This window comes from Rickettsiales bacterium (assembly GCA_041396965.1).
In the GTDB taxonomy this organism is placed as follows: domain Bacteria; phylum Pseudomonadota; class Alphaproteobacteria; order Rickettsiales; family SXRF01; genus SXRF01.
Map to the genome: position 1 here is coordinate 1,265,793 of JAWKXN010000001.1, position 115,343 is coordinate 1,381,135.

The 115,343-nt window shown below is 38.1% G+C and carries 122 protein-coding genes and 2 tRNA genes (2 of these 124 cut by a window edge); 71 read left to right on the forward strand and 53 right to left on the reverse strand.

Annotated elements, in window-relative coordinates:
- The 3 genes in view from lptC to lptB are tightly spaced (at most 39 nt apart) and all read left to right on the forward strand, a layout consistent with a single transcriptional unit that may run on beyond the window.
- On the forward strand, nucleotides 1-449 hold the 3' portion of the coding sequence (gene lptC / locus R3D71_06580) for an LPS export ABC transporter periplasmic protein LptC (GenBank protein MEZ5691312.1). It extends 136 nt beyond the left edge of the window; the window shows 449 of its 585 coding nt (coding positions 137-585); the start codon falls outside the window, past its left edge; the stop codon is at nucleotides 447-449.
- A gap of 39 nt (nucleotides 450-488) precedes the next feature.
- Nucleotides 489-1,094, forward strand: coding sequence for an LptA/OstA family protein (locus R3D71_06585; protein ID MEZ5691313.1), 606 nt, complete (start codon nucleotides 489-491; stop codon nucleotides 1,092-1,094).
- A 21-nt stretch (nucleotides 1,095-1,115) separates the two neighbouring features.
- Nucleotides 1,116-2,006 carry an LPS export ABC transporter ATP-binding protein gene (lptB, locus tag R3D71_06590; GenBank protein ID MEZ5691314.1) on the forward strand — a complete coding sequence of 297 codons (891 nt, stop codon included), beginning with the start codon at nucleotides 1,116-1,118 and terminating at the stop codon, nucleotides 2,004-2,006.
- An 86-nt stretch (nucleotides 2,007-2,092) separates the two neighbouring features.
- Here the strand turns inward: lptB and R3D71_06595 are convergent, their stop codons facing one another.
- Nucleotides 2,093-3,085 (reverse strand): integrase core domain-containing protein, encoded by a 993-nt coding sequence (locus R3D71_06595; GenBank protein MEZ5691315.1) that lies wholly within the window; start codon nucleotides 3,083-3,085, stop codon nucleotides 2,093-2,095.
- Between the two features lie 197 nt (nucleotides 3,086-3,282).
- Between R3D71_06595 and rpoN the strand changes: the two genes are divergently transcribed.
- Nucleotides 3,283-4,785 (forward strand): RNA polymerase factor sigma-54, encoded by a 1,503-nt coding sequence (rpoN, locus tag R3D71_06600; protein ID MEZ5691316.1) that lies wholly within the window; start codon nucleotides 3,283-3,285, stop codon nucleotides 4,783-4,785.
- A 184-nt stretch (nucleotides 4,786-4,969) separates the two neighbouring features.
- Nucleotides 4,970-5,458 (forward strand): hypothetical protein, encoded by a 489-nt coding sequence (locus R3D71_06605; protein MEZ5691317.1) that lies wholly within the window; start codon nucleotides 4,970-4,972, stop codon nucleotides 5,456-5,458.
- Between the two features lie 46 nt (nucleotides 5,459-5,504).
- Here the strand turns inward: R3D71_06605 and R3D71_06610 are convergent, their stop codons facing one another.
- The 7 genes from R3D71_06610 to R3D71_06640 all read right to left on the reverse strand — a co-directional run bounded on the left by R3D71_06610 (nucleotide 5,505) and on the right by R3D71_06640 (nucleotide 11,036).
- Nucleotides 5,505-5,777: a septum formation initiator family protein gene (locus tag R3D71_06610; GenBank protein MEZ5691318.1), complete on the reverse strand. Its 273-nt coding sequence runs from the start codon at nucleotides 5,775-5,777 to the stop codon at nucleotides 5,505-5,507.
- Nucleotides 5,778-5,872: 95 nt separating this feature from the next.
- Complete coding sequence (locus R3D71_06615; GenBank protein MEZ5691319.1) at nucleotides 5,873-6,169, reverse strand: hypothetical protein; 297 nt, start codon at nucleotides 6,167-6,169, stop codon at nucleotides 5,873-5,875.
- A 9-nt stretch (nucleotides 6,170-6,178) separates the two neighbouring features.
- Nucleotides 6,179-7,438 carry a hypothetical protein gene (locus R3D71_06620; GenBank protein ID MEZ5691320.1) on the reverse strand — a complete coding sequence of 420 codons (1,260 nt, stop codon included), beginning with the start codon at nucleotides 7,436-7,438 and terminating at the stop codon, nucleotides 6,179-6,181.
- Nucleotides 7,439-7,574: 136 nt separating this feature from the next.
- Entirely contained in the window at nucleotides 7,575-8,897 is a 1,323-nt protein-coding gene (gene rimO, locus R3D71_06625; protein MEZ5691321.1) for a 30S ribosomal protein S12 methylthiotransferase RimO, read from the reverse strand.
- 23 nt (nucleotides 8,898-8,920) lie between these two features.
- The gene (locus tag R3D71_06630; GenBank protein ID MEZ5691322.1) at nucleotides 8,921-9,283 is read right to left on the reverse strand and encodes a hypothetical protein; all 363 of its coding nucleotides are present in this window, start codon (nucleotides 9,281-9,283) and stop codon (nucleotides 8,921-8,923) included.
- A 29-nt stretch (nucleotides 9,284-9,312) separates the two neighbouring features.
- Nucleotides 9,313-9,714: a gamma-glutamylcyclotransferase family protein gene (locus R3D71_06635; protein MEZ5691323.1), complete on the reverse strand. Its 402-nt coding sequence runs from the start codon at nucleotides 9,712-9,714 to the stop codon at nucleotides 9,313-9,315.
- Between the two features lie 17 nt (nucleotides 9,715-9,731).
- Entirely contained in the window at nucleotides 9,732-11,036 is a 1,305-nt protein-coding gene (locus R3D71_06640) for a hypothetical protein (GenBank protein ID MEZ5691324.1), read from the reverse strand.
- A gap of 352 nt (nucleotides 11,037-11,388) precedes the next feature.
- On the opposite strand from R3D71_06640, the gene aceB reads away from it, so the two are divergent.
- A complete protein-coding gene (gene aceB, locus R3D71_06645) occupies nucleotides 11,389-12,948 on the forward strand; it encodes a malate synthase A (protein ID MEZ5691325.1) in 1,560 nt (519 codons plus the stop codon).
- A 166-nt stretch (nucleotides 12,949-13,114) separates the two neighbouring features.
- Here aceB and hpt read toward each other — a convergent pair whose 3' ends face one another.
- The gene (gene hpt / locus R3D71_06650; protein ID MEZ5691326.1) at nucleotides 13,115-13,669 is read right to left on the reverse strand and encodes a hypoxanthine phosphoribosyltransferase; all 555 of its coding nucleotides are present in this window, start codon (nucleotides 13,667-13,669) and stop codon (nucleotides 13,115-13,117) included.
- Nucleotides 13,670-13,692: 23 nt separating this feature from the next.
- Entirely contained in the window at nucleotides 13,693-14,367 is a 675-nt protein-coding gene (locus R3D71_06655) for a zinc-ribbon domain-containing protein (protein MEZ5691327.1), read from the reverse strand.
- 82 nt (nucleotides 14,368-14,449) lie between these two features.
- Here R3D71_06655 and R3D71_06660 point away from each other — a divergent pair, with 82 nt between their 5' ends.
- From R3D71_06660 to R3D71_06690, 7 genes are all read left to right on the forward strand, one after another.
- Nucleotides 14,450-15,157, forward strand: a complete 708-nt coding sequence (locus R3D71_06660) for an ATP-binding cassette domain-containing protein (protein ID MEZ5691328.1) — start codon at nucleotides 14,450-14,452, stop codon at nucleotides 15,155-15,157.
- A gap of 166 nt (nucleotides 15,158-15,323) precedes the next feature.
- Complete coding sequence (locus R3D71_06665) at nucleotides 15,324-15,761, forward strand: PAS domain-containing protein (protein MEZ5691329.1); 438 nt, start codon at nucleotides 15,324-15,326, stop codon at nucleotides 15,759-15,761.
- A 119-nt stretch (nucleotides 15,762-15,880) separates the two neighbouring features.
- Nucleotides 15,881-16,342 carry a 50S ribosomal protein L13 gene (rplM, locus tag R3D71_06670; GenBank protein MEZ5691330.1) on the forward strand — a complete coding sequence of 154 codons (462 nt, stop codon included), beginning with the start codon at nucleotides 15,881-15,883 and terminating at the stop codon, nucleotides 16,340-16,342.
- Between the two features lie 110 nt (nucleotides 16,343-16,452).
- Nucleotides 16,453-16,836, forward strand: a complete 384-nt coding sequence (gene rpsI / locus R3D71_06675; GenBank protein MEZ5691331.1) for a 30S ribosomal protein S9 — start codon at nucleotides 16,453-16,455, stop codon at nucleotides 16,834-16,836.
- Nucleotides 16,837-16,919: 83 nt separating this feature from the next.
- The gene (gene argC, locus R3D71_06680; GenBank protein ID MEZ5691332.1) at nucleotides 16,920-17,963 is read left to right on the forward strand and encodes an N-acetyl-gamma-glutamyl-phosphate reductase; all 1,044 of its coding nucleotides are present in this window, start codon (nucleotides 16,920-16,922) and stop codon (nucleotides 17,961-17,963) included.
- 37 nt (nucleotides 17,964-18,000) lie between these two features.
- On the forward strand, nucleotides 18,001-18,549 hold the full coding sequence (locus R3D71_06685) for a DapH/DapD/GlmU-related protein (GenBank protein ID MEZ5691333.1): 549 nt from the start codon (nucleotides 18,001-18,003) through the stop codon (nucleotides 18,547-18,549).
- 116 nt (nucleotides 18,550-18,665) lie between these two features.
- Entirely contained in the window at nucleotides 18,666-19,820 is a 1,155-nt protein-coding gene (locus R3D71_06690) for a hypothetical protein (protein MEZ5691334.1), read from the forward strand.
- A gap of 21 nt (nucleotides 19,821-19,841) precedes the next feature.
- Here the strand turns inward: R3D71_06690 and rnd are convergent, their stop codons facing one another.
- Nucleotides 19,842-20,990, reverse strand: coding sequence for a ribonuclease D (rnd, locus tag R3D71_06695; GenBank protein ID MEZ5691335.1), 1,149 nt, complete (start codon nucleotides 20,988-20,990; stop codon nucleotides 19,842-19,844).
- A 107-nt stretch (nucleotides 20,991-21,097) separates the two neighbouring features.
- On the opposite strand from rnd, the gene R3D71_06700 reads away from it, so the two are divergent.
- Nucleotides 21,098-22,063, forward strand: coding sequence for a gamma-glutamyl-gamma-aminobutyrate hydrolase family protein (locus tag R3D71_06700; GenBank protein MEZ5691336.1), 966 nt, complete (start codon nucleotides 21,098-21,100; stop codon nucleotides 22,061-22,063).
- An 8-nt stretch (nucleotides 22,064-22,071) separates the two neighbouring features.
- Here R3D71_06700 and R3D71_06705 read toward each other — a convergent pair whose 3' ends face one another.
- Nucleotides 22,072-23,187, reverse strand: coding sequence for a hypothetical protein (locus tag R3D71_06705; protein ID MEZ5691337.1), 1,116 nt, complete (start codon nucleotides 23,185-23,187; stop codon nucleotides 22,072-22,074).
- Nucleotides 23,188-23,555: 368 nt separating this feature from the next.
- Between R3D71_06705 and R3D71_06710 the strand changes: the two genes are divergently transcribed.
- The gene (locus R3D71_06710; GenBank protein ID MEZ5691338.1) at nucleotides 23,556-25,424 is read left to right on the forward strand and encodes a heavy metal translocating P-type ATPase; all 1,869 of its coding nucleotides are present in this window, start codon (nucleotides 23,556-23,558) and stop codon (nucleotides 25,422-25,424) included.
- Between the two features lie 117 nt (nucleotides 25,425-25,541).
- On the opposite strand, the gene R3D71_06715 is transcribed toward R3D71_06710, so the two are convergent.
- The 4 genes from R3D71_06715 to R3D71_06730 all read right to left on the reverse strand — a co-directional run bounded on the left by R3D71_06715 (nucleotide 25,542) and on the right by R3D71_06730 (nucleotide 27,016).
- Nucleotides 25,542-25,892: a hypothetical protein gene (locus R3D71_06715; GenBank protein ID MEZ5691339.1), complete on the reverse strand. Its 351-nt coding sequence runs from the start codon at nucleotides 25,890-25,892 to the stop codon at nucleotides 25,542-25,544.
- Between the two features lie 249 nt (nucleotides 25,893-26,141).
- Nucleotides 26,142-26,218, reverse strand: a tRNA-His gene (locus R3D71_06720).
- 94 nt (nucleotides 26,219-26,312) lie between these two features.
- Entirely contained in the window at nucleotides 26,313-26,810 is a 498-nt protein-coding gene (coaD, locus tag R3D71_06725) for a pantetheine-phosphate adenylyltransferase (protein MEZ5691340.1), read from the reverse strand.
- A gap of 47 nt (nucleotides 26,811-26,857) precedes the next feature.
- Nucleotides 26,858-27,016 carry a hypothetical protein gene (locus R3D71_06730; GenBank protein MEZ5691341.1) on the reverse strand — a complete coding sequence of 53 codons (159 nt, stop codon included), beginning with the start codon at nucleotides 27,014-27,016 and terminating at the stop codon, nucleotides 26,858-26,860.
- Nucleotides 27,017-27,442: 426 nt separating this feature from the next.
- Here R3D71_06730 and fliF point away from each other — a divergent pair, with 426 nt between their 5' ends.
- The 17 genes from fliF (at nucleotide 27,443) to R3D71_06815 (ending at nucleotide 48,247) form a co-directional block, all read left to right on the forward strand.
- The gene (gene fliF / locus R3D71_06735) at nucleotides 27,443-29,110 is read left to right on the forward strand and encodes a flagellar basal-body MS-ring/collar protein FliF (GenBank protein MEZ5691342.1); all 1,668 of its coding nucleotides are present in this window, start codon (nucleotides 27,443-27,445) and stop codon (nucleotides 29,108-29,110) included.
- A 38-nt stretch (nucleotides 29,111-29,148) separates the two neighbouring features.
- Entirely contained in the window at nucleotides 29,149-30,183 is a 1,035-nt protein-coding gene (gene fliG / locus R3D71_06740) for a flagellar motor switch protein FliG (GenBank protein ID MEZ5691343.1), read from the forward strand.
- Nucleotides 30,184-30,218: 35 nt separating this feature from the next.
- Nucleotides 30,219-31,010, forward strand: a complete 792-nt coding sequence (locus tag R3D71_06745; GenBank protein ID MEZ5691344.1) for a FliH/SctL family protein — start codon at nucleotides 30,219-30,221, stop codon at nucleotides 31,008-31,010.
- A 3-nt stretch (nucleotides 31,011-31,013) separates the two neighbouring features.
- Complete coding sequence (gene fliN / locus R3D71_06750) at nucleotides 31,014-31,316, forward strand: flagellar motor switch protein FliN (protein ID MEZ5691345.1); 303 nt, start codon at nucleotides 31,014-31,016, stop codon at nucleotides 31,314-31,316.
- A 26-nt stretch (nucleotides 31,317-31,342) separates the two neighbouring features.
- Nucleotides 31,343-32,722, forward strand: coding sequence for a sigma-54 dependent transcriptional regulator (locus R3D71_06755; protein ID MEZ5691346.1), 1,380 nt, complete (start codon nucleotides 31,343-31,345; stop codon nucleotides 32,720-32,722).
- Between the two features lie 15 nt (nucleotides 32,723-32,737).
- Nucleotides 32,738-34,888 (forward strand): flagellar biosynthesis protein FlhA, encoded by a 2,151-nt coding sequence (gene flhA / locus R3D71_06760; GenBank protein MEZ5691347.1) that lies wholly within the window; start codon nucleotides 32,738-32,740, stop codon nucleotides 34,886-34,888.
- A 77-nt stretch (nucleotides 34,889-34,965) separates the two neighbouring features.
- Entirely contained in the window at nucleotides 34,966-36,009 is a 1,044-nt protein-coding gene (locus tag R3D71_06765; protein ID MEZ5691348.1) for a hypothetical protein, read from the forward strand.
- 16 nt (nucleotides 36,010-36,025) lie between these two features.
- Nucleotides 36,026-36,799 (forward strand): MinD/ParA family protein, encoded by a 774-nt coding sequence (locus R3D71_06770; protein ID MEZ5691349.1) that lies wholly within the window; start codon nucleotides 36,026-36,028, stop codon nucleotides 36,797-36,799.
- Between the two features lie 34 nt (nucleotides 36,800-36,833).
- Entirely contained in the window at nucleotides 36,834-38,759 is a 1,926-nt protein-coding gene (locus R3D71_06775; GenBank protein MEZ5691350.1) for a hypothetical protein, read from the forward strand.
- Nucleotides 38,760-39,128: 369 nt separating this feature from the next.
- Entirely contained in the window at nucleotides 39,129-39,638 is a 510-nt protein-coding gene (locus tag R3D71_06780; GenBank protein ID MEZ5691351.1) for a hypothetical protein, read from the forward strand.
- A 25-nt stretch (nucleotides 39,639-39,663) separates the two neighbouring features.
- Nucleotides 39,664-40,194, forward strand: coding sequence for a hypothetical protein (locus R3D71_06785; protein MEZ5691352.1), 531 nt, complete (start codon nucleotides 39,664-39,666; stop codon nucleotides 40,192-40,194).
- A 118-nt stretch (nucleotides 40,195-40,312) separates the two neighbouring features.
- Nucleotides 40,313-40,627, forward strand: a complete 315-nt coding sequence (locus tag R3D71_06790) for a VirB3 family type IV secretion system protein (protein MEZ5691353.1) — start codon at nucleotides 40,313-40,315, stop codon at nucleotides 40,625-40,627.
- Nucleotides 40,628-40,679: 52 nt separating this feature from the next.
- Nucleotides 40,680-43,106, forward strand: coding sequence for a VirB4 family type IV secretion/conjugal transfer ATPase (locus R3D71_06795; GenBank protein MEZ5691354.1), 2,427 nt, complete (start codon nucleotides 40,680-40,682; stop codon nucleotides 43,104-43,106).
- Nucleotides 43,093-44,673 carry a type IV secretion system protein gene (locus R3D71_06800; GenBank protein MEZ5691355.1) on the forward strand — a complete coding sequence of 527 codons (1,581 nt, stop codon included), beginning with the start codon at nucleotides 43,093-43,095 and terminating at the stop codon, nucleotides 44,671-44,673. Before R3D71_06795 ends, R3D71_06800 begins: the two co-directional genes overlap by 14 nt.
- The gene (locus R3D71_06805) at nucleotides 44,670-46,064 is read left to right on the forward strand and encodes a type IV secretion system protein (GenBank protein MEZ5691356.1); all 1,395 of its coding nucleotides are present in this window, start codon (nucleotides 44,670-44,672) and stop codon (nucleotides 46,062-46,064) included. Before R3D71_06800 ends, R3D71_06805 begins: the two co-directional genes overlap by 4 nt.
- 22 nt (nucleotides 46,065-46,086) lie before the next feature.
- Complete coding sequence (locus tag R3D71_06810) at nucleotides 46,087-47,334, forward strand: type IV secretion system protein (protein MEZ5691357.1); 1,248 nt, start codon at nucleotides 46,087-46,089, stop codon at nucleotides 47,332-47,334.
- Nucleotides 47,335-47,386: 52 nt separating this feature from the next.
- Complete coding sequence (locus tag R3D71_06815; protein ID MEZ5691358.1) at nucleotides 47,387-48,247, forward strand: sterol desaturase family protein; 861 nt, start codon at nucleotides 47,387-47,389, stop codon at nucleotides 48,245-48,247.
- On the opposite strand, the gene R3D71_06820 is transcribed toward R3D71_06815, so the two are convergent.
- The 3 genes from R3D71_06820 to recJ form a co-directional block, all read right to left on the reverse strand.
- On the reverse strand, nucleotides 48,244-48,678 hold the full coding sequence (locus R3D71_06820; GenBank protein MEZ5691359.1) for a hypothetical protein: 435 nt from the start codon (nucleotides 48,676-48,678) through the stop codon (nucleotides 48,244-48,246). The genes R3D71_06815 and R3D71_06820 overlap by 4 nt on opposite strands.
- A 61-nt stretch (nucleotides 48,679-48,739) precedes the next feature.
- A complete protein-coding gene (locus tag R3D71_06825; protein ID MEZ5691360.1) occupies nucleotides 48,740-49,225 on the reverse strand; it encodes a PAS domain-containing protein in 486 nt (161 codons plus the stop codon).
- A 130-nt stretch (nucleotides 49,226-49,355) separates the two neighbouring features.
- Nucleotides 49,356-51,173 (reverse strand): single-stranded-DNA-specific exonuclease RecJ, encoded by a 1,818-nt coding sequence (gene recJ / locus R3D71_06830; GenBank protein ID MEZ5691361.1) that lies wholly within the window; start codon nucleotides 51,171-51,173, stop codon nucleotides 49,356-49,358.
- An 18-nt stretch (nucleotides 51,174-51,191) separates the two neighbouring features.
- On the opposite strand from recJ, the gene R3D71_06835 reads away from it, so the two are divergent.
- Together R3D71_06835 and R3D71_06840 are read left to right on the forward strand one after the other, a co-directional pair.
- Entirely contained in the window at nucleotides 51,192-51,854 is a 663-nt protein-coding gene (locus R3D71_06835) for an O-methyltransferase (protein ID MEZ5691362.1), read from the forward strand.
- Between the two features lie 138 nt (nucleotides 51,855-51,992).
- Nucleotides 51,993-52,724 carry a hypothetical protein gene (locus tag R3D71_06840; protein ID MEZ5691363.1) on the forward strand — a complete coding sequence of 244 codons (732 nt, stop codon included), beginning with the start codon at nucleotides 51,993-51,995 and terminating at the stop codon, nucleotides 52,722-52,724.
- Nucleotides 52,725-52,728: 4 nt separating this feature from the next.
- On the opposite strand, the gene R3D71_06845 is transcribed toward R3D71_06840, so the two are convergent.
- On the reverse strand, nucleotides 52,729-53,274 hold the full coding sequence (locus R3D71_06845; protein MEZ5691364.1) for a TIGR00730 family Rossman fold protein: 546 nt from the start codon (nucleotides 53,272-53,274) through the stop codon (nucleotides 52,729-52,731).
- A gap of 74 nt (nucleotides 53,275-53,348) precedes the next feature.
- Between R3D71_06845 and R3D71_06850 the strand changes: the two genes are divergently transcribed.
- Together R3D71_06850 and R3D71_06855 are read left to right on the forward strand one after the other, a co-directional pair.
- Nucleotides 53,349-54,122: an SDR family NAD(P)-dependent oxidoreductase gene (locus R3D71_06850; protein MEZ5691365.1), complete on the forward strand. Its 774-nt coding sequence runs from the start codon at nucleotides 53,349-53,351 to the stop codon at nucleotides 54,120-54,122.
- A gap of 622 nt (nucleotides 54,123-54,744) precedes the next feature.
- Nucleotides 54,745-55,383: a hypothetical protein gene (locus R3D71_06855; protein ID MEZ5691366.1), complete on the forward strand. Its 639-nt coding sequence runs from the start codon at nucleotides 54,745-54,747 to the stop codon at nucleotides 55,381-55,383.
- Here the strand turns inward: R3D71_06855 and R3D71_06860 are convergent.
- Both R3D71_06860 and R3D71_06865 read right to left on the reverse strand, forming a co-directional pair.
- On the reverse strand, nucleotides 55,360-55,932 hold the full coding sequence (locus tag R3D71_06860; GenBank protein ID MEZ5691367.1) for a demethoxyubiquinone hydroxylase family protein: 573 nt from the start codon (nucleotides 55,930-55,932) through the stop codon (nucleotides 55,360-55,362). The two genes, R3D71_06855 and R3D71_06860, sit on opposite strands and share 24 nt — an antisense overlap.
- Complete coding sequence (locus R3D71_06865) at nucleotides 55,925-56,941, reverse strand: DUF4166 domain-containing protein (GenBank protein ID MEZ5691368.1); 1,017 nt, start codon at nucleotides 56,939-56,941, stop codon at nucleotides 55,925-55,927. Before R3D71_06865 ends, R3D71_06860 begins: the two co-directional genes overlap by 8 nt.
- A gap of 88 nt (nucleotides 56,942-57,029) precedes the next feature.
- Here R3D71_06865 and R3D71_06870 point away from each other — a divergent pair, with 88 nt between their 5' ends.
- Genes R3D71_06870 through R3D71_06885 form a run of 4 tightly spaced genes read left to right on the forward strand, consistent with a single transcriptional unit; the run spans nucleotide 57,030 to nucleotide 60,491 of the window.
- On the forward strand, nucleotides 57,030-57,551 hold the full coding sequence (locus R3D71_06870; GenBank protein ID MEZ5691369.1) for a MarR family transcriptional regulator: 522 nt from the start codon (nucleotides 57,030-57,032) through the stop codon (nucleotides 57,549-57,551).
- 25 nt (nucleotides 57,552-57,576) lie between these two features.
- The gene (locus R3D71_06875) at nucleotides 57,577-57,984 is read left to right on the forward strand and encodes a hypothetical protein (protein MEZ5691370.1); all 408 of its coding nucleotides are present in this window, start codon (nucleotides 57,577-57,579) and stop codon (nucleotides 57,982-57,984) included.
- A gap of 18 nt (nucleotides 57,985-58,002) precedes the next feature.
- Nucleotides 58,003-58,653, forward strand: coding sequence for a DUF4166 domain-containing protein (locus R3D71_06880; protein MEZ5691371.1), 651 nt, complete (start codon nucleotides 58,003-58,005; stop codon nucleotides 58,651-58,653).
- Nucleotides 58,650-60,491 carry a TIGR01777 family oxidoreductase gene (locus tag R3D71_06885; GenBank protein MEZ5691372.1) on the forward strand — a complete coding sequence of 614 codons (1,842 nt, stop codon included), beginning with the start codon at nucleotides 58,650-58,652 and terminating at the stop codon, nucleotides 60,489-60,491. The genes R3D71_06880 and R3D71_06885 overlap by 4 nt, the downstream gene beginning before the upstream one ends.
- 142 nt (nucleotides 60,492-60,633) lie before the next feature.
- Here the strand turns inward: R3D71_06885 and R3D71_06890 are convergent.
- The 4 genes from R3D71_06890 to lipA form a co-directional block, all read right to left on the reverse strand.
- Nucleotides 60,634-60,723, reverse strand: a tRNA-Ser gene (locus R3D71_06890).
- 137 nt (nucleotides 60,724-60,860) lie between these two features.
- On the reverse strand, nucleotides 60,861-61,313 hold the full coding sequence (locus tag R3D71_06895; GenBank protein ID MEZ5691373.1) for a type II toxin-antitoxin system RatA family toxin: 453 nt from the start codon (nucleotides 61,311-61,313) through the stop codon (nucleotides 60,861-60,863).
- A complete protein-coding gene (locus R3D71_06900; GenBank protein MEZ5691374.1) occupies nucleotides 61,314-61,697 on the reverse strand; it encodes a hypothetical protein in 384 nt (127 codons plus the stop codon). It abuts the gene before it with no gap.
- A gap of 19 nt (nucleotides 61,698-61,716) precedes the next feature.
- Nucleotides 61,717-62,649: a lipoyl synthase gene (gene lipA, locus R3D71_06905; protein MEZ5691375.1), complete on the reverse strand. Its 933-nt coding sequence runs from the start codon at nucleotides 62,647-62,649 to the stop codon at nucleotides 61,717-61,719.
- A gap of 241 nt (nucleotides 62,650-62,890) precedes the next feature.
- Between lipA and rpoZ the strand changes: the two genes are divergently transcribed.
- Nucleotides 62,891-63,283, forward strand: a complete 393-nt coding sequence (gene rpoZ, locus R3D71_06910; GenBank protein MEZ5691376.1) for a DNA-directed RNA polymerase subunit omega — start codon at nucleotides 62,891-62,893, stop codon at nucleotides 63,281-63,283.
- Nucleotides 63,284-63,341: 58 nt separating this feature from the next.
- Here the strand turns inward: rpoZ and R3D71_06915 are convergent, their stop codons facing one another.
- The 3 genes from R3D71_06915 to R3D71_06925 form a co-directional block, all read right to left on the reverse strand.
- Nucleotides 63,342-64,391: a rod shape-determining protein gene (locus tag R3D71_06915; protein ID MEZ5691377.1), complete on the reverse strand. Its 1,050-nt coding sequence runs from the start codon at nucleotides 64,389-64,391 to the stop codon at nucleotides 63,342-63,344.
- A gap of 191 nt (nucleotides 64,392-64,582) precedes the next feature.
- On the reverse strand, nucleotides 64,583-66,439 hold the full coding sequence (locus tag R3D71_06920) for an SLC13 family permease (GenBank protein ID MEZ5691378.1): 1,857 nt from the start codon (nucleotides 66,437-66,439) through the stop codon (nucleotides 64,583-64,585).
- Nucleotides 66,436-67,761, reverse strand: coding sequence for a mechanosensitive ion channel (locus R3D71_06925; GenBank protein MEZ5691379.1), 1,326 nt, complete (start codon nucleotides 67,759-67,761; stop codon nucleotides 66,436-66,438). Before R3D71_06925 ends, R3D71_06920 begins: the two co-directional genes overlap by 4 nt.
- A gap of 171 nt (nucleotides 67,762-67,932) precedes the next feature.
- Between R3D71_06925 and R3D71_06930 the strand changes: the two genes are divergently transcribed.
- The 12 genes from R3D71_06930 to R3D71_06985 all read left to right on the forward strand — a co-directional run bounded on the left by R3D71_06930 (nucleotide 67,933) and on the right by R3D71_06985 (nucleotide 80,910).
- A complete protein-coding gene (locus tag R3D71_06930) occupies nucleotides 67,933-69,735 on the forward strand; it encodes a BamA/TamA family outer membrane protein (protein ID MEZ5691380.1) in 1,803 nt (600 codons plus the stop codon).
- Nucleotides 69,736-69,737: 2 nt separating this feature from the next.
- Nucleotides 69,738-72,956, forward strand: coding sequence for a translocation/assembly module TamB domain-containing protein (locus R3D71_06935; GenBank protein ID MEZ5691381.1), 3,219 nt, complete (start codon nucleotides 69,738-69,740; stop codon nucleotides 72,954-72,956).
- A 486-nt stretch (nucleotides 72,957-73,442) separates the two neighbouring features.
- Complete coding sequence (locus tag R3D71_06940) at nucleotides 73,443-74,564, forward strand: CpaF family protein (protein ID MEZ5691382.1); 1,122 nt, start codon at nucleotides 73,443-73,445, stop codon at nucleotides 74,562-74,564.
- 175 nt (nucleotides 74,565-74,739) lie between these two features.
- Nucleotides 74,740-75,327 (forward strand): ribosome-associated translation inhibitor RaiA, encoded by a 588-nt coding sequence (gene raiA, locus R3D71_06945; protein MEZ5691383.1) that lies wholly within the window; start codon nucleotides 74,740-74,742, stop codon nucleotides 75,325-75,327.
- Between the two features lie 18 nt (nucleotides 75,328-75,345).
- On the forward strand, nucleotides 75,346-75,795 hold the full coding sequence (locus tag R3D71_06950) for a PTS sugar transporter subunit IIA (protein MEZ5691384.1): 450 nt from the start codon (nucleotides 75,346-75,348) through the stop codon (nucleotides 75,793-75,795).
- Between the two features lie 64 nt (nucleotides 75,796-75,859).
- Complete coding sequence (locus R3D71_06955) at nucleotides 75,860-76,039, forward strand: hypothetical protein (GenBank protein MEZ5691385.1); 180 nt, start codon at nucleotides 75,860-75,862, stop codon at nucleotides 76,037-76,039.
- Nucleotides 76,040-76,044: 5 nt separating this feature from the next.
- Nucleotides 76,045-76,842 carry an exodeoxyribonuclease III gene (gene xth / locus R3D71_06960; protein ID MEZ5691386.1) on the forward strand — a complete coding sequence of 266 codons (798 nt, stop codon included), beginning with the start codon at nucleotides 76,045-76,047 and terminating at the stop codon, nucleotides 76,840-76,842.
- Nucleotides 76,843-76,861: 19 nt separating this feature from the next.
- Nucleotides 76,862-77,194: a phosphoribosyl-AMP cyclohydrolase gene (hisI, locus tag R3D71_06965; protein MEZ5691387.1), complete on the forward strand. Its 333-nt coding sequence runs from the start codon at nucleotides 76,862-76,864 to the stop codon at nucleotides 77,192-77,194.
- 103 nt (nucleotides 77,195-77,297) lie between these two features.
- Entirely contained in the window at nucleotides 77,298-77,807 is a 510-nt protein-coding gene (locus R3D71_06970) for a hypothetical protein (GenBank protein ID MEZ5691388.1), read from the forward strand.
- 244 nt (nucleotides 77,808-78,051) lie between these two features.
- Nucleotides 78,052-79,323, forward strand: a complete 1,272-nt coding sequence (locus tag R3D71_06975; protein MEZ5691389.1) for a D-amino acid dehydrogenase — start codon at nucleotides 78,052-78,054, stop codon at nucleotides 79,321-79,323.
- Between the two features lie 56 nt (nucleotides 79,324-79,379).
- Entirely contained in the window at nucleotides 79,380-80,018 is a 639-nt protein-coding gene (locus R3D71_06980) for a phosphatase PAP2 family protein (protein ID MEZ5691390.1), read from the forward strand.
- Between the two features lie 4 nt (nucleotides 80,019-80,022).
- Entirely contained in the window at nucleotides 80,023-80,910 is an 888-nt protein-coding gene (locus tag R3D71_06985) for an alpha/beta hydrolase (protein MEZ5691391.1), read from the forward strand.
- 70 nt (nucleotides 80,911-80,980) lie between these two features.
- On the opposite strand, the gene rpsU is transcribed toward R3D71_06985, so the two are convergent.
- A complete protein-coding gene (gene rpsU / locus R3D71_06990; protein ID MEZ5691392.1) occupies nucleotides 80,981-81,181 on the reverse strand; it encodes a 30S ribosomal protein S21 in 201 nt (66 codons plus the stop codon).
- Nucleotides 81,182-81,355: 174 nt separating this feature from the next.
- Here rpsU and hisN point away from each other — a divergent pair, with 174 nt between their 5' ends.
- The gene (hisN, locus tag R3D71_06995) at nucleotides 81,356-82,132 is read left to right on the forward strand and encodes a histidinol-phosphatase (protein ID MEZ5691393.1); all 777 of its coding nucleotides are present in this window, start codon (nucleotides 81,356-81,358) and stop codon (nucleotides 82,130-82,132) included.
- A gap of 31 nt (nucleotides 82,133-82,163) precedes the next feature.
- On the opposite strand, the gene R3D71_07000 is transcribed toward hisN, so the two are convergent.
- Both R3D71_07000 and dat read right to left on the reverse strand, forming a co-directional pair.
- A complete protein-coding gene (locus tag R3D71_07000) occupies nucleotides 82,164-82,847 on the reverse strand; it encodes an HAD-IA family hydrolase (protein MEZ5691394.1) in 684 nt (227 codons plus the stop codon).
- A complete protein-coding gene (gene dat / locus R3D71_07005; GenBank protein MEZ5691395.1) occupies nucleotides 82,847-83,716 on the reverse strand; it encodes a D-amino-acid transaminase in 870 nt (289 codons plus the stop codon). The genes R3D71_07000 and dat overlap by 1 nt, the downstream gene beginning before the upstream one ends.
- Before the next feature lie 114 nt (nucleotides 83,717-83,830).
- On the opposite strand from dat, the gene R3D71_07010 reads away from it, so the two are divergent.
- Complete coding sequence (locus tag R3D71_07010) at nucleotides 83,831-84,727, forward strand: hypothetical protein (GenBank protein MEZ5691396.1); 897 nt, start codon at nucleotides 83,831-83,833, stop codon at nucleotides 84,725-84,727.
- A gap of 6 nt (nucleotides 84,728-84,733) precedes the next feature.
- On the opposite strand, the gene R3D71_07015 is transcribed toward R3D71_07010, so the two are convergent.
- From R3D71_07015 to R3D71_07065, 11 genes are all read right to left on the reverse strand, one after another.
- Nucleotides 84,734-86,593, reverse strand: coding sequence for an NAD-dependent epimerase/dehydratase family protein (locus R3D71_07015; GenBank protein MEZ5691397.1), 1,860 nt, complete (start codon nucleotides 86,591-86,593; stop codon nucleotides 84,734-84,736).
- 91 nt (nucleotides 86,594-86,684) lie between these two features.
- Nucleotides 86,685-87,479: a TonB family protein gene (locus R3D71_07020; protein ID MEZ5691398.1), complete on the reverse strand. Its 795-nt coding sequence runs from the start codon at nucleotides 87,477-87,479 to the stop codon at nucleotides 86,685-86,687.
- A 7-nt stretch (nucleotides 87,480-87,486) separates the two neighbouring features.
- On the reverse strand, nucleotides 87,487-87,900 hold the full coding sequence (locus R3D71_07025) for a biopolymer transporter ExbD (GenBank protein MEZ5691399.1): 414 nt from the start codon (nucleotides 87,898-87,900) through the stop codon (nucleotides 87,487-87,489).
- 9 nt (nucleotides 87,901-87,909) lie between these two features.
- Entirely contained in the window at nucleotides 87,910-88,398 is a 489-nt protein-coding gene (locus R3D71_07030; protein ID MEZ5691400.1) for a biopolymer transporter ExbD, read from the reverse strand.
- 23 nt (nucleotides 88,399-88,421) lie between these two features.
- Nucleotides 88,422-89,219, reverse strand: coding sequence for a MotA/TolQ/ExbB proton channel family protein (locus R3D71_07035; protein MEZ5691401.1), 798 nt, complete (start codon nucleotides 89,217-89,219; stop codon nucleotides 88,422-88,424).
- Nucleotides 89,220-89,544: 325 nt separating this feature from the next.
- Entirely contained in the window at nucleotides 89,545-90,558 is a 1,014-nt protein-coding gene (locus R3D71_07040) for an arginine N-succinyltransferase (protein ID MEZ5691402.1), read from the reverse strand.
- Nucleotides 90,559-90,565: 7 nt separating this feature from the next.
- Nucleotides 90,566-90,856 carry a type II toxin-antitoxin system RelE/ParE family toxin gene (locus tag R3D71_07045; GenBank protein MEZ5691403.1) on the reverse strand — a complete coding sequence of 97 codons (291 nt, stop codon included), beginning with the start codon at nucleotides 90,854-90,856 and terminating at the stop codon, nucleotides 90,566-90,568.
- On the reverse strand, nucleotides 90,843-91,094 hold the full coding sequence (locus tag R3D71_07050) for a hypothetical protein (protein MEZ5691404.1): 252 nt from the start codon (nucleotides 91,092-91,094) through the stop codon (nucleotides 90,843-90,845). The genes R3D71_07045 and R3D71_07050 overlap by 14 nt, the downstream gene beginning before the upstream one ends.
- Before the next feature lie 89 nt (nucleotides 91,095-91,183).
- Nucleotides 91,184-92,425: an aspartate aminotransferase family protein gene (locus R3D71_07055; GenBank protein ID MEZ5691405.1), complete on the reverse strand. Its 1,242-nt coding sequence runs from the start codon at nucleotides 92,423-92,425 to the stop codon at nucleotides 91,184-91,186.
- Between the two features lie 129 nt (nucleotides 92,426-92,554).
- Complete coding sequence (locus tag R3D71_07060) at nucleotides 92,555-93,181, reverse strand: hypothetical protein (protein MEZ5691406.1); 627 nt, start codon at nucleotides 93,179-93,181, stop codon at nucleotides 92,555-92,557.
- A gap of 163 nt (nucleotides 93,182-93,344) precedes the next feature.
- Entirely contained in the window at nucleotides 93,345-94,397 is a 1,053-nt protein-coding gene (locus R3D71_07065) for a deoxyhypusine synthase (GenBank protein ID MEZ5691407.1), read from the reverse strand.
- Nucleotides 94,398-94,689: 292 nt separating this feature from the next.
- Here R3D71_07065 and R3D71_07070 point away from each other — a divergent pair, with 292 nt between their 5' ends.
- Both R3D71_07070 and R3D71_07075 read left to right on the forward strand, forming a co-directional pair.
- The gene (locus R3D71_07070; protein ID MEZ5691408.1) at nucleotides 94,690-94,872 is read left to right on the forward strand and encodes a hypothetical protein; all 183 of its coding nucleotides are present in this window, start codon (nucleotides 94,690-94,692) and stop codon (nucleotides 94,870-94,872) included.
- Between the two features lie 45 nt (nucleotides 94,873-94,917).
- Nucleotides 94,918-95,112 carry a hypothetical protein gene (locus R3D71_07075; protein ID MEZ5691409.1) on the forward strand — a complete coding sequence of 65 codons (195 nt, stop codon included), beginning with the start codon at nucleotides 94,918-94,920 and terminating at the stop codon, nucleotides 95,110-95,112.
- Here R3D71_07075 and R3D71_07080 read toward each other — a convergent pair.
- From R3D71_07080 to fsa, 5 genes are all read right to left on the reverse strand, one after another.
- Nucleotides 95,109-96,041, reverse strand: a complete 933-nt coding sequence (locus R3D71_07080; protein MEZ5691410.1) for a tyrosine recombinase XerC — start codon at nucleotides 96,039-96,041, stop codon at nucleotides 95,109-95,111. The two genes, R3D71_07075 and R3D71_07080, sit on opposite strands and share 4 nt — an antisense overlap.
- Nucleotides 96,042-96,080: 39 nt before the next feature.
- The gene (locus R3D71_07085; GenBank protein ID MEZ5691411.1) at nucleotides 96,081-96,797 is read right to left on the reverse strand and encodes a DUF484 family protein; all 717 of its coding nucleotides are present in this window, start codon (nucleotides 96,795-96,797) and stop codon (nucleotides 96,081-96,083) included.
- Nucleotides 96,798-96,850: 53 nt separating this feature from the next.
- Nucleotides 96,851-97,246 carry a hypothetical protein gene (locus R3D71_07090; GenBank protein ID MEZ5691412.1) on the reverse strand — a complete coding sequence of 132 codons (396 nt, stop codon included), beginning with the start codon at nucleotides 97,244-97,246 and terminating at the stop codon, nucleotides 96,851-96,853.
- Nucleotides 97,218-97,490: a BrnT family toxin gene (locus R3D71_07095; GenBank protein ID MEZ5691413.1), complete on the reverse strand. Its 273-nt coding sequence runs from the start codon at nucleotides 97,488-97,490 to the stop codon at nucleotides 97,218-97,220. Before R3D71_07095 ends, R3D71_07090 begins: the two co-directional genes overlap by 29 nt.
- Before the next feature lie 85 nt (nucleotides 97,491-97,575).
- Entirely contained in the window at nucleotides 97,576-98,232 is a 657-nt protein-coding gene (gene fsa / locus R3D71_07100; GenBank protein MEZ5691414.1) for a fructose-6-phosphate aldolase, read from the reverse strand.
- 158 nt (nucleotides 98,233-98,390) lie between these two features.
- Between fsa and R3D71_07105 the strand changes: the two genes are divergently transcribed.
- Genes R3D71_07105 through priA form a run of 3 tightly spaced genes read left to right on the forward strand, consistent with a single transcriptional unit; the run spans nucleotide 98,391 to nucleotide 101,094 of the window.
- Entirely contained in the window at nucleotides 98,391-98,642 is a 252-nt protein-coding gene (locus R3D71_07105; protein ID MEZ5691415.1) for an AbrB/MazE/SpoVT family DNA-binding domain-containing protein, read from the forward strand.
- Entirely contained in the window at nucleotides 98,639-99,040 is a 402-nt protein-coding gene (locus tag R3D71_07110) for a type II toxin-antitoxin system VapC family toxin (protein ID MEZ5691416.1), read from the forward strand. Before R3D71_07105 ends, R3D71_07110 begins: the two co-directional genes overlap by 4 nt.
- 8 nt (nucleotides 99,041-99,048) lie before the next feature.
- Entirely contained in the window at nucleotides 99,049-101,094 is a 2,046-nt protein-coding gene (gene priA / locus R3D71_07115) for a primosomal protein N' (GenBank protein MEZ5691417.1), read from the forward strand.
- A 227-nt stretch (nucleotides 101,095-101,321) separates the two neighbouring features.
- Here priA and R3D71_07120 read toward each other — a convergent pair whose 3' ends face one another.
- Entirely contained in the window at nucleotides 101,322-102,560 is a 1,239-nt protein-coding gene (locus tag R3D71_07120) for a hypothetical protein (GenBank protein MEZ5691418.1), read from the reverse strand.
- A 368-nt stretch (nucleotides 102,561-102,928) separates the two neighbouring features.
- On the opposite strand from R3D71_07120, the gene atpH reads away from it, so the two are divergent.
- From atpH to atpC, 8 genes are all read left to right on the forward strand, one after another.
- Nucleotides 102,929-103,480, forward strand: a complete 552-nt coding sequence (atpH, locus tag R3D71_07125; GenBank protein ID MEZ5691419.1) for an ATP synthase F1 subunit delta — start codon at nucleotides 102,929-102,931, stop codon at nucleotides 103,478-103,480.
- 70 nt (nucleotides 103,481-103,550) lie between these two features.
- The gene (gene atpA / locus R3D71_07130) at nucleotides 103,551-105,080 is read left to right on the forward strand and encodes a F0F1 ATP synthase subunit alpha (GenBank protein ID MEZ5691420.1); all 1,530 of its coding nucleotides are present in this window, start codon (nucleotides 103,551-103,553) and stop codon (nucleotides 105,078-105,080) included.
- 12 nt (nucleotides 105,081-105,092) lie between these two features.
- Complete coding sequence (locus tag R3D71_07135) at nucleotides 105,093-105,989, forward strand: F0F1 ATP synthase subunit gamma (protein ID MEZ5691421.1); 897 nt, start codon at nucleotides 105,093-105,095, stop codon at nucleotides 105,987-105,989.
- A gap of 4 nt (nucleotides 105,990-105,993) precedes the next feature.
- A complete protein-coding gene (locus tag R3D71_07140; protein MEZ5691422.1) occupies nucleotides 105,994-106,287 on the forward strand; it encodes a nucleotidyltransferase family protein in 294 nt (97 codons plus the stop codon).
- Nucleotides 106,284-106,628 (forward strand): HepT-like ribonuclease domain-containing protein, encoded by a 345-nt coding sequence (locus tag R3D71_07145; GenBank protein ID MEZ5691423.1) that lies wholly within the window; start codon nucleotides 106,284-106,286, stop codon nucleotides 106,626-106,628. Before R3D71_07140 ends, R3D71_07145 begins: the two co-directional genes overlap by 4 nt.
- 24 nt (nucleotides 106,629-106,652) lie before the next feature.
- Entirely contained in the window at nucleotides 106,653-108,083 is a 1,431-nt protein-coding gene (atpD, locus tag R3D71_07150; protein MEZ5691424.1) for a F0F1 ATP synthase subunit beta, read from the forward strand.
- Between the two features lie 33 nt (nucleotides 108,084-108,116).
- Complete coding sequence (bamE, locus tag R3D71_07155; protein ID MEZ5691425.1) at nucleotides 108,117-108,500, forward strand: outer membrane protein assembly factor BamE; 384 nt, start codon at nucleotides 108,117-108,119, stop codon at nucleotides 108,498-108,500.
- A 25-nt stretch (nucleotides 108,501-108,525) separates the two neighbouring features.
- Entirely contained in the window at nucleotides 108,526-108,771 is a 246-nt protein-coding gene (gene atpC, locus R3D71_07160; protein MEZ5691426.1) for an ATP synthase F1 subunit epsilon, read from the forward strand.
- Between the two features lie 4 nt (nucleotides 108,772-108,775).
- Here the strand turns inward: atpC and R3D71_07165 are convergent, their stop codons facing one another.
- On the reverse strand, nucleotides 108,776-109,147 hold the full coding sequence (locus R3D71_07165) for a hypothetical protein (protein MEZ5691427.1): 372 nt from the start codon (nucleotides 109,145-109,147) through the stop codon (nucleotides 108,776-108,778).
- A 117-nt stretch (nucleotides 109,148-109,264) separates the two neighbouring features.
- Complete coding sequence (locus tag R3D71_07170) at nucleotides 109,265-109,663, reverse strand: metalloregulator ArsR/SmtB family transcription factor (protein ID MEZ5691428.1); 399 nt, start codon at nucleotides 109,661-109,663, stop codon at nucleotides 109,265-109,267.
- Between the two features lie 293 nt (nucleotides 109,664-109,956).
- Here R3D71_07170 and R3D71_07175 point away from each other — a divergent pair, with 293 nt between their 5' ends.
- Nucleotides 109,957-110,985: a PstS family phosphate ABC transporter substrate-binding protein gene (locus R3D71_07175; GenBank protein ID MEZ5691429.1), complete on the forward strand. Its 1,029-nt coding sequence runs from the start codon at nucleotides 109,957-109,959 to the stop codon at nucleotides 110,983-110,985.
- A 128-nt stretch (nucleotides 110,986-111,113) separates the two neighbouring features.
- Complete coding sequence (locus R3D71_07180) at nucleotides 111,114-112,556, forward strand: porin (protein MEZ5691430.1); 1,443 nt, start codon at nucleotides 111,114-111,116, stop codon at nucleotides 112,554-112,556.
- Nucleotides 112,557-112,789: 233 nt separating this feature from the next.
- On the opposite strand, the gene R3D71_07185 is transcribed toward R3D71_07180, so the two are convergent.
- Together R3D71_07185 and R3D71_07190 are read right to left on the reverse strand one after the other, a co-directional pair.
- Nucleotides 112,790-114,256 carry a tetratricopeptide repeat protein gene (locus tag R3D71_07185; GenBank protein ID MEZ5691431.1) on the reverse strand — a complete coding sequence of 489 codons (1,467 nt, stop codon included), beginning with the start codon at nucleotides 114,254-114,256 and terminating at the stop codon, nucleotides 112,790-112,792.
- A 105-nt stretch (nucleotides 114,257-114,361) separates the two neighbouring features.
- Nucleotides 114,362-115,027 carry a YggS family pyridoxal phosphate-dependent enzyme gene (locus R3D71_07190; GenBank protein ID MEZ5691432.1) on the reverse strand — a complete coding sequence of 222 codons (666 nt, stop codon included), beginning with the start codon at nucleotides 115,025-115,027 and terminating at the stop codon, nucleotides 114,362-114,364.
- Nucleotides 115,028-115,288: 261 nt separating this feature from the next.
- Here R3D71_07190 and R3D71_07195 point away from each other — a divergent pair, with 261 nt between their 5' ends.
- A protein-coding gene (locus R3D71_07195; GenBank protein ID MEZ5691433.1) for a porin crosses the window boundary here: on the forward strand, nucleotides 115,289-115,343 show its 5' end (the start). 1,109 nt of this gene lie beyond the right edge of the window; only the first 55 of its 1,164 coding nucleotides appear in the window; it begins with the start codon at nucleotides 115,289-115,291; the stop codon falls past the right edge of the window.

Below are 115,343 nucleotides of genomic sequence, written 5' to 3' on the forward strand. Positions count from 1 at the left end.
TTTTTACCAACGCTCCTAAAATAGAGGAAATAGAAAATGTGATGCAAAAACCTCGTTATCAGGGGATTAACGATAATAATCAACCATATACTATAGAAGCTGATAAAGCCACTCAGCAAGATAAGGATAATGTCTTACTAGATAATATAAAAGCTGATATGAGCGGCGATAATAATGATTGGGTAGCTGTTCTCGCGAAATCAGGAACAATAAATACTGTAAAAGAACATATATTTTTATTTAATAATGTTGAGCTTTTCTACGAAGGAGGTTATCAATTCCGTAGTAAGAACACCCATATTGATTTAACAAAAGGCTATATATATGGAAACAAGCCGATAGAGGGAAATAGCGAGATAGGAACCATAAAAGCTGATAGCTTCTCTATATCGGATAAAGGTAATGTAATTAACTTCAAAGGGTCAGTGAAGGTAAATTTATATAAATAGCCGGATTGGTAATTTATTATTTTTGGATTAGGAATAAAAATGCTTAAAATGAATCTTTATAGTATCTTAATATTTTCTATATTAATTTTCTCTACCTCCGCTAAAGCACAAAATTTTCATAAATCTAGCGACGCGCCTATTGAGATAGTGGCTGATAACCTAAAAATATTACAACAGGAGAATAAAGCCATATTTACTGGTCATGTTGTAGCGAAACAGGGCGATGTTAATATAAAATCAGAAAAAATGACGGTTTTTTATAAAAAACCTGAAGAAAAAGAAGAGAAGAAGAAAAAAGAAGCAAACAGTAAAAAAAATATTAACGATAAGCAGGAAGAAGCGGGACAGAACTCTATAGAAAAGATAATTGTTGAAAAAAACGTATTCCTATCAACCCCCGATGAGACCGCGAAAGGCAGAAGAGGAATATATGATGTAGCGAATCGTAAAGTATTTCTTAACGATGATGTGGTACTTACTCGTAATAAGAACGTACTTAAAGGTGATAGACTTGTTTATAATTTTGACACTGGAAAAAGTGAGATGAATTATATAAAAACTGGTAAAAGTACTAAAAACGATAAAACACAAAGAGTAAAAGCCCTTTTTATTCCAGAGAAAGATGGTAATAAAAAAGAAAAATAAAAAAAGGTACGAAATTAAACGATGTTTTTGTCACTTGTAAAAAATAAAAATGCAGATAATTCAGAGCAGGAAGTTACTTTAGATTCTCCCTCACCTTATAGGAAGAATGGTACAGAAAAACAAAAAGCTTCTGCTGGTAAAGACAAAGAAAAAAGCACTAAAAATAATAGTCCGCAATTAATTGATACGCATAACGGGCTTGAGGCTCTGCATATCGGCAAGCGCTATGGCGGAAGACCAGTAGTTCGTGATGTAAGCCTTAAGGTAAGACGTGGTGAGGCGGTTGGTTTGCTTGGTCCTAATGGTGCTGGTAAAACCACATGTTTTTATATGATAACCGGACTTATAAGCCCTGATGTTGGTAAGATAATATTGGATGGTCGTAATATTACCAAACTACCTATGTATCGACGTGCGCGTCAGGGAATCGGGTATCTTCCACAAGAAGCGTCAATATTTCGTGGTCTTACTGTAGAGCAAAATATACTCTCTGTTCTTGAGATTCATGAAAAAAATCTGGATTCACGTCACGCACAACTTGATGAATTGCTCGCCGAGTTTTCCATAACCCATTTGAAGCAAGCGCAAGGTATCACTTTATCTGGTGGTGAGCGAAGAAGGGTTGAAATAGCTCGCGCTCTGGCGGGAAAGCCATCCTTTATACTTTTGGATGAACCGCTAGCTGGAATTGATCCCATAGCTGTTGATGAAGTACGTGTGCTGGTAAAACATCTTAAAGATCGTGGGATAGGAGTGCTGATAACCGATCATAATGTACGTGAGACTCTGGATATTATTGATCGCGCGTATATTATGCATGATGGCTACGTGCTTATGGAAGGCTCACCTTCTGAGATAGTAAATAACGTTGATGTACGCAGGGTTTATCTTGGTGATAGATTTAGTCTCTAGTTTAAGAATTAAAGACTCATCAGCCGATACGTTTTTGTCACCCCTGTAAAAGTCAAATAATTCGGTGTCAGATTTTGTAATCTGTTTCATGTTATATTTTTTCCAATAAGATGAGAAGGAGTTTTTCCATTTGCGGCGGAGTGAGGTCTTGCGTAGTTGTAGTAAGTCATATACTCGAACACTTCATTTTTGAGCTGGTCTAGCGAGTCGAATACCATTTCACGCAGCAAATCTTCTTCTATTGTTTTCCAGAATCTCTCTATTTTTCCGTTAGTTTGTGGTCTGTAAGGTTTAGTTCGGCGATGTTTTATTTTAAGTTCAAAAAGCAGACGCATAAAAGGATTTTTCTTAATAGTTGCTGGATCGTTACTACCACTGCCAAACTCTGAACCATTATCCGTTAGTATCTCAACAAAATCAAAACCAAACTCTTTCTTGAATAAATTAAGTAGCTTCATTGTAGAAAACATCACATTTAGCGATGTAACTTCAGGAATAACCTCACACCACGCTAGAGAAGTTTTATGGTCAATCAGCCCCACCAGATAATAACGTTTATTATCACCGGAAATCATGCCTTTGGGTAGGTAATGGCAATCTATATGCCCTAGCTCACCGGCTTTTTCTTTGATAATCTTGCGTTTTTCTTCCATCATTCTTGGCTGCAATCTGTTAAATCCATGTTTTTTGCTTATATTATAAATAGTGCTAGGACAAGGACGAGTTTCATGTTCAGAAATCTGTAAATCAGCATGTATCTCAAAACGATTCAAACCTTTTTGCCGTAAGCCTATAATCTGTTGTTCTATATGAGGTAAAATTCTCCTAGTTTTATATTTAGCACCGCGTTTTTGAGGCAATAATTCTAATTTAGAACCACTACTTTTGTAACGATTATAGTATTTTATGAAATTCTGACGGGTTAGATTATGAAATTTATAAAATTCACTGACAAAACAAAATCTTGTGTGTCGCTTTGCCTTAATTAATTCATATTCCGAACATAAAAACTCCATCCGCTTTATTGTGCTTGACTCAAGAACTCTGTCCTTGCCACTGCGTAATTCTTGTTTGCTCATGCGTTGCCTCATTTATAAAGTTTGACTCAATTAGTGACTTTACAAAATCTGACACCGAATTATTTGACTTTTACAATGCCATACTAGTTCGCGGCATCCGGTAAGATACGTATAAATATTTTTCTATTAGATTGAATAGGACAATGCTATAATTCTTCGGTTATAAATTTTTATAATTGTCTCAACCATATATAATTATGAACTCTCATAAAGCAAACGCTCCTAAACTTGAGTTACGGCAAGGTCAGTCATTGATAATGACTCAGTCGCTACAACAATCTATAAAGTTGTTGCAATGTAATTCTCTAGAACTGCGTGAATTTGTGGAGCAAGCGCTTGAGGAAAACCCCTTCTTAAGTCAAGATGAAATATCATCTTCAGAAGAAAAAATAGATAGTGATGACAATAAAGCAAAAGAATCAAGTGAAGAGGAAGATGATAATATTAAAGCCTCTGACGAAAATCATGATGTTGGCGAATGGTCAGAAGACTGGGATGATAGCTATGATATTGACCGTGATAATATAAACTATAGCCAAGAATCTTCAGCTAACTCCAGTAGCTATAATTCTGATGAGTATAATAAAACTATAGAAGATAATCCAGCTAACTCGCTGTCTCTTAGAGAGCATATGTTAAACCAGCTCCAGATAGAGATAAACGACCCTACAGAAAAACTTATAGGTGCTTACTTGATAGATCTACTGGATGAGAGTGGATACATAAAGGATGATCCAACGCAAATTAGTGAAGTTTTGGGAGTTGAAGTTAAAGAAATAGAAAACATACTTGAGAGCTTAAAAAAATTTGATCCAACAGGAGTATGCGCGAAAGACCTGAAAGAATGTCTATCATTACAGTTACGGGAAAAAGGGCGTTTTGATCCGGCGATAGAGAAATTGCTGAATAATCTTGATTTACTTGCCGACAGTAAGTTTGATGAGCTTAGGAAGAAATGTGGCGTAGATAAAGAAGATTTGAAGGATATGATATCTGAAATAAGAGCATTAAATCCTAAACCTAGCAGTAATTTTATCCATGAGGTAACACAAGCTATTGAGCCAGATATTTTTGTACGTCGCCTCACCGATGATAGCTGGCACATTGAACTCAATATGAATAATTTTCCGAAAGTTATGGTAAATAAACGTTTTTACAAAACCGTAAGTGAAAAAACTAAGAATAAAAAAGATAAGGAATATTTGAGTGAAAAATTTAATTCCGCCAACTGGTTAATTAAAGCGTTGGAACAAAGAGCGCAAACCATGCTTAAAGTATCTGGTGAGTTGATAAAACAGCAAGACGCTTTTTTTAGATTGGGTGTACGTTATCTAAAACCAATGACACTTAAGGATATAGCAGCCGCTACGGATTATCATGAAAGCACTATATCCAGAGTGACTAATGGTAAATTTCTTACCTGTCAGAGAGGAACTTTTGAGCTTAAGTATTTTTTCACCTCTTCCCTTACTAGAGCGCAAGGAAGTGGAGATAATTTCTCCAGCCAATCGGTTAAACATTTAATAGCTGAAATGATAGAAAAAGAAGAATTAAATAATATATTGCTTGATGACGATATAGTAGAAAAGCTTAAAGAAAATAATATTAACATAGCTAGACGCACAGTCGCTAAATATCGGGAATCTCTTAGTATTCCCTCATCCGCTAAACGTAAACGGATAAAGCAAAATATCCTATAAAAACAAATAATTGCACAAAATATAGTAAAACCGACTATTTCGGAGTCAATTTTGATAGTAACTTGGGTAATTTTTACTACAAGTTACTATAGCTGTAACAAAACTGTAGTAACCGCACTTTTCTAATTAACCGAAGCTTCACATTAACACACCGATATTTTGCTATAATTTATAGTGGGTTATTATGTATTTGAAAAGGACATGTCTTCGTATGGACGTGATAATGGAGCGTACAAACGGTAGTGATATAACGGTTAATGGGGTTCTCCTGCCCCATCATCTAGTTAGAGAACTACAAAAGCTGGGAAGAGCCTTAGAATGGTATCATAAAGGCGAGCTAGAGAAGGCAGTAATAGCAACAGCTGTTGACCGTAACCTTATTGATGATCCTGATGGTCATAACTTTAATGATAAGCTGGAATTAACAGATTCCGAAAAAAACGAGAAAAAACGCAAAAAAAGCTCTTTCAAAGATTTTTATTCTTTGCCTAACGACCAGCCAGCCCGTGATGATCTTGAACTACGTCAAAAACAAATGAAAAAAGAGCGTGAGGCCGAAGAAGAACGAGCTAGAGAGAAAAAGAACAAAGAAGGATTTATTAAAAGCTTTTGTAGGAGATTGAAAGAGTCAAGAAGTAACAGTCATAATCACAAATGTAGCATTTATGAGTAATTGCCATATATTTTTTACTAATAACAATTATTCAGAACGGACATAATCACTTGGTAAATACTACAACCTCATTTTTTCCAGCCATTCCTAGTACAGTTTTAACCCGTTCATCAAGAAGGTCTAAATCAAGGCTTTTGTCACTTAGGGCTTTTACTTTCTTATCCATAGCTGTCTTTTCTTCTTGCACTAATGAAAGCGTTTCTTTCATTTCCTCAAGTCTGGTTTTTTCTTGGAACAAAGAAAACACTCCACCAACAGTGTGGAATCCCAGATAAAAAACAACAAAAATTCCTAAAAAAGCACCAATACGTCTTGTCATAAAACGGGAATCCAAAATGAGTAAACTTCGTATGACACAAGTCAGCGGGAGGCATTATAATACAAAATCTTACTATTTGAAAATAAAAAATATGATTAAATGTAAGGCTTAATCTCATTTTCAAAATAAGAGTTATCTCCATATTCTCTCTTTATTTGCTCTGCAACCATCTGTGGCGGTTCAATAGAACGTCCAAATTTTATTATATTACCATATTTAGTTAATTCAAAATTACCATTTTCATTAATTTTTCTGTATTCAATATATTTACTGGGAGACATGAGAATATAAGCATAGTAAGGCAAATTATCTTCTGTATATCCTCTGGATAGAACAACTATATTAGCTTTCTTGTCTAGCAAACTAAGTGTATGATGATTAATCTGTTTCATTTATTTATGTTAACCCCTTACGGCTGCCCTTTTTTTCTCTAATTCAAGTTGCTCCATTCCAACAACTTTACTTTCAATCTCTCTTTTTACTTGTAAAAAATCTGGTAAATTTATTTTTTTACCTATTTCACTATCCAGCTCACGCACAGTTGCTAGAACCGCATCGGCAAATTCTGGTGATGCTTCCTTTGATACAGAAACATCAAACTTAACATATGTAGGTATAACTCCTTTATGTTTTTTACTCAAATCATCTATATATGAAATATATTCTTTTCGTTTTTGATGATTAAATTCATTAAATGTTGTATGTCCATTTTTAATACCATTATATTGAGAACGTGTAACCGGCATATCTCCGGATGGATATTTTTCTATAAATTCTTGATAATTATCTTTTGATTTACTTATCAAGTCGAACAAATCCTTGCCCAACTCTTCAAGCGGGGTGTGTATGAGAAACTCTAAAATCTGCCTCGTAGTTTTTGTATCACCACTTTGCATTTTGTTATATTCCTCTATACGTTCTCCGGAAAGCTGTCTCTTTATGTTAGGTGTCATCTCCGGAGTTTTTAATTCACATTCAAATGTAATAGCCTGATGTTTTATATTCTGTTTTTCATATGATTTTTCTAAAGCATCCGTAGTGTGTGACTCAACAAGTTTTGAAAAGCGCTTTTTAGGAATATCCGTCCATTCAGCAGATTTATGTACAGAAACAGCTATCCCGTTTTCTCCTAAAGTCTTATGGATAAGCGAGACAACATTATCAAGTGATGGTTGCACGCCAATCTCTTGTTCGCTCCCCTTTTCTTCTCCTAGTTTGGATTTATATAAATAATATCCTCCATGTCCCCAAAAAATAGCTACAGGTTTTTTATTTCCTTCTGTTCCAGCTAATTTATTAATATCAAAATCTTTATCACCAACATCTCCCTTTATAATTATATCATCCTGTCCTAGTTTACTTTTCCACGATTCCACATGATCATCACGCAATTCTACGCCAATAGCTTGTACGTTTTTAAGGTCAATATTTTGTAATGCCTGCTTATAGCCAAGCGTCATATCACCGGGACCACACATTAAATCAACAAATGTAGTAGATTCTCCAGATTTGCTATTAAAAGCAGAAGGGACTTTTTCTTTAAGTCTTGATAACAAAAGATTTACTGCCTCTTTTTGTCTTTCATTTTCATTTGAATTTTGAATAAAGGCATTAAACCATTCAGCATATCTTGATTCCATCGCCGCGTTTTCTTTTTCCATGTTTACGCAATTCCTTCGTCTTATCAGATAAATAAATTAAATAATATTAATAAAATCTATTTTATAGCCTATGTCAATCTGTAAGAGTATTCTATAAAATGCTGAGGAATTTTATGTTTAACATACAGGATAATAATCAATACTCACCATACAAATCATACTCATCTGAGTCTGTAATACTTACATTTACTACGGTTCCAGCCTGTATTTTTTTGTGGCTGCTTATGTGAACAACACCATCAATCTCCGGCGCGTCGGCGTGTGACCTGCCAACAGCCCCCTGCTCTACCACCTCGTCTATCAACACTGGAATGGTTTTTCCTACTTTAAGCTTAAGACGGTTTTTACTTATTTCCTGCTGCACAGCCATAAGACGATTCCAACGTTCTTCAACAACTTCCTGCGGGACATGGTCTGGCAGAGAATTAGAATCAGCCTCCGCTACATTCTCATAACGAAAGCAACCGACCCTATCCAATTGCGCCTGCTCAAGCCAATCAAGTAAAAACTCAAAATCTTCTTCTGTTTCTTCAGGAAACCCTACTATAAAAGTTGAGCGTAGTGTAATGTCAGGGCAGACATTACGCCAATCAGCTATTTGCTCTAAAGTTTTTTCTTGATTAGCGGGACGGCGCATTTTTTTTAGTATAGATGGTGAAGCGTGCTGAAAAGGTATATCAAGGTAAGGTAATATCTTACCTTCAGCCATTAGCTGGACAGCGTCTTTAACATGCGGGTAAGGATAAACATAATGCAGACGAACCCATACACCAAGCTCTCCTAGCGCGGCGCATAGATCATAAAATCTAGTAGCTATTTCTTGTCCGCGCCAGTTGCCCTTAGCGTATTTTATATCAACACCGTAAGCGCTAGTATCCTGTGATATGACTAGAAGTTCCTTCACTCCAGAAGCCGCAAGATTTTCCGCTTCTTTCATTACGTCCGTAATATTCCTACTTACTAGCTTTCCTCTTAATTTTGGTATGATACAAAATGAACAGCTATTATTACAACCTTCTGATATTTTTAAGTAAGCATAGTGACGTGGCGTTAACTTAATTCCTTGCGGCGGCAACAAATCAAGATATGGCGCGTGCGCTGGTGGAATCGCTTTATTAATAGCGGAAACCACTGACTCATATTGACCCGGACCAGTAACCGATAGAACATTCGGGAATTTATCGCTTATCAAGTTTGGTGTAGCTCCCATACATCCGGTAACTACCACCTTGCCATTTTCGGTTAGCGCCTCATCAATAGCGGATAGTGACTCTTCTCTAGCGCTATCTAAAAAACCACAAGTATTTACCACCACCACATCAGCGTCATTATAACCACCGGAAAATTCATAACCCTGCGCTCTTAGCTGAGTTAATATTCTTTCTGAGTCCACTAACGCTTTAGCGCATCCTAGACTCACAAAACCAACTTTTGGAGCTTTTATCGCTTCACTTTTCATTTATTATATTTCCTGTTATCATCTTAAAGAGCCTCATTAAGCCAATTAGTATAGTTTTGCCAATCTAAATCTATTATTTTTTTCCGCTCCTCATCAGACATTTCCGAAATCACCGACCAGCTTTTACTATATAGAGGATATTCGGCTTCAGCGATTACATCCCTATAGTCACATTTAGCTTTACTTATGGCATGCTCTAAAGAGGTAATATTACCACCGGAAAGCTTTACACAAGCAGCCCAGACTCTAAGGATTGACTTATCAGTGTGTTGTTGTGAGTATTTTTTTAGAATATCTAAAACTACATCAAGCTTATCATTGCTAAAATCTCTTTTAATGAGTCTTTTAACATCATCCTCTGAAATATCTGGAACTGGCTGGTTCATAATTATTTATGATTAGAAACCATTATAATTTATGAAGCAAGCAGTATCTTGCTATCATAAAATCCTTTGTAAAATCCAGATTTCACTTTGAAATTATACCTACCTTTTTTATCTTTAGGTATTTTCTTACAGGTGTGAAGTATATCAAGCTCTGGATAATAAGTCATAATTGGCAAATCCATAATCTTTTTTAGGATATAGCCAGCCTCATGTTTATCCAGCCTATGCTTTATTTTTTTGTCAATCTTCCACATTTCACCAACAACAATGTCTTTTTCCTTACCAGTATAGTATAAAAGCGGGTATTTCTCATCAGGAGATAGATACAACGCGTATCCCACCAGCTTTTTCCTTTTTACATACTTGGCTCCTTCCATATATTTATGGAGGATTCCACCTTTTTTAAGAGTACCGTAAGCAAATATTTTCATAATTTTCCTATATAAAATTATACTGAAGGTTGACTAATAGAGTTCCCTGTGACTTCTCTTGCGTAATCCGTAAGTGATTTTGGTTTTATCTCATTATTCATTTTTTCCGCGATACTTTCCGAGACAGATCTTGGCTTTATAGTATCGGTAAATTTTCTATATTTGCTTTCTTTAGCGTAAAACTCCTCACCTTCCATTTTGTTAATGGCATCCATATCAATATCGTATCTGGCGAATACTTTTTTGGAATCTTCTCCATTTTTGATCGCGCTTGCGGCTTCTTTTACCTCTTTCATATCTGTTGATTTATTGGCAAGCTCTACATACGCTAGTGCTTCTGGGTATTTCTCCAACAGATTAAAACCAACAAGATAATTAAGCTTTCCTATGGTAAAACTTTTATTGTCAGTTTGCGGAATATTATCATAAGTTATATTAAATAACTTCGCTATATGATTGGAAAGCTTTACGTCGTTTTGCGCTTGTTCACTAGCGCCAAGCGGTGATCTATAATCCTTATATATCTTATTCCTATGTAAATAAAGTAATGTCTGAATTTCCGCTGGCTGTATTTCAGAATAAGGGTTTATATCATTATGATTTATCTTATCACTTACCAATTTCTGTTCGCGATCAAAAAATGATGGTCTACGTAAAAACCCTTCTCCATATAAATGTACACCTATAGCACCAACACCAGCATTGGCATTCACGTCATATTTTGGCTTTAGTGTTCTAAAGGCTTTATCCCTGAATTTATGCCAAGGTACAAAAAAAGCGGAAGCGGTAGTAAAACGCATTAATGTTCTGGTAATATAAGCCTTTTTAGTTATCTGTACCGCCTCATTCTTGCTTCTTAAGAATACGTCAGAAAGAGTTACATCCTCCGTTTTTTTGCCAAGCTCATAACCAACAGCTTCAGCGTAAATATTCTTTATGTCATGCAAAGTATTCTTACTGTAAAGCCCAACTATAGTAAGAAACGTAGTACCCATTCCAAAAGCGGCGAAGTTACGCGAAGCATACCTAAAGAAACTTTTCTCCTTCCATGGCTGGGCACCTTGTTTTACCTTAGGGGGCGTTTTACCAAGAAAATTAAAAGGATTTATCTCTTCAGCAGCAAGCCATATATAACGAGTAGCGACCAGAGGAGCGAGCAACTGAGTAAATACTGAATTATACCAAGTTCTATCAGCCTTTAATTCTGGCTTTTCTACCTGAAACTGAGCAAGAGAATCCACAGAGCGAGCGCTCGCAGGAGAAAGGTTCTGCGAATCTGGCTGGCTTTGCGGCGGAGAGGCTTTATTATCTTCGTCTTTCATGCACTTAAAATTATATAATTCGTATTATAGCCATGTTACGTCTCTAATGTAGCATTATTAACCATAATAAGAAAATGAATATAATGTGAAGATTTTATGACTATTCCAGAACTATTGAAGTATTTGGATTTTATTTATGACATAATATGGTCATTATACAATGATTTGGATAACCCTAAACAATTAAGAAATGATGTTGAATAAGCAAAAATTATGGTTAGCTTTCTTGCATTTAATTGTAAAATATAATACCAATTCACTATAGGTTAATTAGCAAGTTAGCCATTTATAAGAATAAATAACAAATAATACATATATTTCAAATTCATAATAATTAAAATTGGGAACAAACATGACCTTAACCATTACAGCACCGTTATCTGATGAGTATAAATCTATACTAATCCCTGAAGCGCAGCAATTCGTCGCTGAATTAGCTGAGAAATTTACCGCTCGTAAAGATGAATTACTTAAAAAACGTATAGAAAAACAGAAATGGTTTGACGCTGGCAATTTACCTGATTTCCTTCCTAAAACTAAGAATATACGTGATGATAATAGTTGGAAGGTAGCGCCAATTCCTAAACCACTGCAAGATAGGCGAGTTGAGATTACTGGTCCGGTTGAGCGTAAAATGATGATAAACGCTCTAAATAGCGGCGCGAAAGTATTTATGGCGGATTTTGAGGATTCACTTACCCCTAACTGGAATTCAGTGATGGATGGTCAAATAAATCTTCGTGATTATGTGGATGGAACACTTTCTTACGTGAGTCCTGAGGGGAAAAAATATGAGCTTAACGAGAAAATAGCCGTTTTAATCGTACGTCCACGTGGCTGGCATTTAGAAGAAAAACATGTTCTGCTTAACGGTAAACCAATAGCTGGGGCGTTCCTTGATTTTGGTATATATTTTTACTTAAACGCCAAAAAATTAATGGAACGAGGTCTTGCTCCTTATTTCTATTTGCCAAAACTAGAAACCCATGAAGAAGCGAGATTATGGGCTGATATATTTGATTTCGCTGAGAAAAAATTAGCTCTTAGCAAAGGAAGCATCAAGGCAACCGTACTGATTGAGACTATAACCGCCGCTTTTGAGATGGAAGAGATTCTATACGAACTTAAAGATTATTGCGTTGGTCTTAATTGTGGCAGATGGGATTATATATTCAGCTATATCAAAAAATTCTATAAGCGCCCTGATTTTGTATTACCAGACAGAGCCGCTGTTACCATGACCACTCATTTCTTACGCTCCTATTCGTTACTACTTATTAAAACCACACACAAACGTGGCGCGTTCGCTATGGGTGGAATGAGCGCTTTCATACCGGTAAAAAATGATGAGGCGGCTAACGAGAAGGCATTCGCTATGGTGCGAGCTGATAAGGAACGTGAGGCTGGTGATGGTCACGACGGAACATGGGTAGCGCATCCCGGTCTTATCCCTGTGGCTATGGAAGTATTTGACCGGCTCATGCCAAATTCTAACCAATTAGATAAACAACTTCCTGATGTAAACATTAGCGCCGATGATTTACTAGCGGTCGCTAAAGGCGATATAACAGAGACAGGATTGCGCAATAATATAAGTGTTTCCGTACAATATCTAGCTTCATGGCTTAACGGTAATGGCTGCGTTCCTATATTCAATCTTATGGAAGACGCGGCTACCGCTGAAATCGCCCGCTCGCAAATATGGCAATGGATTCATCATGACAAAGGAGTTCTAGCGGATGGTCGTCCGGTGACCATTTCACTTTTTGAACAATTTTTATCAGAGGAAATGGATAAGTTACCTAAGTCTGGCCTACCTTATGAACAAGCGGCGAAGCTGCTTACTGAACTGGTGTCACAAGCTGAATTCGTGGAATTTCTGACCCTACCGGGTTATGATAAGCTTAAGTAAGAAAGAAGTATAAAGCTAGGAATTGGGAAATTGAGGAAATGAAGAGCGTAGGTGGAAATAAAAGATCCCTCGTCTGCGCTCGGTATGACGTTGTAATTCCGACTGAGAGTAAGCGAATTGTGAAATATATTTACTTAATTCTTCATGCCTTACGCTCTCCAGTTCATTAACCTTCATCAGCCCTACTTATGAATCCGATATATGGTAATTCTCGGTAATAGTTGGCGTAATCAAGACCATAACCAACCACAAATTTATCATCTATCTCAAAACCAACAAAATCAGCTTTAACCTTCGCTGTCGCCTTGCCAATTTTTTGTAGCATTATCGCTATTTTTACGTCTCTTGCCTGCCTTTCTTTAATTAAGTTAGCGGCAAAAGCTAGTGTATTTCCTGACTCAAATATGTCATCAATAATGAGGACATCCCTGCCCTTTACATCCTCTACTATATCACGGATTATCTCAACCTTTCCACTTGAGGTCATGTTATTTCCATAACTACTTAAAGTCATAAAATCAACCTGTGGCTGTACACCGTTAGAATGTAACGCTCTTATAAGATCGGCGGCAAAAACAAAACTTCCTTTAAGCAAAGAGATTACCATTATATCCTTCGCTACTTTTTTAGAAATATCTACCGCTAATTCACTGACTCTTAGATTTATTTCCTCAGCGGAAAATAATATCTTAATATCTTCAGATTTACGCTTATCTTCCATTATGATTATTATAAATTAATTTGTTATAATTCCGGTTCTGGTTTACCCCTTAGCATCAATTCCGTTGATGTACCAAGATCAACTATAAAGCGCTTCGCTAAGGAGAATTTTATATTGAGTGCCCCAGTGCTAAATGGCATTGTCTCATCTGGTTTTAATATTTTTCCATTACTGTCAAATTCCCATGATTGCAAAGGATAATCTGTTCCATCCACCAACATCACCCTAAGATTTGGCACTTTTTTTGGATCTGTGGTCTTATTTAATATATTACCACTAATTTCAAAAATCTTTGATTCTTCTCCTATTTGTTTCGCTATTTTTATATCGGCGAGAACTATTCCCTTGCTTGGCTCTATACCAACTAATTCCGGCTTATAAATAAGTAAGGAAAGTGATAGCACCACAATTACAAAACAAGCGACTACCATTTTCAAAACGAAAGGAACCTCAAACTTAGGGACTGGTAGTTTTGAACTATCAAAATCCGCTTTCGCGGCATTGCTCGTAGCGTTTATGTTATCAAGCATCTCCGAGAAATCAGGTATGGCCTCCTGATTAGAAGAATTTTTGTCTATTACAGGCTCCTGAAACCAGCTATGCGAACATTTAGCGCAACGTACTGTTCTGCCACCAGCGCCAATCGCACTGTCAGCGACAAGATAACGAGCATTACAGTTTTTACATTGTAAAATCATATTATTTGTATAATCTCTATTTTAGAAATATCATAGCTATAATTTTTATTTAACTACTAACCAATTAAAAGAATAAAAACTAATGCTGACGTTAGAACATATAACGATAGAATATAACATCGGACAACCGATATTAAAAGATATATCGCTTAGTTTATCTCGTGGCTCATTCCATTTCCTTACCGGAGCCAGTGGCGCTGGCAAAAGCACTTTGCTATCATTACTATCATTACAGATCCCAGCTATAAGCGGAAAATTTCATATGTTTGATAAAAACGTAACTGAGATGAAAAGAGAAGAGCTACCGTTTTTAAGAAGGAGAATTGGAATAGTATTACAGGATTACCGATTGCTTGAACACCTAACTATATTAGAAAATGTGTCTTTGCCACTTAGAGTTATTGGAGAGCCTGAGGATGTTATCGCGGAAAAAGCTCTGGAGTTGCTTGAATGGGTTGGACTTTCAGAACATCAAAACTCAAAACCCGCCATATTATCTGGTGGTCAAAAACAACGAGCGGCGATTGCTAGAGCTGTAATTACTAAACCTGATATACTGCTTGCCGATGAGCCTACAGGTAATCTTGATTCTGAACTAGCTCAACGCTTTATGTATCTTTTTGAAGCCTTGAATCAAACGGGTACTACAGTATTAGTAGCGACACATGACGAAAATCTTATATCTTTATTCAACTATCCCACGCTTAGATTAAAAGATGGCAGTCTTACCAAAATATCTCCATTATCCGCTAATATAAGTGGAATAAACGAAAAGATAAACATACTGTAACAACCCCTGTAAAGTTAATATTTTACACCACTTTCTGTGAATCCATCAAAATTATTGTTTTTTATAATAAAATACCACCTGTTTCTAAACCTGTTGTTAATACATAGAAAATATAATTATGATTGTATATTTGTGATATTGTAACGCGATTTTAGAAAGTTCATATATGCAAGAACGCCGTATCACTCTCAGATTGCTAGCATACTGGGAAAGGTTGAGAGGTGATAGGTCAATGCCAACAGAGGTTGATATTGACCCTGATTATCTTCAAGATTTATGGGATTATTGCTTTCTATTGCATATAAAAGACCTAGCCAAACCAGATTACAACTACACCTATCTTGGAAGCGCCATAAGAAAAGCCTATGAAGGCGATTTATCAGGCAATGAACATCAGGATATAGCCTCTCTAAACGCCAGCAAACTGGCTGGTAGTTACAATAGGGTGGCAACCACTTGCCTTCCTCTTATAAATGAGGGCGAATTCAGAAATTCTCATAACGATCTTGTGAAATACCGGCAATGCCTGCTACCACTTGGCGAGGGAAATACAGTAGACGCTATATTTGGCGGTATGCGCTTTAAGGTATTCAATAGCGATTAGTTGAGCAAAATCCTAAAAAGACATATAAATTAGCTATTGACTTAAGTTATATGTTGCAATAAATTCCAGCATCTTTTTATTATGTTATTTTAATTTTATTAGTTAAGGTGCTGTATTTTATGAATACATATTCAGCAAAGCCGTCTGAAGTATCCAGAAAATGGTTACTTATAGATGCTAGTGGAGTGGTTTTGGGTCGTCTAGCTTCTGACGTGGCGAAGATTCTGCGTGGAAAAAATAAGACAATTTTTACTCCACATATTGATACCGGCGATAACGTTATCGTGATAAACGCCGATAAGGTTAAGCTTACTGGAAAAAAGCGTGTAAATAAACTGTATCACCGCCATACCGGTCATCCTGGTGGAATCAAGACGACAAATCCTGAGAAAGTCTTGGAGGGAGCGCATCCTGAACGTGTTATTTTGAAAGCGGTTGAACGGATGATGCCGAAAGAAAGTCCGCTTGCTCGCGCTCAAATGAAAAAGCTGAAAGTGTATGGTGGTAGCGAGCATCCTCATACCGCGCAAAATCCTGAAATATATGATTTCGCAACAAAAAATCCGAAGAATAAGAGGTAATAAAAGTGGCAAAAGCAGCGACAAAAACGGTTAGTAAAACGACAAAATCATCCGCTAAAGAAAAAACTACCATTTCCAAAAAAGCTTCTGTAGGTAACGCGGAGAAGGAAATTATATGTTATGGAACTGGCAGGCGTAAGGACGCTGTAGCTCGGGTCTTCATTAAGAGAGGCACTGGGAAAGTGACGGTAAATGGTCGTGATTTCAGTGACTATTTCGCTCGTCCGGTGCTACGCATGATTATAAATCAGCCATTTGAGACTGTTGATAGAGTCGGTAATTTTGATGTAATATGCACAGTTTCTGGCGGTGGTTTATCAGGACAGGCGGGAGCTGTTCGTCACGGAATAAGTCGTGCTCTTGAGAAATATGATGATATTTTCCATAAACCGCTACGTCAGGGTGGTTTCCTTACTCGTGATAGCCGTGTGGTTGAACGTAAGAAATATGGTCATAAGAAAGCTCGCCGTAGCTTCCAATTCTCTAAACGTTAATCTGGTGCATATATCTTTTATTAAAAAAGCACCGGTATGGTGCTTTTTTTGTATCTAGCAAAATTATTATAGGGTTGGCTTTTATGAGAGATAAAATCAATATCACTATTATCGGAGCAAGTGGATATACAGGAGCGGAGTTAATAAGAATCCTGTCTACTCACGCTAACGCTAATATCGTCAATCTGACCGCTGATTCACAGGCTGGCAAGCATATCAGTGAAGTATACCCACATCTCCATTTTAAGAATTTGCCAAAGCTTATTTCTATAGATGAGGTGGATTTCTCTGGTACTGACTTGGTGTTCTGCTGCTTGCCACATGGTACGACACAATCGGTTATATCCTCTCTTCCAAAGAACCTTAAAATAATAGATCTATCAGCAGATTTCCGTTTACATGACACGGATACATACGCTCAGTGGTATGGTCATAAACACAAGGCAATGGAATTACAGAAAGAGGCGGTTTACGGTCTATGTGAGCATAATCGTGATAAAATAAAGAATTCACATCTTATCGCCAATCCTGGATGTTATCCAACAACCTCCAGTCTGCCACTTATACCATTACTTTCTAGCAAAATGATTAGTGAAAATGGTATTATTATTGACGCTAAATCTGGAGTTACCGGAGCCGGCAGGAGTGTTACTCAGGCAAATCTATATAGCGAAACTAATGAGGGAATAAAAGCTTATGGCGTTGGTGGTCATCGTCATTTACCAGAGATTGAGCAGAATTTAAGTATCGCCGCCGGAAGCGATATATCGGTTACTTTTACCCCTCATTTGATGCCGATGAATCGTGGTATACTCTCTACAATATATGTTAATCTAAGCGATGGAATTACGATTAACGACATACGGAAAAAATTACATAATAGTTATGATAGTGAGTATTTTGTCCATGTACTACCGGAAGGTGTGCTGCCGTCAACCAGTCAGGTAAGAGGAACCAACGATTGCATGATAAATATATTTCCTGACAGAATTAAAAATCGGGCTATTATAGTAAGTGTCACTGATAATCTAATGAAAGGGGCTTCAGGACAAGCGGTTCAGAACATGAATATAATGTTCGGACTATCAGAAAAAACTGGACTAGAATTTTCCGCTATATTCCCGTAATAATAGATAGTGTAAGAATAAAAAGCAGGAGTATTTTATGGTCACAACCTCACCTATGATTCTACCTTATAAGGGCGAATATGCACCAGATGGTGAATTTCCTAGTGTTTATGATGAGGCATTTATTGCTGCTGGTGCAGCGGTAATTGGTGACGTTGAAATTGGTACTGATTCTAGCATATGGTTTGGTTGTGTGGTGCGTGGTGATGTCAATTATATTAGTATTGGCAGCCGTACTAATATTCAAGATGGTACGGTTATTCACGTTACTCGTAAGACTAATCCAACGATTATTGGTGATAATGTGACTGTTGGTCACGGTGCATTGTTACACGGTTGCACATTGGAAGATGGCTGTTTTATCGGCATGCGAGCAACCTTAATGGATGGTGTGGTAGTTGAATCAGGGGCGCAGGTGGCGGCTGGTGCGCTGGTTACACCAAATAAGCGTATTCCCAAAGGGCAATTATGGGCTGGTAGCCCTGCCAAGTATTTTCGTGATTTAACTGAGGAAGAACAGCAGTTTATCAATGAATCTGCCGATAATTATGTTAAGCTGACCCGTGAATATTTGGCTATGTCATAATCCTATCACATATTACTGTAACCCTATAAATTATTTATAATTTTCATTAAACTGTCACATTTATAGAGAGTATTTTAATGTAATATATACAATGGAATAGGAGTATATATTAAAAAGTGGCTGACGAACTTAGTACATATAAAGATAAAGCTGGACACGCCGCCGGTCATATGGTGGGCAAAGAGGGTGCTGTTATCACTGCCTCTGCTACGGCTAATTCTATTTTCAGCCTTCCAGTCGTAGGTTTTGTCTCCGCAATCGGCGTTATATTAAACCAGCGTTCATATGATAAACGTCTTAAGAATTTGCGTGAGATGTATAAATATGAGGTTGGCGCGAAACTTGGAAAAATACCTGATGATGTAACTAATAAGGATTTACAAGCGGTAGCAAAAGGTGATCCCGAACATGGTATCGCTGGAAATAAGACTTTCTCAAATTTCCTTAAAAAACTTAAAGTAAGTAAAACGGTTGGTACAATTGTTTCTATAGCTTCCATTCTTACAACTGTCGCCATTGTCGGTTCGGTATTCTCTACAGGCGGTTTAGCGATACCAGGTGTTGGGACAGGAGTAACAGAGGCATTGTCAGCAGTTATTGAACAAGGCACAATAGGATATTACGCGGCCAAGGCGGCTATTGGTGTAGCCGTACACCAGACAATTGAGAAGCCTATGAACTGGCTGGGCAAAAAAATATTTGATATAGAAAAAGTAACCACCCAAGAACGTATAGCCGAACTTGATGGCCTGCATAAAAAAGGAAGAGCTATCAGCCGTGAGCGGGTAATGGGTGTGTTTGTCAGTGCTAATAAAGAAATATCCGACTTTATAAATGAGGCTTACGGTAAAGAATATGACAAACTAGCCATTCATGAAAAACAAGAAATTGTAAATAGCTTTGGCAAACATATACCACTGAAGGAAATTGTTGATAATCTAAACTCTGGAAAAGTCCGTGTTTCAGAACTCGCCTTTTCAGTAGAAGGACAAAGATCTGGTATAAAAATGGGTAGTGTTCCAACGAACCGAAATGTTATTGGCAAAACACGTGGTGTTATAAAAACTATGAGCGATAAATTTAATGGTATTAGTGATAAGCAAGCTACTTATCCGCAAGCGATACCAGCATCTTCTTCATATAATAAAGAAGGTATCGCGCCAAAACGGACTGCTGTAGAATATAACAACCCTATCCCTACTCGTTCATTTGTTGAGCGCTATGAGGCTGAAAAAAGAGTGCCTCTGCAAGAATCCAGAACTATCCATTAGTAGTATATTAGTAGTATGGTTCTATACCACCTCAAAAACTACTTTACTAATGTCAGGGTTTAATGACAGTTTCAGTTTTCCAGAAATAAGTAGTTTAGCGTCCTTACCGAAAACATCATAACGCCACCCTGTCAGAAGCTGACTTTTATCGTCACCCATAGCCACCGCTTCTAATTCTTTTTTATCAGCGATTATAGATGGCGCGATACCATTAACATCAGCTTTTACTTTTAGCAACAACTGTAGCATAGCGATTATACTATTAATGTTGTCTGGTGTTTTATGTCTCTTTTTTTGTTGTGGATATTCAGAACTTGGTAAAGCCAGCGCTATATTTATACATTCCATTATCTGCTGGGCTTTTTTCTTCGCTATACCTTTATCAATGGCGCGCAGTTTTTTGAACTCATCCTCATTTTTTGGTATAACTGAGGCGATTTCCAGTAAAGCGTCATCCCTTAACACCCGACCTCTTGGCACATTCTTTACTCTCGCCTCATTTTCTCTAAACGCCGCTATCTCTCTAAGTATAGCCAAGTTTTTAGGACGCATAGTGCCATATTTAAGGCGTTTCCAAGCATTTTGTGGGTCTACTTTATATAATGATGGATTATACAATTCCTCGTGCTCTTCTATGACCCATGACATACGTCCGGCATCTTTTATATTAGAGCGCAAATGCTCATATACTCCACGCAAATGTGTTACATCAGAAAGAGCGTACGCGAGCTGTTTCTCTGAGAGCGGACGAGCTGACCAGTCCGTAAAACGTGAGGTTTTATCTAGCTCTTGCTTTACTATCCTGTTCACTAAATTCTCATATGATACCGATTCACCATAACCACACATTGACGCGGCTATCTGAGTATCAAAAATATTTTTTGGAATCTCTCCTGAAAGCAAATAAAATATCTCTATATCCTGCCTACAAGCATGGAATACTTTTATAAGCCTATCATTTCGCAGAAGCTTAAATACCGGCTCAAGATTTATCTTATCAGCAAGAGGGTCTATAAGCGCGGCAGCATCACTCCCTGCTATCTGAATAAGGCAGAGCTTAGGAAAATATGTCTTATCCCTGATGAACTCCGTGTCTATGGTAATATAATCATCCTTACTTACCTTAGAGCAAAACTCCTCAAGTTGTTTTTGTTTTTCAATAATATTCATGGTTGGAATATAGGGCAGAAAGGTAAATATTCCAGTAACTTTATAAAGTTAATGTAATAAAAATGTAACTAGAAAAATAATTAAATATGTACTAATAATTACTAATTATGGAGTTTTTTCAAAATCATATACCAGTAATTGGCATTAGTGGCGCTAGTTCCGATAATTCTTCGGTACGTGCCATGATGACCCAGATCGCGAGTTCTGGAGCGATTCCCATGTTTTTAGGAAATCACGAACGACGGGATCCGGCAAAGGACGTAGAAAAAATAGACGCTCTGGTGATAATGGGTAATGATATGGATTTAGATCCAAATAACTACAACCAAACGAGACACAAAAAAACAAAATCTGAGTTTGATAGACCGGAAAACCAAAACCGTGCGTACTATGAATATATGATAATGGGTAAAGCGCTAGATATTAAAATGCCGTTACTTACTATTTGTGGAGGCACGCAGCGGCTCAACGTTATGCTTGGTGGCGATCTACAACAACATATACCGGACACAACTGGGCATGATGACCATAATCAACAGTTACATAATATAGCTCCATTTATTCCCGTACATCCCGTTCAGATAAAAAGAGGCTCTAGCCTTGCTGATATTGCTGATTCTTCTCTACTTTCCATGTTTATACCAACACATAAGAATCTTGTTTATGATGAGAATAGCATTCATCATCAAGCTATGGGTAAAATTGGCGAGGGTTTGAAAGAATCCGCCTACTCAAAAGAAAATGGTAGCAAGGTAATAGAAGCAGTTGAGGCGGATCCAAAAGGTAAACTAAAAGGACAATTTGTAATTGGAGTACAATGGCACCCTGAATTTAGCGCTAGTGAACTAGGAGCGAAGATAGCAAATCGCTTGCGGGAGAAAGCCCTTAAATTCGCTAAAGATAACAATAGAAAACATTCTATGGCAGAAGTACGCAGGGAAAATATTCTTAGCTCTCTTAATAAGGTATTTCCTAATAACTTGGCTACCATCAAGAAAGGTAGCATGGCTGAGGCTATACTTGCCGAGAGAATGCGGCAACCACATATGGATAATGGTCAATCACTAAGATAAATTGTAAGTTATCTGCTGAGGACTCTATCTCTTTTTTCAGGGTTTATGTGTTTATGCATCTTTGAGAAACGAGCTACATCACTTATATTCGTAAAAACCTCTGGTTCACGAAATTGTAGATCTACACCCTTAAGTCCTGATGCTTTATCAGGTAGTTCTTTATGATAGTTAAATTCTTTTGGTATAAGTGGAGACATAAGATGAGAGCAAAACCTCTTGACACTTTCTGGATTCTTTGACGCTACTATAGTATAAAAATTCCCACTATTCCATACTATAGCAATATGAGGAAATGAATATGCTGTATCTTTTATTAACTTTTCTAACGGTACCATACCCCTAGACATTTCCTGTAATACACTTCCTTTTTTCTCCTCTATTTGTCTTTTTGTAAAATATCTTGATTTAAATTTTTCATCTTTTTGCGCTTCTCTGTTTATATACTCATCAAGAGATGTTGTACATTTTTCTATAGCTGTGTACACACCATCATTATCAAGAAATTTAGAAATATAAGCAACTTGCTCTTTCCTATCAGAAGAAAACATTTGAAATGTACAACTCTGGTGTATAGCAGAAAATTTCTCTGGTAATTTTAATTCTTTCAAGGTTTCTGATGTAACCTCAAAGAATGGTGCATGATGAAAATGGTCAGAATCATATTTATTTCTATTGAAATGCCGTAAATTCTCAATCGCTTCATTATTGGTAAGAGTATGGACATTTCCTTTTGACATATAAGAAATAGTTCTCGCAAGAACACCTTCAGAATTACCAACAGTCCATACTGATACCGGTTCTCCACTTTTCTTTTTCTCTTCTTCCTTTACGAACTCCGTGATGGCGTTTCCTAAATTTATATCTTGCTGAAGTACATACGGTATACTTGCTGTAAAATGTCTACGAAAATGTCCGGTATTAGCTATATATGATTTCGCAAATTCATTAAGAGCGGCATCGTGCTTTAACAAGCTAAGATCTATAGATTTCATAGCTGATATAGGCGGAACTCCTTCTTTACCACCCGCAAGTCTATTAAATGCATTGTTCATAACTCCTTTTAAGCGTGGAGCCTCTCTCCATCTACGCTTACAATCGTCAAAATCTATTTCTTCTTTTCTCATAAAATTAATATACATTAATTTATCCATAAAAAATATTACATTTTTATGAAATAATGATATTTCCATTATATAATTAATGTTACATTTTTATGAAATAATGATATTTCCATTATATAATTAATGCTATATTTTTATATATAATTCAATTATTTAATAAATATAGCACTGCTATGACATATCATATTTGTAATAGCTACAATATTATACTTGTGTGGGTTTGTTCTTTAATAGTATCGTAAGCTTATGAACGACGATATATAGCGTTTCTGCTTTATTATCGTACTAGGCAGCCAAGACGAATAAAATTTTAGCCTAGGTTTTACTAGGTGAATTTTATGAGACCGTAGGATAACGACGTACGAGGATAAATGAAAAATGCTATAAGAATATGCGGCTGTGCCATCAGTAAATCCTTTATATTTTCACAGCACATCATATTAGTGACGTTATCGCTGCTGGCGATAGCGCTATATTTCTCTTTGCCTGAGGATATAAAAAATATCCCACTACAAATAGTTACCATTATCGGCTCCATTCCTTTACTGCTCAATATAATAAAACAACTCATAAAGCTAGATATGGGGGCGGATATATTAGCGGCTATCGCGTTAGTCACGGCGGCTATCGTCGGCGAATATTTGGCGGCGGTTCTGATAATAATAATGCTTGCTGGCGGACAAGCTCTGGAAGAATACGCTATGCGCAAAGCATCATCCGTTCTGTCAGCGTTAGCTGAAAGAATGCCAACAATAGCTTACCGAAAAAATGGTAATGAGATTTTGGAAATAGCCATCAGTGATATAAAAATTGGCGATAGCATAGTTGTGTATCCGCATGAGACTTGTCCGGTTGATGGAACGGTTATAGATGGTCACAGCACTATGGATGAGTCATATCTTACTGGAGAGCCATACCATATATCTAAAGCCAAAGGTTCTTCTGTTATCTCTGGTTCTATCAATGGAGAGTCACCACTTACTATCAAAGCAGAAAAATTACCATCTGACTCTCGTTACGCCAAGATAATGCACGTAATGCGTGAAGCTGAGGAAAAAAGACCAGCTATGCGTAGGCTCGGCGATCAGATAGGAGCTATATTCGCCCCTATCGCTTTGTTAATCGCGGTATTAGCGTGGTATTTTACTGGTGATTCCATAAGGTTTCTAGCGGTTTTAGTAGTCGCCACCCCCTGCCCACTACTAATCGCTATTCCCATAACAATAATAAGCGCCATTTCATTAGCGGCGAAGCATGCCATAATCATAAAAGATCCCACTGTGTTAGAGAGATTGCCAACTTGCAAGACAGCTATTTTTGATAAAACAGGAACACTAACCTACGGTATACCGGAAATCACCGACATAAAAACAGCTAGGGAATTTGATAAGAATGATATTTTATCGGTTGTCGCGACCATTGAGCAATATTCTAAACATCCTCTATCACACGCCATCATCAGAAAAGCTAAAAAACTAGGAATAGAATTACAAGAAGCACAAAGCGTATCAGAAAAAGCTGGTTTTGGACTTAGCGGAGTGGTTGGTGGAAAAGAAATAAAAATAACCAGCCGCAAAAAGATTAGCATTGATAAACCTGAATTACTTAACGAACTGCCAGAAAGCGAGGCTGGTCTTGAATGTGTTATAATTGTGGATGGCAAATATGCCGCCACCTTTATTTTTCGTGACGCGGCAAGAGAGGATGGGCACTCCTTTATTAATCACCTAGCTCCCAATCATCAATTTACTAAAATAATGTTGGTATCTGGCGACCGTGAATCAGAAGTTTCCTACCTTGCTGGGTTAATGGGAATAAAAGATATGTTATCATCACAAACACCAGAACAAAAATTAGCTTTGGTACGTAAAGAAACAAAAAATAGTCCGACATTATTTATGGGAGATGGCATAAATGACGCTCCCGCCCTAACAGCGGCAACCGTTGGCATTGCTTTTGGTCAAGCAAGCAGCGTAACAGCGGAAGCGGCGGGCGCGGTGATAATGGAAAATACCCTAACCAAAGTTGATGAGCTTATCCATATAAGTGAGGATATGCGTCGTGTGGCGATACAAAGCGCCGTGGGTGGCATGATATTAAGCTTTATCGGAATGGGATTCGCCGCTACCGGAAACCTATCACCAGTCGGCGGAGCCATAGCGCAAGAGGTAATTGACATAATAGCTATCGGCTGGGCACTACGCTTAACTTGGCAAAAAAAAGTAGAGACTGATATTTAGAATAAAAGTAGTTTACTAACTATAGTAGTTTCATACCACAATGTTTAGCGGCATCCTGATCAAATGTAACGGGACATTTAACTTAGGATAGATATTTGCACCTGCCTTAGACAATTCTTATAACGAATCAAGCGGCAATGGGTAAGTTTCTGTGGAAATTATGCGCCTACACTCTATTACCATAATCCGATTATGGACTGTTGAGGTTTTAGCGGTTGATACACCAGCGGATGACTTCATAGAGGTTACGGTACCGGCCTCACCAGTTACTTCCAGCACGTCATAACCTCTTTCCTTACATAAATCTCCGGCTTTTTGGTAGCAATATCCCCAATCCTTGTCTGCTCCAGAACAATTAACGGAATATCCTTTATTACCATCAGCGGTATATATTTTACTTGTTGAGGCGGTTTTTATACAGCCAGATAACGCTAGCAACGAAATGATTATTATAGTTTTTTTTAACATATGAACTACTCTACTTACCCTGATAGTGAGCTAAATATATCCCCAAATATACCGTAAATATAACACGAAAAATAATTCGGTATAATTATATTACCGAGTCTTAATATATGTAAGATAAAATTTCAACGAAATATTGAGAATTTACCGTAGAAAACCAGAAATAATAGAGCTATAAGAATATATTCTATGATACAACCCTTCTTCTATGATACAGCGGCGAAAAGCAAACCCTCTAAGACCAGCAGTGAATGGGGCGAGTGACCGGATTTGAACCGGCGACATCCAGAATCACAATCTGGCGCTCTAACCAACTGAGCTACACCCGCCATAATAAAATAAGATAATTACCACACAGTAGATAGGCATTAGGCATTAACAGGCAGAAAGTCAACAAACTTTTACAAGAAATATTTGTGTATGCTAATGTATAGAAGAAAAATAGGAATGGAGATGCCGAGCTACATTTGGTGACACAAATGATGATATATCACCGCCTAGCCTTGCTATCTGCTTGACAAAACGTGATGAGATGAAATGCGTATCCTCAGACGCGGTAAGAAAAACCGTTTCTATCTCCGGTTTCAGTCTAGCGTTCATACAAGTCATCTGGAATTCATACTCAAAATCTGATACCGCGCGCAGACCACGTACCACCATATTAGCTCCTACTTCCTCAGCAAAATTTACTAGTAATCCAGAAAATGTTTTGACCTCCACCCTAGCGCTATCCTTACCAAGCAGAGATAAATCCTCCTCTACCAACCCACCACGCATAGAAATATCAAATACTGGCTCTTTGCCGGTATCCAGAGCCACCCCTATTATCAGGCGATCGGATATATTAAGGGCACGCCTTATAATGTCCATATGCCCAACGGTTATAGGATCAAAAGTACCAGGATAAACAGCAACCCTCATTAACGGGAACTCCGTATATTCTTCATAAGATAAAAACTACTATGGAACTAACTGCAAGCCCCGTTCACACCAGCTAAATGGTAAAGGGAATATAAAGCGATATACAAAATAGAAGCGTAATAAAGATAGTTAAAATAAACATCCACGTTATCGGCTATCACCTCTTTATAGGCTGTTATCGCATGATATTGTGCTATAGAGCTCATTTTTATACCCTCCATTGATTTATTAGTAGTAGAATTTATGTTGTAACAACAAGAATTAGCCTATCATAAATTAGATAAAATGTGAAATAAATTTTATGTATATGAAAATTGGCTTATCGCGTTAAGTACAATACGAGGGCAAATAAGAAAATTTATAGCTCCATAATAGGACAATATGAACCATTTCACGCCCAATTACATGGCTATCATATATTACCAAACTCTTAAGTTTTTAATTTAGCTTTTAGCGATAAATATTTAACAAATAACAATAATATTTTGCTTGCGTAAGCAGTCCAAATGTATTTTATCATGTTATAGGAAATTTTTTCCCTATATTAACTTATTATAAATATTTTTAATGTAACTCTTTATAATATCATAAAAAATATCGTAATATAATCAGAAAGCGGAGTAAAAATCAATATGGAATCAGTAATGGGAACGATGAAAGGGCTTGGTAATCTTCGCTTAGGGATAATAGTTGGCGTTGGGGTGCTATTACTAGGCTTTTTCATGATGTTAGCGTTTCAGATGTCAAAAGCAGGAATGTCTCCTCTTTATACTGGTCTTACACTAGAAGATAGCTCAAGAATCGTAAGCGAACTGGAAAAATCAAGCATACCCTATAGTCTTTCAGCTGATGGGTCACAAATCTCTGTGCCAGCTGATAAGGTGCTTCGCTTGCGCATGAGCATGGCGGAGCAAGGAATTCCATCAGGCGGCTCAATAGTTGGATATGAAATATTTGATCGTTCGGAGAGTTTTGGTAGCTCAAGCTTCGTAATGAATGTAAATATGCTCCGAGCTTTGGAAGGGGAGTTAGCCAGAACAATTTCATCTATAAACGGTATAGATACAGTGAGAGTACATCTGGTTGTCCCTAAAAAGGAGCTGTTTTCTAGAACCAAAGAAGAACCAAGCGCATCGGTTATTATAAAAATGTTTGGTGGTAATTCACTGGAAAGGAATGAGGTTAACTCAATTACCCATATTATAGCGTCGGCAGTACCCTCCCTTAACCCATCAAGGGTTACTATAGTTGATAATCATGGTAAGTTGCTAGCAAGTGGTGATGGTACCGACAGTATAGCCGGTCTTTCAGGCAATGCTACTGAATATAAAATGGCATATGAGAAGCGTACTGAAAAAGCATTAGAGGAGTTGCTAGAAAAAGTTATAGGAATAGGAAAAGTAAGGGTACAGGTTGCCGCTGATATTAATTTTGACCGTGTGGTTATCAATTCAGAAAAGTACGACCCTGATGGACAAGTGGCTCGCTCCACCCAATCTAGCAATCAAAAAGAAAATTCTTTAGATGGCGCTGGTGGCGGCAATGTAAGTGTAGCCAATAACCTTCCTCAAGGAGCGGCAAATAACGCTGCTGGTGGCGGTAGCAACAAAAATATTGAGCAAACGAATGAAACTACTAACTATGAAATATCTAAGACTATACAGAACCAAGTAAAAGAGGCTGGGAATCTTAAAAAAATATCAGTAGCGGTGTTGGTTGATGGGACATATAAAGAAAACGATACTGGAGAGTCAATTTATTCACCACGTACTGATGATGAAATCAAAAAACTTACGACACTGGTAAAATCAGCTATAGGTTATGATGAGCAACGTGGTGACAAGATAGAGCTTGTAAATATGCAATTCACTCAAGATAGCCTTGATATGACAGAAACTTCTTTCTTCGAGCGTTTCCGCCTTGAACTGCAATCTATTGTCCAAACACTTATTATTTCTGTGGTAGCGATACTCGCGATATTGCTGGTACTACGACCAGCGGTGTCAAAACTAGGAAAAGGGATGCAAACGCCTAGCGAGAGGGTTAATAATGAAGTTTCTCTTATACAAGGAACTACAACTTCTGTTGAAAGACTACCAAATCCTAATAGCAACCCTGAAAACATAGGAAGTGAACTTAGCGCTACTTTAGAATCCACAGAACCTGATGTGATGATTGATGTCGCTAACATAAAAGGTGGAATGAGATCTTCCTCAATGACCAAAATTAATGAGATTGTAGAGAAATATCCTGAGGAGACTATGGGTGTTTTAAGACAATGGATTATGAAACAGTCATAGCGAAACTATAAACGGATAATAATAGCAAGGTTTAATTTATGGCAAAGACACAGCCTAAAGAGGGAAAAGAAGATTTAAGAAAAATATCAGGACCGCAAAAAGCTGCGATGTTCCTAATGGCGATTGGTGAGGAAAGCGCGGTAAAACTTTTCGCTCTTATGGATGATGATGAGATAAGAGAAATATCAAATATAATGTCAACTTTAGGACAAGTTGATGCTGATTCCGTTGAAAGGTTATTCCATGATTTCGCTGATCAAGTATCAGAATCAGGAGCATTGGTAGGAAATTATGACTCAACTGAAAGATTGCTAATAAAAGCTTTGGGCAAAAATCGTGTCGATGGGATAATGGAAGAAATAAGAGGTCCCGCTGGAAGAACCACATGGGATAAGCTTGGAAATGTTAGTGAGGAGATTCTCGCTAATTTTCTTAAAAATGAATATCCGCAGACCATATCTGTCGTTCTATCAAAGGTTAAAGCTGAGCACGCAGCTAGAGTATTGATGAATCTACCGGAAGAGTTAACTATGGAAGTAATCACTAGAATGTTGTCTATGGAAACTGTTAAAAAAGAGGTGATGGATGGCATAGAAAAAACCCTGCGTATGGAATTCATGAGTAATCTAGCGAAACGTCAGGCAACTGATAGTTTCCAAATGATGGCGGAAATATTCAATAATTTTGACCGTAGCGCGGAAACTAAGTTTATGGGCAAGCTAGAGGAACGTAACGCTGAATCAGCGGAAAAAGTACGTGCTTTGATGTTTACGTTTGAGGATCTACTAAAAATCAATGGCGCGGGAATTCAGGTATTGTTGCGTACGGTTGATAAAACAAAGTTAGGAGTAGCTCTAAAAGGCGCGTCGGACGAAATAAAAGAGCTATTTCTTGGCAATATGTCAGAGCGAGCTGGTAAGATATTACGTGAGGAAATGGAAAATATGGGACCTGTGCGTATAAAGGACGTTGATGAGGCACAGACACATGTTGTAAATATCGCGAAAGATCTGGCTGCTAAAGGTGAGATTATGATCGCCGGTGACGGTGGCGATGAACAGTTAGTTTATTAGATGAATTATTAGACACAGGCAGGAAATAGTAAAATATGCTTATCTCACCTCTAACATTTAAGGAGTTTGATGAAAACAACGTCACCAATCGTGAAATCCGCAAAGAACGCTTCGCTAAACCCAAAAAGGAAGAAGAGGATTTACCCCCTCCTCCACCTACATTTAGTGAGGAAGAGCTAAATAACGCTAGGCAGGAAGGATATAAGCAAGGTTTTCTTGACGGAACCAAAGAGGGAGAAAACAAGGTAAAGAGTGAGCAGGCTGATGTTGAGCGCATATTAATGGAAGGGCTTGGAAATCTCACTCAGGCTTTTCCCCCTATATTTGGGCAATACCGAGCGCACTGCCTTAAACTAACTGAGGATATGCCCTTACTTGCCTTATCAATAGCGAAAAAAATCGCGAAGCAGGCTTTGTTAGAAAATTATCAAAATGTAATATCAAACGCGGCGAGACATTGCGCTAATTTGCTGATAAGTGAAGAACAAGTAATAATATCTATGAATCAGCGTGTAGCAAAAGTTTTTGAGGATAAAATTAAAAATGTGCCAGATGCTGAGGAAATAATTTCACGAATAAAAATAGTTGGTGATGAGGCTATAGCGGAAAATGACTACAATATTAGTTGGAAAAATGGTTCAATAGAACATTCGCAGGAAAAATTATGGTCTCAGGTGGAAAAATTTATAGACGATATGATAGCTGGTGATAGCATAAAAACAAATGAACAAGTAGATTCTATTGAGAATGAAGTTGTTCAGCAAAATGGTGGAAATTGTGATGATGGTAGTGATAAAAACTTTAACGATGTAGAAAACAAGGAGTAATTTATGACAGATGAGGTGGTTGAAGAAGTATCAGGGTTTGGTGATAGAGCGGTCGCTGATAGCCTAAGTCTTGATACGGTATCTGATATACCGGTACAAATAACAGTTGTTCTTGGTCGTGCCAGCATGCAAGTAAATCAGCTATTAAAGCTTGGTCGTGGCGCGGTTATTGAGCTTGATAAAAAAGTAGGAGAGCCGATAGATATATTCGTAAATAATAGGTTAGTGGCAAAAGGAGAGGTTGTAGTAGTAGAAGACAGGATTGGTGTTACTATGACAGAAATTATTAAAACTGAGAAAAACTAATAATATAATAAAAAACGGGATAAAAAATGAGACTACTTATAATAGGTGAACTATATGGTCAACTGGGAACAGCCAGCAGTATAGCTCGCTCGCGTGGGGCTAATGTCACTCATGCCTCTGATATTGAGGCGGCGATGAATTCTCTTAGGAGTGGTAAGGGCGCTGACTTGATAATGATAGAAGTAAGAGAAGATATTGAAAAGTTAGTTAACTCACTTATGAGAGAACGGTTCAATCTTACCGTTATTGCCTGCGGTCTACAAGCTGATAAAGACGCTGCGGTGAAGGCTATTAAATCAGGAGCGAAAGAGTATATACCTCTACCACCTAATGAGGAGTTGATAGCGGCGGTGTTAGAAGCCATTACTGAGGAAAATAAGTCTATAATTTACGCTGACCCTCTTACCAAAAAAACTATTGATATGGCGGATCAGATAGCTCCTAGCGACGCTAGCGTGCTGATTACCGGAGAATCTGGTACTGGTAAAGAAGTAATATCAAGATATATACATTCTAAAAGTAAAAGAGCCTCTGGTCCTATGATATGTGTGAATTGCGCGGCGATTCCTGAGGCATTGCTAGAAGCTGAACTGTTTGGGCATGAAAAAGGAGCGTTTACCGGCGCTGTGTCAAAACGCATAGGTAAGTTTGAGGAAGCAAACGGTGGAACGATATTGCTTGATGAGATAAGCGAGATGGATCTACGGCTTCAATCAAAGCTGCTTAGGGTTCTGCAAGAAAGAGAAATAGACCGAGTCGGTGGTAATAAACCGGTAAAAGTTAATATAAGAATACTCGCCACCTCAAACCGTAACATGGAAGAAGAGGTAAAAAAAGGAACATTTAGAGAGGATCTATATTTTCGTCTAAATGTTATAACTATTAACATGCCTTCTCTGCGTGATAGAAAACAGGATATAAAAATACTAGCTGAATATTTTATTGAAAAATACTCAAAGGCTAATTCATTGCCAATAAAACCTTTGACAGATGAGGCAGTTAAAAAATTAGAGAATTATGGCTGGAAGGGTAATGTACGTGAATTAGAAAATACCATCCACCGTAGCGTGTTGCTAGCTAGTGGTGATAAAATTGACGCTGACGCTATTTATTTAAGTGAAAGTAATGATAACTACCAAAACAATATATCAGGAGATAGTCAGGAAAATACCACTGTTAATATTAGTGAGGAAAATCAAAGCCAAAATATAAAAAATAATCCTCTAGTTGGCAGATCAGTTGAAAGTGTTGAACAAGAGCTTATTCTTGACACTCTGAACTACTGTCTTGGAAACCGCACACACGCCGCTAATATTCTTGGTATATCAATCAGAACACTTAGGAATAAGTTAAAAACCTACAGTGAAAAGGGACTAGACGTGCCATCTGCGGCAGGAGAGAAATAGGAGCTTAATGAAATAATGGCGGAAGCGGAATCAACAGCGGCAAAAACTGATGGTGGCACTAATTGGATTAGTGAGATAAACGCCCTCACCCGTCGTCGTGACATTTACTTCGCCGTTGGTATCATCGCTATATTAATAGTTCTGATATTGCCACTTCCGGCTATGCTTCTAGATTTCTTGCTCGGTATTTCCATTACATTGTCGGTCATTATTTTGATGACAGTTTTGTTTGTGGAAAAACCGCTACATCTTAGTTCTTTTCCTACTATATTACTTATAGTTACCATGCTTCGCCTATCGCTTAATATAGCGTCAACTAGATTGATATTAGCGCACGGGCATGAGGGAACGGACGCGGCTGGTCACGTGATACAAGCTTTTGGCGGTTACGTTATGGGTGGCTCTGTAGTAATTGGTATTATAATATTTGGTATACTTACTATCATCAACTTTGTGGTAATTACCAAAGGTTCCGGTCGTATCGCTGAAGTATCAGCCAGATTCTCTCTTGATTCTATGCCTGGAAAACAAATGGCGATTGACGCTGACCTTTCCGCTGGTCTTATAACTGAGGATGAGGCTAAGGCAAGGCGTAAAGAAATTGAGGATGAAAGCAATTTTTTTGGATCTATGGATGGTGCCAGTAAATTCGTGCGTGGCGACGCTATAGCCGGACTGCTTATCACCTTTATAAATTTTATCGCCGGAATAATAATCGGTGTCGTACAAAATGATCTGGCCTTTAGCGAGGCTCTTGATCATTACACGTCACTTACCGTTGGTGATGGTTTGGTATCGCAAGTTCCGGCTCTTATAGTATCAACCGCCGCTGGTATACTTGTTACTAAGTCAGGTGTTGTGGGTTCGGCGGAAAAAGCGGTACTTGGTCAATTAGGTCGCCATCCCGCCTCACTTGGTGTTACCAGCGGTTTTTTATTCATGATGGCACTACTCCCAGGAATACCTGCCCCACCATTTTTATTTCTAGCGGCGCTTACTGGTTTTCTTTCCTATAGAATGTTCAAAGAGCCTAAGGAAATAGACCCGAAAACCGGTGAGTTAATAAAAACAAAAGATAAGCCTAAACAGCTTGAGGCTCCTAAAAAAGACGGTGAGGATATTAAAGGAGATGAAGAACAACATTCTGATTTTCTTCAGATTGACTCGCTGCGCCTTGAGCTTGGCTATGGTTTGCTTCCACTAATCAATTACCAAAAGGGGCATAGACTTACTGAACAAATAAAAGCCTTACGTCGTCAAATGGCACGTGAACTTGGTTTTGTAATACCGTCAGTGCGTATTCAGGATAATATGCAGCTTCCTCCTAACACTTATTCCATTAAAGTTAAGGAAATTGAGGCAACGAGAGGTGATATACGCCCTGATATGTTGTTAGTTATGAATCCAAGTGGTGGCAAAATATCTCTTGCTGGAGAGGAGACAGTAGAGCCAACCTTTGGTCTTCCGGCAATGTGGATTAATGAAGGCATGAAAGAAGAAGCGATGTTCAATAATTACACGGTGGTTGATCCTCCGACAGTGATTACCACGCATCTTACTGAGATTATTAAAGAGAATATGTCTGAGTTATTATCTTACGCTGAGACACAGAAACTGCTTGATGAGCTTGAGAAGGTTCAGCAGAAACTTATCACTGAGACCATACCGTCACAAATCAGCGTTGGTGGAGTGCAAAGAGTTCTGCAAAATTTACTTAATGAGCAAGTGTCAATTCGTGATCTGTCAACTACTATAGAGGCTATCGCCGAAGCGTCACGTAATACTCAAAATCCAACTATTATTAGTGAACATGTCCGCAGCAGGTTGAATCGTCAGATAAGCCATAGCCAAACTACAGATGGCGGATATATACCAATTATAGCGATGTCGCCAGCATGGGAGCAGACCTTTATGGAAGCTTTAAGCGGAAGTGACGAGAATAGGTCATTATCTATGGCACCAAGCCGGATACAAGAATTTATAAATCTGGTAAGGACAACATTTGATAAATGCGCTATGCAGGGAGAAAATCCGGTTCTACTTACCAGCCCACCGATACGTCCTTATGTGCGCTCAATAGTGGAACGTTTTAGACCAAGTACGGTCGTTATGTCTCAAGATGAGATTTACGCGAAATCAAAAATAAAAACTCTGGGGCAATTATAAGTTGAGATTCCTACGATAACTAATATTCAGTTGGCTTTTATAGGAATGATAATCACTTAATTGCTAAATTATATATTATGAGACTTAAGACTTTTACCGCTCCTGATATTCAAACCGCTATGAAAATGGCTCGGGATACGCTTGGTGATAACGCGATAATCCTCGCCACTGACACGAAATCAAGCCGTAGCTCGGTGACCGTTACCGCCGCTATCGAACAAAGAGATGAAGATAGCTTACAGTCAGAAAGTAATTTTCAAGCTATAAATTATCAAGAAAATATAAATAAAGATATAGCTGACAATAACGACGCTAAATATAATCAGCAAATAGATGAAATAAAATTTGAGCTAAAAAATATTCTGCGTTTTCATAATATTCCAGAGATGTTTATCACAAAAATGTTAAAACGTCTTTCTGATACTGATATAATAGAACTCATAAAAAATAAGCGCGGTTCTGAGGATATATTTCGTATATCTTTGGAAAGGTTGCTCGCGCGAAATTTTGTTTTTGATCCGTTGCGTTTTACCTCTCATGATATAAAAATCATGCTCATAGGCTCATCAGGAATTGGTAAAACACTGACTATAGCTAAGATGGCGACTAAGCTAGCTATGGATAATCAATCACTTGCGGTAATTACCACTGATACCAAACGAGCTGGTGGTATTGAACAACTTGAAGCCTTTACCTCAATACTTAACACTGAGCTTAAAATAGCTGAAAACGCTAATGAACTGAAAAATATTATAGAAAAAGCGCCACCAAGAACACGTATAGTTATTGATACGGCGGGTTGTAGTCCATATGATCATGACGAGTTTACGGAATTAAAGCTATTTACCAAGATAGAGGGAATAGAGCCAGTTCTGACTTTGGCGGCAGGTGGTGATTGTATGGAAACGGTGGATGCTGTAGAAGCTTTCGCGGGACTACCGATAAGGCGAGTATTAATCACGAAAACTGAGGAAACCAAACGCTTTGGGGGAATAATATCGGCGATGGTAGCGCATGGTTATAGTTTCTGCAATGTAAGCCGTTCTTCTAGCCTCATGGACTCAGTACAACCAATGGATTCCATGCTTCTTGCACAAATCTTGCTTAAATATAAAAACTAGGTAATATCATAATATTATGACAAGTATAAATAACATAAATAACGCTAATAGAAAAAATCTTGTGGCAATCGCTTCCGGCAAAGGTGGAGTTGGGAAAACTTGGCTTTCCGTTACTCTTGCTCATCTTATCGCTCGCTCAGGAAGAAGTGTACTGTTATTTGATGGTGATATTGGTCTTGCTAATGTTGACGTTCAGCTTGGCATAACCCCAAAGCGGGATTTAAGTGGTATTCTTTCTGGTAAATACTCACTAAAAGAAATTATAACACACTGTGATGAAGGTGGTTTTGATATAATCGCCGGGCGTTCCGGTTCAGCCTCTCTTGCGACAATGCCTATGGAAAAATTGGAGCTAATAGCTGATTCCCTACTTAGACTACAAAATGATTATGATTTTGTACTTATAGATCTTGGAGCTGGAATTGAACAACATGTACAGTATTTATCTTCTATAGCCTCTCGTTGTCTTATGGTGGTTACTGATGAGCCAACTTCCCTTACTGACGCTTACGCTTTTATAAAAATAACTAACTCAAAAAAACCAGCTCCACAAATTGGAATAGTGATAAATCAAGCCGCTACGCAAAAAGATGGAAGCTCTACCTATCAAGCTATTAATAATGCCTGCTCTAATTTTCTTGGTATTACCCTGCCTCTTATGGGCATCATTCGCCGTGATAACAAGGTGAAAGATAGTATCCGTAGCCAGAAATCTCTCATTAGTAAAGCACCACACTCAACCGCCGCTAGTGATGCCGCTTTAATATCAATTAAACTAATGCAGGGTTAGGTCAGGATTAATATAACCGTATACAGCGTACGCTATGTCTGATTTAAGATTAATAACCATACTACCAACTCAACCGGCTCAGGGAATACATAGCCAGCATACCGCTAGTGGCAATCAACAATCTGTTAATTCTCTTAACAGCCTTACTCCTGGATCGGTTATAAGTGGCTTCATAATAAACCGTGACTCATCAGGAAACCCTATACTTAGAACAAGCTCTGGTGACATTACTTTTTCCAGTAATTTTTTTCTTAAAATCGGTAGTGAGATAAGCATTAGAGTTGAGCATATAGCAGGAAATAATACAGCTCATATATTATCGGTGAATGGGCAACCGCCGGAAATCGCCGCCGCTCAATCATCTCTTACTCAAGAACCGGAAGTAATTATAAACGCTAATAGTAATTCTAACAACAAACCTTCTCCATCCGCTAATGCTAATCAACAGCAAACAATATCTGATGGTATTACTTCCGCCGCTAGTAAATTAGATTCGGGAATTATAGCTACAGTAAAAGGAAACGTAATAGCGGAACCCAGTAATCTTAGTCAGTCATCCACACAAAATAATAGTGTAATAAACACATTAGCTAATACAGGAAAAGCTCTTCATATTGGAGCTGAGGTAACTGTAAAAATAACAGCGATACTACAGCAAACACCTAGTTTCACGAGCGCTTCTCAAACAGGTAAAAACATACAAGCTAATAATCAAACAAATACCAATCAACCAGCGGTTAAAGCACAAGAACAACCTACTAGTAAAAATATCAATATAACCAATGAGTCGGAAGCAAAATTGGCAACAAATGATAGTAACATAAAATCCGTGAACACACCTGTTCAACCATCTAATAAAAACGCCAAGAACTCTACACAGACACAAAATATCACCCCGTACGCCGCTTATTCTCGTAGTTCTCCTAATGTACAAGTTGATGATAATAAGACGACAAGTAACGTGACTGGAAATAACCCGAATATAAACCTTAACCAGAGACCTAATAATTTACCGTCGCAGCAACAATTTAGTAATGGACAATTACGTGGAAATGTTGTCAGCACCCATCCAAATAATGGAACGGTTATACACACAGATATTGGTTATATAAGAGTTCAGGGTGGAATAAATATTCCTGTTGGTAGCGAGATATTCTTTTCTATTGATGAAGCCAACAACACAGATAATTTGACAACACCAATCGTAACTACACCTTCTTCTCCTCTTACATTTAATCAATTAGCAAGAAGCTCTGGCTCGCTTAGTAATATTTTTACACTTCTACTTAGTAATAGCTCGGCTGAAGCTCTTAATTTTATAAATAGTAATATACCAACTATTGGAAATCCATCTGGTGATGCCACAAATCAACTAGGTAATCAGCATAATATCTTATCTCCGATAGTTAATTTAGTTGTGGCAATGAAAGATGGTGATTTTAGAAGATGGTTAGGTGAGGCTAATTATAGGTGGTTACAAAATAATGGTCATGGTGATTTAATAAGAAACGCTGAGAGTGAATTTTCTACTTTAAGCCGCTATTTCCTACAGCAACCGTCACATCAGTGGCAGTCTCTATTTTTTCCAATAGCCGTTGACGGTGAATTGCAACAGGTACGCTTATTTACTAAGAGAGACAATAAACAAAAAGAAAAAGATGGTAGAAAAATAAATGAGGAAGATACCAGATTTATATTAGAAGTAAATTTAACTCAACTTGGCGCTATGCAGATGGATGGTTTCGTCAAGCGTGATGATGACGATATAAATTTTGACCTGATAATCCGTAGCTATAAAAATATAGATAAAGAAGTACAAGAAAATATTATATCAATATACAATAATATAGGAGAGCTAACCGGATATAAAGGCAGCATCTCATTTCAGGAAGTGAGAGAGTTTTCGGTTATACCAATAGAAGAAATTATTGGTGATGAGCATGAAGGAACGATTGTATAAATATAATATTTTTATTTTCAACACTCGCTTCTGTCTTCGCCCTAAAGGGATATGACGAGACAAGTCGCAGTGCAGAACCGCCACTTTCAGTGGTGGTTTTTATAGTAGTTTCTAATTATAGAAATTATAAATCACTATAATTTTCTCCTTCCTGAACATGTATGCATAAACCATATTATAAATAATTTATGGTCTGTATTTTATAAGATTTCTAACCAATTGTTTCATTATGTAGAATTAGTATAATTAATCTTTTAAGCAATTTTTATAGGATATATCCTAAATTTTACTTGCATATTTCCTAATATATGCCATTTATACAACAAAAAATTAATTTTTTAATTTTTTATACACGAGCTGGTAATAGATATGTCAAACGATAATAATATTTCTACAGTGATGGGTAGTGAATACCATGATGGAAATTATAAAAACAAACCGGAACACAAGCTTACAGCGAGGATAATTAAAAATAAAAAATCAAAAAACCTTGGTAACCCTTCATGGATAGATGGTAATTATGGCAATATAAAATGTGAGGAAGCCCTATGGAAGGCGGTAATAACCCAAGCTTTAATGGACGCTTTAAGCAGGTGCAAGAAAATGGAATCACAATACAATAAACATGAGGCAATACGCTGGCTTACAGAAAATAATAAAGACTTTATTGATGTATGTCTATCTGCTGGGCTTAACCCAAATTATGTTAGGAAAAAGGCTAAAATAGCGATTTATTCTAATAAAAGATGGAGAGCGGAGGCTGGGAAAGGCAAGCGTTATCTTGAACGAAAAAAATATCGTGAGAAACAAATTGCTCTAGAAAATAGAAAAAAATCTAAAAAAACCAGTAATATGGCAATGATTTTCTCTATAGCGTAACCACTTAAAAACAATAAATAATCATATGAAAAACTGTAGATTTTCTCGTAGAAGAGGTCGTCCGAAAATAGATAGGCCTAAAATAGACACAGGTACTCCAGAAACAGCGAATAAAATAAAACGTGGGATTACCAAAGAGCCTATTGATTTATTATTTGAAAAACAGTTAATTAATCAATATCAGCATTGGTGTGCCATACATCTACGCTGGCTATACACTCTACGCTACGGGGTAGTGAATGTTAAAGCTATTGATGTGTCACGCTCTTACGATATGAGTATATCACAATCCAATGATAATAACGAACTTTGGAACTCAGAAAGAGAGTCTGAGTATAACAACGCGCTTAATAGGCTTAAATTATCAGGATACGATAGGCTGATATTAAATTTGTGCGTGTATAATGAATATAAAAGCGTAAGCGGAATATATCCTATGCTCTTTGGGCATAATTGCGCTCATAAATACCAAAAAATAGAGGAAAATATTGTTATGATAAGAGATGGACTTGATATATTAGTTAATTTATGGGCTAAAAACAAAATTTATAGCTAACTGACACAAAACTGACATATTTCTATGTTAGAATTCTCGTAAGTTTATGGATTCACTGTTTTTTAAGTAGATTGCCATATAATTCATATACTTAATGTGTATTTTAACGGAGATATTAATGTCTAGCAACTCGTCTGGCTCTGGTCGTCTTCAATCTGATCCGCTATTTCAAGGACTTACCCGTCCAACAATGATTCTTGGGGTAAGTTTCATGTATTTTGTACTGAATGCAGTTATTAATATTGTCGCGTTTATTAATACCCAAAACTTTGTTTTTACTCTTGTTGTAGCACCTATCATACATGTTATTGGTTACTGGTTATGCTTAAAAGAACCAAGAACCGTAGAAATGCTTGTACTTAAAATGAGCAAAGGATTCAAATGTACAAATAAAAATTTTCATAATAACAATAACTCTTATGATCCTTTTTAATGAAATATACCTAGTTTAACGTATAGAAATATTTTTGATTTTATGGAACATCATGAAGCTTAATATCTTAAAAAGAAAAACGGAAAGAGCTGCGTACACAAAAAGAGAGGTATCAGCCGCTGAATTTATCCCATACAAGTATCACTGGGACAAACAGACGATTTTTACCAAGAAAAAGGAATTTTTGCAGATAGTTAAAATTGACGGATTCTCGTTTGAGACAGCGGATGACGAAGATATAGATATGAAAAAGATGGTTCGTAATTCGTTGCTTAAGAGTATGGCCGATGGAGCTTATTCTGTATGGTTTCACACAGTAAGGTTACGGCAAGGTGCTTATCCAGGTGGAAAACAGCCGCCGGGTTTTGCTTCCCAAATAGACAAACAATGGAAGGAAAAACATAAGCACAAAGATTCATATATAAATGAGCTATACATAAGTGTATTAAGAAAGACAGAACATAAGGCTATATCTACATTAAGTAAAATATTTAAAAAATCCGCCGCCGCTGACAATAAAGCAGCTGAGATACGCAGCATGAGAGAAGCACAGAAAGAACTTGCCGAGGCTGTTTCTCGTTTCACATCTACCCTCAAAGATTATGGTGCTAGAGTACTTACAACCTATGAGACTGAACATGGGATATTCTCAGAACCTATGGAATTCCTAAATAAAATTATAAATGGTGGGCTTAGTGTACCGATACGCTGTAACAGCGTTGATCTATCACATTATTTACCTACAAATAGGCTTTATTTTGGTGGCAGTGTAATAGAAATTACCGGTGGGGAACGTAAGCGTTTCGCTGGCATTATATCTATTAAGGAATACGCTCCAGCTACCGCTGCGGGATTGCTTGATGGTTTTTTACAGTTGCCTTTTGAATTTATTATAGGACAATCATACAGATTCTTTAATAGAACCCAAAAAATTGAATCCATGCAGCGCTGGCAAAACCGGATGATTAACGCGCAGGATAAAGCTATATCACAAATAGCGGAGATAAGTGACGCTCTTGATATGGCAACCAGTGGGCATGTTGCCTTTGGAGCACATCAACTATCTGTTATATGTTTTGAGGAAAGTCCACGAGAATTGGAGCATTCTCTATCTATGGCACTTGCCGAGTTGGTTAATATTGGTGTAAACCCAGTACGTGAGAAGCTTATAATGGAGCAAGCCTTTTGGGCTATGCTACCAGGAAACATAGATTACACTGTGCGTGGCTCTGATATAAGTACTATGAATCTTTCAGCTTTCGCGTCTTTACACAATTATCCTACCGGAAAAATATCTGGCAATCATTGGGGCAATGCCGTCACACTTTTTGAAACCACCTCTGGAACCCCATATTTTTTTAATTTTCACGCGCGCGATGTTGGTCATACCACAATTATAGGTCCAACCGGTGCTGGTAAAACAGTTCTACTTAATTTCTTATGTGCGCAGGCGCAAAAATTTAATTGCCGTACTTTCTTTTTTGATAAGGATCGCGGCGCGGAGATATTTATAAGAGCTATTGGTGGTAGATATAGTGTAATAGAGCCATCAAGCAATTGTGGTTTTAATCCTCTTAAGCTTCCAGATACTCCCGAAAACAGATCCTTTCTTGTGGAATGGTTAAAAGTTCTGGTGACCACTAATGGTGAGGATATAGCCTCTGAGGATATGGAAAGAATAAACGAAGCAGTATCCGGTAATTATAAAATGGCACGAAAAGACCGGATGCTACGCAATATAGCCCCTTTCTTTGGCATGGAGGGACCAGGAACTATAGCCAGCCGTCTTAAGGTGTGGCACTCATCTGGAATTTACGCCAATATTTTTGACAATGATGAAGATATTATAGATTTTGGGGTTGGAAATTCATTTGGATTTGAGATGGGTGAAATACTTAGAGAAAAAATGAGTCTTGGTCCCACCTTACTATATCTATTCCACAGGATTAATCTAGCGCTTGATGGAACGCCTACTATCATAGTTCTTGATGAGGCGTGGGCATTGATTGATAATAATATATTCGCTTCTCGTATACGTGACTGGCTAAAAACTCTTCGTAAACTCAACGGTATGGTAGTTTTTGCCACCCAAAGCGTTGAAGATGCGGCAAATAGCTCAATTAGTGAAACCCTCATTCAGCAAACAGCAACCCAGATATTCTTGCCAAATCCTAAAGCTACATCGGCTTATCGGACGGCATTTATGCTTACCGAACGTGAGTTCAATCTACTTCTTACCACCGATCCAGGAAGTAGATTCTTTCTGGTAAAGCAAGGTCATGACGTGGTAGTTGCCCGCATTGACTTGTCGGGTATGAGTGAGGCTATAAACATTCTGTCAGCTAGAGCTGAAACTATAGCTATCGCTGATGAAATGCGTAAAAAATACGGTGATATTCCTGAAAATTGGCTTCCTCACTTCCAAAAAGAAGTAAAATCTGAACAAGAAAAAACTTTGACTAAAGATGCGAAAATATAAATATATACCTACATATTTATTACTATTTGTGGTGACGTTTGTCTCTTCAATATTGCCGTTTTATGCTTTTGCTTATAATATCCCAGCAACTCCACCAACGATAATTATGTATGAAGACCCAGCAACTGGAGTAAAGACACCAGCTGATTTTGATCAAGCTCCCCCTCCTCCAAATTTTATAAGGCATGTATGCCCAGCAAGTGGTATCGCGAATATTGATTATGGTTTTATAACACGCCTGATTCCGTGCATTAGAGATACCATAACATACGCGACTGATGCTATTATCTCTCCTTTTTCCAAATTTATATATGATAGTGCCGTACTTGCTGTTTTTGTTATAGCTATAGCCTTGTTCGGGATAAGATTATTTGATGGCAATGGAATAAGCGCTACTAAAGATGGAATAATACTGGCGCTGAAAATTGGCGCTATAATTATATTCTTGAGAAATTTTGGCGGTCTTTATAACCCTATATTAGATATAGTAGAACAATTGCTTAATATGATGGCTACACCAATAGCAGGGACAAGCAGTGCCTCTAACATAGGAGTGTGGCAGGATACGAATTGTGCGGTCCCTACCAATTTTGCTGCCAGCGAACAGCAAATAATGGAAGTATGGCATATATTAGACTGTTATATTGAGGTATTCGTTGGCGGAATATTCTCTCCACTTACCATAAGCTCTGGAATACTTGGACTCGCGGTTTCAGCACTATTTTCAGGTTCAATGGGGCTATTTATTGGATTAATAGGAGTATATATGGTGCTCTCCGCTTTATTCGCCATTGCCCGTGTTGTCTATATTTTTATTATAGCGTACATAGCTATATCATTTATGGTGATAATATCTCCTATGTTCATCCCAACAATACTTTTCTCGTCTACAAAACACATGTTTGAGGGATGGTTGAGACTAATGCTTACTTTTATCATTCAACCAATATTTCTTTTCGCCTATTTGGTTATGTTTCTGGTGGCTTTTAATGTCACAATTCTACATGGTCAGCATTCTCTGTATTTTATAATATCTAGAGGTGACGTTCTTACCGACCCCAATTACAAGCTAGGAAATTGGATCAATCAAAAAGGAGGATATACCGAAAAATTACTGGCTAAAGATGACATAAAAGTTGATATTAAGCAAGCTTCTATAAATGATGGCTTTCAATTTCTTAAGAAAGAAGAAACAGCTACTCAAGGCATACAAGGAGAAAAACACAATGATATATTTGGATATGGTGGGATAAATCCTTTGAGTTTCTTTGAAATAGGAATTCCAATTACAGTCATTGATTGGAAAAAGATGGCGATAGCCGCTGATCCAGCTGGATTTGCCGCCGTAATTACCCAACAAGACGAAGAAAAATTTTATCAAGATTATTTAGAATCTGTATTTCTTGGGTTTATTATGGCAGCACTGGTTATGTATGTATTCTATTCTCTAATTGGTTATATACCATACATAGGCTCTGCCTCAATGGGTCATGTTGGTAGAATGCCAACTCTTGGTGTAGGTAATTTACGACCTCCGGGCAGCAGATTTTTTACGAGCGCGAGATGAAGAAGAAAATTTTAAATATAATTATATTAATATTTTCTGTGATGTTTGTCACTTTGCAGTCTTATCCGGTTTTTTCCGTAGCAGTTGACGCTGATGATAATGTTGATTTATTTAATCTCGCTCCTAACACAACATTCAATTGTGAGGATAAAGATTTAACTAATGGCTTACAATTTACTTGGCAAATAGTTAAATGTTTTAGAGATCCAATAGAAAATTCTATTCCTAATCTGTTGAACCGTATATCAAATCTAGCTCAGTGGCTTTATCCAGCGCTTATAGCGCTTGCTATAGCTATTCTTGGAATATCCATGCTCGGAGCGACTCCAGCGCTTGGCGGGAGAGCTATATCACTTTTGATAAAAATAGGTGTAGTTATAATGATAGTAAACAGCCTATCTTGGTTTCATACCACTATGCTCCAGATTTTTGATGAGGTGGTTACGGTGGCGAATCCCGCCCCCGGCTTTCCATGGACTAATATTGATTACTTCTTTGAAAAATTAATGGGATTTGGACGAGATTCATTAGGAAATCAAATAGACTTAAAAGATGGGATAATGGGGCTACTACATGGCTCAGTATTCGCCAAAAATTTTGGGATAATGCTTACTATAATCGGACTATTTGTATTATTTAGTATCACTATGTTTGTTATACAGGTTGTTTATCTATATCTCTCATCATTTCTTACTATAGCGTTTATAATATTAATAATTCCGATTATAGTGCCATTCTTATTATTTGGCTACACGCAGAATTTCGCTTGGAAGTTACTAGATCTATATCTGTATAGTTTGATATTACCACTACTTATGTTCTCTTTCTTAAGTATATTCCTTAACCCCACCCCCGCGCAAGCACCACAAGCAGCTATAGCTCCCGCAGCAGGTCAGCTTGGTCTGCCTGCTGTTCCAGCAGTAACACAAGCTCCATCCGCGTTTACTGAGATTATAGACAACATATTTTTCCTACTTGGTGATAATTATATGAAAAAATGCTGGCATGCCAATCAACCAGTTACACCTTCATATACCGTATCTAGTGATATTCTTACTAAAAATAGTCTAGCCTGTCCGGTAGGACAACTTTTCTGTGCCAAATCACAAGTTGATACCTCTGCTGTACAAACAACAAATGTTTCAAATTTTGGCAACTTTACAAATTATAGCCCTATTATGGTCGGTAAAATTGATTGTGGTCTTGCTGATGAATCAATAAAAAAAGATGTACTAAACCAACTTATATTATTGCTTATCATCTCAACTTTAATGACCTCAATTGTAACTATTATACCTGAAGTCGCCCGTGAGCTTACAAGAGGTGTTACAACAGGTGTGGTAAATGTAACTAGTCCGGTTGCGCAAATATTTAGAGGTGGCGCACGTTAACTTATTAAAGTATGGTAGTATTATGTTAAAAATAAAAAAACATTTAATGATTATAGCTCTATTTTTTACAGTGGGTATATGTCTTATACCATATGATTCCTATGCTCAGAATCTATGTAGTGCGGACGTAGATGGAAAAATTACTGATGATTTTAAGGTACTAAATAGCACAATGGTTCAAGATGTTATACTCGGTATAAGGAGTAAATTAACAGCGGCTAGCGCTAGAATTTACCTAGCTATATACACCTCTATAGATTATCAGCTATCTATTAATGCGGCCATAGTATTATTCATTACCATATACGGAATATTATTCATGACAGGTATGATTCAACTTAAATTGAACGATTTTTTAATACGTATTGTAAAACTTGGCATAATAGCAGCTCTTCTTAGCCCATCATCATACCTTTTTTTCAACAATTATGTAATAAATTTCTTTGAAAATGGCACTGAGGATATAATAGGCTTTATCACAAATTCCAGTGGATCTGGCGCCTTCTTCAACTGGAATCCCATGCAAAGCATAAGTATGTTTTCGGTACTTGATAGCGCTCTTGCCAAAATACTCTCTCCAAAAATGTTCGTTATATTAATGGCAACAGCTCTTTATCCATTTTTTGGATTTATACTTGCTATAATATTATTTATAGCGATTTTGTCATTCTTACGCGCGATGATGACCGCTTTATGGGTGTTCGTAATGGCTATGGTTCTTAGAACATTATTATTTGGTCTTGCGCCAATATTCATTCCAACAATTTTATTTCAACGTACTAGACATATATTTGATGGCTGGATAGCACAGTTAGTAAGCTCAATGATACAACCAATACTTCTCTTTATATTCTTCATATTCTTTGTAAGATTAATGGAAGGAGCACTTGATAATGTAATGCAAGCTAATGTGTGTTTTAGTGAATTCCCTGAGGGTTGGCGAGGAACACCATTTGGTTTTTCTTACTGGAGATTCATGGATTTTACAGCAGCTGGTTGGCAGCCAAACACTAAAGGATGGGAACTGGCAGACAAATCACCAATAAACATGCTAGCGTTATTTACTTTCTTCTTAATCGCGGAAATGGCAAATAGATTTAATTCTGTAATTATGCAAATAGCAGTGCAGATATCACAAGCTAGTACTAGCCTTTCTACACTAGCTAACCCTGTTTCGGCCATGTCTGGAGGTATAGGCAGCTTTAGTAGAAGGTTTAGAGGAGGTAATCCTTTCGCGACTACATCCCTTAGAGCAAATAGCTCTTCTTAAATTAGCCTTTTGTTAAAGTAAAATTTTACTATTTATGACATATAATGGTTATATGGATGATATTATCAATTTTATAGCTGATAAATTATGGATATTGACTGGGGCGTTTATATTATTTACCGCTTTGTCTATTATTTTCCCCTGCAATAAAAGTCAAAAAATATTACGTGGCGGTATAATAACTGATATATTATATAGTACAGTTCTGCCCATAATGACGAAATATGTATTCGTGATTTTTTTATTATCAGGATTTGGTATAATATTCCATGACGTTCCGCAGGAAGAAATTCATAATTATCTGGCTAATGGTTATGGATATTTTTCCACCCTACCGTTATATATACAGGCTACTATAGTTTTTATCACATCAGATTTTTTGTTATATTGGGGACATAGAATTTTCCATTCACCCGAGTTGTGGAAATGGCACGCTATCCATCACTCGCCAAAAGAAGTTGACTGGCTTTCGGCCTACCGCTTCCACCCTATCAATGTTTGGAGTACTTTTACTCTGGTAAATGTTTTTATGTTATTGATTGGCTTTTCTCCAGCGTCAATAGCGGTTATGGGTGGCTTTAACATGATGTATTCTTTTATGGTGCACGCTAATCTTAACTGGACATTTGGACCTTTTAGGTATGTGTTTGCCAGTCCGGTATTTCATCGCTGGCATCATACCACACAGAAAGAGGGGCTAGATAAGAACTTCGCTCCTACTTTCCCGTTGCTTGATATAATGTTTGGTACATTTTATATGCCAGAAGGTAAGCTACCAGAAAAATACGGTGTACTTGGCTCTGATATACCAGAATCATTTATTGGGCAGATCATCTGGCCATTTAAGCAACATAATAACAAACATAAGAAACCACCTGTTACTAACAATAAAGACAATAACGCCACCGTCTAATTATTTAGTAGTCTTTCAACGTCATCATTATTTAGAGGAGCATTTTCATCAGGTACGACCGCCACTTCAGAGCTTTCACTCACTATTTCAGATTGTTGTTCTTCTACAATGTCTTCAGTCGCTTCCACGTTTACTTCTTGTGCGTTATGTTCAGCTATATTATCTTCCGCTCCTTTACCTATTTCCATATCATCATCTTCTATATCAAAAACCTGATTCAATTGAATTATGCTATTTGCCATCTTATCAGTACGCTCAACTTTATAAGGATTTTTTACTTTACTTTGAGCGATAGCATCCAACGCGGAAAGAGCCTCTACTACCTTAAAATTAGTTCTGTCTTTATAAACACGATAAATCACCCCAGAAGAGATACCTATATCTTTTCTTGGTATAATTAATTCCTCAAATGAGCTTGTTGTATTGTTCATATCACCCACACCAAAATTCTGTTAATTTTTTACAGAAGGGGTACAGGAAAAAGCTAAAAATTTAATATGCCTTCCAGCGCATTACGCCAAATAGATGCGCGACCTGCCCGTCTTCATAACCAAGAGGTACAATGCAAGTTCTATACCGTACTTCCATTTTATGAGCGTTTACAAATTCACCCTCATCAATAACTGGCTGCTTTTTATCAAGAACTTCTTCTATTTTTTTCAGACTAGGAACTTTTGTGGTTGAAAGAAGACGAAGTGCCATATCAGGGTTATTTGGATCATCACCAAAAGCATCAACTAATTCCTTACCCATATAGCTATAGCGATAACCTATCCTTTTTACCACATCGTCAAGACTTATTAAGAAGCAATAATCCCATATATCAGCTATGTCAGATGGTTCTATTTCATTCTCCGCTGGAAACTGCCTATTTCCACGTAGTTTATTCCAATATTCCATCAAATCCTCGTGGCAGCGATGATGAAGACAAACGTGACTGTCACCGGATTTTTTGTTATCTTCGCAAGCTTCTTTCATTACTAATCATCCCTATATAAAAAATAATTACAATAGTTATATCAAGAACTAAATAACAAAATATTAATATATTATTATAAACTGTCTAAATGTACGGCGAATACCCTTATTATCTCAAATATAAACAATTTTAATAAATTACTATATCATCTATGGTCATATTTGGTGTTTGTCTACCGTTCCAGCTATTGAGCCGTAATTGTCCGGCGACATCTACTATTTTTCCTTGCGAGGAAAGTAAAGCATCGCCAAGATCGCTGCCAACACAACGGAAAGCTATCGCAGATAATCGTTTATTACTTATCTTATCAAGAAACATGGTTTTTACGTGTTTTTCGCCAACAATATCTGACTTGAAATTGGTTACTTGTCTTATGCCTATACGAACTTGTGGATTCGCTTGACCAAACGGTGCTAGATGCTCAAGATTTTCTAGCAGATCAACAGTTACGCCACTAATATCAACTATACCATCAAGCGTGAGGCTACGAACAAGTGGAGAGTTTTTAAGCTGCCTTCCTATACGTTCATTAAAAAACGTGGAAAGATCCTGAATTTTATTTTCCACCACAGTAAATCCTGCTGCCATAGCGTGTCCACCACCGGCCACTAATAAACCTGCTTCAAGCGCGGCAATTACTGTCGCGCCAAAATCAACCCCAGATACCGAGCGAGCGGACGCCTTACCAACACCATCTGTTATAGAAATAACCGCTACCGGTTTATTAAAACGTTCTTTAAGCCTTCCGGCGACAATGCCGATTACCCCAATATGCCAATCCTTTCCGTAAACCATAAGTGATGGCGTGTTATCATCTATTTTTTCCGCTTGAAGCATTGCCTGCTCAAGAACCATCTCTTCTATGGCTTTACGCTCTGAATTATATTGTTCTAGCTCTACAGCGATTTTAGCCGCTTCCACACTATCCTCAGTTGAAACTATTCTAACTCCTAAGTCAGACCTCCCTACCCTGCCACCAGCGTTTATACGTGGACCTATTATGAAGCCACAGGAATAACTATTCGGTTTTTCCTCACATCCCGCCATATCAAGTAATGTTGATATTCCAATATTACGACGAATAGCCATCACTTTAAGCCCCTGCGCTACCAACGCCCTATTAACTCTGGTAAGCGGAACCACGTCACATATAGTGCCGAGCGCTACTATATCCAGCCATTGTTTTATATCTGGCTGCTGAATATTATTATTGGCAAAAAAATTCCTATTTCTTAACTCACGATTCATTGCCACCAGCAATAAAAACGTTACCCCGACAGCGGCAAGCTGCCCGTGTGGTGATGTTTCATCCAGACGGTTTGGGTTTACGACAGCCACCGCTTCTGGTTTTCTTGCTTCTCCCATATGGTGATCAACCACTATTACATCAAGCCCAGCATCTTTTGCCGCCTTAAGCGGCTCAAAAGACATAGTCCCACAATCAACCGTTATTACCAATGACACACCCTGACCTCTCAATTTTAGAAGCGCTTCGGTATTGGGTCCGTACCCTTCCTTCATTCGGTCTGGTATATATATAATCGCTGGTATGCCTACCGCCCTAAAATAACGATTAAGCAAAGCGGATGAAGTAGCCCCATCCACATCATAATCACCAAACACCGCTATTTTTTCTTTAGCTATAATAGCGTCACATATCCTTTTTACCGCCCTATCCATATCCAGAAGATGAGACGGGTCTGGCAACATATTACGTAAGGTTGGATTTAAGAAATCAGCTACATCATCCACCGCAATACCACGACTTACCAATATTCTCGCTACAAGATCAGGAATTTCATGTTCTCTAGCGATAGAAATCGCCATATTCTCATCAACATTCGCTAATTTCCACTGCCTACCTGTAACTGACAGAGAAAAAACTTCCTTTTCCTCAGTGCCGGATATATTATCTTGCAGTTGATTATTCGTTTTTAAGTCTAACATTTATAAAAACTCACCAATATGTCCCGTAACAGTAATATTTCCTCTCGTGACTTTCAATATATAGAAAGTCTCTACGCACCGCAAGACGAACTGCTCTCCGAGATAAATGAGGAGTTGATAAAGCGTGACATGGCGATAAATATCAGCGCGCAGGAAGGTCGGATACTACAATTGCTTATCGCTCTACATGGCACAAAAACTATTGTTGAGATCGGAACTCTCGCTGGATATTCCGCTATCTGGATGGCACGGGCTTTACCGGATGATGGTCATTTATACGCGATCAATAAAGACCCCGAACACGTAAAAATGGCTGATGGCTTCTTTGCCCGCTGCGAGTGTGATGACCGTATAACCCAATTGGCTGGAGATGCACATAAAGTCCTGCCCGAATTATCAGCCAAAGCCCCTTTTGATATGGCATTTATTGACGCTGACAAAATAAGTTACCCTGCCTATCTTGACTGGGCAGAAGAAAATATTCGTAAGGGCGGGCTGATAGTGGCAGATAACACTCTACTTGGTGGCAATACATCATCTGAAATTCCACCGGAGAATATCCCCGCTAGCAGATGGCGGAATATGCGGGAGTTTAACGAACGGCTGGCGGATAAGACGAAATATAACGCAACCATCCTACCAACAAGAGAAGGGCTGAGTGTAGCGGTTAAGTTGTTTTAACTAGATTTAACACTTTGTATTATAATGATAATATTGCAACAACATAACTGTAACAAAACATTAACTTACTTTTTTATTAATATATTGGTAGCATGATCCTATCACAATATTAATACTTACTTATGGGAGAGCAATCATATGTCAGAACAATATAAAGACAGAACAGAACAAAATAAACAAAATGCTAGAAATGGGCATTATACATCAGAGAATGTAGGTATAAGGCACAATCGGAAAACTGGGCAGCGGGAATTTTTTGACACTGAAACTGGGAAGGCCATAGAAGGTAGAGATAAAAGTCATAGTGATGGAGGGCACAGGGTCTATAATGTTGATGAGCATATACAAGGTAAGGCGGTAAGGCATTATGAACAAAGAGACAACACCCGCCCACAAAAATTTTTGTTTGTACGAAGCACAGTAATACCTGAACTTACCGAAGAGCAAAGAGCAGAGATAGAAGCTATAGGGCGACGTCAACGTGAACAGCAAAGGCAAGAGCAAGAAGAAAGAGATAGAGCGATAAGAGAGCAAGAAGGAGTACATCAAAAAGATGATAGTAAAGGACACGCTACTAAAGGTAAAGAAAAAGATAATAAAGAAGGAAGAATTGCTGCTAAAGATACTGTTAAATCAGAGTCCACAGACGATAAAATCACCATAAATGTTACCAGCAAGGGGCTTGCCACAGCGTTAAAAGAATTAGGAGTTAAAAACTATACAGAAAAAGCGTATAAATTGCTGGAGGCAACCGGTACCAGCGAGTATAATACACCCAAAGAATTCAGAGTCTCAGAAGAAGTTCTTGGAGAAATCGCGCCACAGGCTTTAGAAAAGTTAAAGAAGGCAAATCAAGCAGCCGAACGCTGATTTTTTAATATCCCAGCACGTCCATAATATCTTCCAGTTCGTCAACCACATGATAGTAAGTGGCGACCTCCGCTTTGGCGAAGCGATTTTCTATAATATTTTTCATCAATTCTATAAGTGGATCCCAATAACCTTGATAGTTAAATATTACTACTGGCTTGTCGTGAAGCATGAGCTGTTTCCAAGTTATTATCTCAAACATCTCATCCATCGTACCAAAACCACCGGGAAACACGATAAACGCATCCGAACGGTCAAACATATTTTGCTTACGTTCGTGCATTGTATCAACAATAGTGATCTCGGAAAGGGATTTATGCTCATTTTCTATATTACGCAACGAACGAGGAAATACACCAACAGCATAACCACCATGTTTCATTGATGAATTGGCGACAGCTCCCATAACCCCGCAATCACCACCACCATAAACCAGTGTTATATCACGCTTAGCAAGTAACTTTCCAAATTCCGCTCCTATTTCCAGAAATTTTTTATCAACATTATCCGAAGCCCCACAAAACACACAAACCGATTTTTTTTTAGACATATATTCCTACTTTTATTATTATTCCAGCCACTACTATATAAGAACCATATTATTCACAAATTGATTAAACTTTTATGAAAAAAACGCAAAACATCCTGATAACCGGCGCTAGCAGCGGTATAGGAGCAGGCCTTGCCGAGAAATACTCCAAAGATGGCGCGACTTTGTATCTACAGGGAAGAAATACAGAAAGATTAGAGGAAATAGCCAATAAATGCCGCAATAACGGAGCTACTGTACATACTAAAATAATAGATGTTACCGACACGAATGGTATGGAAAGATGGATCAAGCAAGTAGATAGCAATACTCCTCTTGATATAGTTATAGCAAATGCCGGAATTTCAGCGGGATTAGGACAAAATGGCGAAGATGGCAAACAAGTAAGGGAAATATTCGCTACTAATATTGATGGAGTAATAAATACAGTACAACCAGTAATTCCTTTGATGAAAGCTAGAAAATCAGGGCAGATAGCCATTATGAGCTCACTTGCTGGAATTCGTGCCCTGCCTAGCTCACCGGCCTACAGCGCGTCAAAAGCTTGTGTGCGTTATTATGGAGAGGCGTTAAGAGGTGTTCTGATTAAAGATAATGTATATATAAGTGTCATCTGTCCAAGCTACATAACAACCCCGATGACTGACGTTAATGATTTTCCAATGCCACTGATAATGAGTGTGGAAAAAGCGGCAAATATAATAGTTAGCGGACTAACTAAGAAAAAAAGGCGGATAGCATTCCCTCTCCTCATCCATATACCTTTGTGGCTAATTTCCTGTCTGTCACCGGTTATTACCGATCCGATATTCTCACGACTTCCCGCTAAACCTTCTATGAAATATTAAGGTACTAGGAAATAGATAACTAAAGAATTAAGGAGTAAAAAACTCTACAACTCAGACCAAGTGAGTCATTCTTTTCACGCTACAGACTGTATGCCATTCTTCCTTATCTCAGTTAATCTCTTCCCACTTCGCACCTATTAACTCACCAGTTCTCACAAATGTTAGCATTAATAGCTTAATTGCGTATTACTCATAATGTGAGTATATTTTAACAAATCTCTTTGGACGGCAAAAGACACTAAAGCCCTTACTTCTGCTTGCTTTTTCTAGATTTCTAGACTTTATCGGACGTTATGAAACAGGTTATATGGCGGTGCTACAGCAAACCATAGCTATACTCTCATACGCCAATTCCCTGATAATGGCAAATTTACAGGGAGTTTTTGAAAAAGTGCAGGCAGTTATTGCAAGCAATCGTCGGAGGGAATTTGGCAAGGCAGGTACAAAATCCCCATGCCTTCTAACCGGTTTACTATTCGATGATCGTGGTAATCACATGAGCCAAAAACATAGCCGAACCCGGAAGCTGCATTATCGATATTACATTTCGCAGGCAATTATTCAGGGTTATGCACACAAAGCCTGAAGCCTGCCAAATATCCCCGCATATGAAATTGAGTATTTGGTAAAATCAGAAATATTGGCTTTTCTGAAGCATGGTGAGGCATTGCAATATTATCTGCAATCTGAACAGCTTGACCTGCAAAAGAAGCTGATGGATATGGCGCAGAATCTTAAATTTGATGATATAGACAAAGAGAGTGCATTTATCCGCTCGGTTGTTCATAGAATAGAACTATCCGACAGTAAGGTGCATATATATTTATGTGCCGATAGGCTAATTCAAGCTTTGCAGGGAAATATGGCTGGAGGAAAAGCTGAAAATCCTGAAGGACGAATACATCTTACTCGCGAGATCAAACTTGCCGCAACCAATAACGGCAGCAAAGTTATTATTGGCAATATTGCATCCAATAAAAACATGCAGCTTATAAAAGCTATCGCTCGCAGCTTCCTTTGGAATGAGCAATTGATCTCAGGCGAGAAAACAACTATCACCGAAATTGCCGAAGAAAATAATATCAACTCAGCCACCTATGTTAGCCGCGTTATGCGCCTGCGTTTCCTTGCGCCAGATATCATTGAGATGATTATTGAAGGTTTACACTCTGCCGAATGGACTGTCGAAAAATTATTCGCCATTAGAGCATATGATTGGCAGGAACAACGGAAACTGTTAGGAGTTTCGGTAAATTATTAAAGTTTTCCGCATGTTGCTCGATTCACCCTTTGTAACCAACCACATTGTTGCCTGACATATTTGATAAATCGCCTTATATAAAAATGGCTCATAAAAGTGGCGTTTACCTTTTTTAAGCCCTTCCTCTGATAGCTCAACGTGCTTATGCTCTTCTATATGAACGTCATTTATTATTTGGGTCAGATCATTATCTTTGTTTGCAAGAAACTTTGACTGCGCCTGAAGGTGACTATGTGCGGTATTTTCAGCAGCTTTAACACAAATTAGCAAAGAACGCTTGCCAAGCAGTGCCGTGCCAATACCAAGAAAGAATCCAGCAACACCCCAAATCCACGTCAGACGGCATGGCACCATATTGTATTTTGGCATGATGCTACGGAATATATCACAATGTTTTTGCTCGTCGCTTAAGATAGTTTGCAGAGTTGTAAGTAGCGGTTTATGAAAGACATTAGCAACCAGAATCATTGCCTTATATAGGCGGATGGCGCCGTATTCTCCCGCATAATTAACATTGATTATTTGTTTGATGGTGGTTTCGTTAGTCATATGTAACCGGATTAGTAATTTTAAACTTACCCTTATATTCAAAAGTTGTACCAAACAAGAAATGCTGCGCTCCGGCTTTCATTTTAAAGCTATTATCGTCAATAGCTATTTCCTCACCGAAAGCTTTGCCAAAAATAAGGCTGAACGGCATTGGAATTAATATACCAAATATTTTCCAGAAGTAACCTTGGTGTTTGAGATAAACTGTGTCCTTCCCGTCATATTCATATTTTAATTTTAGGCCGACACCAAAACGGATATATTCCAAGACTTGATGATCTTTATAAGGATACATCTTTGATTGGAATTTTCCTTCTTTTCCATCTGGGTAATGCATAATGCGGTCAAAACAAAAGGCGTTTGAATCCGGTTCGCTATGAAAATGGATGGTTGCCGAAATATTTTTGCCTTCATAGGGCATTAATGCGCCAAATATTTTGAGTGCTGGAAGTAATATCCTAATTATTGGTGAATAGGTTATATCCATTTCACCTTTAACGGTAATCTTATCGTTGGAGTAAGGCCGATTGGCATAACGTGTGCGAATTACCGGCGGTACTTTATCCCACATATCGCCAAACACGGCTTGAAAGGTTGGTTGGTTTTTATCGTATAGGTTATTTATTTTACTTACCCCCTTTAATCTGATTGCCATATTCCTTGTGGCTCGCATGGTCGGATAGCATATCTTAGCAAAGACTCTTGATCTAAATAGCAAATAGTTCATACGATTGAACCATCCCCTGTTGGTGCCAAGCATAGCCATGATATATAACGCACCAGCTCCATGGTAATAATTATCTTGGAACTTGATAACCATGCCATCGTCAAGATCAAGATTGCGTTGGTTCACCTCATGCAAAACCGGATGGTCTTTATCTTCTCTTGCATTGACTAGATTGAGGCTGCCAACGGCTTTTTTGATACGCAAAGCAGATGCGGCCCTCTGGCAGATTGGGCAATCTCCATCATATACAAACCATACATCGCCTTTTTGTTCTTTATTCATACCGCAATTATAACATATAGATTTGACAATTACAGTAATTTATGTTATTTCTGAATTTACAGAAATTAAATAAACAAAGAGGAGCGTTATGGAGATTACCAAAAACATGGAAGAATTTATCTTGTTCTGGGGTGAAATGGGTGCTCGCTGGGGGGTTAACCGCTCCGTGGCTCAGATACATGCGCTATTATATCTTTCTGATAAGCCGCTTCCAGCAGATGAAATTCAGGAGATTTTAAAAATTGCTCGCTCAAATGTAAGCAACAGCCTTAAGGAGCTACAAAGCTGGAAGCTGGTGCATTTATCTCATGTTATGGGTGATAGGCGCGACCATTTTGAAGCCATACAAGAACCGTGGGATATGGTTATGGCAATTGCCGAAGGCAGAAAAGTCCGTGAAATAGATCCGGCTCTTGAGATGCTACGTAAATGCTCTGAGAAGCTTGAAGGTGACAAAGCGACACCAGATGATGTGAAAAAGAAAATCGAAAATATGCACAAATTTTTAGAAGAAAGCAATAGATGGTACCAAGATATGCTGACCGTGCCTAGGCCCGTTTTAAAGGCCTTGATGAAGTTAGGTGCTAAAGTGGTGAAAATTATAAAGTAACTGTTAATACAAATAGGATGATGACATGAAGAATATAATTTTAGGTTTTATAAAACATCTCCTATTATTCATGCTTGCCAATATCTTAGCAGCTGCCATGCTTGGGTTGCTGATCAGTATATTTAGCGGTTCTTTTAATGCTGATATTGGAAATTTCATAGCAGGCGTGCTGTTTTTTGCAATGTTTGGTACAGCTTTTACTGTGATTCCATATACAATAGCTATCTCCATTATCAAAGGGATCAAAGACTCTCCTATCTGGGCATATGCCATTGGTGGATTGGCAAGCCCATTATTCCTATATTTATGGTTCGCAAATACGGTTTCAAATGCAAAAGACTCGATTCTTATAGTAGCATTTATGTTTACCGGAGCTGTCTGCGGAGCAGTATATGGGGTATTAGATAAGAAATACAGGTTTCTCCTAAAATAAAAATTCAAGGAGAAAGTCATGATTGAACACGTTATACCCGCAATAAACATAGCTGAACCTAAAGAGCATATCGCAGACTTCAGGCATCTTGCGAAAGGTGGTGGCTGGCAAAAATTATCTCCGGCTATTAAGATGCGTTTTGATGCAATGGCTGAAGGGAAATATACCCATAACTACGCCGGAAATATGATCGTTAGAAGATCTAAGCTTGGCCTGCTATTTTCATATATCTGCAAATTATTTGGCAGCCCGTTGGTGGCCGATCAGGCAGAGAGCGCAAAAGTTGATGTATCTGTTTTTCAAAAAGGCGAAGGCATTTGCTGGCAGCGTGTTTTTCATTTCAATAACAAAGCGCCGATAACCGTATCGTCACTTAAAGTGGTTGATAGCAAATATGGATTAATGGAGCGCGTGGGCAGCGGGCTTAACATGATTCTGGAAGTCTATGAAGAAGACGGTAATTTGCATTTTGTCAGCAATAAATATTGCATCAAAATTGGCAGTTTTTATATGCGCCTGCCGTCCATTCTAACTCCGGGCAGATTACACGTTGCCCACATTGACGAAGGAAACGGCGCTTTCAGATTCCGCATGTCTTTTGACCATAAGTATTTTGGCCAAACATTTTTTCAGGATGGTGTGTTTATGAGTAAAGGAGGTCAACAATGAATACTGTATTTACGATAATGCTGGTGCAAGTGATCTTAGGAGCATTTGATAATTTTTATCACCATGAACTAACAGAAAAACTACCTTCAAAACCAAGCGCAAGGCATGAGCTTACATTCCACTTCATACGTGAAATGATTTATGCCGTTATCTTCTTTGGGTTGGCGTGGTGGCAGTGGCACGGTGCATGGGCTATAGTATTAGGCGCTCTGCTTATAACCGAACTCGTTGTCACTCTTTGTGACTTTGTTATTGAAGACAAAACAAGGCTATTGCCTCCATTTGAAAGAGTGCTGCATACTATTCTGGCTATCAGTATTGGCATATTCTTAGCGGTTTTTTATCCGGTATTAAGTGGATGGTATGGCAATGATACTATGATGGTATCTGTTAATTATGGCATATGGTCATGGATGTTTACAGCCTTTGCCGTTGGAGTCCTTGTTTGGGGTATTAGAAACGCAATTGCTGTAATGAAACTGCATATTCTAAAAGTACCGGAATGGCAAAGAAAGCCGTTTAAAAAAGGTAAAAATGATAATCCTAAAACCTACCTTATCACAGGTGCTACCGGTTTTATTGGTACTGCATTGGTTAGAAAATTTATAGAAGAAGGCAATGATGTTATTGCTCTTAGCCGTGATAAAGAAAAGGTAACTTATAAATTTGGCCCACACGTTACAGCTATTGACGATCTGGTATCAATTAAAAACAGCGATAAAATTGATGTTGTTATTAACCTTGCAGGAGAAGCGCTTGCAGGAGGCCTGTGGACAAAAGCCCGTAAGCAAAAGTTCTTTGATAGCCGCTTAAATACTACTAAAAACCTTGTAGAACTTATCGGCAGGTTAAAGCAAAAACCGGAACTTCTTCTTAATGGCTCTGCTATCGGTTATTACGGCAACCGCGGCAATGAAACCATGACAGAAGAAAGCGATAGCAAAACAGATTTTATGGCAAGCCTTTGTCAACAATGGGAAGAAGAAACCGCCCAAGCAGAAGAATATGGTCTGCGTGTAGTTCGTCTTCGTATCGGTTTGGTATTAGATGGTAATGGCGGGATATTAACACCAATGCTACTTTCTACTAAATTCTATGGCGGCATGGTAATGGGTAGCGGTCAGCAATATATGAGCTGGATTGATCTTTATGATATTATTCGCCTGATGCAGTTTATTGTATCTAAACCAAAAATCACAGGTGCGGTCAACGCCACTGCACCTAATCCCGCGACTCAAAAAAGTTTTATGAAAACGTTAGGTAAAGCTGTCAATCGCCCGGTCTTTATGTGGGCGTCGGGTTTCATTTTTAGGTTCCTTTTAAAGGATATGGCAGACTTGTTTTTAAACGGCCAGAAAGTTATACCTCAAAAAGCTGGGGCCGCCGGATTTGAATTTCTGTACCCTGAACTGCACCAGTCATTTGAGCGTATTATTTCAGGTGATAAAAAAGAAGTCAGTGGTATTGCTCAGATATATTATAACTCTGAGTGCCCGGTATGCGACGGTGAGATGACTCACTATTGCAAGTTAAAGGATCAATCCGGCGCACCGATGGACTTCTATGACATCACTTCAAATCCAGATGCTTTAAAACAATATGGTTTGAGCAAGGAAGATATACAGCGCCGCATGTACGTGCTCAAAGCTAATGGTGAGGTGGCAAATGGTGTTGATGCCTCAATAGAGATATGGTCACACCTGTCACGCTACCAAATATTTGCAAAGCTTCTGCGGTTGCCCGTACTGCATTTTATAGGAAGCTTCATATATGAAGGTATCATTGTTCCAAGGCTTGCTTATGTTAATGCTAAACGCACCACAAAACTTCCCATATGAGACTTTATGCATTTTTGCAGGATAATTTCTCTAAATTTCAGTTCTCGCAGTGAGTTCCGATAAAACCATACAGTCCAAATGCCCCGGAACTGCGGGGCTTTTGCTGGTAGGCTATTGATTACAATGGAAAACTAAGAATCAATGGCGGACAGGGCGGGATTCGAACCCGCGATAGAGTCTCCCCTATACACACTTTCCAGGCGTGCGCCTTCGACCACTCGGCCACCTGTCCATAAATAATATAATCACCGTCTTAATACAGCCTAGTGACTATTTCCGCTCAAGTGCCGCTTAGGCTGGCGACCACCTGTTTACTCACGCTTATTATATAAATCATTAGATGTCAAAAAACAGAACTCAACGTAACTGTCAACATTTATTCCCATACAGTTCATCAGCCCTTTTCTTAAACGCTCCTACCATTTTCTCCGTCGCTTTACCAAATAATTTACCAATAAGTTTTTCAAGTATGCGTGAGCGAAACTTAAAATCCAAGGTAAAATCAATAATAGTTCCCTGTTTATCTGGGGTAAACCTCCAGCTATTAGTTAAATGCTCAAAAGGTCCTTTGACCATAACAACATCAATATTTGCCTCACAATTTTCAGAAGGTGGTGTAACTGTCACTTTTGAGGTATAGCTCTGGGTAATGTGCGAAAAAGAAATTACTAGCTCTCCTAAAAACTCATTTTCTTTACGCTCTATTACCCGTGCCGCCCGACACCACGGCAAAAACTGTGGATATTTTTCAATATCAACCACCAGATCAAATAATCGCTGCGGTAAATATGGGGAAATCTGTCTTTCACTATGTATTGGCATTTATTGCGACACCAAATCTTTATTCATTTCTACCCATTTATTCACCTCTCCCAACAATTCATCAGAGGGTTTTTGTACCTCAATCACACCGGAATCAATATTCGCACTAATGGTCGCCTGTAATATTTTTATATCTCTACCCAAAAAAACTTGTAATTTTTTACCAATATTATCAGCGGTATATTGAGCGAATCTATCCTTTGCCCCAGCGGTTAGTTTTATAGTTAAAGAACCATCATCATTTTTATTAATTTTTTCTATTTCCTCACTTTTTATATGAAAAGTCCCAATATTTTTATTTTCCTCAAAACCAGCGAACGCGTAAAACGCGTATATTATAGATACAATCAGGAAAGGGAAAAACTCAAAACGTTTAGCTGTCATTGATAAACCTACCGTAAGCTTACTTATTCTTATTTTTAGCAAGCATCACGTCCCTAGCCGCTTGCATTTTAGCGAAATCATCCGCCGCGTGATAGCTAGAGCGAGTAAGCGGTGATGATGACACCATCAGAAATCCCTTAACTCGTGCCTGCCTCGCGTAATATTCAAACTCATCAGGAGTAACGTAACGATCAACCGGAGCATGCGCCGGAGTTGGCTGCAAATATTGCCCGATAGTTATAAAATCAACATCCGCTTCCCTAAAATCATCCATCACCTGAATGACCTCCTCTTTTGTCTCACCAATTCCCACCATTATCCCAGACTTGGTAAATACTGACGGATTCATTTCCTTAACAGTCTTCAGCAAATGCAGAGAGCTAAAATATCTGGCACTTGGTCTTATGGTTTTATAAAGACGAGGAACAGTCTCAATATTATGATTAAACACATCAGGACGAGCATCAGCGACAATTTTTATTCCCTCTTCCTTACGCAGAAAATCAGGTGTTAACACTTCTATTGTCGTATTTGGCGAACGCCTGCGTACCGCTTCAATACATTCAGCGAAATGTTTCGCGCCACCATCGGGCAAATCATCACGGTCAACTGAGGTTATCACCACATGCTTAAGCCCAAGTTCAGCTATCGCTTGCGCCAAATTCTCTGGCTCATGCGGATTTAATGCGCCGGGAACTCCCGTCTTTACATTACAAAAAGCACAGGCACGAGTGCAGGTATCACCCATTATCATAACGGTAGCGTGTTTTTGGCTCCAACATTCCCCGATATTCGGACACGCCGCCTCTTCACACACGGTATTGAGCTTAAGCCCATGAATAATATCACGAGTCTTAGCGTACTCTTTGGAAGTCGGAGCCTTAACCCGTATCCAGTCAGGACGCACCAGCTTTTTATCTTTCTTTTCCAACATATTATGTATTTCAGCCATATATAACCAGTATCCTATTAAATTTTATAGTAATTTGAAATAAGAAATTCTTATTTCGAATAACAAGGTCGCAACCGCAAGAAGCCGCTCGCGCGGTGTAAGCCTCAGCAGTGTCTGAACGTCTACTTAACTTTTTTTCAGAAAAAATTAAGTAGAGATACTATATTACTTGCTATTTACAGCTTTTTACTATAAAAATCCACTCTTTCCAAAGAAATATTCAGATTTATGGAGTAAATACATGGCACGCGTAACCGTTGAGGACTGCATTACTAAAATCCCTAACCGCTTTGATTTGGTTTTGCTTGCCTCACAAAGAGCAAAACAAATCACCTCTGGAAACCCGCCAACAGTTGAGCGCGATAATGACAAAGATTCCGTTATATCGCTTAGAGAGATAGCTGAGGAAACTATTGATCTAAATACAATTAGTGACGATCTAATGCAAAGCTTCTTCAAACGCCCAATATCTGATATAGCTGATCAAAAACTTCTTACTAAAGGTGAGGACATACCTTCGGATGTAGAAGAAGCGTTTAGGGATGCTGCCTCTAGCGTTAGAATGTCAGAAGATTCTATCCAGAGTGAGTCTGGAATGTCATTCGATGATGATAATATAGACGCTGACGATTAGTCTAAGTTTTTTTGTGTAATTTCAGGCAGTACGGCTGCTGTGGGTATCCGATACCACACTACTCCTGCTTGAAAAGAACATGCTTTAACTCATCTGGATTTTCTAACACTTTACCAGAGCCAAGAGCAACGCAATCCAAAGAATGGTCAGCGATAAATACTGGAAGGCTGGTAGCGTTAGAAAGAACTAAATCAAGATTTCTCAGCATAGCCCCACCACCGGTAAGCACAATACCCTTATCAACTATATCAGATGATAGCTCAGGCGGAGTACATTCAAGAGCGACCTTTACCGCTTCTATTATCTGACCAACCGGCTCAACAAGACTTTCGGCTATCTGATACTCAGAAAGCGTAATCTCCTTAGGAACACCATTTAATAAGTCCCTACCCTTTATCTCTATCATTTTTCCATCACCATTTTCAGGAGCGCAAGCAGCGCCTATTTCCTTCTTTATCCTTTCAGCGGTTGATTCCCCTATAAGCAAATTGGCGTAACGACGTATATATGATATAATGGCCTCATCCATTTTATCACCACCAACCCTTACACTGCGAGCATAGACAATTCCACCAAGCGAAAGTACCGCTACCTCAGTAGTGCCACCACCAATATCAACGATCATAGAACCAGTTGGAAGGGTAACCGGAAGACCAGCGCCTATCGCCGCCGCCATTGGCTCCTCAATAAGCCACACCTCACGAGCTCCAGCATTCTCAGCGGCTTCCTGAATCGCTCTTCTTTCCACCGGAGTTGAACCAGAAGGAACACAAATAACTACCATCGGATGCGGACGAATAAAACTAGTGCTGCTACTATGAACACGGCGGATAAAATGCTTTATCATCTCCTCAGCAGATAAAAAATCAGCGATAACACCATCTTTAAGTGGACGCTTAGCGTCAATCTTAGCGGGAGTGCGTCCAAGCATCATTTTAGCTTCATTACCAAAAGCGAAAGGTGTCATCGTACCATGATTATCACGCATAGCGACCACCGATGGCTCATTTAGCACTATTCCCCTACCCTTCACATAGACAAGAGTATTAGCCGTTCCCAGATCTATAGCCATATCAACAGGATTTAGACCAAACAATTTATACAACATAAAAAATCATCCAAACAAATAAAAATAAAATGTTATCTCACATCGTCAGGTTTATATAAAAACACAGAAGCAACAAGCAATTTTTTTATTTTTACAATTAATATAAAATTATAAGAGAGTAACTATATTTCATATTGGTTATTCTATTATTAACTTTATAATAGTTTTTTGCAAATGCAGCACATTAAATGCTAAATATTCCAATACCAAGGAATCACAAAAGAAGCGGCTATCCATAAAATTATATTAAGAGGCAGCCCTATCCTTAAATAATCGGTAAAGCGATAGCCACCAGCGTTGAACACCAATGTATTAGTTTGATACCCGATGGGAGTAGCAAAGCTAGCGCTCGCTCCAAACATAATAGCGGCGGCAAAGGCTTTAGGATCAATTCCCATCTGATTAGCAAGCCCTATGGCAATTGGCGTTAACATAACCGCCGCCGCGTTATTGCTAAACACTTCAGTCATCGCTGATGTCATAAGATATAAAATAGAAATTATAAAAAACGGCGACAACCCTTCCGTAAATGACATTATACTATCTACTATCAACTTCAAAGCTCCAGTATTTTCCATAGCTACGCTTACCGCAAGCATAGAGTAAATGAGAAGCAACACTTGACCGTGTAAAGCTTTATAAGCGTCATTATTTTTTATACACCCAACTAAAACAACCGAAACCGCCGCGACAAAAGCTCCTCCGGCTATCGGCAATATATCAAAAACAGCAAGAAGAATGGCAAAAGCGACAGCGGCTATAGCGATTGGCGCTCGCTCCGTATCATAAGGCTCGTGCGCAGGCTTACTCAAATTAAGCAATTCATCATTCTTAAATATACGTTTTATCTCTGATTCTTTTCCTCTAAGCAACAACGTGTCACCAACTTCCAGTATTACATCATCAAAATCCATACTGATTTTGCCTTTTTGCCGATGTACCGCAAGTATATGTACGTTATATATCTCACCCAATCGCAAATTTTTAATCTGCCTTCCGGCAAAGCTTGATTCAGGGGCTATTATCCCTTCCATTACTATGGTGCTATCCTCAACTATGTCACTAGGAGCGAATGGAGCACTTTCCTGCGCTTGTTCTTTTTGCGCCTGACTTAATATCTGCCTTTGCCCAGTCATCAAGACTAAACGATCATCTATCTCTAATATAGTTTCTGGATCTATATTAGAGGTAAAATCTTTAGACTCAATTTTCTCACGAAAAATCTTGGCGATATCAGAACCACCAAAAAATCTTGATAAAGCTATTTTTGACTGCTCATCCTTATGCTTGATAATATGTACCGGCTGATAATCATTTTCCTCAGTAAAACCTGCCTCTTTAAGCGTTTTACCTGCAAAACCAGAAATCTCGGTTATATGAATTTGAGTAATATACTGGCGTTTGAAGCTCTGGTCAAAAAACTCCGATAATGATTTCCTCGCTGGCAATAATCGCTTGCCAATAAAAAATAAATATACCCCTCCGATAAACGCTAATATTAGTCCAGGAACAAATATCTCAAACATACTAAAAGCCGCGACTCCCATCGTTCTTGCCACACCATCAACCAAAAGATTAGTTGACGTACCGATAAGAGTACAAGTTCCACCGAGTATGGAAGCGTAGGAAAGTGGTATCAGTAATTTTGACGCTGGCAAGGAAATATTATGGGCAAGAGTTACCATAACCGGTATCATAATAAGCACTATAGAAGTATTATTAATGAAAAAAGAACCAGCGAATACCAACATAAATGTCGTACCAAGAGCGAGCATAACGCTTTTTCCTGATATGGTAAGTATGGCTCGTCCTAAATAATCAATTACCCCTGTTTTCTCTAAAGCGGCGCTTAATATAAACATAGCGGCAACCGTCATCGCCGCTGGATTACTAAATACCGTAAGAAAATCACTAGTTTTAAGAACTCCGGTTATAATAAGAAAGCTAGCAGCAGCAAGCGCTAACAACTCAACAGACGCTACTTGCCTAGCAAAAGCGATAAATAAAGCCAAAACCGTAAACAGGGTTATCAATATAGGTATCGTCATATCTTATCTTGATTTATTAGCTGGTTAACCTTTTCAAAAAACTCGGACTTTACATTAATATCACGTTGAGGAAAAGGTATTTCAATATCATTTTCCTTAAATAAATCCCATATACGAAAATATATCTGGCTCTTAATGTTACCTATACCATCTTCTGGATTATCTATCCATAACCTTATCTCAAAATCCACAGAACTATCGCCAAAACCAGTGAGTAAACAAACCGGTTTTGGATTACTCAAAACTCTTTCGTTTTCCTCTACTGCCTGTAATAAAAGGCTCTGAACCTTATGAATATCAGCGGAGTAAGAAACCCCTACCGGAATACGCACCCTTACTTTTTTATCACTATATGACCAATTTTCCACTTCCTGCGTTATCAGATTCTCATTCGGTATTAGATGCTCTTTACCATCACGGGTAAGCACCGACACATACCTCGCGCCAAGTGAGTTAACCCAACCGTAAGTATCGCCAATAGAAATAACGTCACCGGGTTTTACCGACTTATCCAATAATAATATTATCCCGCTTATTAGATTGGAAAAAACTTTCTGTAAACCAAAGCCAATACCAAAACCAAGAGCACCACTAAATACAGTAAGAGCGGTAAGATCCAGCCCAATTATATTAAGCCCAACTATCGCTCCTATCGCGTAAAGCATTATGTTAGATAGTTTATAGAATAAAACACGCTGTGAAGGCGTTAATGAATAGGCTTTCTTAAAGCTATGTTCCAATATTCCAGATAAGAAACCAACCCCCCAAAACAACAAAACAAAAGCTATAATACTTTTTACGACAAGCAATAATGATACGTTAAAATCACCCATTGAGACAGCGGATTTATCCATAAACTCAATGGTAGGAGCAAGTAAGCCTATAATGTTAAGCGCGGCAAGAACCCATAGGGTAATCGCCACAGTTCTTGCCCAAAATGAGCTTTTTATAGTAGCTGAGGTAAAACGTATGACCGCCCATGCGCTAGTAAGAGACGCTACTATCTTAAGAAGCTGAAAACTAACCTTTAATTCTTGTGCGAATAAAGTCGCTATCCACAAAAACAATATACCGAAAAATAGGAATAATATCTCCTGATAAGATATGTTAAACCAAGGGAGTGATATTTTACTAGAGTCCCCCTTCTTATCTTTTATCCATGTTACGCTATTTTTCGCGAAAATCTTTGCCAGAAGGAAAATAATTATTATTATACCAAGCTGAATAAGCGTCTCAAAGGAAATTACGTTATTAACTACCCAATTAAGTGACGCTTCAAGTTTTTCTTTTACGGCTTTGCTATATATGTCAATATCATCCATACTTTAGACTTACTTATTAAATTTACTTAATTTTACGTTACGACATTTATAATGTATTATGAGTCTAGCAGAAAATAATATTATAACAACCTGACTGATAAAAATATCGTGATTTACATCATACTCAAAAATACAAAAAATATTCTTTTTTATTTTATATCGCTATTAACAGTGACCTCTATACTCATTACGCAAACGTCATTTAGCCTTGCCGATGAAAAAAACAATATCAACTATAAGGTAAAGATATACGTTGTTGAGCAAAAAGAACATGCTGAGGTTAATCCAGAAAAGGACAATATAAAAACTCTGATCAACAAGCTTGAATCAACAATTAACGAACGTTCCTATATTCCAGAAAATGACCTTAACTATATTTATTATCACTTTGATCAAGAGAAGAGTTATATAGAGGATTCTTTACATTCTTATGGTTATTACAAATCAAAAGTAAGTTTTGATATTAACGAAAAAGAGCAAAAAGCTATATTTTCCATTATACCATCAACACGTTATACTTTTGGTAAAGTAAGTATATTAGTGGATAACAAGGAAGATAAAAATAAAGACACTCTAAATATACCGACAATAGAAAAGCTAAAAGACTCAATGTCAGCGCAAGAAGGCGACGCTGCTATCGCGCATAAAGTTATCTCAGATGAGGAAATAATCAGCAAATGGACACAAAAAAATAACTGTCTATTTGATTTTAAGATATTTCATGAGGCTATCGTAGATAATACTAGCGACAAAGTTAATATTGACTATCACGTTATTATGGGAAGGCAAGCTAAATTCGCTAATATTGAATTTAACGGTAGCAAAACAATATCTGATTCATATTTACATAAAATAATACCTGACCTACAAAATAAATGTTTTAAGAAAAGTGAGGTAAATAATATAAAATTAGCGCTTCGTAAATCTAGCTTAATAGAAGATAGTGAGATTATACTACCACAATCACCAAACATTGATGGTGGAGTACCCGTTACCATTAAGATAAAAGAAAAAACTCACCGCTCATTAAAAGCAAGCGCTAAATACGCCACAGATAGTGGTATTGGTTTAAGTGGCGGCTGGGAACATCGCAACTTCTTATCAAATGGTGAAAAACTTTCCACAGAACTTAATTTATCCATGCTAGAAAGTGGTATTTCTGGTAAATTTGAGAAAAACTTTTTTTTACAGGATAATCAAAAACTAAATATTGATACCACATTAAAAAAACAAGATAACGACGCTTTTGAAAGCACTGGATTTACCATAAAAGCGGCAGTTGAGCGTAAACTGGAAAATGGCTGGAAAATCGGCGCTGGAGTCGGATATGGCTTTGAGCAGATCACCGATAATGACTCTACTGAAAATACCGCGCTTTTTTCTATCCCTTTATTCGCCTCCAAAGATAAAAGAGATAATATCTTAAACCCAACAAAAGGCTGGACATTTAATATACATGCTACCCCATTTTTTGATACCATAAATTCCAGCTCATATTTTATAAAAGATGAGATAAACACCACCTACTATAAATCATTTAATCTGTTAGCAAGCCCTGTATTCGCCGCGCGTTTTGCCGCTGGCAATATATGGGGAGCATCCATAGAAAACATCCCAGCTACCGAACGTTTTTATCGTGGCGGCGGCGGCTCTATACGTGGTTATGAGTACAATACCGTATCTCCACTTGATTCTGATAATCTACCAACAGGTGGACGTTCTTTTATTGAGGGCGGTATGGAGCTTAGATTCCGTGTCATGGAGGATTATGGTTTTGTGACTTTTATTGATGGTGGTAACGCTTATGATAAAGCGATTCCAGATTTTGACGAGGAACTATTGTTTAGCGGTGGTTTTGGACTACGTTATTATACTGATTTCGCACCGATTAGGGCTGATATAGCTTTCCCACTTAATGGTAGAGATATTGATAATTCCTTTCAGGTTTATTTTAGTATCGGACAGGCGTTTTGATTATGGGTCTATATAAAAAATTAAGAACTTACGGCTTACCAGCGTATATCGCTCTGCCATCATATGTGATAATTTTTGTCGTAATATTATTGATGTTATCGCTAATCACAATATCAATATTCCTATCTACTAATTATGGCAAATCTTCTATTACACATAAATTAGAAAAAGAAATTTACGACGCTACTGGATACTTCACAAAAATTGATGATATATCATTCTTCCCAATGCTCAGTGTTAGAGCTAAAAATATTTTGCTAACGGATGGGAAAACAAACACTATCAAAGTCAACAACTTTTCCTTAAAATTAAAACCACTTGCCTATAAAGCATATCTAAAGGCAAAGAATATAATAATCCCAGCGAACAAAACTAAGGATGATAATAATACTGGCGAGGATATAGAGCTATCGTTAGATTCTGATATTAAATGGTTAAGCGGACAAAATTTAGTGATTTTTTCTGTAGATAATTATATCAGTAAAGGAGCTAGTTATATAAATAACGGCAATCTGCGTACCACCGGAGAATATCTGTTAAATAATAATATATTGCGTATTAACAGTTCAAAATTCATCAACGCTAGAATAATAGCGAATAATAAAGCCAATATAGATTTTAATACTGACAAATTGCTTGCCACATCCAAAATAGACGTAAATAACCTAGAAAAAATTAATGATAAACTATCTGGAAAAATAAATATAAATAGTGAGATTGAAGGAAGCCTGACCAGCCAAACAATCAAAAGTAAAATAACATCAAAGAATGTTATATATGACAAAACTCCAATCCATGATTTTAGCGCCATAATAAACGCTAAGAATGAAAATGAAATATTAGACGGAACTCTTAACGTTACTAACAACCAAAACGCTGAGATAAAACTTGTCTATAAAGTGGCTGGAAATACAACATCTCTAAATGATATACAGGTAAGACATGGTAAAAACTCAGCCTATGGCAAGCTTACGATAAATACCGATAATATGCTTACGTCTGGCAAACTAACTATTGATATGCCAGAATTAAAACTCCTATCTGATTACCTAAAAACGCCATTAAGTGGCAAAGTTAACGCTACCGCCAGATTGAATAATGATGGCAAAAAACAAAAAGCTGATATATTGATCAAAGCCGCTAACATAGTAGCCGGAGAATATGGTAATTACCGTCTATCTTCAGCAAATTCAGCGATTAAATTTAATGATGTTTTAAGTTATGACCCTGATATTATAACCCTAGAGGTAAATGATACCTCTTATGACGATACATCTATAAAAAAAGCGTCATTCAAGCTGATAAATAACAAAGGAAATTGGAAAATAAATTCAGATATTTCCGGCAAAGATAGATATGATTTCTCACTTAACACCACAGCCAACGTAAATACTGACTTTAAGAATAATAAGTTTTACGGAAAAATAAACTCACTAACCGCCTCTTACGCTGATGCTAAGATAATCGGCAAAGAAGATATAATCTTTAATATATTAAAGGACAAATCATCTGTCTTAATTCCTTACCTAATTGTCGGCAAAGGAATAGCTAAGGCTGATATAAAACTAGATGACAATAGTACCAATGCCACAATCAGCGGAAAAAATATTTATCCAAAAGATTTTAATCCAGCCATATCACCACTTTTCGCCGAATCACCTATTAATTTTATAATTACAGTAACTGATAAAAATAATAATCCGGAGATTAACGCCAATATTAACGCTGAAAAACTTCTTATTAGTAAAAACTCTCCAAAATCAACAATTAAAATCAATCTTAAAACACTTAGCGATAAAACTAACCTCAAAGCCATCATAAGTGACGGCTCCGCTATTAACTCAAACGTCGCTCTAAATATCCCAACCACATTCTCATTAACTCCGCCGAAACTCTCTGTTGATGAAAATAAACCACTAAATGGTGACGCTAAATTCACTCTTGATACATATGGTATCTCAAAATTTTTACTGCCACCAGAGCATATATTAAGTGGAAAAATACAAGGTAAAATCGCTATATCAGGAACTTCTCTAAAACCATCCTTAAAAGGCAATATCAAGCTTACAGACGGTAGCTACAATAACATACCACTTGGCATCAACCTAATTGATATGAATAGCGAGATAGTAGCGAACAGACAAAACTTAGCCATAAATAAATTTACCGCCAGCGATAAGGAGAAAAACACCATAAATCTTACCGGCAGCGTGAACTCTATATTCAGTGACAAGCTAAACTATAAAATGGATATTTTAAGTGACAGTTTTACCTTATTTAATAATCCTGATTTTTACGCGAAAATAGCAGCAAACTTAAAAATGTCTGGAGACAGCTCATCCGGCAAAATAACCGGTAAACTTGATAATAAATCTATAAAAATAAATCTTCCTGAAAGATTCACTGAAAACCCAGCGCGATTAAATATCACCAAGACTATACCAACATATGAGAGTACCGATAATACGGCTAACAAACATGATAGCGTAACACCATCCCCTTTTAATCTTGTTATGGACATAATCTTCAATGCCGATAATCAGGTTTTTGTACGTGGATGGGGACTTGATACAGAACTTAAAGGTAACCTTAAAATAAGCGGTGACGCGACAAGCCCTGACGTAAAAGGAAAATTAAGTACGGTAAGAGGTAGATATGAGGAATTTGGCAAGAAATTCTCAATTAAAAAAGCCGAGTTAGTATTTGACGGTGAGATACCTCCCTCACCTTATCTTAATATTGTGACAAGCAATAAAGAGTCAGGTGTAGAGATAAACCCGATAATTTCTGGTGAGGTTAGCAAACCAGAGCTTAGGGTGGAGTCAATACCACCAATGCCGCAAGATGAAGCACTGTCAATGCTACTATTTGGCAAAACACCGGGTAAAATCACACCATTTCAAGCCGCGCAACTAGCAGACAGTATTAGAAAATTATCAGGAAAAGGTGGTGGTGGCTTTAATCCGGTAGATAAAGCGCGTGATATACTTGGGCTTGATGACATAAAATTTAACGCCGGAGAGGATGATCTAAGCAGCTCATCCATAGGCGTTGGAAAATATATAGATGATAATATTTATCTTGAACTGGAACAAGACATACAAGGAACCGGTAACAAAGCTAAGATAGAAGTAGAGCTTACTCCCAATATATCTGTTGAAAGTGGCACTAGCTCCACTCAAGACAGCGAAGTTGGCATCAACTGGAAATATGATTATTAGAATTTTGTCAGAAAACTTGTGCTAAATTTGTATAATCCGCATAAAAGCTATCATCCCGAACACAATAGAGGGATCTTAGGTCTATAGGCGTGGCAATCGCCTTTGGATACAATGTCACCCCGCACGTGGTTAGCGGGGTCTAGTGGGTTGCAGAGCAATCCAGTGAAAAGCTCTGTTTTTCACAACCGGATGCCGTCATAAAGACGGCATGACAGTGTCATGTTCAGTGCCTGATACCCAAATGTAATCGCCATGGGTCTATAGGCAATTCTTGCAAAGATTCCTCCGCTCAGTCAGGATAATGAATATTGTTAGAAACATCACGCCTACAGAAGCTAACCAATTATAAAATATAAATAATATCGCAAATAAAATATAAATATATTTTAATAATTTAACTTATTATTATTAATAAAATAATTCAAAATTAATATTTGCCATATAATATTTAGTAACACATAAATTAATTACAGGGATTATCAAACTATGATTAGAGTCGCCAAATTACTAGATAATTATGATGATTTTGGAGCGATAGCCCCCTTACTAGCTGACCACACAGTCAATGATATACTCGTAAACGGATACGACGAAATATACGTTGAACGTGATGGTGTACTAGAAAAAACCGACATAGTTTTCAAGAACGAGAAAGAAGTAAACGATCTAGCGCACTACATAGTAAATATTGTTGGTAGAACTCTGGATGAGGATAGACCAATGGTTGACGCTAGGCTTTCTGATGGTAGTAGGGTTAATATAATAGCTCCGCCACTTGCCGTTGATGGAACTACTATCTCAATCCGTAAATTTTCTCCTAGAAAACGCTCTCTTGATGATTTAGCCGCGCAGAAATGTATGTCCGAAGCAATGTGTGAGTTTCTAAAAATAGCCGCTGCCTGCCGAATGAATATCATAATATCAGGTGGAACAGGTTCCGGTAAAACCACTCTACTTAACGCCATATCTAACCATATCAATAACTGGGAACGCATTGTTACCATAGAAGATGCCGCTGAATTACAGCTACAAAAAGAACATGTAGTAAGGCTAGAGTCGCAACCAGCGATATATGGCGATAATCCTAAAGAAGAAATAACTATTCGTGATTTAGTAAAAAACGCTCTTAGGATGCGTCCAGATCGGATTATTCTTGGTGAGGTACGTGGTGGCGAAGCTTTTGACATGTTACAAGCCATGAACACTGGTCACGAAGGCTCTCTCGCTACTATTCACGCCAACCACCCACGTGACGCTCTAATGCGTCTTGATAACATAATAAGTATGTCACACGCCAACGCTACCATACGCTCTATCAGAAATCAGGTAGCTTCCGCCGTTCACCTTATAGTACAGGTAAGCCGTCAAGGTAATGGACAGCGCTGCGTTTCATTTATCTCCGAGATAGCCGGTATGGAAGGCGACATGATTACCATGAACGAGCTATTTAACTGCACTCCTGAGACTAAAAATGGTGCGGTTTCTCTATCAACAGATGGTGAATATAAGTGGACTGGCGTGATGCCAAGATGCTTACGCCGTATCGCCTATTATGGTGAACTGGAAAGATTATCCAAAGCTCTAGGCATCAGAATACCAAAAATTTAGCTCTTATAGCGCTTTATAAACTAAAAAACAATTTAGCGGTCTTAAATATATTGCCGAATTCTATTGCATCTGGACGTTTTGTGATATAACCTAGCGGTATATATTCCAGAATATAACTGGAACTTTTTGTTTAAGACATCATATAAAAAATCATAATAATTGAAGAGAATAGCATATGAAAATTTCTGTTTCAGGAAAAGGGGTGGACGTTGGCTCCGCTCTGAAGTCACACATTGAGGAACAAATTGAGGAACACGTAAAAAAATATATAGATAGAGTCACCAGCGTCCACGTTGTTATATCACGTGAAGCACACCTATTTCGTGTAGATATTACTGGCAATATAGGAACTCACTCTGGTCTGGTGATACGCGGTCGTGGCGCTCTTGAGGATATATACGCGGCTTTTGACGAGGCCTTAGAAAAAATTTCTAAGCAGCTAAGAAGGTATAAGCGTAAAATCACTAATCACCATAAGAACGCCACTGAACATGATGAGCTTAACAAGCGTGGTATTGGCACTAAATACATAATATCCGCTGATTCCGGTGAGCAAGATGAGAAACAATCCGGTATAGTGATAGCGGAAAAACCAACTGACATAGAAAAGCTAACCGTTAGTGAGGCTGTTATGAGGATGGACTTACAAGATCTTCCCGCTCTCATGTTTTACAACTCAGCTCACGGTAGGTTAAATATTATATATAGAAGAACTGATGGTAACATTTCTTGGGTAGATCCATCAGAAGAAAAAGCCGCCTAGTCCACGCGACATAATAATATGAATATCGCGTCATTACTTTCTGTAAATGCTATAATACCTGACTTACACGCTCGTGATAAGAAACAGGTATTAAAGCAGCTTGCCGCGAGTGCGGCTAAATTTTGCGATATTCCAGAAAAGGAAATATACTCTATACTTCTTCAGCGTGAGAATATGGGCTGTACTGGAATGGGAAATGGAGTTTGTATCCCACATGGCAGGTTTGATAATATTGACAAGATATTTTTATTGTTCGCAAGATTACATAAACCAATTGATTTTATGGCGGCGGATGGGAAAAAGGTTGATTTAGTGTTCCTATTACTCACACCTTCTAATGTTGATAGTGAACATCTTAAAACCCTAGCCCTTATCTCACGCCTACTCAGAGATCGTGATTTATGCGCGACATTACGTGCCACTAGTGACAGAGATGAGCTTCACGCTCTGCTTACAGCCAGCTATTAATACAATATTGAGGATATTTACGATGTTAGCAAAATTCATAAAATTATTTTCAATTGGAATAATTATGACTTTAGTCACCGGATGTTATGCGACACCACGCATTTTCGGTGATAGTAAATATGAGCCAGTATCTGAGCGGTATATAATAAAAGAGCCTCAAAACCCTGAATCAACCACTCAGGATAGTGATGACGACGATGATAACGAAGTAAAACCAATCCAGATAATAAGACAAACTGATTAGTATTTATGCCTCTTAAAATAGTAAGCTGGAATATAAATTCTATAAGGATACGTATTCCTTTGTTACAAAAGCTAATAGACACAGAAAATCCAGATATAATTTGTCTTCAAGAAACTAAAGTAACCGATGAGCTTTTTCCACTAAAACAAATAAAGCAACTAGGGTTTAATAATATATTATTCTCCGGTCAAAAAAGCTATAACGGAGTTGCCATACTCGCTAAACCAGAGGTTAGTGAAAATGTGTGTATGCGGATAGCTGACTCAAACGACAAAAGACATATAGCAACCTCCATTTATAATAAAGTTGAACTGCATAATTTTTACGTACCGGCCGGCGGGGATATTCCAGATCCTAAACAAAATCCAGCTTATGGCTTTAAGCTACGTTTTGTGGAAGCAATGACTGATTGGTCGTGTGAGTTAAAAAAGAATAAAAAATCAGCCATCATTCTTGGTGATTTTAATATCGCCCCACTTCCTAATGATGTCTGGTCACACAAGCAACTCATGAACGTGGTAAGCCATACCGAACCAGAAATCACTAGACTTAATAAACTCAAAGATTCCTACTCTTGGTGTGACGTAGCTAGACATTTCACCAGTGAAGATGAGAAAGTCTATAGCTGGTGGAGCTATCGTAATCGTGACTGGAAAAAATCCAATAGAGGACGCAGACTCGACCATATCTGGGTCACCCCTGACCTCGTTTCCTCAGTTAAAAACTTCTCTATATTAAGAGAAGCTCGTGATTGGCAATCTCCCTCCGACCATGTGCCAATAATAATGGAAATAGAATTGTAGATGAGTTAAAACATACTCTATGAAAAAAAACATAATAGATATACTAAAACAGATAAAATTTGATAGTAACGGGCTTGTTCCGGCAATAGCACAAGATTATCAAAGCGGTGAGGTATTAATGATGGCGTGGATGAACGCTAATGCCATTCAAAAAACCATTAATAGCGGTGAGGTTCACTATTGGTCACGCTCACGTGGGAGGTTGTGGAAAAAAGGTGAAACTTCCGGTAATGTCCAGAATCTTAAGGAATTTACACTAGATTGTGATGGCGACACAATATTACTTAAAATTGAACAGGTTGGCGTTGCCTGCCATACTGGCAAGCGTAGCTGTTTTTTTAATAAGATATAGAATAAAAATAGGTTAATAAATTCAACTGTCACAAAAGCTTAACACAAACTTCGTGATCAAACTGCTATAATTCAGTATATGTAAACTAAAATAATGGGTTGTTATGGCTGAAGATAGTAATATAAATGGCGCTCCTACCGCTACTAGTGGTGGTAATAACTCTGATGGTAAGAATCAGCACGACACACAACACGCCAGAAATCCAGCCCGTAATTTAGGCAGAGATGCTGATGGCGCAGAAAACAAGCAACCGCTGGAGAGAACTAGCTTGGCAGAACGCACTAGCAACAGAATAAAGAGTATTGTAGCAGTTCTAACCGCTAGTTTAAATCTGAGTGATGAAGAAAAGCTACATACAGAAGCAGACCTAAGTTCCAAGTCTGCTGGCGGTAAGCAGATAACTGCTAAAGATGCTGTAGATACAGCTGAAAAAGTAGCTTCTGCCGAAAAGTTTAATCCTACATCATCTTTGTCATCAGAAGTGATGTTACTTGCAAGAGGAGAAGGAAATAGATTGCAAGAATATAATACAACTATGACTGACACTAGCGGAGCACGTCTGCAAGCTGGCGCTAGCAAGCCACATCAACAACAAGAAGGGCTGTCTGCTTAAGTCACTGTTAGCCTATACTTGATTTTGGATTATTCTTATACAAAACAAGCGTTGTCACCTCATTATTTATTATCTGTAACCCCGCACTTACCCCCTGTCACCCTTACTGAGAATACTCCATTAAATCTGGCTAAAGCCTATTTACTTACTACCATCACAAAAACGTTTGAATAATATTTTTCTGTAGATTATTAGATATTATATATATTCTAATAACTTCGTTTTTATTACACTGTAACAACTGATGAAATTTATTATCCTTGGCTCTGGTTTACTTGGCGTTACCTCCGCTTATGAACTTGGAAAACGTGGTTTTGACGTAACCGTTATTGACCAAGCGAGTGAAGCCGCCGCTGACACTAGCTACGCTAATGGTGGACAATTAAGTTATAACCACGCCGAGCCATGGGCAAACTCATATGTACTTCCTAAACTGCCAGCATGGATAATACGTCCTGACTCACCTCTAGTGTTCCGGCCACGCATGGAAATGCCTTTTATCAATTGGAGCCTATCATTCCTACGAAATTGCACGAAGCGCCGTGCTGATATAAATACCGTAAACATGTTGCGCCTTGGTCTTTACAGCCGTATATCCATGCATAAAATCCAGCAAGATGAGAATCTTGAGTTTAACTACTCACAAAAAGGCATATTGCATATCTACAGCAGCGAAGCAGAGCTGGAACATGGCAAAAGACAAATGGAATTCCAAGCGAAATTCGGTGGTGAGGAAAACATTCTCTCACAAGAAGAGGTTTTCGCACTAGAGCCAGCACTAGCGAACAGTAATCAGAAAATAATCGGCGGTATCCACGCTGTTAACGATGAAAGCGGCGATGCCCGTCTATTCTGTAAAGAGCTAGCGAAAAGAGCTAGCGAGAAATACGGAGTTAAGTTTGAGTATGGCGTAAAACTGGAGAGCATAAACGCCAAAGATAGAAAAATTACCTCCATAAAAACTAGTAAAGGAGAGATGAGCGCGGATAATTTTGTTATGGCTCTTGGCTCGTACAGCGCGGTACATCTAAGAACACTTGGCATTAATGTCCCTATATACCCAATGAAGGGCTATAGTATAACCATAAAAGCGGGTGAGTCGTGCCCGAATATCAGCATCACCGATGGCACACATAAAATAGTGTATAGCAGACTTGGCGATAATATAAGGGTCGCTGGAACCGCTGAGTTCGCTGGATATAATCATGATATTAATGAAAACCGTATAACACCAATAGTAAACGCCGCGAAAAACTTGCTTCCTAAAGCTGATTGGAACAGTGAAATAAGTAAATGGGCATGCCTTAGACCCTCCACACCAGATGGTCCTCCCATAATTGGGCGTACTCCTTACGTGAACCTATTCTTAAACACCGGACACGGCACACTCGGTTGGACACAAGCCGCCGGAAGCTCTGTACTTCTCGCTGATATAATTGAGAAGAAAACACCGGACATACTGCTGCATGGTCTAACCTTAAATAGGTATAAAATTGATCTCAAACAAATAAAATAAAGTTATTTTTAATAATTATATATTATCAATGGACTGATAATTTGGAGCTATACGCTATGAGTAACACAAGCGATTTATGGTATGACTGGCTTGGACTTAACACTTGGTTATTTAAGAAGATAAATTCTATAAGCGGTGAGCAGATTTACGACTTTTTAATGAAAGTGGCGAGTTCTTTCGGCAACAAGGAATTACTTCCTTATTTTCTATCCATTATAATAGCATACGCCGTTATAAGCCTCATGTGGCGTATATTCGCGCAAAAAGGCGGCAATAAATATTACGCGATAGCTTGGTTCAATATTTTTCTAATAATGGCGGGCGGACTTTACGCTGGGAAAGAATCAGTCACCTATATCCAAAAACATTTCGCTTTCCCTCGCCCATATGTCGCCCTACACGGCAAAGTAAAACAGTTAGAAAAATTACCAGCGGATGAAGCATATAAGAGCTTTCCAAGTATCCATGTCGCTTTTATTACCATTATGGTAATCGCCTTATGGCCAGCCCTTAATGAAAATTTCCGCTGGGCTGGAATTGGTCTTATATGCGCTGTTTCATGGTCACGAATGGCTCTTGGCGTTAATTACCCTATGGATGTAATAAGTGGATTTATGATTATGTTAATAGAGATGCTTATAATCAGAACGATATATTATGGGCTGATAAACCGTATATTTAAGACTGGCTTTTGAGCGTATGTTAAAAGAGTCTCTAACCAAGCCAAAAACCTCTTTTATAGACGTTCCAACAGTCAGCAAAGAAACAACTCACAAAATAGCTATATATGAATGGAATAGCGGTTCTTCTCCTGTGGGTACTGTATTCTGTGTTCACGGACTCACAAGAAATGGCAGAGATTTTGACGTATTAGCCAGCAAATTATGTTCCGATTATCATGTATATTCCGTTGATATAGCGGGACGAGGAAAAAGCCAGTGGCTAGAAGATTACAGTCTATATAATTATAACAGCTACCTTGCTGATATAATATATATAATAAATCATTTGAAATTAAATGATATACATTGGATAGGCACATCAATGGGCGGAATCATTGGTATGATGCTGGCTAACACCTCACCTTCTATTATCAAAACCATGACTCTAAATGATATAGGCTGTTTAGTTCCTAAAGAAGGCTTGGAAAGAATACTTAAATATATAAGCGAGCCAACAATTTTTTCTAACATAAATAAAGCGACAGCGTCTCTGCGTGACAGAACCTTATCATTTGGATTAAGCGATGAAGAATTCTCCGTATTGCTCACCCACAGTCTTCAAAAAACCGATGACGAAAAAATAATGCTTACCTATGATCCAAACATCACAAAAAGCCTTAATATCGCTGATAAACCAGTGGAAGACGTAAATCTGTGGGCAATGTGGGAAGTTATAAAATCAATTCCAACATTACTTATTCGTGGTATGGATTCAGATATACTAACCCACGAAACCGCCATAGGAATGAAAGAATCTCATCCAAATCTTACCTTGCTAGAAATAGCAAATACTGGACATGCTCCCGCCCTGATGAATGATAATCAAGTAGGATCCATCAAAAATTTTCTTGGTAAAAACAAATAGGAACATAAACAGAAAAAACGTGTGGAAGCTTACCACCTCCACACGTTCCAAAAAATCCTAGCTAACAATGTTAATCGTTATAAGAGTTCTTACGAGCTAGCTTACGAGCTCTTCTTTTCGCCTCAGCGGATTCACGAACACGAGCTTCGGAAGGCTTCTCATAGTGGCGGCGCATTTTCATCTCACGAAAAAGTCCTTCACGCTGCATTTTCTTTTTAAGCGCGCGCAAAGCTTGATCCATGTTATTATCACGTACTACAACTTCTACCAAACTAAATACCCCCCTTCAAGGAACTCAAATATCCAAAATAATTATAATTAAAAAACAGGAAGCTTGATAACAAATAGCAATCTATTTGTCAAATAATGATAAATCTTGTAATCTCCACCGGTAACTATAATATTTACGCTACTCTAGGCAAAACATATATCAAGCGACATCTTTATGACCGATAGTATAGAGCAATATTTATCATTTGCCAACAGACTAGCAGATATAAGCCGTGAAATATTACAAAAAAACTTTAATAATCAAATTGATATACAGCAAAAACCTGATAAAAGTCCCGTAACGGAGCTTGATATACGCATAGAACGAGAAATACGCTCACTTATTGAGAAAATATACCCTGAACATGGAATAATCGGAGAGGAATTAGGAAAACATAATGAAAAATCTGACTTCAAATGGATAATTGACCCAATTGACGGCACTAAATTATTCATTGCTGGCTATCCCACATTTACCACTCTTATCGGCTTGTTATATAAAGAAAAACCAGTGATAGGCGTAATAGATCAACCTATACTTGAACAACGATGGTCTGCCATATCTGGTCAGCTTACCACATATAACAATGAGAAAATTACTATAAATAGCAATAAATCACTAAAACAAGCTAATTTAGCGACCACCTCAACCGGATATTTTGATTCTGAACAACAACAAAAATTCAATAAGTTAAGCGAATTGACAGGAAATACTATATTAGGGGGCGATGCTTATGCCTATATGATGCTTGCACAAGGTAGAATAGACATTGTAGTAGACGCAGGAATGAAACCATACGATTTCTGCGCCCTCCCACCTATTATAGAAGGCGCCGGAGGAATAATCACCGACTGGAACGGCAACCATCTTACCTGTTTATCTGATGGCAGCGTAATCGCGGCGGCAAATAAGAAAATACACATGGAAGCCCTGAAAAAACTGTCAGAGTAATACCTAATTTGTGAATATAAAAGATAATCTTCTAGATGAAGCCAGAAAGCAACTCCAAAGTCCTGTTATGATTCTGGACGTGGGCGTGGTATGGAAAACCCCGATAATGCGTCGCGCTATACTCAGGATGAGCGGCAGCGTCATCACCATATAAAATCGCTGTACACCCTGTATTTTGAGCACATTCAAGATCAATCTCACTGTCACCAACAAACCACACGCCACTAGCTGGTGAGAAACCACTTCCGGCAAGTGCTAATTCTACAGGATCTATAAAAGGCTTATCACGATTAGCGTCAGTCGCGCCAACCACCTTGTCAAACAAATGATTCCAGCCAATATGCTCTACCTCTTTGCGTAAATTATCACCTTTTTTATTACTCACCACCACGCTGTATAGCCCCATATCTTTTACCTTCTTCACAACAGATAAAGCCTCCGGCAATGCGCTAAGCCGCTCCAAATGAATCGCCCGATAATTACTCTGATAAAGATCCGCCGCTTCCCGCCAATTATCACCAAAAATCTCAGGAAAAGAATCACGCATAGATTTACGCACCCTCTCCTTTACCTGCTCCATTGTCCATACTTCACGCCCCATAGCACCAAATGTCTTCGCTAGCGCGTCATGAATAGTTGGCCAAGTATCTACCAAAGTATTGTCCCAGTCAAAAATCACCACTTCCGGTTTTGGTAAATCAACAATCTTACTCACTAAAACTTCTTTCCTGTTTGTTCATAAATATGGCTGTTATAAAGCATTTGCAGCTTGTTAGTCAGTTCACCAACTTTGCCATTTCCTATTACTTTATCACCTATCTTTACCACTGGTAGCACATTAATACTGGTGGAAGTAATAAACACTTCGGATGCCTCTACTAGCTCTTTAATACTAAACGACCTCTCTAAAACTGTAATCCCCATACTATTGGCAATATCAACAACCACCCCTCTAGTAATACCAGAAAGTATGGACTCATCCGCCTGATGAGTAACAATATCACCCGATTTTGTAACTATAAATACATTAGAAGCTGCGCCCTCAGTTACAAATCCGTTTTTATCAACTAATATAACTTCCTTGACCTTGTTACTTACCGCCTCCTGTTTTGCCAGTACATTCGCTAGTAATGATACTGACTTTATATCACACCTCCCCCAACGATTATCATTGTGAGTTATAACCTCAACACCATTTGTAAAATCCTGTGGCTTTGGAGTTTTTGCCCCACATATAGTAATTACTAAAGAAGGTCTAACATTTACAGAAGGAAACGCGTGATCACGACGCGCCACTCCTCTTGTTATTTGGATATATATACCACCATCATCACGCCTGTTCCTACTTATAAGCTCACCAATAATAACCGGAAGCGCTTCCTTAGCTACCGGCATGGCTATCTCAAGCTCGTCAAGACTGCGCATAAGGCGGTTAATATGTGGCTCCATATCAAGCGGCATATGGCTGTAAAAAGCGATATACTCATATACACCGTCAGCAAATTGATAACCACGATCCTCTATGTGAACTACCGCTCTTTGATGATCTATATATCTTCCGTTAACATAAGAAATCCGTGCCATATAAATACTCTTACCAAAAAAATTAAATATATTTTACTAAATTTAATAAAATATGTATAATACATAACGAATAAACAATTAAATAATATTACTATCTGAAAACAAATGAATATAATGATGGACAACACAGTAACACAGTTTGATATAGCAAAAAATGACTTTATACAGCAACAGGTAAAAATCATAAACCTGTTAGAAAAGCATTCTTTACATGAAGAAAGTAAAATATTCGCTGATTTTACCGATGATTTAATTGACAAAACAATAAAGTATAACAACCACAACTCATCTAAAACAGGACAAAAAGAGCTAATACTATCTGCCAAAATAAAATTAAACTATAGCGTTCACAACGCCATTGAGGAAGAGTTAAAACTTGGTGTAAATCCAGCAGTAAAGAGGCGTATAAATAATATTATACATTCTTTTATATCCTTATCTAAATTAGACGCTAACCAGCTAATATCAGCAAAATATGAAATAACTCAGGAAGATAAAGAAAGAGCTAAAAATTTTTATGACACTATACGTTTGGAGAAGACGAATATTCCGAGTAATTCTCTCTTAAGTGACAGAACCAAAACAAAATTCTCTAATGCGGAAAAAGAATTTACTAAAAAATTTTCGGAGCTCGCTAGAACTCTAGCAAAGAACACAGATTGTGTAAGTTATACAGGAGAAGAAATCGCTATTATACATGACGCTAGTGATAAATTTATTCGCTCAATCAAAAACCATGTTACTGCGTTTTCTGGTACAAATAATATAGAAAGACTGAAATATATATACACTCTAAACACTGATAAGCTAGTCGCAGCAAGCCAGCAAATGAAGAAAATACACAACGAAATTAAAAGTATAATTACAAATCCATCTCTTAATAACGAACAAAAAAAGAAAGCTGTAAACAATAAAGCCAAAGAATACGAAAATAAACTAAATGATATGACCGAAAAAATAAATAAGCTTACCAAATTTATCAATAATAGAAACCAATCTATAGAGCGCTAAAAAACACTAAAAACGCTCAATATCCTTAAGACCACCGGATAAAAAGCTACGTGGACTATAGCCAAAATCTTTCTTCGCGTCATCATGGAAGAACATTAAGTCATCATTCATTCTTCTAGCGATCTCACCATTTACATGTTTTTTCCTAGATATTTTGCCCACGATATCCAAAATGAATGGCAACATCGTGCTATTTATTACCCTCACTTTTTTACCATATAAAGCGAATATCTTAGCGAGCATATCCCTATAACCAAGAACTTGACCACCACTTAAATTATAAGATTTACCATAAGTATTTGTATTTTCCATAGAGTTTATTATCGCGATCGCCACATCATCAGCGTGCACCGGCTGCCTGCGCCCAACAGCCGGAGGATAAACACACATAAAACCAAAACGACGGATTATTTTCGCTATATTAGTTATTCTCACGTCAATTCCCATACCATATATCTGTGTCGGTCTAAAAACAGTGTAATTTATTCCATATTTCCCACATTTCTCTGTCAACAATTCTTCCGCTGCTTGTAGCTTCAACACAAAATCTTTCTCAAACTCATTATTTGAAAGCAGCTTAGTAAACACCGACGTAGAACTGATAGCTATTATGCGCTTAGCTTCCGATTCCTTAAGCATTTCTACAAGTGGAGGTAATTGCCAAAGCGGCGCGCAATGTACGACAGCGTCAACACAATAGCCGTCAAGGCTGACATCATGATCGGTCAAATCACCTTTCAGCCAACGCAAATGTGAGTGATAATACGGCACTTCATCGCTCCTACTAATAGCAAGCACCGCCGCTCCAGACGCTATCAAACGACGTATAACACAGAGCCCAACTTGGCTGGTAGCTCCTGTTACCAAAACAATCTTCTTCTCAAGATTTTTATTTCGTGATAAATCAACGTCACCAAGCGCTAATATCAACAATCTCTTGATCATTATATCATCAAAATGCGTATTAAAGCTGTCTCTCTTTTTGCGTAAAGCTCCGTACACGCTACACAACGAAGCCATTATAAATGCGCGTGCCATAACCAAAGAATTAATTATAAACAACGTACCAATTATATAATGACCAGAAAAAAACTTCTTTATATACCTCACAAGGTTCTTACTCTTACTCAAGAGCTGCGCGAACGAAAGCCTTAGAGAGTTATTGTCAGGCAGATGTGTTACTTTAACAGTCGGATCACATAAAACACGACCACCAATCTGTTTAGCCCTAAGTGTTAGGTCTAATTCCTCATCCTGCTGATAATACTCCTCATCAAACCCACCAAGTTTTTTGAAATCAGATGATTTTATACATATACAAGCGCTAGATACCGCAACCACATCAAAAGGCTTTTTATCCTGCTCCTCCAACCTTTCATTTATCATTTCCTGTGATTTAGCCCACATTTTCCTAGCAGCAGAACGTAATGAAATTACGTCAAGAAAAGCAGTTTTTGGAGTGACAACCTTCGTCCTTAAAATTGTGTTATAACTATTATCATAGCGCTGAACAACCCCACTGCTTATAAACGCCTTCTTTTCACTTCCTAAAATATCAACAAGCCTAGTAATGGCATCCGGCGCTAATAAATAATTTGACTTGAGAAATAATAAGTAATCTGAGGAAGCTTGCTTAGCGGCTATGTTACAGCATCTTGAATAAAGCAAACTATCATAGCCAGATATTATTCTTATTTTTGTCTCAGAAAGTGCTCTTTGCTGAAGACGAGACATAACGGTTGGTGAGTTACCATTATCAAACACTATAATTTCAGTTAAATTTTCCTGTCTAAGAACACTCTCTATGGTGGCGAACAACAACGCTCCACCATCTTCAGCAACAATAATGACACTACAGGAACTCACCCTAAACCCCCCCTGCGTATAGTTTTACAATATTAATTCTAACTTGCAAGCTACCTATATAATTTATCGCCATCAAAAATCTAACCACTTACTATCTTATATAAAAATCAACAGGTATTAGAAACTCATGTAAGTCACCACTAGGGTAATTATCAGGCACAGCCGGAACTGGATTTGCCCTTCTTACCATATCAAATGCCGCCTTATCTAACTCTGTATAACCAGTGCTATACTCAAGAGCGCGATAGCGTATGTTACCTCTTCTATCTATCCTGATACGAATTTTCGTCTCACCTTGCATCATTCTAGCTCTCGCTATCTCTGGATAAACCTTAAATTTCTGTATCCACAACGAAATTATCTGCTCATATCTAGCCCTTATCTCAGCATCACTAGAGTCACTATTGCCAAGCTTATTACCATAATTACTATATTTGAATTTTGATGGCATAGCCCTTACAAATTGTCTTGGTGAGGAAACATCATCACTAATTGGAGCGTCCTCTGTTTGTGCTGTATCAGGCATTTTTTGTGGAACTTCTGCTTTACTATCAGGCTTATCTTCAGATTCACCATCACTTTTCTTGGTTGCCGTCTTAGGCGCTTTTTTACGTACAAATTTCGTGAGCTCCGCTTCTAACTGCTTTGAGTTATCCGCCTCCGGTTGTGGATTCTCCTCTTCTTCCTCAATAAATCTGGTATTATCATCACCAAGCCTTATATTAATCGTGTGAACCACTACATCTTTTACTTCCATATGTGGCATCATCATCCATCCAAGCAAGGCTAATATATGCAAAGCAATCGCCATAATAAAAGCCGCTATAAAATATGAATAACCAAGATATTCAAAAGGAATTGTTTTTCTTTTTATAATAGAAGACATTTTATACCTACTCCTTCAGATCAGCCACTGATTGAGTAAGCAATGAAAGATTCTTACCACCCGCCGCTTTAATCGCATCCATAATCTCTATCATACGATTAGCGGGAACAACAGCGTCCGCGCGTACAGTAATAACTTTTAATGGATTTTCTGACAATTCAGGAGTTAACTGCTGCTGTAATTCCTCAATGGTAAGAAGCTCATCATTATATATAATTTCATCGTGACGACCAAGAAGTATAGACACATGTCCCTCATCCATCATATGTCCTTGATGAGAAACCGGTGGATCTATTGGGATAATCTCAAACTTCTCTATTCTACCTGATACCATAAAAAATATTAATAGGAACATTGATATGTCAATAAGCGGAACTAGGCTAATAATTATTTTCTTCTTACGAGTACGTGAAAAATCCATAATTATCTCCTAATCACCACCACCAGAATTCTTACCTAACGACTTGCTATCAAGATTTTCCTCCTTAAATCCAGAATCATCATCGCCCGCCATATCATCATCATTACTAATCCATTTGCGAACAAAAAGACTCTTACCACCTGCCTCTGTCACCCTATCCATAACCGCTACCAATTGTTGCATGGTCACCCCCTCAGCGGTAAGCAACATAACTGGAAAATATGGATCTTCAGAAAACAACCTAACTAATGTCTCACTCAGTTCTTCCGGCTCAACATGACGTTTACCAAGTATTATCTTTCCGTTTTCCTGAATAAAAATATGGGTAACTTCTTTTTTATTCTCCACCTTACCAGCTGACGGCAACATCAACTCAACAGATTCTATACGCATAAAAGAAGTCGTAAGCATAAAAAATATAATAAGGATAAACACCACATCAATAAGAGGTGTTAGTGGTAAATTTATACTATTACGTTTTATCCTTTCAAATTCCATACAAACCCTAATATCTTATTGTCTTAGTATTTAGGACTCAATAAATGAAGCGTGGACATTTTTTTAGGAGCGTTCTGAGATTTCTTCTCATTCTCTTTTTCCTCTTCTGTCTGCTTTTTCTGTTTCGCTTCTACTTCTTGCCTTTTTCTATCTTCTTCAGCTTTTTTAGCTTGCTCTATAGCAAGCAACCTCTCATTGCGGCGAAACTCATCCTCAAGAGCTAATATCTGGACAGACACATCCTTCATAGTAGCTCTTACTCTTTCAATTATACCATCTAGTACATAATGCATAGCAAGAGCTGGAATAGCCACAGCAAGACCAGCGGCAGTGGTAAGTAACGCTTCCCATATACCACCGGCGAGAATAGAAGGATCTACCCTTGTTCCAGCGGAGCTTAATTTTGAGAAAGAGTTTATCATCCCAAGAACCGTACCAAGCAACCCCATAAGTGGTGAGATCATCGCTGTCATCTCTAAACCACGCAGGTGAGACTCAAGGTAGGATATATCAGCCGATCCAACACGTGTTATCTCAGCCTCTTTACTTTTTTGTGACATTTCACGATTGGCGACACACTCAAAAGTAACTCGCATGATGCGAGCGATTGGTCCTCTGATAGTTTCTAAAGTTTTAGTAGCTTGAGTACGGTCTCCTTGCTTTATATCACGCAACACTGGATCAATAAACTTTCTGTCAAATACATTAGATCTCTTAAACTGTATAAGCTTAAAAATCACTACCGTAACAGCGTACACTGACAACAAAGCCATAGCGTACATCACAAAACCACCTTTACTGAATATATAAATATCCTGCATTTTTTTCTCCGCCTAAAACTATAACCATTCAACTTTATTCTTACTCACAAAAACAAAGTATATATGACATAACAACATGGCTATAAAAAGCAAATAATGAAAATTATTTTTTTATGAGATCATTGCAACCAAGTGAGACCGCGACCATGTTTCATACGACAGAACACCGTCATGACGAACATATTTAGAAAATAATAAATATCTTTTTGTGGTTTATGAGCCTTATCTTCTTATCCCCTCTCCCTCAGGGATAGGGTTAGGGTGAGGGTGAGGGCTAAATGTTAGTTGATGGAATAACAAACGGCTCTAGCTATCACCCCACGCGTCAAGCTTCTACATATCGTATAACATCACCAATCTTTAATCCCGAAAGCTCCGCAACTTCTGGCTCTATTATAACACCTGAATCGGTCTCCTCCAAAGAGCCTGTATAAACACGAAAATTTGCCAGCTCAACAGTTGAGATTATATATCGCTTATTATAAGAAAGCTTCTCTACTTTAGCGATTGTAGCTTTTTTACTTTTCCTTACAGTTCGTATCTGACCACGTTCAGCCTGAACAGTAGGACCAGAATCAAAAACATCAACATACCCCTGATAACGAAACCCCTCATTCTCTAGCATCTTAAGAGCGTTATATGAAATATCAAGAGCTACTCCAATAACATCTTGAGCTTTTTTGCCAAGAAGGCTCACATAAATGGGGTATTTCGGCATTAAATCACTAATGAACTGACCACCCTTTACAGCGTTAGCGAAATCAGCATCCTTAAACTCCATTTGAAAAAAATTCTTTCCTAGCTCCTGATAAAATGGGGAATCTCCATTTTCATCAATCACCCCTCTTATCTCAGATATAATAATATTTGAGAATAATTCTGGAAATTCCGCAAGCATCATATAACGACAACGCGACAAAAAACTACCGATACCATCACGACGATATTCTGGCAGAACAAACAAAGATGCTAACTCACTAGCGCCCGTATAATCATTTACCAAATGCAAAATACGTTGTTTAGAGTAAACATCAACATCCTTTGATGACTGAACTATAGTTGAAAGTTTATATGAATAAAATGGAAATTTAATCCCAACATGCGCCACAACACTAGATGTTCCAACAACTTTACCATTATCTGGATCTTCTAAAACCAATAAAAAAACTTCATCACCTTTTACGCTCTCATCGCCAGAAAAACTAGCAACCGACTTTTCTATTTTTCGTTTTAACACTTCAGAATCATGAGGAAGAGAGGTCATTCCAATACCAGCCTCACTAGCAAGTCCCAAAATTTCCTTGTAATCATCTTCCGCTACTGGTCTTACAAAAATCATAAAATACCTATAAAAGAATGTTTTTAATGTCCTGCCGTCCTATTATACTTATTATCTCTACACCATCATCCGTAACACGATAGAAAATACTATCAACTCCACATACACCACGCCTATAGCCAGCACAGATATAATTAACGGAAGGATGTATATAAGGATTTTCAGCTATCTGCTCAAAATGTTCAAACAACTTTCTGTGATACCTATCCGCCCGTTCCTCACCATATTCTGAAAGACCATAATTGTAGATACGCCATAAATCATCTTTTGCTCTTGCGGTTATCTTATATCTTGCCATCACGCCTCAGCTTTTCTTTGAACTCCACCAAAATTTCTTCTCCAGTCAAATCAGTAAAACCGCTTTTTTCGGCTTCTCTTAATTTAGCTCGTACAAACTCAATTTCACTTTGCTGACTGCGAGCCTTACGGATCAGATCATTTATGATCTCACTCTTGCTTGAATATTCCTCACTCTCAATAAGCGAATTAAGCCACTCATCATTTGGTGATGTAAAAGAAATACTTTGTCTTATCATATAAAACCTCATTTGGTGCTGTTATGAATCAATAATGATTCTATTATACACCAGATTTATGGTTTTATAAAGACATTAAAAACCGAAACCTAAACAGACAAAAACTCTTCCAAAGCCATATCAAGCCGTTTTATGCCTTTAGCGATCTCATCTTCCTTAATAATAAGCGGCGGCAGGAAGCGTAGCACATTTGGACCAGCCTGCAAAATGAGTACGCCATTTTCTCTTGCTATAACCCCTATATCACCTGCCTTGCCATGATATTCTTTTCTAAGCTCAGCTCCAATCATAAGACCACGTCCACGAATATCGGCAAATAAATTATATTTCTTATTCATATCCTCAAGAGCGGCAAATAACTGTTTGCTTCTGCTGGCTATATTTTTAGCTATCTCCTTTGATTGTAATATATTAAGCACCTCAAGCGCTACCGAGCAAGCAAGTGGATTACCACCAAAAGTTGAGCCATGATTACCAAATTGGAAAGTATTTTCCACTTTCTGACCATAAAGCATCGCCCCAATCGGAATACCACCACCAAGAGCTTTAGCTAGTGTCACCACATCCGGCTTTACACCCTCCTCAGCAAAATGAGAGAATAGCTTACCGGTACGCATCATCCCATCCTGAATTTCATCAAGTATGAGTAAAGCGTCATGCTTATCACATAGCTGCCTTATATGCTTGAGGAAATCTTTAGCGACTGGAGTTATTCCACCCTCTCCCTGCACTACTTCCAACATAACAGCGCATGTTTTGTCACTAATCGCTTTTTCAATAGCGGCAAAATCATTAAACGGCACGTAGGTAAAACCAGCGGGAACTGGCTCAAAACCGGCTTGATATTTTGGTTGAGCGGTCGCGGTTACCGTAGCCAGCGTCCGTCCGTGAAACGAGCCGATAAAAGTTATAATCTCCCTTTCCTCTGGAGGCTTTCCCTTATCAGCGGCGTATTTACGAGCGAGTTTTATCGCTGCCTCATTCGCCTCTCCTCCCGAGTTAGTAAAAAACACACGCTTAGCGAATTTGGATGCTTTAATCAATTCCTCAGCTAGCGACACCGCTGGCTCAGTAAAAAACACATTACTAGTATGCCAGATATTATCCGCTTGATTAGTTAAAGCCTTTATCAGTTTTTTGTTATGATGACCAAGACTAGTAACCGATATACCAGAGGTAAAATCTATGTAGCTGTTGCCATCACTATCCCAAACCTTCGCGCCCTTACCACGAGCGATCACCACCTCACGTGGTTTATAAGCCAGTGAATAATATTTCTGCCCTTTTTTAATGAGTTCCTTAGTTTCCTTACTTACGGGATTTTTTTTCATAAATATTACCAGTAAAAAAAGTTATTACAACACTACTACAGCATACAGTATGTAGAATCATCTATGCTACAGAATAGCAAAAAAACAACAAAAACTTCAATGAAATAAAATGAACTTATGACAAGTTAATTATATACTGTGTCCAGCAGCTTCCTGCCGCCCTTTCGCGACTACAGGGGTCGCGGGTGAAGGTAGAGAGGATAATAAGCTTAGCTCGTCACCCGCCGCTTTACTATAATTTTTACCGCCACTCGTCGTAATAGACGCACTAACAATCTCAGTCACTTCTTCTTTCTTACTAAACAATCCACTAACAGCATCAATAGCCCATTTAATAAGAGAACCAATAGCCTCAAAAATCTTTTCCCACCATTTTTTATCTTTACCAGAATCTTCCTTACCAGCATTCGTATCCTCAGCACCCTCGCCTTGCTTAGTCACCACCGGACTGCTATCATTTTCTGGTTTATTTTGTTTGCTTGGCTTAGTTGCGACAGGCTCTTCCTGATTTGACGTTACCGGTTTCTCAGTCTTTTCGCTTTTAGGATTTTCATTTTTAGGATTTTCTTTTTCCGCACGCGCTTTGTTGCTGGAGGCAGCTTTATCCTCAGCACCTTGAGTCTCTATAGCTCTAGCCTCATCAGCTCTTCTTTTTTCCGCTTCTTCATAAAAACGATGTTTCTCAGTATCCCGTTTGAGTTGATCACTCGGAACAGGTACAGGGTTGGTGTCCTCTATTTTAGTGTTATCAGACATAAACTCTAATCTTTTTTACAATCAATTTATGCACCAATCATAGCACGCATTATACAATAGACGAATGACAATTCTGTTAACATTTCATGACAATGGCTAGCACAAATGACAACACAACAAAAAATACCGAATAAACAATGGATTATAGTGTGATTATAGCAATCTAAGCGAACATCTTAGCAAATTGGCGTTTCGCGCGTTTTTTCCAGTATCCACGATGGTAAGCGTCACTAGCAAGCAATGGCAACACACTGGTCGCCTCAGCGTAAACCATCTGCTCATAAGCTGTATCTACCTTACCCCATGAACAAGCCTCTTTTAATGTACTGGAACTACAAGCGCCATCACGTGAGTCAGCGACCGTGATTTGCACGGCGTATTTATGCATATCAACTTCCTCACCAAGAATTTCCGCGCACACCACAGTATCCTGTACAAAATTTTTCGGCACACCACCACCAATCATCAGTAACCCAGTAGTACCAGCTTTAATTTTAATCTCGGTAAGCTCATGAAAATCAGCGATAGAATCAATGGTCATATATGATTCTTTCGCTTTTTTACGCTCCGCCTGATGTTTAACCAAACCAAAACCCGCTGATGAGTCAGTAAACGCCGGACAGAAAATCGGCACGTCATTCTCATAAGCGAGCTGCACCAAAGAATCTTTTTTCTTGGCATTCTTAGTAAGCCACTTACCCATTTCACGAATAAAAGCACGTGAGGAATAAGCACCAACCGGCAGGCTATCAGCAATTTCTTTTATGGTATGGTCACAATGTTGCAGCTCTTCCTCATCAATATAAGTATCATAAATACGATCTATATAATTATCCCGCAGATATTTATCGTCAATGAACTGACTACCCTGATAATGCTTAAAGCCAAGCGCCTCAAAGAAATCCATATCAACTATGGAGGCACCGGTCGCCACAATAGCGTCCACCATATTATTTTTAACAAGGTCGGTATATAATTTCATACAACCACCAGCGGAAGTAGAACCAGCCATAGCTAGAATTATTGAACAACTCTCATCAGAAAGCATCATATTATAAATTTCCGTAGCCTTAGCGAGATCACGTGAGGTAAACGACATGTCCGCCATCTGCCCCACTATTGGACGAGCGTCAAATGACGTAATATCAATATGCTTAACTTCTTTAGCGAGCATTTGTTGTTTTTCACTGGATTTTTTCTTTGCGCCTTGCTGCATTTTATATCCTCATCAGTCTATAAGTTTTGTTATAAGTCTTTTTATTACCCGAAAACTACACATTCTAATGGTAATAATATCTATGTCCAGTTTATTATACACACTATAGATAATTTTTACACACGATATAAACACATTAATATCAATAAGTTAAACAAGAAAAACCTATGTAACAATCAATTTAGTGATTGTCATTAAACTGTAACTATATTAATTATAAAGCCCGTGTTAGAAAATAGGTGATATAAAAAAACATTAAATTATATTAATTTATTTAACAATGGAGAGAAAAATGTCAGAAGATAACGCAAAACCAGCAAATCCTGGTCATAAGATATTAGAAATAATGAGAGATATGGAGCATAAAGGTCAGCCTATATCGAGAATTGAAGGCGGCACTGAAGCTACAACCCCAACAGCAGCGGAAACAACTCCACCCCAAGCTAAAGCTCCATCAAATTCAAAAGAACTATAGTTTATTCCGCAGCTATTATTTAGCTTATTGTAAAAGATAGGTATAATGGGTAAAAGACACAAAAAACCTTCCGTTGATCTGGGGGATACGCGCTTCGCTAGCCCTGAAGGGCGGGATCTGCAACGAGAGCAAGAACCGCTTGACGTTAATGCTCTTCTTGCTGAAATTCGAGCAAGAAGTAGTGATAACTCTACCCAAAAGCTGAGCAAGAGATCTCACAAGTCATGGGGAAGACGTTAAGCGCGTGGGTGAGCGTTTTTATAAGCAGCGAGCAAACGGTTTTTGTCTACATTAGTATAGCGCTGAGTAGTGGATATACTGGCATGTCCAAGCAATTCCTGAATTGAGCGCAGATCACCACCTGCCGCAAGCAAGTGAGTGGCAAAGCTATGGCGGAAGGCGTGTGGTGTTGTCGTATCTGGCAAATCTAGCCGGTTTCTTAAATTACGAATCTGCCGCTGAAACACACCAGCGTCTAGCGTCTTTCCTCTAAGTCCAAAAAATAACGGGCTGTCCTGAGTCAATTTATACGGACATAGTGACATATATTCAGATATAGCCTTTTCCACCACTGGAAGTAACGGCAATTTACGCTGCTTATTACCCTTACCAGTAACTATTATGTAACCATCCACGCTAATATCTAATTTTTTAAGCGACAATGCCTCACTTATACGAAGCCCACAACCATAAATAAGACTAAGCAGAGCGAGATCACGCGCACCAACCCATTCTTCGGAATTACCTTCTCCAATACCACTTACCGCCTTTTCCGATTGTTCCTCATCAAGAGCTCGTGGCAAGGCTTTTTTAAGTTTTGGTGAACGTATATGGAATATAGCAGCGTTTTTGACTCTACCCTGCTTTTCCAAATAGCGGAAAAAACTCTTAACCGCCGACAGAGCGCGAGCATTTGACGATGCTTCATACTCACTATTTGTTACTCTTTCAGCTAGCCAAGCACGTATATCTCTATTATCCAACTCCCGAAGATGATTAATACCTACACTTTCCCCAAGATGCGATGAAAGGAATACAAAAAAATTATTAATGTCATTTTTATAAGAAATAATAGTATGGTCAGAAACATGCTTTACATTTTCAAGCCACTCCCACCATGATTTTATAATGCCGGAAAGACCGGACGATACAGGAAGTCCTTCACTCATCACCGCCCCTAACACCATTCACCATTCACCATTCACCAATTATATAGTAAGATCATCCAAATATTTATCAAGTCGCGAAGCGATAACCTTAGCCATAAAATTAAGCAATTCCATTCCCTGCCCTTGATGGAACCTTTCTTTATGACGAACTCCAAGAGCAAGTATTATATTTTTCCCGACCATTTGCGAGTCCAAACGCAGCAAAGCGCAAGATGCCGCCAAATCTTCACAATCAATAAATATCTGCTCAAACCCTATCGGCTCTGAAGCTTCTGTATCACCAAACAATAATACATTCTTATGATTGCCAAATAAAATATCAGCAATCCCAGAATCAATAAATACTATACCCGAATAATTATGCTCCCCATAAGAAGTATCAAGCTCAGAGTCAGATTCTATAGCTATGCGCACTATATCAAGATCAAAAATACTAAGCATATCTATAGTAAGAAATTCCAGCAACCGCTCAAGATCGTGAAACTGGATAAGCTTAAGCACCGCATCATGAACCTGCGACTGTACCGATAAATTATCACGACAATAGTCAACCAGCATATCATAACGCTGGCTAAGATTTTTGGAATTATTTTGCAAATTTTTAAGCAGGTAATGCTGGAAGTCCTCTACCCCACCACCAAGTTCCCGCTTTGGAGCCGGAATATTATGCAGAAAATCAGGATGCGTCCTTATATACTCACGCACCTGACTTTCTGTTATGTCAATATTTTGTCCTAACTTCTGTTTACTACTCACGAAGTGATTCCTTACTTATCTAGTCTGCACAAATTACTAAGTAAACTCTTTAATCAATTTTCCAACGCCTGAATAACCATATATGGGGCTTTGTCAATAACCCGTAAATATGACCTAGCAGCGCTATCAGGATACTTGGCTCCTTGCTCCCAATCCCGCAATGTTCCAATAGGAACATGAAAACTATTCGCAAACTGTTCCTGAGTCATATGTAACCTCAACCTTATTTCTTTCAAGTTTGGAACAGATCTAAATTTTTTCAACTCATCATCAGTAAGTGGTAAATTATCAGGGTCAGACAGCGCTGCTTTTTCTATATCTTCCTCAGTCATATTCTCTACAGCCAACCAATCAGTCTCATCCTTAATAGACATATTATCTTTAGCAGAAATGTTCATAATCGTTCCATCTGATATTTTTTCAACTATTGTAGTATCTTTCTTTTTCACTAGCCTTAGCCCTCCTCGCGGAAATAATTCGCATTTTGCTTTTTCTATCAGTATGAACAACAACCACTACAATACTATCTTTAATCATTCCTATCGTTTTTATTCTAACCTCACCATATTCCGGTTTAGTACTATCATACTCCAAACGGTTAGGATCATCAAAAACAGCAATCGCCGCTACAAAACTTATACCATGCTTTTGTAAATTACTCTCTGCCTTATTATCATCCCATTCAAATAACATATAAAGACCCGATGTTATTATATACTGCCTAGCAGTAGCAAGTCAAGTACAATACACGATAAGAAAATAGCTATAAGAACAAGAGTTAACCTATCTTTTGACCGGTTTTCTTCCAATCCTCAACAAAAGTCGCAAGCCCCTTATCCGTAAGAGGATGACCAGCAAGTTGCTTAATTACCGATGGCGGAATGGTCGCCACATGCGCGCCCATCATCGCCGCCTCAACCACATGCATAGGATTACGCACCGAAGCTACCAATACTTCCGTATTAAAATACTCATATTGATTATATATGGTACAAATATCAGATATAAGCTGCATTCCAGCCTGCCCTATATCATCCAACCTGCCAACAAATGGTGACACAAAAGTCGCTCCCGCTTTTGCTGCGAGAATGGCTTGTGCCGCTGAGAAACACAAAGTCACATTTACCATGATACCTTTATCGGTAAAATGGCGACAAGCTTTAAGACCATCCCAAGTAAGCGGAACTTTAATCGTGATATTATCCGCTATCTTAGCCAAAATATCACCTTCTTTTACCATATTCTCAAAATCTATTGAGGCGACCTCCGCCGATACCGGACCTTCCACAATACCAGAAATCTCGGTTATAACTTCTATAAAATCCCGCCCTGACTTCGCTATAAGGGTCGGATTAGTTGTAACACCATCAAGCAAACCAGTCGCCGCTAATTCACGAATTTCCTTCACGTCGGCGGTATCAACAAAAAATTTCATTTTCTTTTCCTTAATATCTACAAATTGATGTATAAACACTAAAAACAGACAATAGACTTTATTTTTCTTGCCGCAATTGTTTTTTTCCGTATTGAATTTTATAATTCCTTGTGACAAAGTAAGGAATAGTAATTTCTGCAAGGAAAAGAATAAAATATATGACAATGTCAACAGTAACTTCTAAAGGACAAACAACTATACCAGTTGATATTCGCAACTTTCTCAATATTCACGCTGGAGACAAGCTGGAATTTATAACGCTGGAAAAAGGCAAAGTTATGATTGTACCAGCAACTTCCGATATATCAGAATTAAAAGGCTTCCTACCACGCCCTAAAAAAATAGCGTCAATTGCCGATATGGAAAAAGCAATTAAAAAACGTGGAAGTGAACTTGGCGACAAGTCATGATTGGTTTAGACACTAACCTCCTAATTCGTTATATAATTCGTGATGATTTAACACAGACCCGTGCGGCGGATCGCTATATAGATAGCCTAAGTGAAGATGGTATTTCTTTATTTTTGAACAATATTGTTCTTTGCGAATTAGTACGGGTTCTAGAAGTCACCTACGAGTACAACAAGATTCAAGTTGTAAGTGTCATAGAAAAAATACTAAGTACCAGCCAATTCTTATTTGAGGATACAAACGCTATATGGATAGCTATTTCCGCTTATAAAAAGTCAAAATCAGGTTTCGCTGACTCGTTAATTGGAACTATTAATAAATTATCGGGCTGCGAAAAGACCGCTACATTTGATAAAAAAGCGGCGAAATTACCAGATTTTGAGTTACTAAACTCATAAACCTCCTTATGAAACCTAAACAATTTGAAATTCTTGTCCCAACCGCCGTAAATCAGGCGTTTGATTATTTAACCTCTGATGAGATAGATGTCAGCTCTGGTGATATTGTAAACGTTACCTTTAGAAAAAAAGAATATCTCGCGCTAGTTTGGGCAGAAGGCAAAGCCAAAATAGATAAAAATAAAATAAAACATATAGATAAAAAATATAGTGAACTGCCGAAAATATCCTATAACGTAAGAAAATTCATTGACTGGGCGGCTTGGTATAATTGCGCACCAAAAGGCTCTATCCTTAAAATGATGTTACCTATCAATGATATAGATAAGAAAAGCAGGATAAAATTAAACACTAACTTTGATATAAACAAAATTGCCCTAAGTGAACTCTCTAAAATACAGAAAAAAGCCGCTGATCATTTACTGGCAAAAATAAATGATGGATTCAGCGTGACTCTGCTTGATGGCGTGACTGGATCAGGCAAAACTGAGGTATATTTTGATACTATCGCCAAGGCTCTAGTCACTCACAAATCAGAGACAGATAAACCTCAACTCTTGATCTTGCTACCAGAAATTGGACTATCCTTACAATGGATAAAAAGATTTGAGAGTCGCTTTGGTTTTACTCCGATAATCTGGAACTCTGAGATAACCCCAGCGAAGAAACGTGCCTCTTGGCTTGCCATAGCGAAAGGCGAGGCAAAAGTAATTATTGGCGCGCGCTCGGCACTATTCCTTCCCTACAAAAATCTTGGTCTTATCATAATTGACGAAGAGCATGACGGCTCATACAAACAGGAGGATAACATTATATATAATGCGCGAGATATGGCAATCGCCCGCGCCAAATTTGAGAATATACCGGTGGTACTAGTATCAGCCACCCCATCACTAGAAAGTTACCATAACAGCAGAACTGGTAAATATCATGAAATATCACTTCCAATACGTCATGCAGAAGCGGTAATGCCGGATGTACATATCATAGATATGCGTGGACAAAAACTTGAGCGTGGTCAATTTATCTCAAATCATTTACGCGAAAAACTGGCGAATACAATTGCAAGCGGTAAACAAGCTATGCTATTCTTAAATCGTCGTGGCTACGCGCCACTTACACTGTGCCGAGCGTGTGGCTACCGCTTCCAATGCCCTGACTGCTCAGCATGGCTAGTTATTCATAAAGGCTCAGGATTTATAACTGGCCCAAGCCCTAATCCAAGTCTACACTGCCATCACTGCGGTTATAATATACAATACCCAAAAACCTGTCCCGAATGTTCTGGTGAGGATACTCTTCACGCCTGTGGTCCGGGTGTGGAGAGAATATTAGAGGAAGTCGCCGATTTTCTGCCACAAGCGAGAACTGAAATAATGGCAAGCGATAATTCTGGGGAAAACAAGCATATATCCAAAATTATTGAGGATATGAGCGAAAAAAATATAGACATATTAATCGGCACACAAATGATCGCTAAAGGCTATCATTTTCCAAATCTTACCACAATTGGTGTAATAGACGCTGACTTAGGTCTTGCCGGAGGTGACTTAAGAGCCAGTGAACGCACCTACCAGCTATTACACCAATTATCGGGAAGAGCCGGACGTGAGCAAGATCGTGGCGAGGTATTCTTGCAAAGCTTTATTCCCGATCACCCCGTAATCAAAGCTTTGGTCTCTGGAAATAGAGACCGCTTCATGGAATTGGAACTAGAATCCAGAAAAAACGCCGATATGCCCCCATTCTCAAGACTAGCGGCAATCATTACCGAAGATGAGAGTGAGGAAAAAGCGGCAGAGACAGCTAATATGCTCGCTAAAATCCTCCATGCGATGAACAACGCTAAAATAAACGAAAAACAAATCATAAGAATATATGGACCAACTCCCGCTCCTTTACTTCTTCTGCGTGGTCGTTTCCGCTACCGATTATTGATAAAATCAGCGAAAAACATTAACCTATCTGATATTATGGCAAATTGCGTAAAATCAGCTAATACCCCCTCTTCCACCAAAGTAAAGCTAGATATAGACCCACAGAGCTTTTTATAGCGGTTTGAAGAAGGAACTAAGGAATTGAAGAAACGACGAATTGAGGAACAAGAAGCACGACCAGTAGGTCGTGCGAGCCTTTAGCCAGCGAAGCTGTATCCCATGTGAAAATCAGTAGATTTTCACGGGGATAAATAAAAATAGTTTCCAGCAGGCTGTGTGAGCCTTCAGCAATGCCTCATGGAATTTCCAGTAGGAAATACCGGAGGCGAATATAGAAAATACCTCTAACCAACGGCAATAACGCTATCAGCGGATTTATGCTCACTTCCAGCCCGACGAGCTTCCTCAGCGGCGACAAAGGATTTGTTTGATTTATCTATATTACTTATTCCTTCATATGCAGCTACTTTCCTGCTTAGATCCTTATTTTCCTTTACCAAGTCATCAAACTGCTCTTTTGCTTCTTTATATTTTTTCTCCCCATTAGATAAACCTGAAAGGGAACCAATAATAGAACCAACTATAGATAAAGGGATAGCAATAATAACCGCTTTTGCGCCTCTACCAGTGGATGCCCACAGCTCACTAGATTTCATTTTTTTAAGACTTTCTAAAAGTCCTTTTTTATTTTCCGCACCATCAAAAACTTTATCTAATTTACTAATAGCGGCAGCATGTTTTTCTTTATTATGAGAAACAGCACCAAGCGCACCACCAACGGTTAATCCAAGTGAAGACCCTTTACTAGAATCAATTTCCGACTGGCCAACCTTTACAGTAGCTTCATCAACCCCTTTATATTCAACTCCATCTACCGAATGCTTATCTTTTTCCTGCTTTGACTTGTAAGCTTTATACCCACCATAAGCGATTCCTATACCAAGCACAGAAGCAAGCGCTACTAAAGCTTTATTGCCTTTTAACCTTCCAACAGCCCCCTTAACAGCACCTGCCGCAGAAGAAACATTCTTCTGTCCCTTCGCTTTATTAAAAACATTTTCAATTTTAGAAATAATTTCAGGATTAATTTTTACAGAATCAATAATGGCTTTATAATCTCTAGTATTTTCAGGTTTCCTAAGAAACTCTATAGCCCCACTTACCTCTGTAGAAATTTTATTAATTTCCTTCTGCATTTCTGGATTTAGAGTAAATCTATCCGGATGCAATATTTTTTTTAATTTACCACCAACCTTATCCAATAATTCTTTATTCGGCAATTTATGTCCAAGCTTATTATATTCAGCAGTAATTGGATCATCTGGAAGATACTCGGACAGCATCTTACCAACAACAGCGTGAGATTTAGCTACACTACCTAACTTATCATGTATTATCTTACTTATATCGTTTCTGGATATTTTATTCCCTCGTGCATGCTGTTCGTCCAATTGAAGAAGCTCAATGGCCGCACGCTGCCAGCTAGGAAGGGCTTCATAAATCTCCTTTCCAAGCTTAGCAGGGTCAACACCCAGTATACTGGTATCATAGCTCTTTACCAAAGGTATAAGACTTGTTCCCATAACAATTCCTAAAAAACAAATAATTACATACTGTAAATCTACCCTATCAGCCTTAAAGGTACAACCAAACTTTTATTAAGTTTTTATTACACATGCGAAAATACTGACAAGGCATATAACACCTTAATATTACATTATTTTTAAGATATTTTTATAATACAAAAATATATTAGTTATCCAATATGATATAGGACTAACACCCACGCGATAAACCAAAATCCATTATATACCCCCCCCAAAGCTAACAATAACCTCAACTTCTATCAATTAAACCTAAAATTCACATAATTTTCTTGTTGCCTTTATAAATATTATTGCTAGTTTCTGCACTCGCAAAAACTAATTAACCCAGAAAACATACTAAGGTCGTGAAAAATTCAAATTATAAAAAAATAGCCGAGCGTTACGTAAGCGCTCTGTTCGCTGCCTCTGAAAAGGAAAAACAACTTTCTTCGGTAGAGAAAGATTTGGTGTCAATCAGCAATCTTATTGAACAACAAGCTGAATTTAATGATTTCTTGTCTAATCCGTTATTGAGCCGTACTGAGCAAGAAAAAATCATCGTAGGTATACTTAAAAAAGCCAAAGCTAATGATCTTACTACAAAATTTATGGCTCTTCTTGCCCGTCATAATAGGCTTAGTGCCCTTAAAGAAATAATATCTATATTCCTAAAAAAAATAGCACAGAGCAAAGGTGAGCTATCAGCTGAGCTTATAGTGGCAAAATCCATAAAAGATAAGGAATCAGAAAAAATAGCTGAAAAGCTAGGTAAAGTGTATGGTAAAAAAATAAATCTTACAGTGAAGGAAAATCCAGAATTGCTGGGTGGTTCCATAATAAAGATAGGTAGCGTTCAGCTTGATGGCTCAGTGTCAGGCAAGCTCCACCGCCTTAGACAGGAACTAAAAGCCGCGTAACGTAAGAATAGCTAACTCACAATGAAATAATATAACAAATTCTAAATGGTAAATTTAAGGAGCTTAAAAAATGGATATTCGTCCTTCTGAAATATCAGATATACTAAAAAAGCAGATTGAAGAGTTTGACGCTGGGGCTGAACTTTCCGAAACCGGACAAGTTGTATCTGTCGGTGATGGTATCGCTACCGTATATGGTCTTGAAAACGTACAAGCCGGTGAGATGGTAGAATTTGCTAGCGGCGTAAAAGGAATGGCTCTAAATCTAGCTTCTGATAATGTTGGTGTGGTTATCTTTGGTGATGATAGGACAGTAAAAGAGGGTGATACCGTAAAACGTACCTCCACCATTATGGACGCTCCTGTTGGCAAAGGTCTGCTTGGTCGTGTAGTTGACGGTCTTGGCAACCCAATTGATGGCAAAGGTCCTATTGAAAATGTGACTCGCGCACGGGTTGAGGTTAAAGCTCCGGGAATTATTGCTCGTAAATCCGTACATGAGCCAATGTCAACCGGAATTAAAGCGATAGATACCCTAATACCAGTTGGTCGTGGACAACGCGAGCTTATCATCGGTGACCGTCAGACCGGTAAAACCGCTATTGCTGTGGATACAATTCTTAACCAAAAGAAAGTTAATCAAGGCAGTGATGAGAGTAAAAAACTATATTGCGTATATGTATGTATAGGTCAAAAGCGCTCAACAGTCGCTCAGGTTGTTAAAAAACTTGAGGAATCTGGAGCGCTTGAATATACGATAGTAGTAGCCGCTACCGCCTCTGAGCCTGCTCCTCTACAATTCTTAGCGCCATATACTGGCTCTACTATGGGTGAGTATTTCCGTGATAACGGCATGCACGCTCTTATCATATATGATGATCTGTCAAAACAAGCTGTAGCTTACCGCCAGATGTCGCTTCTTCTTCGCCGCCCACCGGGTCGTGAGGCCTATCCGGGTGACGTATTCTATATTCACTCACGCCTGCTTGAACGTTCGGCTAAAATGTCTGATGAAAAAGGCGCAGGTTCAATGACCGCCCTTCCCATTATTGAGACACAGGCTGGTGACGTTTCCGCTTATATTCCAACCAACGTTATTTCTATTACTGATGGTCAGATATTCCTAGAGACCGACCTATTCTATAAAGGTGTACGTCCAGCGGTAAATGTTGGTCTTTCAGTGTCCCGTGTGGGCTCTTCAGCGCAAATTAAAGCGATGAAGCAAGTTGCTGGCTCAATCAAGCTAGAGCTAGCTCAATTCCGTGAGATGGAATCTTTTGCCCAGTTTGGCTCAGATCTTGATCCAGCTACCCAAAAATTGCTAGCACGCGGACAACGTCTTACCGAGCTACTTAAACAACCACAATATTCACCTCTTTCAACAGCGGAGCAGGTTTGTGTAATTTATTCAGGGGTAAAAGGTCATCTCGATAACATTAATACTCGTGAGGTAGGTCGTTTTGAAAAAGAACTATTACAAGAACTTCGTAATTCTCACAGTGATATACTTAATGATATTACTGAGAAGGCAGTCCTTAGCGATGCTACTGAAAACAAATTAAAATCTGTTATTGAGCAGTTAGTTAAGAGATTTGTATAAGGATTTTTAGTAATGGCCTCGTTAAAAGACCTTAAAAACCGTATTAATAGCGTTAAATCGACGCAAAAGATAACCAAAGCTATGAAGATGGTCGCCGCCGCCAAGCTGCGTAGAGCAAGAGAGCAAGCGGAAGCGGCACGTCCATATTCAGAAGCTATGGAGAATATTCTTATATCCGTAGCTAATTCCGCTAAAAACAGCTCTAATCTTCCTAAAATGCTATCAGGAACTGGTAGTAATGATCGCCAGCTTATTGTAGTGGCGACCTCCGATAGAGGACTTTGTGGCGGTTTCAATAGCTCCATAGTGCGGGCGGTACGCCGTAAGGTAAAAGATCTGCAAAGCAAAGGGATAACTGTAAAGCTAATGTTTGTAGGGCGTAAAGGCTATGAGCAGTTAGGTCATGAATTCAAATCCATTATAATCTCAAAGTCAGAACTTAATAAAAAGAAGCTTAATTATAGTGATGCTGAGGAAATATCGAAGGATATTATCGCGCGCTTTGACGCTGGTGATTTTGATGTGTGTCATGTAGTTTACAATAAATTCAAATCAGCTATATCGCAGATAGTTACCTTTCAACAATTAATACCATTCAATATAGATAATCTTAATATTGAAGAAAATCAAGAAAGTAAGTCAACTAACTACTCATCTCCATATGAATACGAGCCAGATCAAACTGAAGTGTTAAACGACCTACTACCACGCAATCTTGGTGTACAAATGTATAAGGCACTACTGGAAAACGCGGCAAGTGAGCAAGGCGCGAGGATGACCGCTATGGATAACGCTACTCGTAACGCCGGTGAGATGATTAAGAAACTATCTCTTACCTATAACCGGACACGTCAAGCGGCTATTACTAAAGAGCTTATTGAGATTATCAGCGGCGCGGAGGCTGTATAGTGAGATGATAACTCTTGAACAACTTCGTACTCAATATAAACTGCAAATCCTAGAGTTAGCTGAGAAGCACAGGGTGGATAATATTCGGGTATTTGGTTCTGTAGCCAGAGGAGATGCGGACGAAGATAGTGACATTGATTTTTTATGCCATCTTCCTAAAGGCACCACAATTTGGGAAATGGCGGGAATGCTTTATGATCTGGAGAATATGCTAAAAACCAAAGTTGATTTAGTTTCAGATACGAGTTTACGCCCTCATGTTGCTGATAGCATATTAAGCGGTGCTATACCATTATGAGAACACATGATAAAGAAAGGGATATTATAAAATTACAACATGTTCTTGAAGCGATATCCGGAATTGAGAAATTGCTTGCTTCCGGCTTAAAGAATGATATTGCCGATAAGGCTTTGGAAAGATATTTTGAGATAATAGGCGAAGCTTGCCGTGGAGTATCAAAGGATATTCTATCTAAATATCCAACAATACCTTGGGGAAATATCATAGCTCTGAGAAACATAATATCTCATGAATATGATAAGGTTGAAGTAAAGACATTATACGATATTGCGGAAAACAAGATCCCAGCTCTTAGGGATTGGATAATTGGAATCTTAGAAGAACAAACGAAAGATTAGAAAAACTAAACGGAGAAAGAAAAAATGACTGGAGCAAATGAAGGAATTATAACACAGGTAATCGGGGCGGTGATTGACGTAAAATTCCCGTCAGGTAAATTGCCAGCGATATTAAACGCGCTTACTACCCAAAATAATAATAAAACTCTGGTTTTAGAGGTAGCTCAACATCTTGGTGAGTCAGAAGTGCGTACTATAGCTATGGACTCAACCGAAGGTCTTACCCGTGGTCAGGCGGTAATTGACACCGGAGCTCCTATTTCCGTACCTGTTGGTCGTGAGACTCTTGGTCGTATCATGAATGTGATTGGTGAACCGATTGATGAACGTGGTAAAATCGGCAATAAGCAAACTGCTCCTATCCACGCCTCTGCCCCTGAATTTAGAGAGCAAGCAACAGATACAGAGATTCTAGTTACTGGTATTAAGGTAATTGACTTACTAGCCCCTTATGTAAAAGGTGGTAAAATTGGTCTATTTGGTGGTGCTGGTGTGGGTAAAACCGTACTCATCATGGAGCTTATTAACAATATAGCCAAAGCACATGGTGGTTTTTCCGTGTTCGCTGGTGTAGGCGAGCGTACCCGTGAGGGAAATGACCTTTACCATGAGATGATGGAGTCCGGCGTTATCAACCTTGAAGACCAAACCAAGTCAAAAGTATCTCTAGTATACGGACAAATGAATGAGCCTCCAGGAGCGCGCGCGCGTGTTGCCCTAACTGGTCTTACTCAAGCGGAATATTTCCGTGATCAGGAAGGACAAGACGTTCTGTTCTTCGTGGATAATATTTTCCGCTTTACTCAAGCTGGCTCTGAAGTATCCGCGCTACTTGGTCGTATCCCATCGGCTGTGGGTTATCAACCAACCTTATCTACCGATATGGGAGCGATGCAAGAACGTATTACCTCTACCAAGAAGGGTTCTATTACCTCCGTACAAGCGGTTTACGTACCGGCGGATGACCTTACTGACCCTGCTCCGGCTACATCGTTCGCTCACTTAGATGCTACCACCGTACTTTCACGTCAAATCGCGGAGCTTGGTATTTATCCAGCAGTTGATCCACTTGATTCTACCAGCCGTGTTCTTGACCCAGCGGTAATTGGTGAGGAACATTATAGTGTGGCTCGTGAAGTTCAGCGTGTACTACAAACCTATAAATCTCTACAAGATATTATCGCGATTCTTGGTATGGATGAGCTTTCAGAGGAAGATAAGCAAGTTGTTGCCCGTGCCCGTAAAATACAACGTTTCTTATCACAACCATTCCATGTGGCAGAGGTATTTACTGGATCTCCGGGTAAATTAGTGTCACTAGCTGATACCATTTCTGGATTTAAGGGAATTATAGAAGGTAAATATGATGACCTACCAGAATCAGCTTTCTACATGGTTGGAAGCATTGAGGAAGCTGTAGAAAAAGCAAAAAAAATGGCGGCTGAAGCGGCGTAATTATTAACATTATATAGAAAGAGAGATATTTTTATGATAAAGAAAATTATTTTAGCGATCTCTGTTATCGCTCTAGGAGCATGCTCGTCTTCTGGTAACATATCTCTTAAAGGACAGACCCAAGAATCTGTGGCAGAAAAAATAAAAGTCGGTGACTCAAAACAAAAGGTTACTGCAGCCTTTGGTAGTCCAAGTGATGTATCCTTTACTGACAGCGGCAATGAAATTTGGAAATATGAATATATAGACGCTTCATCAAAACCACAGAACTTTATTCCAATCGTAGGACTGATAAATTCTGGAATGGAAGGAAAGAAATACACTCTAGCGGTATTTTTCAATAAAAAAGGAATGGTAGAGAATTACTCATATAGCGCCAGTGACTATGAGACTAACGCTGGTATAATAGGTAAGTAGTAATATTTGCAATAGAGGGATAACAATGCGGGTACAAATAATAACACCAGAGAAAATTCTCTTTGAAGGTAGCGCTTCTTACGTTCAGATACCCGGACAGATGGGAGAACTAGGGGTTCTACCCAATCATGCTCCTCTTGTATCAGCTCTAAAAGATGGTGAAATAGAGGTATCTTTAGAAAGTGGTGGCAAAGAGACTTTTCCTATAGATAGTGGAATAGCGGAAGTGACTCCCGATAAAGTTACCTTGCTAGTTGAAAAAAGCACATAAACCTCTAGGATAATTTAGAGGCTAACTCATATTTGTTACTAGCAATATTTACGATACTCTTGCTGATACTACCTCCGGATACCTCGCTTACTATCTCGCTGAATACAGCCGCAAATAACCCAATAGGTCCGCCAAGTATAGTACCACCAACTATCTTTGAACCGATAGAAATAGTATCTCCGGTTATTTCCTTATATATATCAGAAACTATAGGTATATGCTGTAGTGGATTTAGAGTATCCAGTATTGACTCAAAACTTAATCCACCTTCTCCAAAAAAATCATCATTTACTATATCGGGAGCTTTCGGCTGCATTAATTGATATGGCGACAAATTTTTAGATGGAAGAGGATGAATGGTTATATCAATGGTCATTATGGCTCTCTACTTACACATATTTATGATAAGCACTTACATGCACAGCAGATCAAGCAAAACTTATGCCACAGCCAAATATATAGTAACTTGCGGCACAAATTACCCGAGTTACCATCAATCATCACTTAAATTAAAGGAATCAGCCAAGATTTTTTCTCTTTTCTTAAGTTTTTTCTTTTCCTTCTTACGTAATTTTTTTTCTGAAAAACACGTATCATCAGCTTTATCTGATTTAGCACAACAATCATCAGATAAAAATCCTACAAGTTTCTCTATATAATCAATATTCGCTTTATATATAATAGAACGCCCTTTGCGCTTTGAGGTTACTATCTTCGCCTTACTCATATTAGATAGATGAAACGAAAGCGTATTGTTAGGAACTTCAAGCTCCTCACTCAAAAAACCCGATGAACACCCATCCTCGCCATACTCTATCAACAAACGATATATACGAAGCCGTGTCTCTTGAGATAACGCCGCAAAAGCGACAACTGCTTTTTTTATATTCATGACAATAAAAGTGACTATTAAATTTCCACTGGCTTACGCCAGTGATATTTCCTATTACGCTGGCTACGGCGCGTACTTTGATCGTATCCATCCCCAAGACAACGCCTATGGTTTTGATACAACATAAAAATTATTTTATATCAGCTTTTTAACCAGTCAATAGTAATATTATTGAAAAATACCTTGCTTTATTTTCTAATCACATATATCAAGCTCTACAATAGTTCCAATATAATTGAAATATTATAATTATTATAAATTAATTAGCAATTACAAATAGATATAGGTAATTTATGTCAGTTTATTTTCCTAAACAACTCACAGTAGTAACCGCTTTTATTACAGCGATATTAGTTACAAACCCATCACTCGCCCGTGATCAAATAAGGGCCGTTGGCTCATCAACCGTATACCCATTCGTATCTGTGGCGGCTGAACAGTTTGGTAAATCAAACAAATTCAAAACACCTATCATCGAATCAACTGGCACTGGCGGTGGATTCAAATTATTTTGTAGTGGAGTTGACGAAAACACACCGGACATTAATAACGCTTCCCGACCTATTAAGAACTCAGAGCGTGAGAATTGCAAAAAAAATGGTATAACTAAGGTAGTTGAAGTACCTATAGGTTATGATGGAATAGTTCTCGCCAATTATAAAACAGAGCCACAATTTGAACTTACAAAAGAACAAATATTCCTCGCGCTAGCCCATAAAATTCCTGATAAGGATGGTAAGTTGATAGATAACAAGTATAAAAACTGGAACGAAATTGACCAGTCTCTACCTAAAAAACCTATATCGGTTTATGGTCCCCCTCCTACCTCTGGTACCCGTGACGCTTTTTTAGAACTGGTCATGGAAGAGGCTTGTGAGCATTTCCCAGAATTTACCGCAGCTTATCCTGATAAAAAACAAAGAAAGAAAGCTTGTGGTCTACTTCGTGAGGATGGTGGATATATTGACGCTGGTGAAGATGACAACATGATTGTTCAAAAGCTAATAAGCAATAAAGATGCTCTTGGTATATTTGGCTACAGTTTCCTTGAGGAAAATCAGAATAAAATTCATGGCAGCAAGATAGATGGTGTGTTGCCAACAATGGAAAACATAGAGGGCGGTTTATACAAAGTTTCCCGTAGTCTTTATGTTTATATAAAAGCGGATCACGTAGATAAAATTCCAGGAATCAAAGAGTTTATAAATGAACTGGTAAGTGACGCGGCTATAGGAAATGAAGGATACCTAACTTATAGAGGTCTACTACCACTAAAAAAAGAAGATTTGGAGATAGCTAGAAAGCAAGCCGCTTCATTATAGTTAAGTTAAGTTAAGTTAAGTTAAGTTAAAATCATACTATAATCATATTTATATTTTTTACAATAATCTGTGAGGATAGTATTTTTATAAGTGATAACCAGCATAACCGTAAATTATGGGAGAAAACAATGCAAAAACTAATGTCTTCTTGCCTTTGTGTATCTACTATAATGTTGACTACACCATCTCTGGCACAAAGTAATCAAGAGATATTAAAACAACTACAAACCATGCAAGCGCAAATGAACGCTATGCAAAAAGAAATGAACAAACTAAAGCGGCAGTTAGTGGAAGAACAGAGTAAAAATAGTTACCATTCTAATAAAATTCATAATAACTATCAACATGGGGTTTCTTCCAAACAGAGTGTATCCACGTCTTCATTTATTAGCAAAAATAATAACGACACGAAAAATGATGGCGATGAGGTTATAGTAACTTTAGATCCAGCTCCTAAATTCAAAACTAGAAATGGCGATTACAGCTTTGGGATAAACGGCTTTGCTCAAATTGACGCTGGAATAATTAACGACGATAAAACTGACCATGCGGATGGAACAAATATAAGAAGAGCAAGACTATCAGCTTCCGGTAAATTCGCTCGTGACTTCAAATATAAGATACAAAACGATTTCGCTGGAAATTCAAGCAAACTAACGGATGTGTATCTACAATATACTGGATTCTCTCCAGTTACATTTACAGTCGGTCAATTCAAAGAGCCTTTTGGACTAAATACTCTTACCAGCGACCTATTTACCAACTTTATTGAACGAGCCTCTGTAAGCATTTTTTCCCCTGAGCGTAACATAGGGATTATGGCAAGTTCTTATGGTAGTGATGAACATATAGGTCATTGGACAGCCGCTATTGGTGGTTTTGGTGGAAGTGCTGGTAGCACTAAAAGTACTGATGATGAATCAAAAGATGTAACAGCACGCCTCACCCTTGCGCCAATAGCCGAAAAAAATAGCTTACTGCATTTTGGTGTTGCTGGAAGCCATCGTATACCTAGTTCCTCAGGTGATTCTTTCACTTTCTCTTCCACAGCAGAAAATAATCTTTCAACAGACTCTACTGAGTTGGCAGTAAATACCGGAACCATAAGCAATGTGGATTCAGCAAACTTGTTAGGATTAGAAATCGCGGCTTCTTATGATTCATTTGGCATGCAAGGTGAGTATGTAAATAACTCCATAAAACGCAAATCAGCTTCCGACATCAATCTAAATGGCTACTATATTGAAGCTTATTACTATTTAACAGGTGAAAACAATAACTATATAACCAAATCCGCTAAATTTGACAGAGTTAACCCTAATAATCCTTTCGGTATTTCCGAAAATGGCTGGGGGGCATGGCAACTTATGGCACGCTATAGCAGTCTTGATTTAACTGATAAAAATATAACCGGTGGAAAGCTCCGTGACACCACTTTAGGAATTAAGTGGCTACCAAATAGCAATACAATGGTTTCCGCTAATTATATAATATCCGATACTGATAACAAAGCTGTCACGCCTAATGATGACCCACAAATATGGATATTAAGAACGCAATTTGATTTTTAGCATACAACTCATATCATAAGTTAGTTGAATAACTTATTAACTCAACCAATACCAATAAAGTCAACGGATTGGACAATAACACTATCACATCAGCATAGGCTAGAGTCTATAATAGAAGTTTATTTCAGCCTTCGTAAATGATACATCATTAACCTCTTAGAAAGTAGTGACTTTGATAATATTATCTAATAATAGCTGAATATTTCACAGTCACCAGATATATAGCTAACATATTACTTCACGCTATAGTTATTTAACTGACTCACAGAATTATCTGATAGATAACCTTTCCTCTCCATCCATTTTCTCGCTAGCATCATTCCTTTTTCTTTTTCTGTATCAGATATTATATCTCCAATAACAGACTGTGATTTAATTGCTTCCTGATGGTTTTGAGCGGCGGCAAGACTTATCCATTTATAGGCTTTCTCAAGACTTCCGACCACGCCTTCCTCTCGGTTATAATACATCATACCAAGTTTATATTGCGCTTCAACGTAACCTTTATCAGCGGATTCGGTATACATTTTAACAGCTTTCACCACATCCGCTGGAATCCCCTTCCCTTCATAATACAATAACCCAAGATTGTATTTTGCCGCTATATCTCCTCCATCAATAGCTCTACGATACCATTTTATCGCCTCAACATAATTCTTATCTACACCACGACCTTCCGCGTACATCAAACCAAGATTATTTTGCGCCTGAGCGTACCCTCTATCAGCGGCCTTAAAATACCATTCTAAAGCTTTATTATAATCTCTTGCCACTCCAGTGCCATTAGCATACATAACAGCTACAGCGTTCTGAGATTCCAAATGACCATTTTCAGCCGCGAGTAAATAAAATTTCGCGGCGGCCTTATAATCCTGTTTTATTACTTCTCCGCTTTCATACATTAGAGCAAGTTGATATTGCGCTAAGACATTTCCTTGATTAGCTGATAGTGCGAACCATTTTACCGCCTCAATATAGTTACTAGCGCCCTGTAAATACATTACTCCCAAATTATACTGGATATGTGAATCTCCTTTTTCCGCGACCTTTCCATACCAATAAGCGGCTTTTTTTGGTTCTTTGGGAATACCATCTCCATAAAAATATATATACCCTAGATTATATTGCGCGCCGACATATCCAGCATGCGCTGCCCTTTCAAACCACAAAACAGCCTTTTCCATATCAACTGGTATACCATCACCCTTAGCGTATAAAACAGCGAGATTATATTGTGCGCCGACATAATTGTTAGATGCCGCCATCTCAAACCATTTAAGCGATTTTCTTATATCCTTAAAACCAGTATCATCCCTGCTATATAAAATACCGAGATTGTACTGCGCGCCAACGTAATTCTGACTAGCGGCTTTTTCCCACCAGCCTACCGCTTTAGTGTAATCTTTCTGCACCCCATCACCCTTAGCGTACATCACACCAAGATTATACTGTGCTCCAATATATCCACCATCAGCGAGTTTAATTAATTCCTCTACTGTTTTTCTAGCAAGCTCATTATTTTGCTTTCCCTCGCCTATACTAGCTAGGTCAAGAAATTCGTCTATAAGCGTGTAATTTGGTCTTATCGTATCTTTATCCTTACCACCTATAGCATACAGCGATGAACTCGCCAAAATATAAAAACATAAAAACGCTAATACATAAGCTATTCTAATGATAGAAATGCGTAGAAACCTCATGCTAACCCATCTAAATACAATTAAAAAAAATATTTTTTCATCTGGAAATATATAACAAACAAAATATATTTTTATGAACTATTTATGAAGCTCAGAATATTAACTCTAATTCCTACCACCAAATAAGACAGTTCCAAGACGAATAGATGTCGCCCCCATTCGAATGGCTTCCTCAAAATCTTTACTCATTCCCATACTAAGCTCTAACAAGCCGTTTCTTAATGAAATTTCTCGTAATAGAGCAAAATGAGGAGCTGGTGGCTGTTCAACCGGTGGTATACACATCAGACCATCTATTTTAACGCCACGCTCCGTACAAAAATCTATAAATAAATCAACGTCTTCTGGATAAACTCCTGATTTTTGCGCTTCTTTTCCGGTATTTACCTGTACATAAAATTTTTTATTGTCTATATTAAAGCCGCCATCTCTTAATTTCACAATTTCCTCTATTAAGGACTTTCTATCTATAGTCTCAATCACATCAAACAATAAAAGAGCTTGTTTCACCTTATTACTCTGTAAATTTCCTATCAAATGTAATTTTACATTATCATATTTAACCTTAAGCTCTTGCCACTTCTCTTGCGCTTCTTGAACTCTATTCTCACCAAAATTAATAATACCTGAATTTATAGCCTCTTCTATCTTATATTGCGGCTGATCTTTGCTAGCGGCAATGATGTTAACCATACGATTAGACAATAATGACTCACTAATAGCTACTGTAATTCGTGCTTTTATTTTATCTATATTACTGTGAATAGACATATTACAAAGCTCCTCGCCTCTAAAAATTAAAAAATAATTAAAAAAACAGCTATATCACGGTCAATTTGTTGCTTTATTGTCACATATTAATCTAAAACACTCGTTTTATATCTCCTTAATGGCGTTACAACTTGCAACAAAACATCGTTTGGACAATAACTGGCTTCAGGTAAAATCATGAAGTGATATTACTTTATGTAGCCTAGAGTATAATTCTAGTCACTAGTTTATTAAACTAATAATATTAATAAGGGAATATATATGAAAAAAATTCTTCTTGGTACCTCCGCTCTTGTTGGTGCTACCGCTTTATTCG

What these genes read in the sequence shown, in the direction of transcription:
- atpA (MEZ5691420.1), top strand. Translation starts at nt 103,551, where the DNA reads ATGGATATTCGTCCTTCTGAAATATCAGATATACTAAAAAAGCAGATT.
- R3D71_06875 (MEZ5691370.1), top strand. Translation starts at nt 57,577, where the DNA reads ATGAAGAATATAATTTTAGGTTTTATAAAACATCTCCTATTATTCATG.
- aceB (MEZ5691325.1), top strand. Translation starts at nt 11,389, where the DNA reads ATGACCTTAACCATTACAGCACCGTTATCTGATGAGTATAAATCTATA.
- R3D71_07070 (MEZ5691408.1), top strand. Translation starts at nt 94,690, where the DNA reads ATGTCAGAAGATAACGCAAAACCAGCAAATCCTGGTCATAAGATATTA.
- R3D71_06925 (MEZ5691379.1), bottom strand. Translation starts at nt 67,761, where the DNA reads ATGGATGATATTGACATATATAGCAAAGCCGTAAAAGAAAAACTTGAA.
- rnd (MEZ5691335.1), bottom strand. Translation starts at nt 20,990, where the DNA reads ATGAATATTATTGAAAAACAAAAACAACTTGAGGAGTTTTGCTCTAAG.
- R3D71_06790 (MEZ5691353.1), top strand. Translation starts at nt 40,313, where the DNA reads ATGTCTAGCAACTCGTCTGGCTCTGGTCGTCTTCAATCTGATCCGCTA.
- fsa (MEZ5691414.1), bottom strand. Translation starts at nt 98,232, where the DNA reads ATGAAATTTTTTGTTGATACCGCCGACGTGAAGGAAATTCGTGAATTA.
- R3D71_06895 (MEZ5691373.1), bottom strand. Translation starts at nt 61,313, where the DNA reads ATGCCAATACATAGTGAAAGACAGATTTCCCCATATTTACCGCAGCGA.
- R3D71_06770 (MEZ5691349.1), top strand. Translation starts at nt 36,026, where the DNA reads ATGACAAGTATAAATAACATAAATAACGCTAATAGAAAAAATCTTGTG.
- R3D71_06630 (MEZ5691322.1), bottom strand. Translation starts at nt 9,283, where the DNA reads ATGAACCAGCCAGTTCCAGATATTTCAGAGGATGATGTTAAAAGACTC.
- R3D71_06850 (MEZ5691365.1), top strand. Translation starts at nt 53,349, where the DNA reads ATGAAAAAAACGCAAAACATCCTGATAACCGGCGCTAGCAGCGGTATA.
- R3D71_07040 (MEZ5691402.1), bottom strand. Translation starts at nt 90,558, where the DNA reads ATGATTTTTGTAAGACCAGTAGCGGAAGATGATTACAAGGAAATTTTG.
- R3D71_06745 (MEZ5691344.1), top strand. Translation starts at nt 30,219, where the DNA reads ATGCTTATCTCACCTCTAACATTTAAGGAGTTTGATGAAAACAACGTC.
- R3D71_07095 (MEZ5691413.1), bottom strand. Translation starts at nt 97,490, where the DNA reads ATGTTATTTGAATGGGATGATAATAAGGCAGAGAGTAATTTACAAAAG.
- R3D71_06700 (MEZ5691336.1), top strand. Translation starts at nt 21,098, where the DNA reads ATGGAGTTTTTTCAAAATCATATACCAGTAATTGGCATTAGTGGCGCT.
- R3D71_06615 (MEZ5691319.1), bottom strand. Translation starts at nt 6,169, where the DNA reads ATGAAACAGATTAATCATCATACACTTAGTTTGCTAGACAAGAAAGCT.
- R3D71_06800 (MEZ5691355.1), top strand. Translation starts at nt 43,093, where the DNA reads ATGCGAAAATATAAATATATACCTACATATTTATTACTATTTGTGGTG.
- R3D71_06980 (MEZ5691390.1), top strand. Translation starts at nt 79,380, where the DNA reads ATGAGTAACACAAGCGATTTATGGTATGACTGGCTTGGACTTAACACT.
- atpC (MEZ5691426.1), top strand. Translation starts at nt 108,526, where the DNA reads ATGCGGGTACAAATAATAACACCAGAGAAAATTCTCTTTGAAGGTAGC.
- R3D71_06975 (MEZ5691389.1), top strand. Translation starts at nt 78,052, where the DNA reads ATGAAATTTATTATCCTTGGCTCTGGTTTACTTGGCGTTACCTCCGCT.
- R3D71_07190 (MEZ5691432.1), bottom strand. Translation starts at nt 115,027, where the DNA reads ATGTCTATTCACAGTAATATAGATAAAATAAAAGCACGAATTACAGTA.
- R3D71_06715 (MEZ5691339.1), bottom strand. Translation starts at nt 25,892, where the DNA reads ATGTTAAAAAAAACTATAATAATCATTTCGTTGCTAGCGTTATCTGGC.
- R3D71_06820 (MEZ5691359.1), bottom strand. Translation starts at nt 48,678, where the DNA reads ATGAACAATACAACAAGCTCATTTGAGGAATTAATTATACCAAGAAAA.
- R3D71_06595 (MEZ5691315.1), bottom strand. Translation starts at nt 3,085, where the DNA reads ATGAGCAAACAAGAATTACGCAGTGGCAAGGACAGAGTTCTTGAGTCA.
- R3D71_07080 (MEZ5691410.1), bottom strand. Translation starts at nt 96,041, where the DNA reads ATGAGTGAAGGACTTCCTGTATCGTCCGGTCTTTCCGGCATTATAAAA.
- R3D71_07060 (MEZ5691406.1), bottom strand. Translation starts at nt 93,181, where the DNA reads ATGTCTGATAACACTAAAATAGAGGACACCAACCCTGTACCTGTTCCG.
- fliG (MEZ5691343.1), top strand. Translation starts at nt 29,149, where the DNA reads ATGGCAAAGACACAGCCTAAAGAGGGAAAAGAAGATTTAAGAAAAATA.
- hpt (MEZ5691326.1), bottom strand. Translation starts at nt 13,669, where the DNA reads ATGGAAGATAAGCGTAAATCTGAAGATATTAAGATATTATTTTCCGCT.
- R3D71_06940 (MEZ5691382.1), top strand. Translation starts at nt 73,443, where the DNA reads ATGATTAGAGTCGCCAAATTACTAGATAATTATGATGATTTTGGAGCG.
- hisN (MEZ5691393.1), top strand. Translation starts at nt 81,356, where the DNA reads ATGACCGATAGTATAGAGCAATATTTATCATTTGCCAACAGACTAGCA.
- R3D71_07105 (MEZ5691415.1), top strand. Translation starts at nt 98,391, where the DNA reads ATGACAATGTCAACAGTAACTTCTAAAGGACAAACAACTATACCAGTT.
- R3D71_06655 (MEZ5691327.1), bottom strand. Translation starts at nt 14,367, where the DNA reads ATGATTTTACAATGTAAAAACTGTAATGCTCGTTATCTTGTCGCTGAC.
- R3D71_06685 (MEZ5691333.1), top strand. Translation starts at nt 18,001, where the DNA reads ATGGTCACAACCTCACCTATGATTCTACCTTATAAGGGCGAATATGCA.
- R3D71_07075 (MEZ5691409.1), top strand. Translation starts at nt 94,918, where the DNA reads ATGGGTAAAAGACACAAAAAACCTTCCGTTGATCTGGGGGATACGCGC.
- R3D71_06955 (MEZ5691385.1), top strand. Translation starts at nt 75,860, where the DNA reads ATGACTTTAGTCACCGGATGTTATGCGACACCACGCATTTTCGGTGAT.
- R3D71_06775 (MEZ5691350.1), top strand. Translation starts at nt 36,834, where the DNA reads ATGTCTGATTTAAGATTAATAACCATACTACCAACTCAACCGGCTCAG.
- raiA (MEZ5691383.1), top strand. Translation starts at nt 74,740, where the DNA reads ATGAAAATTTCTGTTTCAGGAAAAGGGGTGGACGTTGGCTCCGCTCTG.
- R3D71_07035 (MEZ5691401.1), bottom strand. Translation starts at nt 89,219, where the DNA reads ATGCAGGATATTTATATATTCAGTAAAGGTGGTTTTGTGATGTACGCT.
- R3D71_07065 (MEZ5691407.1), bottom strand. Translation starts at nt 94,397, where the DNA reads ATGCAGCAAGGCGCAAAGAAAAAATCCAGTGAAAAACAACAAATGCTC.
- R3D71_06815 (MEZ5691358.1), top strand. Translation starts at nt 47,387, where the DNA reads ATGGATGATATTATCAATTTTATAGCTGATAAATTATGGATATTGACT.
- R3D71_06870 (MEZ5691369.1), top strand. Translation starts at nt 57,030, where the DNA reads ATGGAGATTACCAAAAACATGGAAGAATTTATCTTGTTCTGGGGTGAA.
- bamE (MEZ5691425.1), top strand. Translation starts at nt 108,117, where the DNA reads ATGATAAAGAAAATTATTTTAGCGATCTCTGTTATCGCTCTAGGAGCA.
- R3D71_07045 (MEZ5691403.1), bottom strand. Translation starts at nt 90,856, where the DNA reads ATGGCAAGATATAAGATAACCGCAAGAGCAAAAGATGATTTATGGCGT.
- flhA (MEZ5691347.1), top strand. Translation starts at nt 32,738, where the DNA reads ATGGCGGAAGCGGAATCAACAGCGGCAAAAACTGATGGTGGCACTAAT.
- R3D71_06920 (MEZ5691378.1), bottom strand. Translation starts at nt 66,439, where the DNA reads ATGACGATACCTATATTGATAACCCTGTTTACGGTTTTGGCTTTATTT.
- R3D71_06660 (MEZ5691328.1), top strand. Translation starts at nt 14,450, where the DNA reads ATGCTGACGTTAGAACATATAACGATAGAATATAACATCGGACAACCG.
- R3D71_06835 (MEZ5691362.1), top strand. Translation starts at nt 51,192, where the DNA reads ATGTCCCGTAACAGTAATATTTCCTCTCGTGACTTTCAATATATAGAA.
- R3D71_06780 (MEZ5691351.1), top strand. Translation starts at nt 39,129, where the DNA reads ATGTCAAACGATAATAATATTTCTACAGTGATGGGTAGTGAATACCAT.
- R3D71_07110 (MEZ5691416.1), top strand. Translation starts at nt 98,639, where the DNA reads ATGATTGGTTTAGACACTAACCTCCTAATTCGTTATATAATTCGTGAT.
- R3D71_07175 (MEZ5691429.1), top strand. Translation starts at nt 109,957, where the DNA reads ATGTCAGTTTATTTTCCTAAACAACTCACAGTAGTAACCGCTTTTATT.
- rimO (MEZ5691321.1), bottom strand. Translation starts at nt 8,897, where the DNA reads ATGAAAAGTGAAGCGATAAAAGCTCCAAAAGTTGGTTTTGTGAGTCTA.
- R3D71_06665 (MEZ5691329.1), top strand. Translation starts at nt 15,324, where the DNA reads ATGCAAGAACGCCGTATCACTCTCAGATTGCTAGCATACTGGGAAAGG.
- R3D71_06805 (MEZ5691356.1), top strand. Translation starts at nt 44,670, where the DNA reads ATGAAGAAGAAAATTTTAAATATAATTATATTAATATTTTCTGTGATG.
- R3D71_06730 (MEZ5691341.1), bottom strand. Translation starts at nt 27,016, where the DNA reads ATGAGCTCTATAGCACAATATCATGCGATAACAGCCTATAAAGAGGTG.
- R3D71_07120 (MEZ5691418.1), bottom strand. Translation starts at nt 102,560, where the DNA reads ATGGGAACAAGTCTTATACCTTTGGTAAAGAGCTATGATACCAGTATA.
- R3D71_06755 (MEZ5691346.1), top strand. Translation starts at nt 31,343, where the DNA reads ATGAGACTACTTATAATAGGTGAACTATATGGTCAACTGGGAACAGCC.
- R3D71_07010 (MEZ5691396.1), top strand. Translation starts at nt 83,831, where the DNA reads ATGATGGACAACACAGTAACACAGTTTGATATAGCAAAAAATGACTTT.
- coaD (MEZ5691340.1), bottom strand. Translation starts at nt 26,810, where the DNA reads ATGAGGGTTGCTGTTTATCCTGGTACTTTTGATCCTATAACCGTTGGG.
- R3D71_06620 (MEZ5691320.1), bottom strand. Translation starts at nt 7,438, where the DNA reads ATGGAAAAAGAAAACGCGGCGATGGAATCAAGATATGCTGAATGGTTT.
- fliN (MEZ5691345.1), top strand. Translation starts at nt 31,014, where the DNA reads ATGACAGATGAGGTGGTTGAAGAAGTATCAGGGTTTGGTGATAGAGCG.
- fliF (MEZ5691342.1), top strand. Translation starts at nt 27,443, where the DNA reads ATGGAATCAGTAATGGGAACGATGAAAGGGCTTGGTAATCTTCGCTTA.
- R3D71_06885 (MEZ5691372.1), top strand. Translation starts at nt 58,650, where the DNA reads ATGAATACTGTATTTACGATAATGCTGGTGCAAGTGATCTTAGGAGCA.
- R3D71_06900 (MEZ5691374.1), bottom strand. Translation starts at nt 61,697, where the DNA reads ATGACAGCTAAACGTTTTGAGTTTTTCCCTTTCCTGATTGTATCTATA.
- R3D71_07145 (MEZ5691423.1), top strand. Translation starts at nt 106,284, where the DNA reads ATGAGAACACATGATAAAGAAAGGGATATTATAAAATTACAACATGTT.
- priA (MEZ5691417.1), top strand. Translation starts at nt 99,049, where the DNA reads ATGAAACCTAAACAATTTGAAATTCTTGTCCCAACCGCCGTAAATCAG.
- R3D71_07165 (MEZ5691427.1), bottom strand. Translation starts at nt 109,147, where the DNA reads ATGACCATTGATATAACCATTCATCCTCTTCCATCTAAAAATTTGTCG.
- R3D71_07020 (MEZ5691398.1), bottom strand. Translation starts at nt 87,479, where the DNA reads ATGTCTTCTATTATAAAAAGAAAAACAATTCCTTTTGAATATCTTGGT.
- R3D71_06865 (MEZ5691368.1), bottom strand. Translation starts at nt 56,941, where the DNA reads ATGAATAAAGAACAAAAAGGCGATGTATGGTTTGTATATGATGGAGAT.
- R3D71_06640 (MEZ5691324.1), bottom strand. Translation starts at nt 11,036, where the DNA reads ATGAAAGACGAAGATAATAAAGCCTCTCCGCCGCAAAGCCAGCCAGAT.
- R3D71_07025 (MEZ5691399.1), bottom strand. Translation starts at nt 87,900, where the DNA reads ATGGATTTTTCACGTACTCGTAAGAAGAAAATAATTATTAGCCTAGTT.
- xth (MEZ5691386.1), top strand. Translation starts at nt 76,045, where the DNA reads ATGCCTCTTAAAATAGTAAGCTGGAATATAAATTCTATAAGGATACGT.
- R3D71_07135 (MEZ5691421.1), top strand. Translation starts at nt 105,093, where the DNA reads ATGGCCTCGTTAAAAGACCTTAAAAACCGTATTAATAGCGTTAAATCG.
- hisI (MEZ5691387.1), top strand. Translation starts at nt 76,862, where the DNA reads ATGAAAAAAAACATAATAGATATACTAAAACAGATAAAATTTGATAGT.
- R3D71_06840 (MEZ5691363.1), top strand. Translation starts at nt 51,993, where the DNA reads ATGTCAGAACAATATAAAGACAGAACAGAACAAAATAAACAAAATGCT.
- lptB (MEZ5691314.1), top strand. Translation starts at nt 1,116, where the DNA reads ATGTTTTTGTCACTTGTAAAAAATAAAAATGCAGATAATTCAGAGCAG.
- R3D71_07170 (MEZ5691428.1), bottom strand. Translation starts at nt 109,663, where the DNA reads ATGAATATAAAAAAAGCAGTTGTCGCTTTTGCGGCGTTATCTCAAGAG.
- R3D71_06795 (MEZ5691354.1), top strand. Translation starts at nt 40,680, where the DNA reads ATGAAGCTTAATATCTTAAAAAGAAAAACGGAAAGAGCTGCGTACACA.
- R3D71_06635 (MEZ5691323.1), bottom strand. Translation starts at nt 9,714, where the DNA reads ATGAAAATATTTGCTTACGGTACTCTTAAAAAAGGTGGAATCCTCCAT.
- R3D71_06765 (MEZ5691348.1), top strand. Translation starts at nt 34,966, where the DNA reads ATGAGACTTAAGACTTTTACCGCTCCTGATATTCAAACCGCTATGAAA.
- R3D71_06705 (MEZ5691337.1), bottom strand. Translation starts at nt 23,187, where the DNA reads ATGAGAAAAGAAGAAATAGATTTTGACGATTGTAAGCGTAGATGGAGA.
- R3D71_06845 (MEZ5691364.1), bottom strand. Translation starts at nt 53,274, where the DNA reads ATGTCTAAAAAAAAATCGGTTTGTGTGTTTTGTGGGGCTTCGGATAAT.
- R3D71_06810 (MEZ5691357.1), top strand. Translation starts at nt 46,087, where the DNA reads ATGTTAAAAATAAAAAAACATTTAATGATTATAGCTCTATTTTTTACA.
- atpD (MEZ5691424.1), top strand. Translation starts at nt 106,653, where the DNA reads ATGACTGGAGCAAATGAAGGAATTATAACACAGGTAATCGGGGCGGTG.
- rpoN (MEZ5691316.1), top strand. Translation starts at nt 3,283, where the DNA reads ATGAACTCTCATAAAGCAAACGCTCCTAAACTTGAGTTACGGCAAGGT.
- R3D71_06915 (MEZ5691377.1), bottom strand. Translation starts at nt 64,391, where the DNA reads ATGTTGTATAAATTGTTTGGTCTAAATCCTGTTGATATGGCTATAGAT.
- lipA (MEZ5691375.1), bottom strand. Translation starts at nt 62,649, where the DNA reads ATGGCTGAAATACATAATATGTTGGAAAAGAAAGATAAAAAGCTGGTG.
- dat (MEZ5691395.1), bottom strand. Translation starts at nt 83,716, where the DNA reads ATGGCACGGATTTCTTATGTTAACGGAAGATATATAGATCATCAAAGA.
- R3D71_06880 (MEZ5691371.1), top strand. Translation starts at nt 58,003, where the DNA reads ATGATTGAACACGTTATACCCGCAATAAACATAGCTGAACCTAAAGAG.
- R3D71_06935 (MEZ5691381.1), top strand. Translation starts at nt 69,738, where the DNA reads ATGGGTCTATATAAAAAATTAAGAACTTACGGCTTACCAGCGTATATC.
- R3D71_07140 (MEZ5691422.1), top strand. Translation starts at nt 105,994, where the DNA reads ATGATAACTCTTGAACAACTTCGTACTCAATATAAACTGCAAATCCTA.
- R3D71_06950 (MEZ5691384.1), top strand. Translation starts at nt 75,346, where the DNA reads ATGAATATCGCGTCATTACTTTCTGTAAATGCTATAATACCTGACTTA.
- R3D71_06605 (MEZ5691317.1), top strand. Translation starts at nt 4,970, where the DNA reads ATGTATTTGAAAAGGACATGTCTTCGTATGGACGTGATAATGGAGCGT.
- R3D71_06585 (MEZ5691313.1), top strand. Translation starts at nt 489, where the DNA reads ATGCTTAAAATGAATCTTTATAGTATCTTAATATTTTCTATATTAATT.
- recJ (MEZ5691361.1), bottom strand. Translation starts at nt 51,173, where the DNA reads ATGTTAGACTTAAAAACGAATAATCAACTGCAAGATAATATATCCGGC.
- R3D71_07180 (MEZ5691430.1), top strand. Translation starts at nt 111,114, where the DNA reads ATGCAAAAACTAATGTCTTCTTGCCTTTGTGTATCTACTATAATGTTG.
- R3D71_07050 (MEZ5691404.1), bottom strand. Translation starts at nt 91,094, where the DNA reads ATGATAAGACAAAGTATTTCTTTTACATCACCAAATGATGAGTGGCTT.
- R3D71_06825 (MEZ5691360.1), bottom strand. Translation starts at nt 49,225, where the DNA reads ATGAAAGAAGCTTGCGAAGATAACAAAAAATCCGGTGACAGTCACGTT.
- rpoZ (MEZ5691376.1), top strand. Translation starts at nt 62,891, where the DNA reads ATGGCACGCGTAACCGTTGAGGACTGCATTACTAAAATCCCTAACCGC.
- R3D71_07055 (MEZ5691405.1), bottom strand. Translation starts at nt 92,425, where the DNA reads ATGAAAAAAAATCCCGTAAGTAAGGAAACTAAGGAACTCATTAAAAAA.
- argC (MEZ5691332.1), top strand. Translation starts at nt 16,920, where the DNA reads ATGAGAGATAAAATCAATATCACTATTATCGGAGCAAGTGGATATACA.
- R3D71_06785 (MEZ5691352.1), top strand. Translation starts at nt 39,664, where the DNA reads ATGAAAAACTGTAGATTTTCTCGTAGAAGAGGTCGTCCGAAAATAGAT.
- rplM (MEZ5691330.1), top strand. Translation starts at nt 15,881, where the DNA reads ATGAATACATATTCAGCAAAGCCGTCTGAAGTATCCAGAAAATGGTTA.
- R3D71_06860 (MEZ5691367.1), bottom strand. Translation starts at nt 55,932, where the DNA reads ATGACTAACGAAACCACCATCAAACAAATAATCAATGTTAATTATGCG.
- R3D71_07030 (MEZ5691400.1), bottom strand. Translation starts at nt 88,398, where the DNA reads ATGGAATTTGAAAGGATAAAACGTAATAGTATAAATTTACCACTAACA.
- R3D71_06610 (MEZ5691318.1), bottom strand. Translation starts at nt 5,777, where the DNA reads ATGACAAGACGTATTGGTGCTTTTTTAGGAATTTTTGTTGTTTTTTAT.
- R3D71_06985 (MEZ5691391.1), top strand. Translation starts at nt 80,023, where the DNA reads ATGTTAAAAGAGTCTCTAACCAAGCCAAAAACCTCTTTTATAGACGTT.
- R3D71_07185 (MEZ5691431.1), bottom strand. Translation starts at nt 114,256, where the DNA reads ATGAGGTTTCTACGCATTTCTATCATTAGAATAGCTTATGTATTAGCG.
- R3D71_06710 (MEZ5691338.1), top strand. Translation starts at nt 23,556, where the DNA reads ATGAAAAATGCTATAAGAATATGCGGCTGTGCCATCAGTAAATCCTTT.
- R3D71_06970 (MEZ5691388.1), top strand. Translation starts at nt 77,298, where the DNA reads ATGGCTGAAGATAGTAATATAAATGGCGCTCCTACCGCTACTAGTGGT.